Source organism: Devosia sp., from assembly GCF_965229025.1.
Classification (GTDB): Bacteria; Pseudomonadota; Alphaproteobacteria; order Rhizobiales; family Devosiaceae; genus Devosia_A.
In genome coordinates this window covers 66,892-179,031 of the sequence record NZ_OZ245853.1, presented here as the reverse complement: position 1 = coordinate 179,031, position 112,140 = coordinate 66,892, and the positions used below count along the sequence as shown (strand labels likewise).

At 63.9% G+C, this 112,140-nt stretch carries 108 protein-coding genes and 2 tRNA genes (2 of these 110 cut by a window edge); 62 read left to right on the top strand and 48 right to left on the bottom strand.

The window, feature by feature from the left end; genetic code table 11:
* A protein-coding gene (locus ACO06J_RS00875; protein WP_421758814.1) for an acyl-CoA dehydrogenase crosses the window boundary here: on the bottom strand, positions 1-2,362 show its 5' portion. 122 nt of this gene lie to the left of the window's left edge; the window shows 2,362 of its 2,484 coding nt (coding positions 1-2,362); it begins with the start codon at positions 2,360-2,362; its stop codon lies off the left edge, out of view.
* Positions 2,363-2,649: 287 nt separating this feature from the next.
* Here ACO06J_RS00875 and ACO06J_RS00870 point away from each other — a divergent pair, with 287 nt between their 5' ends.
* Entirely contained in the window at positions 2,650-4,371 is a 1,722-nt protein-coding gene (locus ACO06J_RS00870; RefSeq protein WP_421758813.1) for a long-chain-fatty-acid--CoA ligase, read from the top strand.
* Positions 4,368-4,778: a MerR family DNA-binding protein gene (locus tag ACO06J_RS00865; RefSeq protein ID WP_421758812.1), complete on the top strand. Its 411-nt coding sequence runs from the start codon at positions 4,368-4,370 to the stop codon at positions 4,776-4,778. Before ACO06J_RS00870 ends, ACO06J_RS00865 begins: the two co-directional genes overlap by 4 nt.
* Here ACO06J_RS00865 and ACO06J_RS00860 read toward each other — a convergent pair.
* From ACO06J_RS00860 to ACO06J_RS00845, 4 genes are all read right to left on the bottom strand, one after another.
* Positions 4,775-6,985 (bottom strand): sensor domain-containing protein, encoded by a 2,211-nt coding sequence (locus tag ACO06J_RS00860; RefSeq protein ID WP_421758811.1) that lies wholly within the window; start codon positions 6,983-6,985, stop codon positions 4,775-4,777. The two genes, ACO06J_RS00865 and ACO06J_RS00860, sit on opposite strands and share 4 nt — an antisense overlap.
* Before the next feature lie 151 nt (positions 6,986-7,136).
* Positions 7,137-7,415: a UvrB/UvrC motif-containing protein gene (locus ACO06J_RS00855; protein WP_421758810.1), complete on the bottom strand. Its 279-nt coding sequence runs from the start codon at positions 7,413-7,415 to the stop codon at positions 7,137-7,139.
* Positions 7,396-9,012 carry a cisplatin damage response ATP-dependent DNA ligase gene (locus tag ACO06J_RS00850; RefSeq protein WP_421758809.1) on the bottom strand — a complete coding sequence of 539 codons (1,617 nt, stop codon included), beginning with the start codon at positions 9,010-9,012 and terminating at the stop codon, positions 7,396-7,398. The genes ACO06J_RS00855 and ACO06J_RS00850 overlap by 20 nt, the downstream gene beginning before the upstream one ends.
* Positions 9,009-10,013: a ligase-associated DNA damage response exonuclease gene (locus ACO06J_RS00845; protein WP_421758808.1), complete on the bottom strand. Its 1,005-nt coding sequence runs from the start codon at positions 10,011-10,013 to the stop codon at positions 9,009-9,011. The genes ACO06J_RS00850 and ACO06J_RS00845 overlap by 4 nt, the downstream gene beginning before the upstream one ends.
* Before the next feature lie 139 nt (positions 10,014-10,152).
* Here ACO06J_RS00845 and ACO06J_RS00840 point away from each other — a divergent pair, with 139 nt between their 5' ends.
* Both ACO06J_RS00840 and ACO06J_RS00835 read left to right on the top strand, forming a co-directional pair.
* The gene (locus tag ACO06J_RS00840) at positions 10,153-10,737 is read left to right on the top strand and encodes a TMEM175 family protein (protein ID WP_421758807.1); all 585 of its coding nucleotides are present in this window, start codon (positions 10,153-10,155) and stop codon (positions 10,735-10,737) included.
* A gap of 12 nt (positions 10,738-10,749) precedes the next feature.
* The gene (locus ACO06J_RS00835) at positions 10,750-11,760 is read left to right on the top strand and encodes an alpha/beta hydrolase (protein WP_421758806.1); all 1,011 of its coding nucleotides are present in this window, start codon (positions 10,750-10,752) and stop codon (positions 11,758-11,760) included.
* Between the two features lie 111 nt (positions 11,761-11,871).
* Here the strand turns inward: ACO06J_RS00835 and trxC are convergent, their stop codons facing one another.
* Together trxC and ACO06J_RS00825 are read right to left on the bottom strand one after the other, a co-directional pair.
* Positions 11,872-12,312: a thioredoxin TrxC gene (gene trxC, locus ACO06J_RS00830; RefSeq protein WP_421758805.1), complete on the bottom strand. Its 441-nt coding sequence runs from the start codon at positions 12,310-12,312 to the stop codon at positions 11,872-11,874.
* Between the two features lie 7 nt (positions 12,313-12,319).
* Positions 12,320-15,235, bottom strand: coding sequence for an insulinase family protein (locus ACO06J_RS00825; RefSeq protein ID WP_421758804.1), 2,916 nt, complete (start codon positions 15,233-15,235; stop codon positions 12,320-12,322).
* Positions 15,236-15,459: 224 nt separating this feature from the next.
* On the opposite strand from ACO06J_RS00825, the gene ACO06J_RS00820 reads away from it, so the two are divergent.
* On the top strand, positions 15,460-15,882 hold the full coding sequence (locus ACO06J_RS00820; RefSeq protein ID WP_421758803.1) for an iron chaperone: 423 nt from the start codon (positions 15,460-15,462) through the stop codon (positions 15,880-15,882).
* Positions 15,883-15,939: 57 nt separating this feature from the next.
* Here ACO06J_RS00820 and ACO06J_RS00815 read toward each other — a convergent pair whose 3' ends face one another.
* The 4 genes from ACO06J_RS00815 to ACO06J_RS00800 form a co-directional block, all read right to left on the bottom strand.
* Positions 15,940-16,872: an IS110 family transposase gene (locus ACO06J_RS00815; protein ID WP_421758802.1), complete on the bottom strand. Its 933-nt coding sequence runs from the start codon at positions 16,870-16,872 to the stop codon at positions 15,940-15,942.
* Positions 16,873-17,210: 338 nt separating this feature from the next.
* Positions 17,211-18,191 carry an aldo/keto reductase gene (locus tag ACO06J_RS00810; protein ID WP_421758801.1) on the bottom strand — a complete coding sequence of 327 codons (981 nt, stop codon included), beginning with the start codon at positions 18,189-18,191 and terminating at the stop codon, positions 17,211-17,213.
* A 153-nt stretch (positions 18,192-18,344) separates the two neighbouring features.
* Positions 18,345-18,962 (bottom strand): outer membrane beta-barrel protein, encoded by a 618-nt coding sequence (locus tag ACO06J_RS00805; RefSeq protein WP_421758800.1) that lies wholly within the window; start codon positions 18,960-18,962, stop codon positions 18,345-18,347.
* Positions 18,963-19,107: 145 nt separating this feature from the next.
* Positions 19,108-20,703 (bottom strand): peptide chain release factor 3, encoded by a 1,596-nt coding sequence (locus ACO06J_RS00800; RefSeq protein WP_421758799.1) that lies wholly within the window; start codon positions 20,701-20,703, stop codon positions 19,108-19,110.
* A 156-nt stretch (positions 20,704-20,859) separates the two neighbouring features.
* Between ACO06J_RS00800 and ACO06J_RS00795 the strand changes: the two genes are divergently transcribed.
* Entirely contained in the window at positions 20,860-21,255 is a 396-nt protein-coding gene (locus tag ACO06J_RS00795) for a VOC family protein (protein ID WP_421758798.1), read from the top strand.
* A gap of 89 nt (positions 21,256-21,344) precedes the next feature.
* Here ACO06J_RS00795 and ACO06J_RS00790 read toward each other — a convergent pair whose 3' ends face one another.
* From ACO06J_RS00790 to cpdR, 5 genes are all read right to left on the bottom strand, one after another.
* Positions 21,345-22,235, bottom strand: a complete 891-nt coding sequence (locus ACO06J_RS00790) for a hypothetical protein (protein WP_421758797.1) — start codon at positions 22,233-22,235, stop codon at positions 21,345-21,347.
* Between the two features lie 654 nt (positions 22,236-22,889).
* Positions 22,890-23,555, bottom strand: a complete 666-nt coding sequence (locus ACO06J_RS00785) for an outer membrane protein (RefSeq protein ID WP_421758796.1) — start codon at positions 23,553-23,555, stop codon at positions 22,890-22,892.
* A 230-nt stretch (positions 23,556-23,785) separates the two neighbouring features.
* Positions 23,786-23,860: transfer RNA gene (locus ACO06J_RS00780), tRNA-Val, on the bottom strand.
* A gap of 106 nt (positions 23,861-23,966) precedes the next feature.
* A tRNA-Val gene (locus tag ACO06J_RS00775) sits at positions 23,967-24,041 on the bottom strand.
* A 117-nt stretch (positions 24,042-24,158) separates the two neighbouring features.
* Positions 24,159-24,518, bottom strand: coding sequence for a cell cycle two-component system response regulator CpdR (gene cpdR, locus ACO06J_RS00770; protein ID WP_421758795.1), 360 nt, complete (start codon positions 24,516-24,518; stop codon positions 24,159-24,161).
* Between the two features lie 175 nt (positions 24,519-24,693).
* Between cpdR and ACO06J_RS00765 the strand changes: the two genes are divergently transcribed.
* Complete coding sequence (locus ACO06J_RS00765; protein WP_421758794.1) at positions 24,694-25,590, top strand: N-formylglutamate amidohydrolase; 897 nt, start codon at positions 24,694-24,696, stop codon at positions 25,588-25,590.
* Between the two features lie 36 nt (positions 25,591-25,626).
* Here the strand turns inward: ACO06J_RS00765 and ACO06J_RS00760 are convergent, their stop codons facing one another.
* Together ACO06J_RS00760 and ACO06J_RS00755 are read right to left on the bottom strand one after the other, a co-directional pair.
* Complete coding sequence (locus tag ACO06J_RS00760; protein ID WP_421758793.1) at positions 25,627-26,022, bottom strand: helix-turn-helix domain-containing protein; 396 nt, start codon at positions 26,020-26,022, stop codon at positions 25,627-25,629.
* A 33-nt stretch (positions 26,023-26,055) separates the two neighbouring features.
* A complete protein-coding gene (locus ACO06J_RS00755; RefSeq protein ID WP_421758792.1) occupies positions 26,056-26,307 on the bottom strand; it encodes a type II toxin-antitoxin system RelE family toxin in 252 nt (83 codons plus the stop codon).
* 369 nt (positions 26,308-26,676) lie between these two features.
* Here ACO06J_RS00755 and trhA point away from each other — a divergent pair, with 369 nt between their 5' ends.
* Entirely contained in the window at positions 26,677-27,144 is a 468-nt protein-coding gene (gene trhA / locus ACO06J_RS00750; RefSeq protein ID WP_421758791.1) for a PAQR family membrane homeostasis protein TrhA, read from the top strand.
* 12 nt (positions 27,145-27,156) lie between these two features.
* Here trhA and ACO06J_RS00745 read toward each other — a convergent pair whose 3' ends face one another.
* A complete protein-coding gene (locus tag ACO06J_RS00745; RefSeq protein WP_421758790.1) occupies positions 27,157-27,687 on the bottom strand; it encodes a DapH/DapD/GlmU-related protein in 531 nt (176 codons plus the stop codon).
* A 198-nt stretch (positions 27,688-27,885) separates the two neighbouring features.
* Here ACO06J_RS00745 and ACO06J_RS00740 point away from each other — a divergent pair, with 198 nt between their 5' ends.
* Both ACO06J_RS00740 and hisN read left to right on the top strand, forming a co-directional pair.
* A complete protein-coding gene (locus ACO06J_RS00740; RefSeq protein WP_421758789.1) occupies positions 27,886-29,049 on the top strand; it encodes an MFS transporter in 1,164 nt (387 codons plus the stop codon).
* 375 nt (positions 29,050-29,424) lie between these two features.
* Positions 29,425-30,231 (top strand): histidinol-phosphatase, encoded by an 807-nt coding sequence (gene hisN / locus ACO06J_RS00735; protein WP_421758788.1) that lies wholly within the window; start codon positions 29,425-29,427, stop codon positions 30,229-30,231.
* 417 nt (positions 30,232-30,648) lie between these two features.
* Here hisN and ACO06J_RS00730 read toward each other — a convergent pair whose 3' ends face one another.
* Entirely contained in the window at positions 30,649-31,623 is a 975-nt protein-coding gene (locus ACO06J_RS00730) for an alpha/beta fold hydrolase (protein WP_421758787.1), read from the bottom strand.
* A gap of 431 nt (positions 31,624-32,054) precedes the next feature.
* On the opposite strand from ACO06J_RS00730, the gene ACO06J_RS00725 reads away from it, so the two are divergent.
* From ACO06J_RS00725 to ACO06J_RS00700, 6 genes are all read left to right on the top strand, one after another.
* Positions 32,055-32,513 carry an Hsp20 family protein gene (locus tag ACO06J_RS00725; protein WP_421758786.1) on the top strand — a complete coding sequence of 153 codons (459 nt, stop codon included), beginning with the start codon at positions 32,055-32,057 and terminating at the stop codon, positions 32,511-32,513.
* 222 nt (positions 32,514-32,735) lie between these two features.
* Positions 32,736-33,224 (top strand): DNA starvation/stationary phase protection protein Dps, encoded by a 489-nt coding sequence (gene dps / locus ACO06J_RS00720; RefSeq protein ID WP_421758785.1) that lies wholly within the window; start codon positions 32,736-32,738, stop codon positions 33,222-33,224.
* Positions 33,225-33,444: 220 nt separating this feature from the next.
* A complete protein-coding gene (locus ACO06J_RS00715) occupies positions 33,445-33,939 on the top strand; it encodes a fasciclin domain-containing protein (protein WP_421758784.1) in 495 nt (164 codons plus the stop codon).
* Between the two features lie 641 nt (positions 33,940-34,580).
* Entirely contained in the window at positions 34,581-39,317 is a 4,737-nt protein-coding gene (gene gltB, locus ACO06J_RS00710; protein ID WP_421758783.1) for a glutamate synthase large subunit, read from the top strand.
* Positions 39,318-39,322: 5 nt separating this feature from the next.
* Positions 39,323-40,741, top strand: a complete 1,419-nt coding sequence (locus ACO06J_RS00705; protein ID WP_421758782.1) for a glutamate synthase subunit beta — start codon at positions 39,323-39,325, stop codon at positions 40,739-40,741.
* Positions 40,742-41,008: 267 nt separating this feature from the next.
* The gene (locus ACO06J_RS00700) at positions 41,009-41,464 is read left to right on the top strand and encodes a DUF5680 domain-containing protein (RefSeq protein ID WP_421758781.1); all 456 of its coding nucleotides are present in this window, start codon (positions 41,009-41,011) and stop codon (positions 41,462-41,464) included.
* Positions 41,465-41,471: 7 nt separating this feature from the next.
* Here the strand turns inward: ACO06J_RS00700 and ACO06J_RS00695 are convergent, their stop codons facing one another.
* From ACO06J_RS00695 to galE, 3 genes are all read right to left on the bottom strand, one after another.
* Positions 41,472-42,725 carry a DUF459 domain-containing protein gene (locus ACO06J_RS00695; protein ID WP_421758780.1) on the bottom strand — a complete coding sequence of 418 codons (1,254 nt, stop codon included), beginning with the start codon at positions 42,723-42,725 and terminating at the stop codon, positions 41,472-41,474.
* A gap of 89 nt (positions 42,726-42,814) precedes the next feature.
* Positions 42,815-44,026: a lytic murein transglycosylase gene (locus tag ACO06J_RS00690; RefSeq protein ID WP_421758779.1), complete on the bottom strand. Its 1,212-nt coding sequence runs from the start codon at positions 44,024-44,026 to the stop codon at positions 42,815-42,817.
* 27 nt (positions 44,027-44,053) lie between these two features.
* Entirely contained in the window at positions 44,054-45,040 is a 987-nt protein-coding gene (gene galE, locus ACO06J_RS00685) for a UDP-glucose 4-epimerase GalE (RefSeq protein ID WP_421758778.1), read from the bottom strand.
* Positions 45,041-45,134: 94 nt separating this feature from the next.
* On the opposite strand from galE, the gene galU reads away from it, so the two are divergent.
* A complete protein-coding gene (galU, locus tag ACO06J_RS00680) occupies positions 45,135-46,025 on the top strand; it encodes a UTP--glucose-1-phosphate uridylyltransferase GalU (protein WP_421758777.1) in 891 nt (296 codons plus the stop codon).
* Here galU and ACO06J_RS00675 read toward each other — a convergent pair.
* The 3 genes from ACO06J_RS00675 to ACO06J_RS00665 all read right to left on the bottom strand — a co-directional run bounded on the left by ACO06J_RS00675 (position 46,009) and on the right by ACO06J_RS00665 (position 48,818).
* Positions 46,009-47,304 (bottom strand): outer membrane beta-barrel protein, encoded by a 1,296-nt coding sequence (locus ACO06J_RS00675; RefSeq protein WP_421758776.1) that lies wholly within the window; start codon positions 47,302-47,304, stop codon positions 46,009-46,011. The genes galU and ACO06J_RS00675 overlap by 17 nt on opposite strands.
* Before the next feature lie 92 nt (positions 47,305-47,396).
* Complete coding sequence (locus ACO06J_RS00670; protein WP_421758775.1) at positions 47,397-47,843, bottom strand: NfeD family protein; 447 nt, start codon at positions 47,841-47,843, stop codon at positions 47,397-47,399.
* Positions 47,844-47,855: 12 nt separating this feature from the next.
* Entirely contained in the window at positions 47,856-48,818 is a 963-nt protein-coding gene (locus ACO06J_RS00665; protein WP_421762417.1) for an SPFH domain-containing protein, read from the bottom strand.
* A 201-nt stretch (positions 48,819-49,019) separates the two neighbouring features.
* Between ACO06J_RS00665 and ligD the strand changes: the two genes are divergently transcribed.
* Positions 49,020-50,024 carry a non-homologous end-joining DNA ligase gene (ligD, locus tag ACO06J_RS00660; RefSeq protein ID WP_421758774.1) on the top strand — a complete coding sequence of 335 codons (1,005 nt, stop codon included), beginning with the start codon at positions 49,020-49,022 and terminating at the stop codon, positions 50,022-50,024.
* Here the strand turns inward: ligD and hemH are convergent.
* The 4 genes from hemH to ACO06J_RS00640 all read right to left on the bottom strand — a co-directional run bounded on the left by hemH (position 49,954) and on the right by ACO06J_RS00640 (position 55,069).
* The gene (gene hemH, locus ACO06J_RS00655) at positions 49,954-50,973 is read right to left on the bottom strand and encodes a ferrochelatase (RefSeq protein WP_421758773.1); all 1,020 of its coding nucleotides are present in this window, start codon (positions 50,971-50,973) and stop codon (positions 49,954-49,956) included. The two genes, ligD and hemH, sit on opposite strands and share 71 nt — an antisense overlap.
* 279 nt (positions 50,974-51,252) lie before the next feature.
* Positions 51,253-53,001 carry a DUF1007 family protein gene (locus ACO06J_RS00650; RefSeq protein WP_421758772.1) on the bottom strand — a complete coding sequence of 583 codons (1,749 nt, stop codon included), beginning with the start codon at positions 52,999-53,001 and terminating at the stop codon, positions 51,253-51,255.
* Positions 53,002-53,039: 38 nt separating this feature from the next.
* Positions 53,040-53,939 (bottom strand): LysR family transcriptional regulator, encoded by a 900-nt coding sequence (locus ACO06J_RS00645; protein ID WP_421758771.1) that lies wholly within the window; start codon positions 53,937-53,939, stop codon positions 53,040-53,042.
* Positions 53,940-54,037: 98 nt separating this feature from the next.
* Positions 54,038-55,069, bottom strand: coding sequence for an aldo/keto reductase (locus ACO06J_RS00640; protein ID WP_421758770.1), 1,032 nt, complete (start codon positions 55,067-55,069; stop codon positions 54,038-54,040).
* Positions 55,070-55,438: 369 nt separating this feature from the next.
* Between ACO06J_RS00640 and ACO06J_RS00635 the strand changes: the two genes are divergently transcribed.
* From ACO06J_RS00635 to ACO06J_RS00595, 9 genes are all read left to right on the top strand, one after another.
* Entirely contained in the window at positions 55,439-55,744 is a 306-nt protein-coding gene (locus ACO06J_RS00635; protein ID WP_421758769.1) for an L-rhamnose mutarotase, read from the top strand.
* Between the two features lie 109 nt (positions 55,745-55,853).
* Positions 55,854-57,038: an enolase C-terminal domain-like protein gene (locus ACO06J_RS00630; RefSeq protein WP_421758768.1), complete on the top strand. Its 1,185-nt coding sequence runs from the start codon at positions 55,854-55,856 to the stop codon at positions 57,036-57,038.
* 73 nt (positions 57,039-57,111) lie between these two features.
* Positions 57,112-58,893 carry an ABC transporter substrate-binding protein gene (locus tag ACO06J_RS00625; RefSeq protein WP_421758767.1) on the top strand — a complete coding sequence of 594 codons (1,782 nt, stop codon included), beginning with the start codon at positions 57,112-57,114 and terminating at the stop codon, positions 58,891-58,893.
* A gap of 71 nt (positions 58,894-58,964) precedes the next feature.
* Entirely contained in the window at positions 58,965-59,969 is a 1,005-nt protein-coding gene (locus ACO06J_RS00620) for an ABC transporter permease (protein WP_421758766.1), read from the top strand.
* Positions 59,966-60,832 (top strand): ABC transporter permease, encoded by an 867-nt coding sequence (locus ACO06J_RS00615; RefSeq protein ID WP_421758765.1) that lies wholly within the window; start codon positions 59,966-59,968, stop codon positions 60,830-60,832. The genes ACO06J_RS00620 and ACO06J_RS00615 overlap by 4 nt, the downstream gene beginning before the upstream one ends.
* On the top strand, positions 60,829-61,866 hold the full coding sequence (locus tag ACO06J_RS00610) for an ABC transporter ATP-binding protein (protein ID WP_421758764.1): 1,038 nt from the start codon (positions 60,829-60,831) through the stop codon (positions 61,864-61,866). The genes ACO06J_RS00615 and ACO06J_RS00610 overlap by 4 nt, the downstream gene beginning before the upstream one ends.
* Positions 61,863-62,879 (top strand): ABC transporter ATP-binding protein, encoded by a 1,017-nt coding sequence (locus tag ACO06J_RS00605; protein ID WP_421758763.1) that lies wholly within the window; start codon positions 61,863-61,865, stop codon positions 62,877-62,879. The genes ACO06J_RS00610 and ACO06J_RS00605 overlap by 4 nt, the downstream gene beginning before the upstream one ends.
* 12 nt (positions 62,880-62,891) lie before the next feature.
* Positions 62,892-63,908, top strand: a complete 1,017-nt coding sequence (locus ACO06J_RS00600) for an aldo/keto reductase (RefSeq protein WP_421758762.1) — start codon at positions 62,892-62,894, stop codon at positions 63,906-63,908.
* 198 nt (positions 63,909-64,106) lie between these two features.
* Complete coding sequence (locus tag ACO06J_RS00595; protein ID WP_421758761.1) at positions 64,107-64,532, top strand: hypothetical protein; 426 nt, start codon at positions 64,107-64,109, stop codon at positions 64,530-64,532.
* Here ACO06J_RS00595 and modB read toward each other — a convergent pair.
* The 4 genes from modB to eda form a co-directional block, all read right to left on the bottom strand.
* On the bottom strand, positions 64,529-65,212 hold the full coding sequence (gene modB, locus ACO06J_RS00590) for a molybdate ABC transporter permease subunit (protein ID WP_421758760.1): 684 nt from the start codon (positions 65,210-65,212) through the stop codon (positions 64,529-64,531). The genes ACO06J_RS00595 and modB overlap by 4 nt on opposite strands.
* Positions 65,213-65,227: 15 nt before the next feature.
* Complete coding sequence (gene modA, locus ACO06J_RS00585; protein WP_421758759.1) at positions 65,228-65,977, bottom strand: molybdate ABC transporter substrate-binding protein; 750 nt, start codon at positions 65,975-65,977, stop codon at positions 65,228-65,230.
* A gap of 78 nt (positions 65,978-66,055) precedes the next feature.
* Positions 66,056-66,424: a winged helix-turn-helix domain-containing protein gene (locus tag ACO06J_RS00580; RefSeq protein ID WP_421758758.1), complete on the bottom strand. Its 369-nt coding sequence runs from the start codon at positions 66,422-66,424 to the stop codon at positions 66,056-66,058.
* 175 nt (positions 66,425-66,599) lie between these two features.
* Complete coding sequence (gene eda, locus ACO06J_RS00575) at positions 66,600-67,235, bottom strand: bifunctional 4-hydroxy-2-oxoglutarate aldolase/2-dehydro-3-deoxy-phosphogluconate aldolase (protein WP_421758757.1); 636 nt, start codon at positions 67,233-67,235, stop codon at positions 66,600-66,602.
* Positions 67,236-67,410: 175 nt separating this feature from the next.
* On the opposite strand from eda, the gene nadA reads away from it, so the two are divergent.
* Positions 67,411-68,466 (top strand): quinolinate synthase NadA, encoded by a 1,056-nt coding sequence (gene nadA, locus ACO06J_RS00570; RefSeq protein WP_421762416.1) that lies wholly within the window; start codon positions 67,411-67,413, stop codon positions 68,464-68,466.
* 142 nt (positions 68,467-68,608) lie between these two features.
* Here the strand turns inward: nadA and ACO06J_RS00565 are convergent, their stop codons facing one another.
* Entirely contained in the window at positions 68,609-69,391 is a 783-nt protein-coding gene (locus tag ACO06J_RS00565) for a hypothetical protein (protein WP_421758756.1), read from the bottom strand.
* 214 nt (positions 69,392-69,605) lie between these two features.
* Here ACO06J_RS00565 and ACO06J_RS00560 point away from each other — a divergent pair, with 214 nt between their 5' ends.
* From ACO06J_RS00560 to ACO06J_RS00545, 4 genes are all read left to right on the top strand, one after another.
* Positions 69,606-69,974, top strand: a complete 369-nt coding sequence (locus tag ACO06J_RS00560; protein ID WP_421758755.1) for a YegP family protein — start codon at positions 69,606-69,608, stop codon at positions 69,972-69,974.
* A gap of 101 nt (positions 69,975-70,075) precedes the next feature.
* Positions 70,076-71,665, top strand: coding sequence for an L-aspartate oxidase (locus tag ACO06J_RS00555; protein ID WP_421758754.1), 1,590 nt, complete (start codon positions 70,076-70,078; stop codon positions 71,663-71,665).
* Between the two features lie 50 nt (positions 71,666-71,715).
* Positions 71,716-71,982 (top strand): type II toxin-antitoxin system ParD family antitoxin, encoded by a 267-nt coding sequence (locus tag ACO06J_RS00550; RefSeq protein ID WP_421758753.1) that lies wholly within the window; start codon positions 71,716-71,718, stop codon positions 71,980-71,982.
* Complete coding sequence (locus ACO06J_RS00545) at positions 71,972-72,271, top strand: type II toxin-antitoxin system RelE/ParE family toxin (protein WP_421758752.1); 300 nt, start codon at positions 71,972-71,974, stop codon at positions 72,269-72,271. Before ACO06J_RS00550 ends, ACO06J_RS00545 begins: the two co-directional genes overlap by 11 nt.
* A 2-nt stretch (positions 72,272-72,273) precedes the next feature.
* Here the strand turns inward: ACO06J_RS00545 and ACO06J_RS00540 are convergent, their stop codons facing one another.
* Positions 72,274-73,155, bottom strand: coding sequence for a c-type cytochrome (locus ACO06J_RS00540; RefSeq protein ID WP_421758751.1), 882 nt, complete (start codon positions 73,153-73,155; stop codon positions 72,274-72,276).
* 75 nt (positions 73,156-73,230) lie between these two features.
* The gene (locus tag ACO06J_RS00535; protein WP_421758750.1) at positions 73,231-74,226 is read right to left on the bottom strand and encodes a PfkB family carbohydrate kinase; all 996 of its coding nucleotides are present in this window, start codon (positions 74,224-74,226) and stop codon (positions 73,231-73,233) included.
* A gap of 202 nt (positions 74,227-74,428) precedes the next feature.
* Here ACO06J_RS00535 and ACO06J_RS00530 point away from each other — a divergent pair, with 202 nt between their 5' ends.
* From ACO06J_RS00530 to ACO06J_RS00500, 7 genes are all read left to right on the top strand, one after another.
* The gene (locus tag ACO06J_RS00530) at positions 74,429-76,441 is read left to right on the top strand and encodes an aldo/keto reductase (RefSeq protein WP_421758749.1); all 2,013 of its coding nucleotides are present in this window, start codon (positions 74,429-74,431) and stop codon (positions 76,439-76,441) included.
* A 680-nt stretch (positions 76,442-77,121) separates the two neighbouring features.
* Positions 77,122-77,514 (top strand): hypothetical protein, encoded by a 393-nt coding sequence (locus ACO06J_RS00525; protein WP_421758748.1) that lies wholly within the window; start codon positions 77,122-77,124, stop codon positions 77,512-77,514.
* Positions 77,515-77,526: 12 nt separating this feature from the next.
* Entirely contained in the window at positions 77,527-78,033 is a 507-nt protein-coding gene (locus ACO06J_RS00520; protein ID WP_421758747.1) for a sigma-70 family RNA polymerase sigma factor, read from the top strand.
* The gene (locus ACO06J_RS00515) at positions 78,030-78,851 is read left to right on the top strand and encodes an anti-sigma factor family protein (RefSeq protein WP_421758746.1); all 822 of its coding nucleotides are present in this window, start codon (positions 78,030-78,032) and stop codon (positions 78,849-78,851) included. The genes ACO06J_RS00520 and ACO06J_RS00515 overlap by 4 nt, the downstream gene beginning before the upstream one ends.
* Positions 78,852-78,978: 127 nt before the next feature.
* A complete protein-coding gene (locus ACO06J_RS00510; protein WP_421758745.1) occupies positions 78,979-79,995 on the top strand; it encodes a M4 family metallopeptidase in 1,017 nt (338 codons plus the stop codon).
* A gap of 24 nt (positions 79,996-80,019) precedes the next feature.
* The gene (locus tag ACO06J_RS00505) at positions 80,020-80,301 is read left to right on the top strand and encodes a protealysin inhibitor emfourin (protein WP_421758744.1); all 282 of its coding nucleotides are present in this window, start codon (positions 80,020-80,022) and stop codon (positions 80,299-80,301) included.
* 106 nt (positions 80,302-80,407) lie between these two features.
* A complete protein-coding gene (locus ACO06J_RS00500; RefSeq protein ID WP_421758743.1) occupies positions 80,408-81,580 on the top strand; it encodes an alpha-hydroxy acid oxidase in 1,173 nt (390 codons plus the stop codon).
* Between the two features lie 195 nt (positions 81,581-81,775).
* Here the strand turns inward: ACO06J_RS00500 and ACO06J_RS00495 are convergent, their stop codons facing one another.
* Entirely contained in the window at positions 81,776-84,358 is a 2,583-nt protein-coding gene (locus tag ACO06J_RS00495; RefSeq protein ID WP_421758742.1) for a heavy metal translocating P-type ATPase, read from the bottom strand.
* A 93-nt stretch (positions 84,359-84,451) separates the two neighbouring features.
* On the opposite strand from ACO06J_RS00495, the gene cueR reads away from it, so the two are divergent.
* Positions 84,452-84,859, top strand: coding sequence for a Cu(I)-responsive transcriptional regulator (cueR, locus tag ACO06J_RS00490; RefSeq protein WP_421758741.1), 408 nt, complete (start codon positions 84,452-84,454; stop codon positions 84,857-84,859).
* A gap of 49 nt (positions 84,860-84,908) precedes the next feature.
* Positions 84,909-85,247: a GNAT family N-acetyltransferase gene (locus tag ACO06J_RS00485; RefSeq protein ID WP_421758740.1), complete on the top strand. Its 339-nt coding sequence runs from the start codon at positions 84,909-84,911 to the stop codon at positions 85,245-85,247.
* On the opposite strand, the gene ACO06J_RS00480 is transcribed toward ACO06J_RS00485, so the two are convergent.
* Complete coding sequence (locus ACO06J_RS00480) at positions 85,237-86,709, bottom strand: NAD-dependent succinate-semialdehyde dehydrogenase (protein WP_421758739.1); 1,473 nt, start codon at positions 86,707-86,709, stop codon at positions 85,237-85,239. The genes ACO06J_RS00485 and ACO06J_RS00480 overlap by 11 nt on opposite strands.
* Positions 86,710-86,837: 128 nt before the next feature.
* Between ACO06J_RS00480 and ACO06J_RS00475 the strand changes: the two genes are divergently transcribed.
* The 3 genes from ACO06J_RS00475 to ACO06J_RS00465 are packed head-to-tail and all read left to right on the top strand — an operon-like array spanning position 86,838 to position 88,336.
* Entirely contained in the window at positions 86,838-87,746 is a 909-nt protein-coding gene (locus ACO06J_RS00475) for an SMP-30/gluconolactonase/LRE family protein (protein WP_421758738.1), read from the top strand.
* 51 nt (positions 87,747-87,797) lie between these two features.
* Complete coding sequence (locus tag ACO06J_RS00470; protein WP_421758737.1) at positions 87,798-88,034, top strand: type II toxin-antitoxin system ParD family antitoxin; 237 nt, start codon at positions 87,798-87,800, stop codon at positions 88,032-88,034.
* Positions 88,031-88,336, top strand: a complete 306-nt coding sequence (locus ACO06J_RS00465; RefSeq protein ID WP_421758736.1) for a type II toxin-antitoxin system RelE/ParE family toxin — start codon at positions 88,031-88,033, stop codon at positions 88,334-88,336. Before ACO06J_RS00470 ends, ACO06J_RS00465 begins: the two co-directional genes overlap by 4 nt.
* A 16-nt stretch (positions 88,337-88,352) precedes the next feature.
* Here the strand turns inward: ACO06J_RS00465 and ACO06J_RS00460 are convergent, their stop codons facing one another.
* From ACO06J_RS00460 to ACO06J_RS00450, 3 genes are all read right to left on the bottom strand, one after another.
* A complete protein-coding gene (locus ACO06J_RS00460) occupies positions 88,353-88,583 on the bottom strand; it encodes a hypothetical protein (protein WP_421758735.1) in 231 nt (76 codons plus the stop codon).
* Between the two features lie 178 nt (positions 88,584-88,761).
* Positions 88,762-89,040: an acylphosphatase gene (locus tag ACO06J_RS00455; protein ID WP_421758734.1), complete on the bottom strand. Its 279-nt coding sequence runs from the start codon at positions 89,038-89,040 to the stop codon at positions 88,762-88,764.
* Positions 89,040-90,590 carry a UxaA family hydrolase gene (locus ACO06J_RS00450; protein WP_421758733.1) on the bottom strand — a complete coding sequence of 517 codons (1,551 nt, stop codon included), beginning with the start codon at positions 90,588-90,590 and terminating at the stop codon, positions 89,040-89,042. The genes ACO06J_RS00455 and ACO06J_RS00450 overlap by 1 nt, the downstream gene beginning before the upstream one ends.
* A 143-nt stretch (positions 90,591-90,733) precedes the next feature.
* Between ACO06J_RS00450 and ACO06J_RS00445 the strand changes: the two genes are divergently transcribed.
* The 5 genes from ACO06J_RS00445 to ACO06J_RS00425 all read left to right on the top strand — a co-directional run bounded on the left by ACO06J_RS00445 (position 90,734) and on the right by ACO06J_RS00425 (position 94,180).
* Positions 90,734-91,489: a GntR family transcriptional regulator gene (locus ACO06J_RS00445; RefSeq protein WP_421758732.1), complete on the top strand. Its 756-nt coding sequence runs from the start codon at positions 90,734-90,736 to the stop codon at positions 91,487-91,489.
* 11 nt (positions 91,490-91,500) lie between these two features.
* Positions 91,501-91,803 (top strand): hypothetical protein, encoded by a 303-nt coding sequence (locus ACO06J_RS00440; protein ID WP_421758731.1) that lies wholly within the window; start codon positions 91,501-91,503, stop codon positions 91,801-91,803.
* On the top strand, positions 91,803-92,234 hold the full coding sequence (locus ACO06J_RS00435; protein WP_421758730.1) for an RbsD/FucU family protein: 432 nt from the start codon (positions 91,803-91,805) through the stop codon (positions 92,232-92,234). The genes ACO06J_RS00440 and ACO06J_RS00435 overlap by 1 nt, the downstream gene beginning before the upstream one ends.
* 2 nt (positions 92,235-92,236) lie before the next feature.
* On the top strand, positions 92,237-93,241 hold the full coding sequence (locus ACO06J_RS00430) for a DUF3616 domain-containing protein (protein WP_421758729.1): 1,005 nt from the start codon (positions 92,237-92,239) through the stop codon (positions 93,239-93,241).
* Positions 93,242-93,328: 87 nt separating this feature from the next.
* Complete coding sequence (locus tag ACO06J_RS00425; RefSeq protein WP_421758728.1) at positions 93,329-94,180, top strand: fumarylacetoacetate hydrolase family protein; 852 nt, start codon at positions 93,329-93,331, stop codon at positions 94,178-94,180.
* Between the two features lie 137 nt (positions 94,181-94,317).
* Here ACO06J_RS00425 and ACO06J_RS00420 read toward each other — a convergent pair whose 3' ends face one another.
* Positions 94,318-94,692, bottom strand: a complete 375-nt coding sequence (locus ACO06J_RS00420; protein ID WP_421762415.1) for a RidA family protein — start codon at positions 94,690-94,692, stop codon at positions 94,318-94,320.
* A gap of 234 nt (positions 94,693-94,926) precedes the next feature.
* Between ACO06J_RS00420 and ACO06J_RS00415 the strand changes: the two genes are divergently transcribed.
* The 4 genes from ACO06J_RS00415 to ACO06J_RS00400 all read left to right on the top strand — a co-directional run bounded on the left by ACO06J_RS00415 (position 94,927) and on the right by ACO06J_RS00400 (position 97,477).
* On the top strand, positions 94,927-95,628 hold the full coding sequence (locus ACO06J_RS00415) for a DedA family protein (protein ID WP_421758727.1): 702 nt from the start codon (positions 94,927-94,929) through the stop codon (positions 95,626-95,628).
* A 56-nt stretch (positions 95,629-95,684) separates the two neighbouring features.
* The gene (locus ACO06J_RS00410; protein WP_421758726.1) at positions 95,685-96,404 is read left to right on the top strand and encodes a DedA family protein; all 720 of its coding nucleotides are present in this window, start codon (positions 95,685-95,687) and stop codon (positions 96,402-96,404) included.
* A 113-nt stretch (positions 96,405-96,517) separates the two neighbouring features.
* Positions 96,518-97,108: a tetratricopeptide repeat protein gene (locus ACO06J_RS00405; RefSeq protein WP_421758725.1), complete on the top strand. Its 591-nt coding sequence runs from the start codon at positions 96,518-96,520 to the stop codon at positions 97,106-97,108.
* Between the two features lie 75 nt (positions 97,109-97,183).
* Positions 97,184-97,477: a GNAT family N-acetyltransferase gene (locus ACO06J_RS00400; protein ID WP_421758724.1), complete on the top strand. Its 294-nt coding sequence runs from the start codon at positions 97,184-97,186 to the stop codon at positions 97,475-97,477.
* Positions 97,478-97,626: 149 nt separating this feature from the next.
* Here the strand turns inward: ACO06J_RS00400 and ACO06J_RS00395 are convergent, their stop codons facing one another.
* A complete protein-coding gene (locus tag ACO06J_RS00395) occupies positions 97,627-98,652 on the bottom strand; it encodes a DUF3298 domain-containing protein (protein ID WP_421758723.1) in 1,026 nt (341 codons plus the stop codon).
* A gap of 163 nt (positions 98,653-98,815) precedes the next feature.
* Between ACO06J_RS00395 and ACO06J_RS00390 the strand changes: the two genes are divergently transcribed.
* Complete coding sequence (locus tag ACO06J_RS00390; RefSeq protein ID WP_421758722.1) at positions 98,816-99,871, top strand: L,D-transpeptidase family protein; 1,056 nt, start codon at positions 98,816-98,818, stop codon at positions 99,869-99,871.
* Positions 99,872-100,082: 211 nt separating this feature from the next.
* On the opposite strand, the gene ACO06J_RS00385 is transcribed toward ACO06J_RS00390, so the two are convergent.
* Positions 100,083-100,703, bottom strand: a complete 621-nt coding sequence (locus ACO06J_RS00385) for an alpha/beta hydrolase (RefSeq protein ID WP_421758721.1) — start codon at positions 100,701-100,703, stop codon at positions 100,083-100,085.
* Positions 100,703-101,647, bottom strand: a complete 945-nt coding sequence (locus ACO06J_RS00380; protein ID WP_421758720.1) for a VOC family protein — start codon at positions 101,645-101,647, stop codon at positions 100,703-100,705. Before ACO06J_RS00380 ends, ACO06J_RS00385 begins: the two co-directional genes overlap by 1 nt.
* A gap of 180 nt (positions 101,648-101,827) precedes the next feature.
* Between ACO06J_RS00380 and ACO06J_RS00375 the strand changes: the two genes are divergently transcribed.
* The 3 genes from ACO06J_RS00375 (at position 101,828) to ACO06J_RS00365 (ending at position 104,122) form a co-directional block, all read left to right on the top strand.
* The gene (locus ACO06J_RS00375; protein WP_421758719.1) at positions 101,828-102,622 is read left to right on the top strand and encodes a siderophore-interacting protein; all 795 of its coding nucleotides are present in this window, start codon (positions 101,828-101,830) and stop codon (positions 102,620-102,622) included.
* Positions 102,623-102,696: 74 nt separating this feature from the next.
* Positions 102,697-103,341, top strand: a complete 645-nt coding sequence (locus ACO06J_RS00370; RefSeq protein WP_421758718.1) for a hypothetical protein — start codon at positions 102,697-102,699, stop codon at positions 103,339-103,341.
* 16 nt (positions 103,342-103,357) lie between these two features.
* Positions 103,358-104,122, top strand: a complete 765-nt coding sequence (locus ACO06J_RS00365) for a hypothetical protein (RefSeq protein ID WP_421758717.1) — start codon at positions 103,358-103,360, stop codon at positions 104,120-104,122.
* 1 nt (position 104,123) lies between these two features.
* On the opposite strand, the gene ACO06J_RS00360 is transcribed toward ACO06J_RS00365, so the two are convergent.
* Positions 104,124-104,879, bottom strand: a complete 756-nt coding sequence (locus ACO06J_RS00360) for a hydroxypyruvate isomerase family protein (RefSeq protein WP_421758716.1) — start codon at positions 104,877-104,879, stop codon at positions 104,124-104,126.
* Positions 104,880-104,886: 7 nt separating this feature from the next.
* The gene (gene pncB / locus ACO06J_RS00355) at positions 104,887-106,194 is read right to left on the bottom strand and encodes a nicotinate phosphoribosyltransferase (protein WP_421758715.1); all 1,308 of its coding nucleotides are present in this window, start codon (positions 106,192-106,194) and stop codon (positions 104,887-104,889) included.
* 224 nt (positions 106,195-106,418) lie between these two features.
* Here pncB and ACO06J_RS00350 point away from each other — a divergent pair, with 224 nt between their 5' ends.
* The 5 genes from ACO06J_RS00350 to ACO06J_RS00330 form a co-directional block, all read left to right on the top strand.
* A complete protein-coding gene (locus ACO06J_RS00350) occupies positions 106,419-107,189 on the top strand; it encodes an SDR family NAD(P)-dependent oxidoreductase (protein WP_421758714.1) in 771 nt (256 codons plus the stop codon).
* Positions 107,186-108,883 (top strand): DUF6311 domain-containing protein, encoded by a 1,698-nt coding sequence (locus tag ACO06J_RS00345; RefSeq protein ID WP_421758713.1) that lies wholly within the window; start codon positions 107,186-107,188, stop codon positions 108,881-108,883. Before ACO06J_RS00350 ends, ACO06J_RS00345 begins: the two co-directional genes overlap by 4 nt.
* A 95-nt stretch (positions 108,884-108,978) precedes the next feature.
* Positions 108,979-109,938, top strand: coding sequence for a sugar-binding transcriptional regulator (locus tag ACO06J_RS00340; RefSeq protein WP_421758712.1), 960 nt, complete (start codon positions 108,979-108,981; stop codon positions 109,936-109,938).
* A gap of 156 nt (positions 109,939-110,094) precedes the next feature.
* Positions 110,095-111,390 carry an ABC transporter substrate-binding protein gene (locus ACO06J_RS00335; RefSeq protein ID WP_421758711.1) on the top strand — a complete coding sequence of 432 codons (1,296 nt, stop codon included), beginning with the start codon at positions 110,095-110,097 and terminating at the stop codon, positions 111,388-111,390.
* A gap of 133 nt (positions 111,391-111,523) precedes the next feature.
* Positions 111,524-112,140, top strand: partial view of a carbohydrate ABC transporter permease gene (locus ACO06J_RS00330; RefSeq protein WP_421758710.1) — the 5' portion only. Its footprint extends 247 nt past the window's final position; only the first 617 of its 864 coding nucleotides appear in the window; the start codon lies at positions 111,524-111,526; its stop codon lies off the right edge, out of view.

Sequence of the window (112,140 nt, the reverse complement as noted above, 5' to 3'; positions counted from 1 at the left end):
CCGCCTCGGCTTCGGTCAGCACGCCCTTTTCCATCGCATCGCTGATCGCGTCACGATCCATCCGCCGCTCCACCACGCCCTTCTTGATGGCGCGCAGGAACTTGGTCTCGATCTCCGCCGCCTTGGTCACCTTGAGCAGTGCATCCTCGAGAACGCCGGTGACGTCCTTGGGATCCATCGACACATAGGTGCCCTTGGTCAGCCGGTCGCGGAACGCACCCGGCTGCAGCACGGCGCGCGCCAGCCGGTACGTCGCCCTGTCGGATGCCGGCCGCGCATGCCGCCCCAGCGGAAACACCAGCACCCGCATCAGGTTGCGCAGCCAGAAATTGGGGAAGTTGGCGAACACCGCCGCAAGGCTCTGCTCGATCGCATAGATCCGGTCCCGCGCAATCGCATCGACCAGCGGCCGGTCCTCTTCGAGCCGCCCCTCGTCCTCATAGCGCCGCAGCACCGATGACAGCAGGTAAAGGTCCGACAGCACGTCCGCCATCCGTCCCGACAGCCGCTGCTTGCGCTTCAGGTCGCCGCCCAGGAACGCCACCGTCCAGTCACCCACCAGCGCAAAGCTCTGCGTGTAGCGCGACAGCTGCCGGTACCAGCGTTTCATCTCGTGGCTCACCGGGCTCGCCGCGAACGCCCCGAACGTCACCGCGTGGACAAAGCTCCCCACCATGTTGCGCAGCATGAAGCTCGCATGCCCGGCAAACGCCGCATCGAACGCCTTGAGCCCGGCCTTCCGGTCCGGGTTCTGCGCCGCCGCAATCTCGGAATAAAGGTACGGATGCGCCCTGAGCGCGCCCTGCGCAAAGGTGATCAGCGTCCGCGTCAGGATATTGGCGCCCTCGACAGTGATCGCCACCGGCGTCGTCGCATAGGCCGCGAACAGGTAATTGCTCGGCCCGTCCTGCACCGCCCGCCCGCCATGGATATCCATCGCGTCGTTCACCGCATCGCGCATCGCCTCAGTGGTGCGGTACTTCAGCAGCGCCGACAGCACCGAGGGCTTCTGCCCCTCATCGACCATCGAGGCCGTGAGCGCGCGCGAGGCTTCGTACATGTAAGCCGACCGCACCATGCGCGAGAGCGGCTCGGCCACCCCCTCCATCAGCCCCACCGGAATGCCGAACTGCCGCCGCACCCGCGCATAGGCCGACGTCACCCGTAGCGCGTGCTTGATCGACACCGTGCCGATCGCCGGCAGCGAAATGGCGCGGCCCGTCGCGAGGCACTCCATCAGCATCCGCCAGCCCTGCCCGGCATATTCGACGCCGCCGATCAGAAACTCGATCGGCACGAACACATTGCGGCCCTGCGTCGGCCCGTTCATGAACGCCGAGCGCGCCGGATAGTGCCGGCGGCCGATCTTGACGCCCTTGAACTTGGCCGGCACCAGCGCCAGCGTGATCCCGACATTGTCGACCTCGCCGATCAGGTGCTCGGGGTCGCGGAGGTGGAAGGCCAGCCCCAACAGCGTCGCCACCGGCGCCAGCGTGATGTAGCGCTTGTCCCAGCTGAGCTTGACCCCCAGCGTCTTCTTGCCGTGGTACATTTCGTAGCAGACGACGCCCACATCGCGCATGCCCGCCGCGTCCGACCCGGCATGCGGACCGGTCAGCGCAAAGCACGGCACTTCGAGCCCCTTGGCCAGCCGGCTGAGATACTTCTGCTTCTGCTCGGGCGTGCCGTACTTTTCCAGCAGCTCGCCCGGCCCCAGCGAGTTGGGCACCATCACGGTGATCCCCGCCGCAATCGAGCGGCTGGCAATCTTGGACACCACCTGGCTCTGCGCCTGCGCCGAAAACCCGAGCCCGCCATATTCGCGGGCGATCAGCATCCCGAGGAACCCCTGGTCCTTCAGGTACTGCCAGACTTCGGGCGACAGGTCGGCGCGGCTGTGCCGCGTGTCCCAGTCGTCGATCATCGCGCAGACCGTGTTCACCGGCCCATCGAGAAACGCCTGCTCCTCGGTCGAGAGCGTCGGCTTCCTGATCCCCAGCAGCTTTTCCCAGCGCGGCCGGCCTGAAAACAGCTCGGCGTCCCAGCCGACCGTCCCCGCATCGAGCGCTTCCTGCTCGGTGCGGCTCACCCGCGGCAGGATGGATTTCACCAGCCCATAAACCGGCTTGCTCACCGCCATCTGGCGGATCAGTGGCAGGGACAAGAGCCCCAGCACCAAAGCCGGCAACAGCGCAAACACCCAGCCGGGCACATCCACCAGCAGCCACAGCCCGCCATCGATCGAAATCCGGCTCAACAACCCCAGCACCAGCGCTGCCAGCGCCCACTGCCACAGCGGCGCGCGACGCATGGCGAGCGTTGCGAACGCCACGATGCCAGCAACAAGTACAATGAGGATCATATCAGGACCTCCTCGCCGCAGGTGACGCGCGACCCGGAGTGTGCGCCGGGCGCTGTCGGGTTAAACTCCGGCCGCACCGGAATCATCTCCCAAACCTTATGCACGCGTCATGTCAGACGCCATCACATTACGCCAGGTTGACGTATACGTCAACTTAACGACGTAACCGCCCTTGCCGTTAGCTTGCCAGCGCCCACGCCTCCCACCGGCACGTCGCCCGTTTGACGCTAACGTCACTTGGTGAAATACTGCTCGGTAACAGGACGAAAAGTCCCAAGGAGGAAGTGATGGCCAACAACACGTCGGGCGTCCGTCGCCCGTGGGAGGCAAGCTATCCGTCGGGCATCGACTGGAACGCCGCCATCGACACCACGCCCGTGCACGAACAGGTGCTCGCCACCTGCGCCCGCACCCCCAAGGCGGACGCTCTCGATTTCCTCGGTAAAAAGACCCGCTACGGCGACCTCGGCAAGCTGATCAATGCCTTCGCCGGCGCCCTCCAGACCCAGTTCGGCGTCACCAAAGGCAGCCGCGTCGCCCTGCTCCTCCCCAACACACCGTTTTACGTCATTGCCTATTACGGCGTGCTGCGCGCCGGCGGCATCGTGGTCAACTGTAACCCGCTCTACACCGTGCACGAACTCAGCCACATCGTCGCCAATTCAGGTGCCGAAATCATGGTGACGCTCGATCTGAAGCTACTGTTCGACAAGGCCGAAGCCCTCACCACCGCCGGCCACGTCAAAAAGCTCATCGTCGGCCACTTCCCTTCCGTCCTGCCCGCCCTCAAGCGGGCGCTCTACATGCTCGCCAAACGCAAGGATCTCGCGACACTGGCAAAGTCCTCCGTCGCCGACCGCATTACCCGCTTCGAAACGCTGCTGGCACGCCGCGACACCCCCACCCCAGTGACCATCGACGCCACCAAGGATGTTGCCGTCCAGCAATATACCGGCGGCACCACCGGGCTCCCCAAGGGCGCCATGCTGAGCCATGCCAACATCGCCGCCAACCTCAGCCAGATCGATGCCTGGGGCGATGGCATTTTCTATCCACCCTCCCGCGTCGTGGCGGTACTGCCCTTCTTCCATATCTTTTCGATGACCGTGTGTATGAACGTGCCGCTCTCCATCGGCGCGCAGGTCATCATGCTCCCGCGCTTCGAGCTCAAGGCCTTCCTCGATCTGATGAGCCGCACCGGCGCCAATATCCTGCCCGCCGTGCCCACCCTCGTTCAGGCCCTCGCCAAGGCTGGCGAACGCGCCAAGCCCCACCTTCAGGGGCTCGATGTCGTCATCTGCGGCGGTGCTCCCCTGACCGACGATGTGCGCACGGCCTGGTCGAAAGTGGGCACGGCTCTGCTAGCCGAAGGCTACGGCCTCACTGAATGCTCCCCCGTCGTCTGCTGCGCCGCCCTCCGCGTCGCCAGCAAGCCCCGGTCGATCGGCATGCCGCTCCCTGGCACCGATCTGCGCTTTGTCGATATCGACACCGGCGCGGTGGTGGAGCCGGGTCAGCGCGGCGAACTGCAGGTCAAGGGCCCGCAAGTCATGCTCGGCTACTACAACAATCCCGACGCCACCCGCGATGCCTTCTCCGATGGCTGGCTCCGCACCGGCGACGTCGGCATTCTCGATGAAGACGGATTCGTCTTCCTCGTCGATCGCATCAAGGACCTGATCATCTGCTCGGGCTTCAACGTCTACCCGCGCAACATCGAGGAAGCCCTGCTGCGGCACCCGGCCGTCGAGGAATCGAGCGTCATCGGCGTACCCGATGAATATCGCGGCGAGGCGCCTGTCGCCTATATCAAGCTCAAGCCCGACGCCAAGGCGACCGAGGCCGAGATCAAGACCTTCCTCGCGCAAACGCTGAACAAGATCGAGATGCCCAAGCAGGTCATCTTCAAGGATCAACTGCCCAAGACCCTCATCGGCAAGCTCTCGAAGAAAGAGTTGCGCGACGAGTTCAAGGCACAGGCAAAACCCAATGCATCGGTTGGCACATGAACAGGTCTGAACCCGAAAACCGCGATCTTTTCGCCATCGCCGATCTCGCCGACGAGTTCGGCATCTCCACCCGCGCCATCCGCTTTTACGAGTCCAAAGGCCTGATCCGCCCTGAGCGCGTCGGCAGCACCCGCGTCTTCCGTCGCCGAGATCGCGCCCGGCTGATCCTGATCCTCCGCGGCAAGCGGCTGGGTTTTTCGCTGCGCGATATCTCGGACTATCTCAGCCTTTACGATGCGCAATCCCAGACCGCCCAGGTGACGCTGCTCATCAACAAGGTCGACGAACGCCTCACCCTGCTCGAAGCCCAGCTCGACGACCTGCAGACCACCATCGGGGAGTTACGCGAAATCCGCAAACTCGCGACCGAGCGGATGCCGGCGCGATCAGAACTGGCAGAGACCTAGGCTGCGTCAACCTGCCGATGCGGCAACGTGCGAGCCCCGATCCAGGCTGCGAGTTCATCTGGCGGCAGCGCCTTCGAAAACAGGAAGCCCTGCAGCGTGTCGCAATCCAGCGCCTGCAAAAAGCGGCGCTGGGCATCGGTCTCAACGCCTTCCGCGACCACTTTGAGGCCGAGACTATGCCCAATGCGGATCACCGCGGTCGCGAGGCTGCGCGCACTGTCGCTTTCCTCGATCCCCTGCACAAAGCAGCGATCGACCTTCAACTCGTCCACCGGCAGGCGCGCCAGGTGGCTTAGCGAGGAATAGCCGGTGCCGAAATCGTCCATGGACAGCCGCACCCCGAGGCAACTCAACGCCTGCGCGTTCTGGTTCGAGGTCGAGCAATCGTCCATCACCACGCCCTCGGTGATCTCGAGCGCCAGCCTCTCGGGTGTCAGCCCATGCCGCTTCAGCGCGTCCTTGACCGTGCCGAGCAATCCCGTCGTGCGGAAGTGCAAGGGCGACACGTTCACCGAAACGCTCGGCACCTCCACCCCGGCATCGTCCCAGGCCCGCAACTGACGGCACGCCTCGTTGAGCGCCCATTCCCCAATGTCGAGGATCTGGCCGCTTTCCTCGGCAAGTGGAATGAACCGCGCCGGCGAAATGTCGCCCAACACCGGGTGTCTCCACCTTGCCAGAGCCTCAACGCCGATCAGCCGCCCGTCGAACGCCGAAACCTGCGGCTGGTAGAACAGGCGCAGGCAGTCGGCAGCAAGCGCTTCGCGCAAGGCCGCGCCGAGCATCAGCCGCTCCTGCGCCGCTGCCATCATTTCCGCAGCAAAGAACCGGTAGCGCGCCCGGCCCTCGGCCTTGGCCTGGTACATTGCCGTGTCGGCGTTCTTGAGCAGCGTCTCGGTGTCCCGCCCATCGCGTGGATAAAGGCTGATGCCGATGCTGGTGGTAATCGGTAGCGACAGTGCGGGGATCAGCGGGGGGTTCAGTAGCGCCGCCTCGATCCCTTCGGCCATTTTCGCCGCCGCTACGCCGGTACCGTTGCTGAGAACGATCACAAACTCGTCGCCGCCATGCCGGCAGACAATGTCGTCCGGTCCCACCTGCTGTTTCAGCCGCCCGGCCACCTCCACCAGCAGCGCATCGCCAAGCGAGTGCCCCATGGTGTCATTCACGTCCTTGAAGCGGTCGAGATCGAGAAAGATGAAGGCGCGCGGCTGCTCGGGCGCCTGCGAAAACGCCGAACGCATCTCGCGCTGCAGCATGGTCCGGTTGGGCAAACCCGTCAGCGTGTCGAAATAGGCGAGCCGCCTGATCCGCTCCTGTGCGTCATGCCGCTCCAGCGCCAAAACGCACAACTGCACGCAGGCCGCCACCACCCGCTCGTGCCAGATGCTGGGTCCGCGCTTTTCGTGAAAATAAAACGCGAACGTGCCCGCCACGCTGCCATCGCGGCGCATGATCGGGCTCGACCAGCAGGCGTTCAACCCAAGCGGCAATATCAGTGCCTTGTAGTCGGCCCACAGCGGATCGGTCTCGATATCGCGCACCGTCACCGCCTCACCCCGGTACGCCGCAGTTCCACAGGACCCTGCAACCGGCCCGATCTGGACCCCGTCGATGGCTTTCGAATACGAGTCCGGCAAAGACGGCGCCGCCAGCGGCCGCAACTGGCCATGCTCGTCGACCGCAAGGATCGACACCACGACTTCCGGGAAAATCAGCTCCGCCCGCGCGCAGATGAACCGCATCACCTCACGCAGCGGCATGTCCGTCGCCACGGCCTCCAGCACATCGCGCTGCATGCGCTCGATCAGCCGCAACTCCGTCGTCGCGTCCATGCTGCCGACAATGTTGGTAATCTGCCCCTTTGCGTCCACCCGCGACCGCAGGGTCATCGCCAGCCAGGTTTCCTCGCCGGTCTTGCTGAAGGTGCGGATATCTTCGCGGATCGTCTCGCCACGCTCAAGCGCGGCCCAGGTCCGGGTATAGTCCGCTTCCCCATAGTGGCTGCTGCCGAGGACATCACGGACCCTTCGTCCCAGCACATCCTCGACCGAGAACCCGAGCACTTGCGTAAAGGTCCGGTTCACATAGAGAATCCGGGCGTCCCGATCCGTGATGAAGACCGCACACGGTGCTTCTTCGGCAGCGATGGTCAGCAGCCCCGAGTGCACATCATCAGCGTCCTGCTGCCTACGAGTACTCTTCATTTATGGCTTCACCAGATGCAGACCGCGTCGTCTCCTGCGACACTAGAGCGACAACTTCTCGCCTGGCGCAGGTAAACAACCCGCCCAGTCTGCGGCAATAACTGCCAAAATACGCGTATATCTGAAGGGATAGTTGCCAAATGATTGCCAACTAGCGGCGACGAGGACTGGTATTTGTCATCAAGTCCGGCTTCTTCGGCCGACGCCAGCCTTTCGGCGGCTCGACTACCGGCACATTGGTCCCGAGCCCCATCTGCCCCGGCGGCGGCTGCCGCACCTCGGGGTTCTCCAACAGCGGCGCCTGCTGGCCGCGCAACTGCGCGATCTGGTCGCGGAGGCGCGCTGCGTGCTCGAAATCCTCGCGGGTCACCGCCGCCAGCATCTCGCCTTCCAGCGCAATGATCTTGCGCTCAATCGCCGCCATCGACATCGGCTTCTCCTTCTACGCGCGCGCCACCCAGAAACAGCTGCATCTCATCGAGCGTCGCCGCCTCGTTGGCCGGCTTGTCCCAGCGGATGCGGTTGATACGCGGAAACCGGAGCGCCACCCCGGATTTGTGCCGGCTCGAGACCTGCGCGGCATCGAACGCCACCTCGAACACCAGTTCCTTTTTCACCTCGCGCACCGGCCCGAAGCTGTTGAGAGTATTATTGCGCACCCACTTGTCCAGTTGCTTCAGCTCCTCATCGGTAAAGCCGAAATACGCCTTGCCGATAGGGACGATCTCGTTGCCCTTCCACACCCCGAACGTATAGTCCGAATAGAACGACGAGCGCTTGCCGTGCCCGCGCTGCGCATACATCAGCACCGCGTCCACAACGTTCGGGTCGCGCTTCCACTTGAACCACAGCCCCTTGGGCCGCCCCGGCACATAGGGCGAAGCGCGCAGCTTGACCATCACCCCCTCATGCCCATGCTCCGCTGCACCTTTCCGGCGCAATTCCGCCAGCTCATCCCAGCCGCCGAATTCCAGCACCGGCGACAGATCCAGCCGCGTCTGCGGGTTGGACACAAACCACGCCTCAAGCCGCGCCCGCCGCTCCGTCCACGGCAAGCTGCGGATATCCTCGCCACCATCGAACAGCATGTCATAGACCCGGATGAAGGCCGGCAGGTCCGCCAGGTGTTTCGCACTCGCTACCTTGCGATTGAGCCGCTGCTGCAGGTCGTTGAACAGTGCCGGCTCCAGCCCATGCCCCACCAGCAGTTCGCCATCCAGCACCGCGTCGCCAAATACCGCCCCCACCACATCGGGAAACGCCGCCGCGATATCGTCACCTGTGCGCGAAAACAGCGAGACCTTGCCGCGCGAGGCGATTAGCTGCACCCGGATCCCGTCCCACTTCCACTCCGCAACGAAATCCTTCGGGTCGAGCGTATCAAGGTCCTTGCCCTCATCAATCGGGTTGCTCAGCATCAGCGGATGGAACCGCGCGCTATGGTCGATATCCGGCCGCTCTGTCTTCCCATCGAGCCAGTCGAAGAGCTCAACAAAGGGCACGCTCATGCCGTTCCAGACTTCCTCGATCTCCTGCAGTCCCTTGCCGCTCATCTCCGCCAGCGCCGTCTTCGCCAGCCGCGCTGAGAGCCCGATCCTCAGTGCCCCGGTCGCGAACTTCACCAGCGCCCAGCGCTCGTTGATCGACGCCCGCGTCAGAAGCGACGCGATCAGCTTGGGTAGCTCCGCCTTGCTCGTAAGGTTGAACAGCGACACCAGTTCACTGAGCGCTGGAAGCGGTTCATCGTCGTGGCCATGGTGCGGCCAGATCAGGGCAATCGTCTCGCCGAGGTCGCCAACATAATCATAGCTCAGCGCAAACAGATGCGGGTCCACCTCCCCCAACACCACGTCCTTCAGCACCGCCGGTTTGACGTTCTTGAAGCTCAGCCCGCCGGTGAGAATAGCCAGCGCAATCCCCCGATCCGGGTCGGGCGTCTCGCGGAAATACGCCGTCAGCGCTTCGATCTTGCGGTTACGCGATGGCGTCAGGGCGAGCAATTCCAGCAGTTGCGCAAACCGCCTCATTCCCCCTCCCCCTCGCCACTGTCCTCATAGGCCACGATGTTCAGCGGCTCCGCCTCCAGCCCCTGCTGCCGGCAGTGGTAGACCAGCGCATCCTCGCGCCCATGCGTCACCCACACCTTTTCTGCCCCGGTCTCGGCAATCGTCTGGCGCAGCTCGTTCCAGTCGGCATGGTCGGAAATCACCAGCGGCAGTTCCACCCCCGCCTGCCGCGCCCGCTGCTTGACGCTCATCCAGCCCGACGCCACCGCCAGCACCGGATCGGGCAACCGCCGGCTCCACCGATCCTTGATCGCCGAAGGCGGCGCGATCACCATCTGCCCCGCCAGCTCGGCCTTGCTCGCCTCCAGCGAATGCCGCAACTCCCCCAGCGCGATGCCGCGTTCCTGGTACAATTCACACAGCCGGATCATCGCACCATGAAGATAGACCGGCGCGTCATGGCCCGCATCGCGCAGCAGCGCGATCACCCGCTGCGCCTTGCCCAGCGAATAACAACCCACCACATGCGCCCGTTCCGGATAGAGCGCCGCCGATCTGAGCAGCCGCCGGATCTCATCGAGCGGGTCCGGATGCTGGAACACCGGCAGCCCGAACGTCGCCTCCGTCACCAACAGGTCGCATTTGACCAGCTCGAACTCCTGCGCCGTCCGGTCAAACCCGCGCTTGTAGTCCCCGGTAACCACCGCCACCTGGCCCCGGTACTGAAGCCGCACCTGCGCAGAGCCAAGGATATGCCCCGCCGGATGGAGCGAGATCGTCACCTCACCCACTTGCAGCGGCACCCCATAGTCCAGCTCCTCGAACCGCTCCGCGCAGTCCTCGCCATAGCGGGTCTTCATGATGGCAATGGTGTCCGGCGTCGCCAGCACCGCCCCGTGCCCGGCCCGCGCGTGGTCTGCATGCCCATGCGTAATGATCGCCCGCGCCCGCGGTTGCGGCGGGTCGATATAGGCGTCGATCGGAATGACCCTCAGGTCGCGGTCGAGAAAGGGCGAAGCCATGTTGCGAGCCTAACGGAAATTCCGGCGCAATGGTTCAAGTCGAAAAGAAGAATGCAGCAGAAAGCAGCCACTGCCTGATGGCGTAGCTTGTCTCCCCACCACCACCCATTTAGGCTTCCGCCGAACCGGGGAAATATCGATGGGCAAGACGCGGCTTGAGGCCTTCAGCGATGGCGTGCTCGCCATCATCATCACCATCATGGTGCTGGAACTCAAGGTTCCGCACTCTCCCACCTTCGAGGCGCTCTCCGAGCTCCTGCCGGTGTTTCTGAGCTATGTGCTGAGCTTCATCTTCGTCGGTATCTATTGGGCCAACCACCACCATCTGTTCCACACCGTAGAAAAGGTGAATGGCGCCATCCTTTGGGCCAACAACCATCTGCTGTTCTGGCTGTCGCTGATCCCCTTCACCACTGGCTGGATGGGTGAAAACCACTTCGAACCCCTGCCGGTCGCCGCCTACGGCGTAGTCATGCTTTTTGCCGGCATCGCGTACAGCATCCTCACCGTCGTCATCGTCCGCTCCCAGGGTCCGAACTCCGCCCTCGCCCACGCCATCGGCCGGGACTGGAAGGGCAAGCTGGTCCTGCCACTTATCCTGTTCGGCATCATCGCGGCTTTCCTCATCCACCCCTGGGCAGCCGGCGCCTGCTACGTCGCAGTCGCAGCCATCTGGTTCCTCCCCGATCGTCGCATCGAGCGGGACCTCGCCGAAAACACCTAGCGGGGGGAGAGAATGCGCCGCACCAACCACCCGGCCGGCACGGTCCAGTCCATCACCATTGAAAGTGCGGCCATCGCCAACAACCGCCTCGGTGACCCGACCAACCGCCGCGTCGATATCTACATTCCTGCCGGCCATGACGGCAGCGGGTTGCCGCTGCTGGTCGACCTCGTCGGCTACACCTCCGGCGGGCCAGTCCACACTGCCTGGAAGAACTTCGGCGAAAACGTGCCGGAGCGGCTGGATCGGCTGATCGGCGATGGCACCATGCCACCCGTGGTGGTGGCCTTCCCCGATTGCTTCACCCGTCTCGGCGGCAACCAGTATGTCAACAGCCCGGTGATGGGGAACTGGGACGATTTCCTGATCACCGAAATGCTGCCCACCGTTGAGCACCGCTTCAATTGCGGCGGCACCGGCCGGCGCGGTGTCTTCGGCAAGAGCTCCGGCGGTTTCGGCGCGCTGGTCTACGCCTTCCGCCACCCCGATATCTGGGCCGCAGCCGCCAGCCATTCCGGCGACGCCGGGTTCCAGAACCTTTATATCGGTGAGTTCCCCAACCTCGTCCGCGTGCTCTCCAAATTCAGCTCCATCGAGGCCTGGCTGAAGGCGTTTGAGGAAAAGCCCAAGGTTGATGGCAAGGACATCATGGTGCTGCTGATGCTGGCGCAGGCCGCGAGTTTCGATCCGGACCCCGATCCGGAGACCTTCCTCGGCCTGCGCCTGCCGGTGACCGTTGATACCTGCGAGCTGATCGCGGACCGCTGGCAGAACTGGCTCGCCTTCGACCCCGCCCTGATGGCCGAAGCCGGCACCGAAGCCATCAGCCAGCTCAAGGCGTTCTACCTCGATTGTGGCACCGAGGATCAGTACAACATCCTCTACGGCACCCGCCGCATCCACAAAGCCCTGGTCAGGGACAACACCCCCCACCGCTACGAAGAGTTCGTCGACGACCACAGCAGCGTCGACTATCGCATGGACGTCAGCCTGCCATTCCTTGCAAAGGCCCTGAGTCGCTAGAGATTTGACTTACCTATAGATCGCCCAGTCATCTCCCTCCCCCTCGTGGGGAGGGATCAAGGGTGGGGGGCGGGAAGCCAGCGCACGACCAGCTTGTTCAGCGGCTTCTGTCTAGCCCGCAAACGGCGCCAACCACGCCTTCAGCGCACTCGCGTTCATCGCGCCCGCCTGCTGCGCCAGTATCTTGCCGTGCTTGAAGACGATCAGGTTCGGAATGCCCCGAATATTATAGCGCCCGGCAATCGCCGGTTCTGCCTCGGTATCGAGCTTCAGGAACCGCATCTTCGGCTCCAGGTCACGCGCCGCCGCCTCGAATGAAGGCGCCATGGCGTGGCACGGGCCGCACCAGTCGGCCCAGAAATCCACCACCACCGGGATATCGCTGCGGCCGATCTGCTTGTCGAACGCCGCCGCATCAACGGCCGCAGGCTGGCCCTCGAACAGCGGCTCGTGGCACTTGCCGCACTTGGCCGCGATCAGCGCTTTGCCGGCGCCGATCCGGTTGGTGCCCCCGCAACTGGGGCAAACGATATGCGTGTCGCCATCAGCCATCTTCGCCTCACAAAACCTTGGTCACCTTGAGGAAATTGCCGCGCTCGTCGTTTGCCGCCTTGATCGCGGTTTCGGAGCCCAGCACCACCACCTGCCCGTCGCGCGCCACAAGGTCGAGCGCATCGGCCAGCGCCGCAAAATCCTTGCTGCTGGCATTGAGAATCTCGTCGCGCCGCCGCTGCCGGTCCGCGTCGGTATCGCCGCTCAATTCCCAGAGCAGCGAGGTGAACCCCTTGGCATCGGGCAAGCGGTAGGTATCCACCGAGCCGATCACCCCGATCACCGAGCGCACCAGATCCTGCGAGCCAACGCCTTCCTTCAAATACTTCGCTGCGCCATCATAAACCGCCAGCGTGTCGATGAGGTTCGGGTCGCGGTACGAGGTGAAGGCAAAGGTGCCGGCAAACGGATCGTAACCCGAAGAGCCGCCATAGGCCCCGCCCTGCACCCGCACTTTGTCCCACATATAGGTGGTGTTGAGGTGCTTGATCGCCACCGCCGTGCCGCCCGTCCCCTCAAAGCCCAGCGCCTTGAGGTTGGCGCCCTTGGCAACATAGTTCACCTGCCCCGGGAACGTCAGCCCTTCGGATACCGGCCCCGGCGCAAAGCCCCAGCCATCGGCAACCCCGCCACCAGCCGGCAGCCCGGCGACGAATGCCGCCAGTTGCGGCCGCACAGCAGTAATCGCCGCAGCATCCGCCGTCACATTGGCAATCATCCGCTTCTGCCCAACCAGCAGCGTCCGGGTTTCCTCGAGCGCCGCCTGCACCTTGGGCCAGTTCGCATCGATCTCGGCCGCCAGTTCCTTCAAGAAGAAGTAGTGGCTCACGCCGCCGAGCTTCTCGTTCAGCCAGTCGGCCTCGCTGAACCCGGCGCGCACCCGCATCGAGACGATGCCATTGCCCATCCCGGCGAGCGAGCTCTCGAACCCAGCCTTGCTCTCCAGAACCATCTGCCGGATGCGCTCGCGGTTATCGAGCCGCGCATCGGTCAACACGTCCGTCATGATCGCCAGCATGTCATCGACATGGTCGAGCGTCGCCTTGCCGCGCACGAACAGATAGGCCGCACTGCCCTGGCCGTCGCGCCGCGTCGAGATCCAGCGGCTGGCGCCAACCCCGCCCGTCGTCCGCCCGATCCGCTGCGTCAGCGACACGAAGTCTTCTTTGCTCGTCCCAGTCTGCGTCAGCGCCCGCGTGAAGATCGGCAGATACGGCATCAGCCGCCCTGGCACGGCCTTCAGGTCAAAGCCAAGATCGAGATAAACGACCCCGCTCGTCGGCAGGTCGTGCGTATAGAGCTCGATCCCCGCCAGCGTCTCCCGCGCAATCGGGATCGGCTTGTTGACGCGCGGCAAGTCGGCCAGCGTCAGCGTCGGGATCTTCGACAGCGCCTCGGGCGTATCGCCCTCATCCTGCAACGCCTTCAGGTGCCGCGTCTGCTCGGCCACCGCCGCCAGCCCTTGCGCATCGAGCCCCTGCTGCGCCGCATCGAGCCGCGCCCGCTCCTCCGCCGCTTCAGCCGCCGCCTTGCCCGTATCAGCCTTCAGCAGCACCGTCGTGCGGTGGAGGTTTGAAGTGAGATGCGCCTCGATCAGCGTTTCGAACACCCGCACGCCATTGGCAATATCGGCCTTCAGCGCCGCCAGCGGCGCCTCGAATTCCAGCGGCGTCAGCGGATCGCCGCCATAGAGCCACGTCCCCATGGCGCGGAACATCAGCGCAATGCCGCGCGGGAAGGAGCCGGTGTTGTTTTCCCTCAGCGCAAATTCCGCGCTGTTGAGTGCCGCCTCGATGGTCTTGGGGTCGATCCCATCCTTCGCAAGCTTGCCGAGCTCCGTGAGGATCAGCGCCTCCACCTTGTCCGCGTCCGCCTCATCGATGCCCTTGAGCCCGAAGGTGAAATACGGCTGCTGGATGCCATCGGCAAAGCCCGACCCGGTGAGCCCTTCGCCCAGCCCAGAGTCGATCAACGCTTTCCTGAGCGGCGAGGCTGGCGTGCCCACCAGCACCGACTCCAGCACGTTGAGCTTCAGCGCCAGCCCTGGATCGGTGATCTCATCGAGCATCCAGTTGACCGACACCATGGCGGTCTTCTTCCCCGCCTCGGCCTCATTGGCCGCATATGTCTCGGTGAGCTTCCGCGGCACACTCCACCGCGTCTGCAGCGCGATCTCGGCATGCGGATCAATGCGCTCGAACTGGCCGAAATACTCTTCGAGGATCTCTAACCGCTGCGCCGGATCATCATCGCCATAGAACACCACCCGCGAGTTCGACGGATGGTAGTACTTGGCGTGGAAGTTCCTGAAATACTCGTAGGTCAGATCCGGGATCGCCTTCGGATCGCCGCCCGAATTCACCCCATAGGTGGTGTCGGGATAAAGCGACAGCTGGCTGACCTTGCCCAGCACCGCCGACGCCGACGAATAGGCGCCCTTCATCTCGTTGAACACCACGCCCTTGTAGACCATCGGCCCCTGGGTCGAATCGAGCTCGTAGTGCCAGCCTTCCTGCCGGAACGTGTCCTCGCTGATCAGCGGGAAATACACCGCGTCGAGATACACATCGACGAGGTTGTAAAAATCCTTGAGGTTCTGGCTCGCCACCGGATAGGCGGTCTTGTCCGAAAACGTCATGGCGTTGAGGAAGGTATGGAGCGAGCCCTTCAGCAGCTCAACGAACGGCTTTTTCACCGGATACTTGCGCGACCCGCACAGCACCGAATGCTCAAGAATATGCGCCACCCCGGTCGAGTCCTCGGGCGGCGTCTTGAACGTGACGCCGAACACCTTGTTCTCGTCGTCATTGATGAGACTCAGCACCTCGGCCCCGGTCTTTTTATGCCGATAGAGCCGCGCCAGCGAACTCACCTCCGCAATCTGCTGCTCGCGGACAAGGTCGAAGGCGGGATGCTGTGACATGGAATAACTACTCGGAGGGGAAATCACTGTTGCGCTAATCTAGGCACTGCCAGGAGCTTGTGCCAGTGGGTGCAAACAAGGGAAGTGGGATCGGGTCACGGCCATTCTTCTCCCCGTCGGGGAGAAGGTGGCTCGGCCAAAGGCCGAGTCGGATGAGGGGTCTTTGCCCCCTTCCCCTAACCCCAACCCTGCGCCACTCTGCCCCCAAACAGGAGCCCACCGCCATGGCCAAAAAACCCGCCGACAGCTTCACCGCCGAAGAACGCGAAGCCATGAAGGCCCGCGCCGCCGAGCTGAAATCCGCCCGCACCCGCGGTGAAGGCGAGGCCGATCTTCTCGCCAAGATCGCCGAAATGGGCGAGCCCGACCGCCGTCTCGCCGAACAGATCCATGCCCTCGTCACCGCAGCGGCGCCGGAACTCTTCCCCAAGACCTGGTACGGCATGCCCGCCTACGCCCGCGGCGACAAGGTCGTGTGCTTCTTCCAGTCCGCCGAAAAATTCAAAACCCGCTACGCCACCTTCGGCTTCAGCGCCGAAGCCAAACTCGACGATGGCAACCTCTGGCCCACCGCCTTCGCCGTCACCAAACTAACTGCGGCTGACGAAGCCAAGATCACCGCACTGGTCAAGAAAGCGATGGGCTGATCACAAGCTCAAGGTGAGCGCCTTCTCCCCTTGTGGGAGAAGCGACTGTCTTGTTGGTCAAGCTGGTGACCATGGTTTTTTGTCCCTGACGATGGCGTTGAGGATGGTGAGGAGCTTTCGAGCTGTGGCGACGATGGCGACAAGCTTTGGTTTGCCTGCGGCCACGAGCCTGTCCCGGAAGGCCTTGAGGGTGGGATTATGCCGTGCGGCAACGAGGGCGCCCATGAACAGGGCGGTGCGCACGGCAGTGCGGCCACCACCGATAAGGCTCTTGCCGCGCCATTTGCCGGACTGGCGGGTATAGGGGGCGAGCCCGGCGAGGGCCGCGACTTGCTTGGGATTGAGCTGTCCCAGTTCGGGCAGTTCGGCCAGCAGCGTGCGGGCGATGGTCTTGCCGATGCCAGGCACCGAGGCGAGCAGGTTCTCCTTGTCGCGCCACACAGGGGTGTCACGCACGGTGGTATCTATATGGCGGTCGAGGTCTTTGAGCTCGTCCTCCAGCGTGGTTACAATGCGGGCGAGCGATGTGCGGATCAGCCCCGGTGCTGCCTGCTGGCGCCGCATGCGCTCGGCAGCCAGCATCTGCACCAGTTGCCGGCGTCTGGCCATTAGCGCCGCCAGATCCTCGGTGTGCGCATCGGCTATCGGCCTTGGCTCAGGCTTTACTGCCGCAACGAACAGCGCGATGAGGCGGGCATCGATTGGGTCGGTCTTGGCCTTGAGCCCGATGGCCTGGGCGTAGTGCCGGACCTGAGCGGGGTTGAGCACCACCACCGGCAGACCTGCGGCAGCAAGTTCGGCCACCGCCAGCCGCTCATAGCGGCCCGACGCCTCGATGCCGACCGACACAAGCCCCTCCAGCCTGCGCAGCCGCTCGACGAGTTCACTCGCGCCAGCCTCGTCATTGCCGGACACAAGGCTCTCGCCCAGCGGATGGATATATACATCCAGCCGCGCCTTGCTCACATCGATACCTACGGTGATCTCCATCTTGTCCCCTCCTTGCCTAAGCGGGCTCGCCTTGTTGCGGCCCCGGCGACTGTTCGGGATCGATGGATCGATGCCAGGCGCCCCTCGCTTCTCCACGAGTTTTTCAACTCCTGGTGCCATCGGGCTGCCCGGCATCACCGCAGCGCTATCGATATCAGATAACTGCGGGATCAAGTTACAAGGTGCCCGAAGGGCGGATGAGGGGCTTCTATGCGGCCCATCGGGACAAATCGGTCCAGTGGACCGATTTGAGCGAAGAAGGCCTTGAGGCCTATGGCCGAAAGGCACGCGAGCCTTTGCGATGCGCGACCGGAGCGGAGCGAGGGGCGATAGCCCCCTCAAATCCGCCCGCGAATATGCGGCTTCACCCGCTCTTCATACCAGCCAGCCAACTCCTCGATCAGCTTGGGCTCGATCGGGTCGCGCTTGCTCGCATCGGCATTGTCTTTCAGTTGCAGCGGCTTGGTGACGCCGGCGATGATCGTCGACACGGCCTTGTTGTCGAGCAACCAGCGCAGCGCGAACTGGCTCAGCGGCACACCCTTGGGGATCATCTGCTTGAGCTCGTCCGCCAGCGCGATGCCCTTTTCGAACGGCAGCCCCGAGAACGTTTCGCCGACGTTGAACTTTTCGCCATTGGCGTTGAAGTTCCGGTGGTCATTGTCCGGGAACTTGGTGTCCTTGCTCCATTTGCCCGAGAGTAGCCCGGAAGCCAGCGGCAGCCGCACGATGATCCCGACATTGCGCTTCCGCGCCTCGGGAAACACCTCGGCGATATAATCCTGACGGAACAGGTTGAAGATGATCTGCAGCGTCGTGATCCCCTCCGCCTTGAGGCAGATCAGCGCTTCCTCGACGTTCTCGACGCTCGCCCCATAGTGGCGCATCAACCCCTCGTCGCGGAGGTCGTCCATGATGTTGAACACCTCGCCATCGGCGAGCACGGCGGTCGGAATGGTGTGCAACTGCGCGAGGTCCAGCGTTTCCACACCGAGCCGCTTGAGCGAGCCGGTCAGGCTCTCCTTGATGTTGCGCCGGTTGTAGCCGGTCTTGTTGGGGAAGATGTCGCCATTGCGTCCCAGCTTGGTCGCGACCAGCACGCCCTTCTTGTCGGCAAACGCCCCGATCCGGCTCTCCGACTGCCCGCCGCCATAAACGTCGGCCGTGTCCCAGAAATTGACATCGAGCGAGCGCGCCGTCTTCAAAATTTCGGCCGCCGTCTCATCGTTCAGCGCCCCAAAACTCTCCCCCAGCTGCCAGGTACCAAGCCCGATCTCCGAAACCTGATAGCCGGTCTTCCCCAAAGTGCGCGTATTCATCGATCCACTCCCATGCTTCTTATATTTGATGGCTCTACATGCGGGCGCCCAAGAGCCTCGCGGCACAGTTGGCGGCGCGGCAATTCAATAACCCGAATAGCAAATGGCGCCACCCAGAGGGCAGCGCCATTGAATTTCAGTTCAGTGCAGAAATCAGAACGAGAACTTGAGACCGGCGAGCACCGCAGTGCGGCTGAAATCAACATCCCAGCCATCGGCATCGATCGTGCTGAAGGCACCCTGGTAGCGCACTTCACCAAACAGGCTCACATTATCGGCAACTGCGAGCGACAGGCCAGCAAACACCTGACCACCGGCGCCATAGCCGAAGTCATCGCCATCAACCTGTACACCGACAACGCCAAGACCAGCGCCGAAATAGGCAGAGACGGCATCCGTAAGCGGGGCGGTGTAGACCAGGTCCGCCATCACAGTCACGCCGTTGACCTGAACACCATCCAGGAACGAACCATTGATGTCTGAACTGCTGACAGTTGCGTCGAGTTCGACTGCCAGACCCGGCGCGAACACGTCCATGCCTACCGCGCCGCCGAAGAGCCAGCCAGCGTCCAGATCATAGTCATCGCTGTAGATGCTGATGGAGTCTTCGAGCACCGCACCGCCGTAAACCTTGAAGTAAACCGAGCCATCGTCAGCCAGTGCCGGCGCCATCACGGGCTCCTGAACCATCAGGTCTGCAGCAACTGCTGCGCCGCCCGAAAAGCCTGCAGCCAGCGTCGCAACCGCGACAATCCCAACCAGTTTCTTCATCGCAAAATCTCCATACGTGTGACTGCTAGATGGCGGCATTCTGGCGCCGCGTCAAATCACAAGCGGCCAGCTTCACCGTTTTCTCATCTAACGCGACCAAAGTGCAACAGCGCAACGCGGGAGCACACGCCCCCGCAAGACAGGCCTAGTGCCGTTCCTTGGTCGTGAGGAACTCGATCTTGGGAAAGTCCCGCTGCGCCCGGCCCAGCCACCAGGTGCTCTGCGCCAGATAGACCGGGTCGCCATATTTGTCCTCGGCCATTTCCACCTTGTTGGTCGAAATGAAACGCTCGAGTTCCTTGGTGTCCTCACTGGCGATCCAGCGGGCGAGCTCGAAATTGATGCTCTCAAAGCTGATCGGCACATTGTATTCGCTCTGGATGCGCGATTGCAGCACTTCAAGCTGCAACTGCCCCACCACGCCCACAATGTAGTCCGCGCCAATCATCCGGCGGAAGATCTGCGCCACGCCCTCTTCGGCGAGGTCGCTCAGCGCCTTGGCGAGTTGCTTCGATTTCATCGGGTCGGTGAGCCGCACCCGGCGGATGATTTCGGGCGCAAAGTTCGGGATCCCCGTCACCTTGATCATCGCGCCCTCCGTGAGCGTATCGCCCACGCTCAGCGCGCCATGGTTGGGGATGCCCACAATATCGCCCGCCACCGCCTCTTCGGCCAGCTCGCGGTCATGGCCGAAAAAGAACATCGGGTTGGAAACCGCCATGTCCTTGCCAGTCCGCACATTCTTCAATCGCATGCCGCGCTTGAAGGTGCCTGAACTCAGCCTCACGAAGGCAATGCGGTCGCGGTGGTTGGCGTCCATATTCGCCTGCACCTTGAACACAAAGCCGGTCACCTTGGGCTCATTAGGGTTGATCGCCTGCGGCTCGGCCGGCTGCGGCCGCGGCTCCGGCGCCCAGGTGCCGAGCGCCGCCAGCAGTTCCGGCACGGCGACGCTTTTCAGCGCCGAGCCGAAGATCACCGGCGTCAGATGCCCTGCCCGATAGGTCTCGAGGTCGAATTCCGGATACCCCGCCCGCACCAGGTCGAGGTTTTCGAGGCTCGCCTTGATCACCGGATCGGCATTGAGCGTGGCGTCGGTGAACAGTTCTTCGATATCGTCAAACGTCCGGATCACCTCGCCGGCGGGCGTCAGCACACGCTTGGCGATGAGATCGACGATCCCCTTGAAATCGACACCCCCGCCCAGCGGCCAAACCACCGGCGTCACGTCGAGCGCCAGCGTGTCGGCGATCTCATCGAGAATGGCGATCGGGTCCTTGCCCTCGCGGTCCACCTTGTTGGCAAAGGTAATGATCGGGATATCGCGCAGCCGGCACACTTCGAACAGCTTCAGCGTCTGGCTTTCAATGCCCTTCGCCACGTCGATCACCATCACCGCCGCGTCCACCGCCGTCAGCGTGCGATAGGTATCTTCGGAAAAGTCCGAGTGGCCCGGCGTATCGAGCAGGTTGAAGGTCAGCCCCAGATGCTCGAACGTCATCACCGACGAGGTGATCGAAATGCCGCGCTGGCGCTCGATTTCCATCCAGTCCGATCGCGTGGCGCGCTGGTTGGCCCGGTGCCGCACCTGCCCCGCCTGCTGGATCGCGCCGGAACTCGCCAAGAGCTTTTCGGTCAGCGTCGTCTTGCCCGCGTCCGGGTGCGAAATAATCGCAAACGTCCGGCGTGACTGGTAGGGCAGCAATTTGGTGGCCGGCACGGCCGAAGAATGGGCGTTCATGAGCGGGCTTTCAAGATTGAGGCCGTCATAGCCCCCCGCCCCGCAAAAGTCATCCCGTGCACGCGCATTCGCACCGCACAGCGGATGTCAGCGGCCACCGCTTCCGCCGCCGCGGCTTTCCACCTAGTCTGGCGCCGCCTGAGGAGGAGCATTCGCATGCCGCATCATTTTCGGTTCGATCACGTATCGCTGCTGGTCCGCAGCCTCGAGATCACCACGAAATTCTACACCGAGGTATTGGGGCTGGAGCTGATCGAGAACGGCACACGCCTCGACCATATCCGCTGGTTCGGCCTTGGCGGCCGGGACTCGATCCACGTCACCCAAGGCGAGTTCGGCGCCACCCACCTCGAAAAACCGACGCATTTTGCGCTGCGAGTGGAAGACTTCGATGTCTTCGTCGCCGACCTGCGAGCTCGCGGCATCACCTTCTACGATTGGCCCGGCACCACCAACAACGTCACCGGACGCCCCGACGGCTTCCGGCAGGTCTACATCCAGGATCCCGACGGCTATTGGATCGAAATCAACGACCACTGGCAGACTGAGTAAGGTGCCCCCTTCGCCTGCGCCGGTGCCATAAGAAAGAAGGGCCGCCCTACGAGGACGGCCCAGCTCAAGCACGTATCAGCAGCCGGGATTTACCAGCCGTAGCCGTTGTAGTCGACCGAGGTCAGATCCATCACCTTGTGCGACGCGCCGCTCGTCGCCTGATCCTTGAGCGACAGGCCGTCGAAGCTGAACTTGGCACCGATCTTGATCGTCTGGTTGGAGCCATCAAAGTCCGCGTCTTCGCTGCCCACGGTGCCCGAATAGCTGGCGAACACGCTGAACGGGGTGTTTTCCAGCTGGTATTCGAGTGTAGCGCCGTAGGTCAGGTCGGCCATGTCATAGCCATCACCATACACGTTGCCCTTGATGGCACCGACATTGGCCGCCAGCATCAGGTTGTCCATCGGAAAGTACTTCACACCGATCTGGCCGAACGCTACCCCAAGCGGGTAGCCATCGCCATGGTAGTAGCCATCGGTGGATGACAGATAGCCGATCTGTCCATCGATCACAAAAGCATCGCCCAGCTGCATCTGGCCTTCAAGGCCAGCCAGCACGCCATATGAGTTCCCGTAGTAGTACGACGGCAGGGAGGCGACACCGACAAAGCCACCCAACGAGTAGTCGCCTGCCGACCAGTTCAGGTGGCCGACGGCACGCGAGGAGGTGAAGCCATATTCCTCGTATTCCGACTCGCGAGCGGTCGAAACGGTCGCCTCGAGTTCGACCTGCAGCGAATTGTCGAGCCAATACGACACGGCGGCATCAATACCGAAGCCAACCCACGGATTGTACGAATCGCCCCAGATGTCGGATTCCGTGCTGCTGCCGTAGACGGCAACATAGCCTGCGTAAGCGTTCGATACCGGCGCCGCCGCCGCAACGGCATCGTCAACCACCAGATCAGCCGCCTGGGCCGCAAAAGAGGAAAGTGCCAGGGCGGTGCCCAGGGCCGTTCCAAGCAAAAGAGATGTGCGCATTGATGATTCCCAAAAATCGTATCGCCCCGGTCCAACACCACGGCTCAACTGGGAATCACCTATGCCACACGATTGGCACCCTCAAAAATAGGCTAAACCCCTAAGAAACCTACGGAAACATTGGGAAACCTGAGCGGCGGCCTGCTGTTGCAGCAACGCTACAAAAGCGTCATCCGACCTGGTTCACCGTCGCAGCCCGCGGCTCGGATGCGGCAACCGAGGATTTGGTGGATCGAGGTCCAATCGTGCCGCCTCATCACCCTCCCTGGGGGAGAGGTCACCCTAGGGGCCGGTTGGGCGGGCCTTGCAAACCGATCACCCAAAACAAAAAGAAGGGTCGCCCTGTGCGGACGACCCTTCCCGATTTCGCGGCTTTCGAAGCTATCCTTGCCCACTCAAGGGCCCGGCGCCTTCGATTAGGCCAGAGGCTGCTCCAAGCTAACGGAAACTCCAGGACCCTTCGAAACCGACGACTTCTGATGAGACACTTGGATCACCTCCTTGGCTTGTTGACGATAAGATGAGCGTGCGTCCGTTCTCGCGCCTTGGCAAGAGCAAATTTGCAGCTGCCGCGCGCTCCCGCACGCCAAAGCAAAACCCCGCCCGGCGATGCCGGACGGGGCTGAAGTCGGCGTTCGGCTGAGCCGAAAGCGCTTAGAACTTGAAGTTGATGCCGGCGGTGACCGCATGCGAGGTCAGGCTGAAATCGTAGTCGCCATCGAGGCTATAGGTCTTCGAGCCGTAGTCCGAGTAGCGGTACTGCAGGTCGAGCGACACATTGTCGGCCACAGCAAACTCGACGCCAACGCCAGCGGTCCAGCCGATGTGGGTCTGGGTGTCTTCATAATTGCCGCTATCATTGAGCGTATTGTTGGCGAAGGCGAGACCGCCGGTCACGTAGGGGAGGAACGCACCGCCATCGAAGCCAAGACGAGCGCGCAGGCTGCCGGTCCAGTTGGTGTTGTAGGTAAAGTCACCACCTTCATCATCACCGCCGATATCGGCCCAGGCGATGTCAGCGGCGATGCCGGCGACAATGGCCTCGGAAACCGTGAAGTTGGCGCCAGCGGTAAGGCCAGCCTGCCAGCCATTGGCGGCATACTCCTGGCCATCGGTACCCCAGTAGCCGTCTTCGTCCGTCAGCGTGCCCCAGCCGTAGCCAGCGAACGCACCGATATAGGCGCCATCCCAATTGCCCGAGGCAGCGGCCATTGCAGGAGCCTCAGCAGGCGCATCGACGATCAGATCGGCTGCGAAGGTGGTCGACGCAAAGCCGAGAACGGCAACGCCAGCGAGAAGGGAAATTGTAAAACGAGTCATAAATGACCTCCGGTAGAATTCCATGCACTGCGGCGCATCAACGCCACACACTCGTTAAAATCCAATCACTTTGGCGGCGGTGTGGCGACAAAGCGGCAACCGTCATGATCACTCCGTATATGTGACAACGAAACCACACCGGACCACGGCAGCGCCCCTCCGGCCCAAAAGCGGCCCCAGAAAGCAAAAAGCCCCGGCAGCCAATCGGCGCCAGGGCTCTTCGAAAGGGATGGTGGGTGTGACAGGGATTGAACCTGTGACCCCCGCCGTGTGAAGGCGATGCTCTCCCGCTGAGCTACACACCCATCCGACCAGGACCACGGCCGGGACCGCAAAACACGGAACCGCAGTCGAACTCTCACCCGGCAGACTGCCGGAAAACCAAAGCCCATCAAGGCTTTGGGCGAAGGATGGTGGGTGTAACAGGGATTGAACCTGTGACCCCTACCATGTCAAGGTAGTGCTCTCCCGCTGAGCTATACACCCATCACTTCGCGTCAACACCGGGCAGCGCCCGCCGTTGCGAGCGCGATAGACCATAAACCCATTTGAGGGTCAAGGGGTCAAGCGCCGCCCGGGAAAATCAGCCCGGGCCGGTGGAAATCACGCGGCCAGCAGCCGCTCCACTTCGCTCACCAGATCCTTCAGATGGAACGGCTTGCTCAGCACCGAAGCATCCTTGGGCGCTTCGGAATCGGGGTTCAGCGCCACCGCGGCAAACCCTGTGATGAACATGACCTTGAGATCGGGGTCGAGTTCGGTGGCGCGCCGCGCCAGTTCGATCCCGTCCATTTCCGGCATCACGATGTCGCTCAGGAGCAGCGAGAACGGTTCCTCGCGCAGCCGCTCATAGGCAGAGCGGCCATTGTCGAACGAGACCACCTCATATCCGGCCCCCTTCAGGGCGCGGGTCAGAAACTGGCGCATGTCGTTATCGTCTTCGGCGAGCAGAATGCGCTTCATCGCAACCTCTTGGCGGAATTCTTCCGCGGAACTCTAGCCCATGATGCTTAATGCAAGTTTGCGTCCGCGAGAACCCCGGTCACATCATTGCGCAACCCCTTGCCGGTTCTGGACAAGTGCCCTCCGGCGCGGCAAAGTGGCTTAAACACAGTGCTTCGGCGCTGAAGGGGACCCTGTGCAGTCCGACTTTTGGGACAGACCAGCCTTTGAGACCATCCGGCCCCGCCGGCTGATGGCGCCCCTTGTGTTCAACTCCTCCCATTCCGGCCGCGATTATCCAGAGCGCTTCCTCAAGATGACGCGGCTCGATCACCTGTCGATTCGCCAGTCCGAAGATGCCTTTGTCGATGAGCTCGTGGCCCGCGCCCCGCATCTGGGCGCCCCACTGCTGCGCGCCCATTTCCCCCGCGCCTATCTCGATGTGAACCGCGAACCGTGGGAACTCGATCCCACCATGTTCGTCGAGCCGCTGTCCGAACGCTTCAACACCACCAGCCCGCGCGTCGCCGCCGGGCTCGGCACGCTCGCCCGCGTCGTCGCCGAGAACAAGCCGATCTACCGCGAGCGTCTGACGCTGGACGACGCTCGTATGCGCATCGAGGGCATCTACCAGCCCTACCACGCCACCTTGCAGCGGCTGCTCTCCGAGGCCTATGCCGCTTTCGGCGTCGCCGTGCTCGTCGATTGCCACTCCATGCCGCGCCTCGCCCGCTCCGGTGACAGGCTGAGCCCCGACATCGTCCTCGGCGATCGCTACGGCACCACCTGTGCGCCCATCCTGATGGACCTCGCCGAAATGGTCTTTGCCGGCGCCGGCCTCCGCGTCGCTCGCAACCGCCCTTATGCCGGCGGCTTTGCCACCCGCACCTACGGCCGCCCGCAGCACGGCGTCCACGCCCTCCAGATCGAAATCAGCCGCCACCTCTACATGAACGAAGTGACGCTCGAAAAAAACGATGGCTTCGCCGCCATCAAACAACTGACCGAACGCCTCATCGCTGTCCTCATCGGCCTCGACCTCAGCGTCCTCGCCCCGGCCCAGCCGATGACCGAGAAGTTTGCGGCCGAGTAAGGTCGCTTACCGTGTCAGAGGCAATCACGGCATGGCTCACGACGCGACCCACGCCTTCGGCACGTCGAACTCGGTCGCGAACTTGTCGACGAGGTCTTCGGTCATCCGCCGATCGCCACCCTCGAGCGCGGACAGATAGCTCTGCGCAATCCCCAAGGCTTCGGCCACTTCAACCTGGCTCTTACCTCGCCACTTGCGGATCGCCTTCAGACGACTGGCGCCGCGATGAATCGCGGCACTGACTTCGGCTGGCAACACGGTATCGTCGCCTCGTTCGAGCGCTGCCTTGCGCACTGCATACACTGATGCGTCGGCGGCATCTTCTTCGGCATCGGCTGCGAGGTCGCAAAGGGCGTCATATTCGGCCCTAGTGAGAATAACCATTTCCTCACCGCCGGGAGCGATGAAGGTCTGGGGGGTGATGGTCGTCATTGGTCGTTATGCTCCGTTCAAAGGCTTTTGGCGCTAGTTGCGCCGGTATGTAGTTGTCTCTCTTTTTCCGATGTAGACAGCGAGGACCGTTGTCCGATCCTCATCAAAGACCACACGGTACCGCCCGACGCGAAGGCGATAGCCACCCTGCCCCTGCAACGCTTTCACGTCGCCGCGCCCGCTTGTGGCATAAAGGTCCAGGGCGTTCTCGATACCCGACCGCACGTCGCGGGGGAGAGCGTCGAGGTCCCTAGCGGCCGCTGCGGTGTAGATGATCGTTTTCATGTGATATTCATCGCACGAATATCACATACAATCAAGAAAATATCACACATAATATCACCTGATGCCACTCATGGCCGCACGGTCTCCTTCCGGAGGCCGGCCGCATGTCGCCCAGCCTGACATATTCATCCATTTATTCGGTTTGGCAGGGATCGGCTTTCTCGCCCCCACGTTGAGTGGGTTCATGCGAGGCCTGTCATGCCATTCACTCATCAATACGCAGACCGTACCTGGTGGCATCGCGGCAAGCCCTAGAGCCGGCTCGAGCACATCGGCGGCGCCGTCGTTCACCTGATCGGGCTGCTCGTCGCGGTGTCTCTCGGCGGCACCTTGGTGGCTCTCACCGGGCTCAGAACTGCACCGGCCCGAATGGCCGATGATCTGCGTCCATGTCGCCTCGCTCGTCCTTGTCCTGAGCGTCTCCATGGCCTTCAACCTGGCCCCCGTCGCGCCGATCAAGCGCACGCTCGCGAGGTTCGATCAGGCCTCAACGACACCCCGATCGGCACCTGGATGCTGATCGCCGTCTGGAGCGCGGCGCTGATCGGCATCGCGCTCAAGCTCATCGTTCCCCAGCATTTCGGCCGCCTTGCATTGCTGCTCTATCTCGGCATCGGCTGGAGCGGCGTGCTGATCTTCCAGTCCCTCGCCAGCGTCCTCCCCGCCAACACCATGATGCTGCTCGTCGCCGGCGGCATCACATATTCGGCCGGCATCGTCTTCCACCACTGGGAGCGGCTGAACTTCCACAACGTCATCTGGCACTGCTTCGTCGTCGCCGGCGCCAGCATCCACCTATGGGCCCTGCTGGACTACATGGTGCTGCAGCGGTTGTAAGGAGGACGCCCGCTAGAGGTGCCTCAGCAACCGGGCTGGCACGCCTGCAACCAGCGTATTTGCCGCAACACTCCGGCTCACCACCGCGCCCGCCGCCACCACCGCATTGTCGCCAATCGTCACACCCGGCAGGACCGTCGCCGCCGCCCCGATCCACACATTGTTCCCGATGGTGATCGGCTTGGCGACAATGCCGGTCCGGCGCTCCGCCGCAGCAACTGGGTGCCCCGCCGAAATCAGGTTGACCTTGGGACCGATCATCACGTCGTCACCAATTGCGATGCCGCCCACGTCGGAAAAGTGACGGCCCTGGTTGATGAAGACATTGCGCCCCATCGATATGTTGAGCCCGCAATCGGTTGAAAACGGCGGGATCACCATGAACCGCTCACCCACCGGCTTGCCGATGAGTTCCGAGAACGCCGCCGCAAGGCCCTCGAGATCGTCGAACCCGATCTCGCTCAGCCGCGCCGAAAGGCGCACCGCGCGCTGCACCTTTTCAAACCGGGCACGGCCTTCGGCCGAACGGGCAGGGTTGGTCATCAGTGCGGATCCAGGCTGAGTCGCCACCATGATAGCTCCAATGCGCCGGCCTGGCAGCGCCCCGGCACAAGCCGGCCGCTGAGCTTTGCATCCCACCCGTCCGCCGATGACCGCCTCGTGCGAAAGGCTTACGCCCTGCGCGCCAAGCCACCTCCCCATCGCCCCCGCAACCCGCTAGCCTCGCCCCAGGGAGACATCATGGATAGTCGGTTGTTCTGGCTGGCGCTGGCGGCCTTCGTTGGCGCCATCGAAGGTGGGCTGATTGCCGGCATTCTGCCGCTGATCAGTGCCGATCTGGGGGTGAGCCTCGGTCAGGCCGGCCTCCTGGTGCTGTTCTATTCCCTCGCCTACGCTTTCGGCCCGCCGCTGCTGGCCCTGTTGCTCGGCGGCGTCGGCCGGCGGCGCATCCTCGCCGGCGCCGAGTTCGGGCTGGCGCTCTGCGCCCTTTTGATGGTGCTGATGCCGTTCTTTGAGGGCCTCGTCATCATCCGCACCGTGCTGGCCATCGTCGCCGGCACCTATACCGGCACCGCCATGGCCACCGCCGCCATGCTGGCCCCGCTCGGCCAGCGCGGGCGCTACATGCAGGTGATCAGCATGGGGCAGGCCATCGCCTCCCTCGCCGGTGTGCCGCTCGGCGCGCTGCTGGCGGTCAATTTCGGCTGGCGCGTCGAGTATATGGCGCTGGCCTTGATGGCTGGCCTCGCTGCGCTCGCGCTCTATCTCAAGCTGCCGCGCGGCATGCGCGGCGACCAGATGAGCATCGGCGAGCGCATCCGCGTCCTCCGCAACCCCGCCATCGGCATGGCGCTGCTCTCGACGCTCGTCTTCATGATCGGCTCATCACCGCTCATCGTCTACATCAGCGCCCTGATGACCGCCGTCGGCGTTGGCTACGATGCGCTGCCCCTCGTGCTGCTCAGCGGCGGCATCGGCGCCATCGCCTGCAGTGCCACCGCGGGCCGCATGTCCGACCGGTTCGGCAGCCGGCGCACCGCCACCATCGCTGGCTTGGCAGTCATCGCCGTCATGGCGATTTTCGTCGCGCTTCCCCACGCGCCGCCCCATCTGTCCCTGCCTGCACTGATGCTGACGGTCGGGGCACAAGGCTTCGTCGTCCGCACCTATTCGATCGCGGTCGCCAGCCACCTGGCTCACCTCGCGCCCGGCGCCGTGCCCGTCGCCATTTCGCTCAACATGTCTGCATTCATGATCGGCATGGCCGTCGCGGCTGCAGTCGGCGGGGTGGTGCTCGATGGCTATGGCGCCATCATGCTGCCCATGATCGGCGGCCCACTGGTCGCCCTGTCACTGGTGATCTGGCGCCTGGTCCCCGAAGGCGAGCCGGAGCGAACAGCCTGACCGCGAAAACCGCCTTCCCCGCGCCACCTATCCGTGTCTATCTGAACTGCACGGGGCCCCAAGCGCTGCCGGTAGCCGTACAAAAAACGGGCCGCCGAAGCGGCCCAGTCAAGGGAGGAAACGATTGGCAGCCCTCAACAATGCCCAAGTCTCGAATAGAGACGCGACCAGAGGTCTCGAACCACCCATCCATCATGCACTTACTGGCGTGAACTGATTTGCCCCCTCGAACAAGATGGCGCGAAGTCTTCAACACACAAACGGCGCCCATTGTTGCAAAAATGAATCACGATCGTCACAAAGCAGTATCACTACTTACTTGGTGATACCGGCTAGCTCTTTGAACAATCTCAGAAAAACGGATAGTATCCCGTCATGAACAGCTCAGCCCTGGGCGGCCTCAGCCCCGACCTGATCCGGCAGACCCTGCTTGATGCAGCCGAAATCGCAGCCGCCAAGTCCCTGCCGCGCTTCCGCAAGCCGATCGCCGTCGACAACAAGGAGGCGGGCGGATTCGATCCCGTCACCGAGGCCGACCGCGAGGCCGAACTCGCCATCCGTGCGCTTCTGGGCGAACGCTTCCCCGATCACGCCATCATCGGCGAAGAATGGGACGACAAGGCCGGCACCGGCCGCTTCGGCTGGATCATCGACCCCATCGATGGCACCCGCGCCTTCATCACCGGCGTCCCCGTCTGGGGCACGCTGATCGGCCTCACTGTCGATGGCCGCGCCGTCGCCGGGCTGATGGCCCAGCCCTTCACCGGCGAAATCTTCATGGCCCTCCCAGGTGAAGCGCACTACCACCGCGGCACAGACCGGGCGCCCCTCAAGACCTCGTCGGTCACCAGCCTCGCTCGCGCCAAGCTCACCGCCACCTCGCCCGAAATCTTCGAACGCGGCGGTACCGTCCTCGCCTGGGATCGCATCCGCAAAGCCTGCCTCACCACCCGCTACGGCCTCGATTGCTACGGCTACGCGCTGGTCGCCGCCGGCCACATCGACCTGGTGGTCGAATCCGTCCTCAAGAACGTCGACATCGCCCCCCTGATCCCGCTCATCGAAAACGCCGGCGGCGTCGTCACCACGTGGGACGGCGGCCCCGCCGAAGCCGGCGGCAACTGCCTCGCCGCCGCCACCCCGGAACTGCACGCCGAAGCGATGAAGGTGCTGAACGCATAAAAACCGCCCGCGCCCCTCCCTCCCCCTTGAGGGGAGGGATTGAGGGTGGGGTCGTTGAGGTAACGTACGGACAGCCCCACAGCGCGCCCTCTCCCTTGGGGAGAGGGCGGGGGTGAGGGGGCCTTTGCCGGAAGCGCTTAGCTAGGCAGAAGCCCCCCTCAACCGGCCCATCCGGCTCCCTCCCCTTGACGGGGAGGGATGGGGTGGGGTGTGCGGAGCCGGTGAACAGGCTTCACCATTCGGGCTCTCATCCCCCCACCCTTGATCCCTCCCCGCAAGGGGTAGGGAGACGACTGCGCATCCCCGCGCAATCGAAGCGTTAAGAAAGCCGAGCGCAGCGACCGACCGTCGGCCGCCCCGCCGGAGGGCCAGCCTCGCCAGCAGCGAGGCGGTACGGCCCGCGAGGCAAAGAAAACTCTACGCGGAGTGCGACGTAATGAACGCGTCAAAAGCCGCGAACGTCTGTCCGCGGATCGCGTCGTTTTCCATGAATAGTTCGTGCCGCGCGCCAGGCACCATCAGGTGCCGGCCGTTCCGCATCCTCAGCCCCAGCGTCTCGGTCGCCGCGCTCGACACCACCCGGTCCTGCCCCGCCGCCAGCATCAGCACCGGAATGCGCACATCGCCCGGAAACGCATCCGTCGCCGCCCCGGCCATGGCACGGAACGCCGAGGCCACCCAGCGGATCGTCGGCCCGCCCACTTCGAGATCCGGCCGTGCCGCCAGCACTTCGTTCGAGCGCATGAAACGCACCGCATCGGAGGTCAGCGCATTGCCGGCAAAACTCTGCTGGCTCTGCGGCTTGTCGCTCCCGCGCCCGATCGGCAACCGCCCTAACCCGAGCAACCCGAGCGTCTCGGCCGCCCGCGCCATCCCCGCCATGCTGAGCGGCTGGCCATCCAGCGCCACCATCGGTGCGCTGAGGAACATCCGCTCAAACATCATCCGGTCGCGCGTTCCCGCGTAGAGCGAAGCGAGCCCGCCCATCGAATGGCCGACGAGATAATAGGGCCCCGGACAATCGGGCAAAAGGATCGAGCCGTGGAACGCCTTCAAATCCGTCCAGTAGTCATCGAACCGCCGCACATAGCCGAGCCGCTTGTTGCCGATCAGCCGGTCCGAGCCGCCCTGCCCGCGCCAGTCGAACGTCGCCACCGCAAAGCCGCGCGACTGGAAATCGGCGATCGTCTCAAAGTACTTCTCGATGAACTCGGTCCGCCCGTGCACGAGGCAGATCGTCCCTTTGGGCGCCCCCGCCCCCTTAGGGAAGGTTGCATAGCGCAACCGGATCTTGTCGGGCGTCGAGAAATACCCCACCCGCGCGCCCTCCGGCACCGGGTTCGACGGCACCACCGCCAGCGCGGGACCATTGGGATCGACGATGGCATTCATGCTGGCCGGATGCTCCGCGAACTGATCGTCCGTCCATAACCGATTTCCCCGCATCCGGAAATCGCGGCGACGGCGTTACGCACCGCGCCCCCGGAAAAGGAAAAAGCCAGCACCCGTTTCCGGATACTGGCTTTCCTCTCATGGCCACCTTGCGGGGGGCGGGTGAAGGCGGCTCATTCGGTGTGCCCCTGCAGCAGACAGTTGGCACAGTCCCGCTTATAGAGCGCCCACTCTGAACCCCCTTTGATCGCCGCATTCATCTTCCGTTCACCTCGTGCGCGCCGGCTCTTGAACGGCGAAAATCCGCACCTAAATCATTGCTGTCCGCCGGGATTACCCTGGGGACCGGGCCACCCGGGAAGGCCACTTGCCCATTTGGGGAGTGTGCTTGGGACACCCGAATACACGTTGCTCAACAGGAGAATGTGACCATGGCAACCTATGATTTTTCGCCCTTCTACCGCTCCACCGTCGGCTTTGACCGGGTCTTCAACCGCCTCGACGCGCTTGTCGGCCAGGAGGCCAAGTCCTACCCGCCCTACAACATCGAAAAGGTCGGCGAGAACGCCTTCCGCATCTCGATCGCAGTAGCCGGCTTCGCCGAGGGCGACATCGCCATCGAGAGCAAGGAAAACAACCTCGTCATCAAAGGCGCCAAGGGTGCCGAGACTGAGGACAAGTCGCGTGAATTCCTCCATCGCGGCATCGCCGAGCGCGCTTTCGAGCTCCGCTTCCAGCTTGCCGACTATGTCGAAGTCACCGGCGCCAACCTCGAGAACGGCCTGCTCCACGTCGAACTGAAGCGCGAACTGCCCGAGTCCAAGAAGGCCCGCCAGATTCCGATCAGCGCCGCCAGCAAGACCATCGAAGACAAGTCGAGCGTCAACTAACACTCACCCGAACCGCCTGCTCTGTCAGAGCGGTCTGTGGAACAGGTGATCAGGGGCGCGATCCGGCAACGGATCGCGCCTTTTGCATATGCGCCCCTCCTTCCTACTCCCCTCCCCCTTGAGGGGAGGGGCCGGGGGGGTGGGGGTCCCACAGCAACCAACCAGCTCCAACATTCTCCGGAACCCTTTCGCACCTCTGCCGTTGATACCGTCAGAAATCACGTGAATGAGGCGCTTATGAAATCCGTCGAAACCGGTCTCAAGTCGAACACCAAGACCGCCATGATTGATCTGCTGAATGCGCGGCTTGCCGATGCGATCGACCTCGCGCTCGCCACGAAGCAAGCGCACTGGAACCTCAAGGGTCCCAATTTCATCGCCGTGCACGAACTGCTCGACCACTTGCGCGACGACGTCGACGAACACGTCGATATCATCGCCGAGCGTGTCGCCCAGCTCGACGGCATCGCCCTTGGCACCACGCAGAACGTGGCCTCGACCAGCAAGCTCGCCGCTTACCCCACCGATATCCGCAAGGTGCCCGATCACATCGGCGCGCTCGTCGAACGCTACGCCGCGCTGAGCACATCCACCCGCGAAGGCATCGACACTGCCGATGAAGGTGGCGACGCCGACACTGCCGATATCCTCACGGCGTTCTCGCGCAGCCTCGACAAGAATTTGTGGTTCCTGAAGAGCCACCTCGAATAGTCCGTGCGCCCCCACGGACTGCGCGGGATCCCCCTGGGTCCCGCGCTTCTTTTTGTGCGGTCAGAACCCAATAAGACGCAACTAACGCGCGGTCCCCGTCAGTGGATCATACACAAACTGTTCAACCGGCCTCACCAGTCCAGGCCAGTCCTCCTCCCGTAAACCTCGCAACCCGGAAGCAACGGCGCTCCGGGGAATGAAGTTTCATCGGAGGATTCACATGAAGTTCCTGAAAGCCCTTACCGTCGCCTCGATGCTCGTCTTGGCCCCCGTTGCCGCCGCGCCCGTGTTAGCCGCCAACGTCGTCGAGACCGCACAGTCCGCCGGCACCTTCAACACCCTGATCGCAGCCGCCACTGCTGCCGGCCTTGCCGAAACCCTCGCGACCACAGCCGACATCACCGTCTTCGCCCCCACCGACGCTGCCTTCGCAGCGCTCCCGGCTGGCACCGTCGATGATCTGCTGAAGCCCGAGAACAAGGACAAGCTGATCGCCATCCTCACCGCGCACGTCGTCGGTTCCAAGATCGCCGCCGCCGATATCGCCGAGGGCACCACCGAGGTGCAGACGCTGAACCCGGCCGTCAAGCTGAAGGTCACCAAGGACGCGATGGGCGTCACCGTGGCGCTCTCCAACTCCGCCAAGGTCACCGCCGCTGACGTCGCTGCCGACAATGGCGTCATCCACGTCATCGACGCCGTCCTCCTGCCGTAACGGGTACTCTCCCCCGAAACGGACGAAGGCGCGAGACCTCCCCCTGGTCTCGCGCCTTTGTTTTGACCCTGGACCGGGCAAGCCACCATGCTAACGATGCCGTCACACGCGACCCCAGCATTTCCTATTGCCTGCCCCGGCCGGCCTCTCTCATTCTCGGCCGATCACCAAGCCCCACCGCAGCGCCGCATTTCCTACAGTTTTCCTATTCACTCCTGCCTCTCCTACGCAGCCATGTCACAACACGGCAAAAAAGTGGCTAGCGCCGCTTGCTCGCAGTTTGGAATTATGCAAATGTACTCCCGATAGGACAGCACGTCTGTCCAATTTTCGTGAGCGGCCGGTCTCCCCGGATGCGTTTCACACGCCGATCCGGCTGGCCCGCTTGACGAGAGCGGAAACGGAGGGGCGGGGCCTTATCGAGCCCACATGAGCGGCCATTTGGATGCAGAGCCGCTCCCCACTAAATGATTGCGCACTCGGATTCGAGCCGTACACTGAGGGTACGACTGGGGCCTGAAGGCGCGTCGAAAGGAATAAGCAGCTCCCGGGATCATTCCCGGATCATCAGGGCACGATAAACGGACAGCCTGTCCGCTTCGCGCCTCGACCACGACGACAAAGCAACAGAGGATTTGCAAATGGCACACACACGGAACGGATCGATGTCACATCCCGTAACCGGAACCGCTGTTCGCAAAACCGACGGCATGCGCACAGATCTCCCCACTGGCGTCGTGCGCCCCGAAAGCCAGGGTCTTTATGATGCGACGCGCGAGCACGATGCCTGCGGCGTCGGCTTCATCGTCAATTTGAAGAACAAGCCGAGCCAGAAGATCGTCCAGAACGGCCTCGCCATTCTCGAAAACCTCGAGCATCGCGGCGCCGTCGGCGCTGATCCGCTGATGGGCGATGGCGCCGGCATCATGGTGCAGATCCCGCACAGGTTCTTCGTCAAGGAATCCGCCCGGCTGGGCTTCCACCTGCCGGCTGCCGGCGCCTATGCCGTCGCCTTCATCTTCATGCCGCAGGACAACGAGCTGCGCCTCAAGATGGAGCGCGTCGTCGATCGCGTCATCGAGGACGAGGGCCAGACCGTCATCGGCTGGCGCGATGTGCCGTCCGACAACTCCTCGCTGAGTAAGGCCCCCGATATCGTCGCCACCGAGCCCTGCCATCGGCAGGTGATCATCGGCCGCGGCGATGCCGTTGCCGACGAGGAAGCCTTCGAACGCAAGCTCTACATCATCCGAAAGGTGATCTCGGCCAAGATCTATTCCGCCTTCGAAGGCAAGCCGAACGACTTCTACATCGTCTCGATGAGCTGCCGCACGCTGGTCTACAAGGGCATGTTCCTTGCCGCCCAGCTCGGCGCGTATTACCAGGACCTGCACGACCCGGATTTCGAGTCCGCGCTCGCGCTCGTCCACCAGCGCTTTTCGACCAACACCTTTCCGTCCTGGCGCCTGGCCCACCCCTATCGCTTTGTCTGCCACAACGGCGAAATCAACACCGTGCGCGGCAACGTCAACTGGATGGCGGCGCGCGAAGCCTCAGTGTCCTCGCCGCTGTTTGGTGGCGATATCGGCAAGCTCTGGCCCATCTCCTACCCCGGCCAGTCCGACACCGCCTGCTTTGACAACGCGCTCGAATTCCTCATTCGCGGTGGCTACTCGCTGCCGCATGCGGCCATGATGCTGATCCCGGAAGCCTGGGCCGGCAACCCGCTGATGGATGAGGACCGCCGGGCCTTTTACGAGTATCACGCTGCGCTGATGGAGCCGTGGGACGGCCCCGCTGCCATGTGCTTCTCCGATGGCATCCACATCGGCGCGACCCTCGACCGCAACGGCCTCCGCCCCGCCCGCTACCTCGTCACCGACGAGGATGAGGTCGTCATGGCGTCCGAAGCCGGCGTCCTGCCCATTCCGGCCGAAAAGATCGTCCGCAAGTGGCGCCTCCAGCCGGGCAAGATGCTGCTAATCGACCTGAAGCAGGGCCGCATTGTCTCCGATGAGGAGATCAAGGCCGAACTCGCGCAGGCCAACCCCTACAAGACCTGGCTCGGGCGCACCCAGATCGTGCTCGAGGACCTGCCGGCTGTCGCCTTCGACCCCAAGACCTCCGATGTCCCGCTGCTTGATCGGCAGCAGGCGTTTGGCTACACCCAGGAAGACCTGAAGCTCCTCTTGACGCCCATGGCGGCGACCGGCCAGGAAGCTGTGGGCTCGATGGGCACCGACACGCCGATTTCGGCGCTCTCCAACAAGTCCAAGCTCCTCTACACCTACTTCAAGCAGAACTTCGCCCAAGTCACCAACCCGCCGATCGACTCGATCCGCGAAGAGCTGGTGATGAGCCTCGTCTCGTTCATCGGCCCCCGGCCCAACGTGCTCGACCTCTCGGGCACCGGCAGCCGCCAGCGGCTTGAAGTGCGCCAGCCCATTCTCACCAACGAGGATCTCGAAAAGATCCGCGCCATCGGTGGAATGGAAGATAACCCGTTCCGGTCAAAGACCCTCGACATCACCTATCCGGTGGCCGAAGGCGCCGACGGCATGAAGGCGGCGCTGCAGCAGCTGTTCTCAGACGCTGAAATTGCCGTCCACTCGGGCGACAACATCATCATCCTTTCCGATCGCGCCATGGGCCGCGACCGGGTGGCGATCCCGGCGCTGCTCGCGACGGCAGGCGTCCATCACCACCTGATCAGGAAGGGCCTCCGCACTTCGGTCGGTCTCGTCGTCGAAACCGGCGAAGCCCGCGAAATCCACCATTTCGCGGCGCTCGCGGGCTATGGCGCCGAAGCCATCAACCCCTACCTCGCGTTCGAGACCCTGCTCGCCATGAAGCCCGATCTGCCGGGCGATCTGGACGAGCACGAGATCATCTACCGCTACATCAAGGCCATCGGTAAGGGCATCCTCAAGGTCACCGCCAAGATGGGCATCTCGACCTATCAGTCCTATTGCGGCGCCCAGATCTTCGACGCCATCGGCCTGACCTCCGATTTCGTCCAGACCTACTTTACCGGCACCGCTACCACCATCGAAGGCGCCGGCCTTGCCGAAATCGCCGAGGAAACCGTCAAGCGTCACCAGGACGCCTTCGGCAACTCCCCGGTGCTCGAAGACACGCTCGATATCGGCGGCGATTATGCCTTCCGCCAGCGCGGCGAAGCCCACGTCTGGCGCTCGGAAACCGTGCAGACCCTGCAGCACGCCGCCCGTGGCAACTCGCGCGACCGCTACCGGGAGTTTTCGAAGCTCGTCAACGAGGTCGAGGACAAGTACACCACCATCCGCTCGCTGTTCCGTCTGAAGGATGCGAGCGAGGATGGCCGTACGCCCGTCGCCCTCGATCAGGTCGAGCCCGCCGTCGAAATCGTCAAGCGCTTCTCGACCGGTGCCATGTCTTATGGCTCGATCAGCCGCGAAGCGCACACCACGCTCGCCATCGCCATGAACCGCATTGGCGGCAAGTCCAACACCGGTGAAGGTGGTGAGGAAGTCGATCGCTTCACCCCGCTGCCGAATGGCGATTCCATGCGCTCGGCCATCAAGCAGGTGGCCTCGGGCCGGTTCGGCGTGACCACGGAATACCTGGTCAACTCCGACATGATGCAGATCAAGATGGCGCAGGGTGCCAAGCCCGGCGAAGGCGGCCAGTTGCCCGGCGACAAGGTCAACGACGTCATCGCCAAGGTGCGTCACTCGACCAAGGGCGTCGGCCTCATCTCCCCGCCCCCGCACCATGACATCTACTCGATCGAAGACTTGGCTCAGCTGATCTTCGATTTGAAGAACGTCAACCCGGAAGGCCAGGTCTCGGTCAAGCTCGTCTCCGAAGTCGGCGTCGGCACGGTTGCGGCTGGCGTTGCCAAGGCACGCGCCGATCACGTCACCATCTCCGGTTACGAAGGCGGCACCGGTGCTTCCCCGCTCACCTCGCTGAAGCACGCCGGCTCGCCGTGGGAAATCGGCCTCGCCGAAACCCACCAGACGCTGGTGCGCAACAAGCTGCGCTCCCGCATCGCGGTCCAGGTCGATGGCGGTATCCGCACCGGCCGGGACGTGGTGATCGGCGCCCTCCTCGGTGCCGATGAGTTCGGCATGGCCACCGCCCCGCTGATTGCGGCCGGTTGCGTCATGATGCGCAAGTGCCACCTCAACACCTGCCCGGTTGGCATCGCCACCCAGGACCCGGTGCTGCGCGCCCGCTTCACCGGCAAGCCAGAACACGTCATCAACTACCTGTTCTTCATCGCCGAAGAAGTCCGCGAGCTCATGGCTGAGATGGGCTACACGCGTTTTGAGGAAATGGTCGGCCAGATGCAGATGCTCGACAAGACCGAGGCGCTCTCGCACTGGAAGGCCAAGGGCCTCGATTTTTCGAAGCTCTTCCACAAGCCGTTCGCTGCCGAAGGCGTGGGCATCACCCACACCGAAACGCAGAACCACCCGATCCAGAACGTCCTCGATCGCAAGTTCATCGAACAGGCCAAGCCCGCGCTCGAACACGGCACGCCCGTCAAGATCGTCGAAACCATCGCCAGCGTCGATCGCTCGGCCGGTGCCATGCTCGGTGGCGCAGTCGCCAAGCGCTACGGCCACGCGGGCCTGCCCGATGACACCATCGCCATCAGTCTGACCGGCACTGCCGGGCAGGCCTTCGGCGCCTGGGCCACGCGCGGCATCTCGATCGATCTCGTCGGTGAAGCCAACGACTATGTCGGCAAGGGCCTGTCCGGCGCCCGCCTCGTCGTCCGCCCCCCCGAACAGCGCGGCTATGTCGCCGAGGACTCGATCATCATCGGCAACACCGCCCTCTATGGCGCCATCACCGGGGAATGCTACTTCCGCGGCGTCGCCGGCGAGCGCTTTGCCGTCCGCAACTCCGGCGCCATCGCCGTGGTTGAAGGCACGGGCGATCATGGCTGCGAATACATGACCGGCGGCGTGGTCGTCGTCCTCGGCAAGACCGGCCGCAACTTCGCCGCCGGCATGTCCGGTGGCGTCGCCTACGTGCTCGACGAAGACGACAGCTTCGAAAGCCGCGCCAACATGGCCATGATCACCCTCGAGCCCATCCCCGAGGAAGAAGGTATCAACACCCGCGAGTATCACCAGTCCGGCGATCTCGAGACCATGGGCGTCGTCGAAATCCTCCACGACCTCGGCCGCAACGACGCTGCCCGGCTCTACCAGTTGATCCAGCGGCACAAGGCCTTCACCGGCTCAAGCCGCGCCAATCATATCCTGTCGAACTGGGACGAATACCTGCCCAAGTTCAGGAAGGTGATGCCGGTCGAATACCGCAAGGCCCTCGCGGCCATGGAAAAGGAACGTGCCGCACAACAAAACGTGGCGGCGGAGTAAGAACCATGGGCAAGATCACAGGCTTTCTCGAAATCGATCGCGTTGACCGGGACTATCTGCCGGTTGCAGAGCGGGTGACGAACTACAACGAGTTCACCATTCCGCTTGGCGACAAAGGCACCCGCGACCAGGCGGCCCGCTGCATGGATTGCGGCGTGCCCTACTGTCACAACGGCTGTCCGGTGAACAACCAGATCCCGGATTTCAACGACCTCGTCTACAAGGGCGATTGGCTGAAGGCGCTCAAGAACCTTCACTCGACCAACAACTTCCCCGAGTTCACCGGCCGCATCTGCCCCGCCCCGTGTGAGGCCGCCTGCACGCTGAACATCCCGGACACTCCGGTCAACATCAAGTCGATCGAGTGCGCAATTGTCGACAAGGGCTGGGAAGAGGGCTGGATTACGCCCCAGGTCAATGCGAACAAGACCGGCAAGTCTGTCGCGGTCATCGGCTCGGGCCCGGCCGGCATGGCCTGCGCCCAGCAGCTGGCCCGCGCCGGCCACGATGTGCACCTTTATGAAAAGGCCACCCAGATCGGCGGCCTGATGCGCTACGGCATCCCGAATTTCAAGCTCGACAAGACCGTCATCGACCGCCGCGTCGCCCAGATGCAGGCCGAGGGCGTCACGCTCCACACCGGAATCCATGTCGGCAAGGACATCACCATCGAGGAACTGACGGCCAAGTACGACGCCGTCTCCCTCGCCGGCGGTGCCGAAAAGCCGCGCGACCTGCCCATTCCTGGCCGCGAGCTCGACGGCATCCATTTCGCCATGGATTTCCTGTCGCAGCAGAACAAGCGCGTCACCGGCGAGCCGCTCAACAACATCACCCCCATCCTTGCCGGCGGCAAGCATGTCGTCGTCATCGGCGGCGGCGATACGGGTTCCGATTGCATCGGCACCTCGAACCGCCAGGGCGCCCTCTCGGTCACCCAGATCGAGATCATGCCCGCCCCGCCCGAAAAGGAAAACAAGGCGCTGACCTGGCCGCTCTGGCCCATGAAGATGCGCACCTCCTCCTCGCAGGAAGAAGGCGTCACCCGTGATTTCGCCGTCGCCACCGTCAAGTTCGACGGCGAGAACGGTCAGGTCAAGGAACTCCACTGCGCCCGCGCCGACAGCAAGTTCCAGCCGATCCCGGGCACCGAGTTCGTCCTCAAGGCCGATCTCGTCCTCCTCGCCATGGGCTTTCTCGGCCCGGTGCAGGACGGCATGGTGAAGGAAGCCGGCGTCGAGCTGGACAAGCGCGGCAACGTTCTCGCCGACGTCATCCAGTACAAGACGTCCAAGGAGAAGGTCTTCTCCTGCGGCGACATGCGCCGCGGCCAGTCCCTCGTCGTCTGGGCCATCCGCGAAGGCCGCCAATGCGCCCGCTCCATCGACCAGTTCCTAATGGGCAAAACCGACCTCCCCCGCTGATTTCTCCTCTTGATCCTCCCCCGCAGAGCGGGGGAGGGGGACCACGCGCAGCGTGGTGGAGGGGGTCACCGCTCTCTCAGTCGACAACCCAAGGGGCGCTCCAGCGCCCCTTTCTTTTTCCTCACCACCCCCTCAGTCGTCTCCCTCCCCCTTGAGGGGAGGGATCAAGGGTGGGGGTCCCTCGGCGATCACCAGCCGATCACCCCCCCTTGCTCCCTCCCCCCACCCCCTCTATGTTCACGTTTCGTTCATCCATTGGGCAAACCTGTGACCGACCTCGAAACCTTCATCATCGCCGCCAAGACCGCCACTTATGTCGGTGGCGGCGCCAATTCCGCACCGAGCCGTCCGGGCGCGCATGATCTCACCTTCGCCCAAGGCGACTGGTCGTATCGCGACAGCTATTTCGGCGGCACCGATTTCATCGGCCAGGAGGTCGTCTGGCACCTCGGTAACCCATTGTGGGCCATGAACTATTACGGCTACATCCTGTTGCCCGGGCTGATCGACGGCACCCGCGCCGGCGCCACCATCAAGGCCGCACTCACCGCCATGTACGCCGAAAACCGCTTCCTCGGCGGCTTCGACTGGACCGGCCCGCACGGCCACTACACCGACCGCAGCACCGGCGACGTCGCCCACTTCAGCGGCATTGAGACCATCACCACCGCCGGCCAGATCGCCTACCGGCTCGAATATTGTGGTGGTTTGATAAAGGCTTAGAGGTAGATCACGGCACCGCCGGCTTTTCCGCTACCGGCGCCTTGCCCACCCAGAACGCGTCAACCCGGCCCACCGGCGCGTCGACCAGTTCGCTCATATTGAACCCCACCGCGTCCTCGTCAGCCGTGTCCGCCGTCACCAGTTCCGCCGCCCGCCGCGTCACGTTGGAGAGCGGCATCACCGCCCCGGCAAGCTCCAAAAGCTTCATTTGTCCAAGGCCTTGGTAGGGCGGCCTGAGCATCATCTGCGCGTCCGTCCCCGCCAGTGCATCCGCCACCTCGATGCCGACGCGCCCGCCGCCACGGTAATAGTTCTTGAGGCTCTGGCTCAAATAGAACGCCAGCTTGTCGGCGCCAGCGGTCGAAAAATGGATGCCGTCATCCTTGCGCATCCGCACCTGCGTGCCGCTCAGGTCCGGCCCGCGCGCTGTATACTTGCCGTCCTCGTTGGCGAATTTCTCATAGATATCAAGGAATTCCGCACCGCCGCCAAACGCCGCCAGCCGGTCCACTTCATTGACCTGGATCATCGTCTGCCCGAATTTGGGCGCCTCCATCGGCGGCAGCCCAACCCAGATTGTCGGCTTCTTGGCATCCCGCAACTGGCGCACGATACCGCTCACCCGCGCCGAATACTCCGCCAGCCATTCCGGCGATAGCGACGGATAGCTCTGGCCATTGATGCTCATCTTCTGCCGGTCATTGACCCCGATGACCATCACAGCGATGTCAAAACTGTTCTTGCCGATCTCGTCAGTGATCGTCTTGGGCCAGTCGAAGAAATCCGTCCGTACGATGCCCGACGAGCCAACCCCTTGCGTCAAAACAACAATATTGGGGTCCTCGGCATAGTAGCGCTCCAGCGCCTTGCCGACATCCACTGCCATCGAGTCGCCGAACACCACCAGCCGCGTCGCGCCATCCGCTTTGGGAATGGTCGGCTTCACCACCTCAGGCAGCGCCGCCTTTGGCTGCCGCACCACCTTCTTTTCGACCACCGGCGGCTCGTCCTGCTGTTCGTCCGGCTTGTCGCCAAACAAAAACTCCAGCAAGGTCTTGCGCTTCTTGGGTTTTTGCGCCGGCGCCTGGGCGTCGGTGGCCTGCGCCACCAGCACCCGGCCGTCCGCAGCCGCCACCACCACTGGCGACGCCGTCGTCATTTCCCGCGCCTCGGCAAAGATCGGCAGCAGATCGCCCAGCACCAGCGCCGCAACGATCAGCCCAACGACAAACAGCACCGGTCGATTGCTTTTCTTCCGCATGGCGCCATTTAGCTGAGGAACGTCGGCAAATTGAAGGGCAATCTCACAAGTGTGTACTAGCCGTGAGATAACCCACTGAAATTTAAAGACTAGCGTGTCGCTGCCACCAGCTCCTCATAGCTCTTGAGCGTGATGAACCCGTCCGCCACCTCACCCTGCTGCGCCTGGAATCGCGCATAGGCCGCCTGGCTCACCGGCCCGATCCGCCCATCCACCACGCCCTGATAGAGCTTGAGATCGATCAGCGCCTGCTGGATCGCCTTGCGTTGGCCGAGATTGGGGAACTTGGTGCCGCGCGGCCACTCGCTCACAAACGCCCCGCCACCCTTCAGCCGGTCCGTCATATGCGCCACCGACAGCGCATAGGAATCGGAGAAATTGTAGCCCTTCAGCACCAGATAGTTCTGCGTCATCAGGAACTTCGGTCCGCCCTGCCCCGTCGGCGCATAGAGGAACACCGGCGTCGTCACATCCCCGAAAGGTTTGCCCTTCACCCGCCTGACGCCGCGCTCCGCAAAGAACGACACCGGCCGCATCTCGTCTCGCGTCGCGAGCAGATAGTCAAAACCCGCCGGCACGTCGACCTCAAAGCCCCAGTCGAGCCCCGGCCGATAGCCGAGATCCAGCAGGAACTTGGCGCTCGTCGCCAGCGCATCGGCGAGCGAGCGGTGGAGGTCGATCTTGCCGTCACCATCCCCATCCATCCCGTGCGCCACCACGTTCGATGGATTCACCTGCAGGTGCCCGATCGCTCCAGCCCACGAACCCACGAGTTCGTCGGGCCGTAGTCCGTTCATCTGCAACAGCTTCAGAGCCGCAATGAAATCCGCCTCGTCTTCCTTCAGCCGCCCGCGCCGCTCGTAGACCAGCGTCGCCAGTGACCGGATGATCGGCCGGATCAGCTTGCCATTGCCCAGCACCGCGCCATAGTCGGTCTCCATCCCCCAGATCGCCCCGAGGATGTAGGGGTCGACCCCGGTGCGCTTCCCAACGTCTTGAAACAGCGCCGCATTCTTCTTGATCGCCGCGATACCCCGCTCGATCCGTCCCGCCGTCACCCGCTTGTCGAGATACTCCCACATCGGAGTTGTGAACTCAGGCTGCGACTCGACCAGCTTGGGCACATTGGGGTCCGGCGTCAGCCCATCTGTCGCCGCGCGCCAAGTGGCTTCGCTCACCCCCGCCGCAAGTGCCTTTGGCTCAAAGCCCTTGAGAAAGTCCGAGAACGAGCCCTGCGGGGCCCCCAGCGCGGGCGTTGTAAGCAGCAGCGCGAGACTCAACAGTCGGATCAGCCAGGCCATTGATCACTCCCAGATTCGGCCTGAGCCCTACCTGTTCCGTGTGACCAAATAGCGTTCCCAGGCCAGCGCTGCGGTCACGATCTCATCAAGGTCCGCATGCGCCGGGTCCCAGCCCAGCACCTGGCGCACCTTGTCTGCCTTGGCGACGATCGCCGCCGGGTCCCCGGCGCGGCGCGGCCCTTCGACCACGTTGAAATCAACGCCGGCGACCTGGCGCACCGTCTCGATCACCTCGCGCACCGAATAGCCACGGCCATAACCGCAGTTCATCGTCGTCGAAGCGCCGCCCGCCTTGAGATAGTCGAGCAGCAGCGCATGCGCCTCCGCGAGGTCCGTGACATGGATATAGTCGCGCACCCCAGTCCCATCCGGTGTTGGAAAATCCGTGCCGAAAATCGAGACATTCTCGCGCTGCCCCAGCGCCGCCTGCGCCGCCACCTTGATCAGGTGCGTCGCCATTGGCGATGATTGCCCAGACCGCCCCCTGGGGTCGGCACCCGCCACGTTGAAATAGCGCAGCACGCCATAAGTGATTGGGTACGCCGCCGCGACATCTGCAAGCATCATCTCCGTCATCAGCTTGCTGCGGCCATAGGGCGACACCGGGTTCAGAACATTGTCTTCCGAAACCGGCTCCAGCCCGGGCATGCCATATACTGCGGCGGTCGATGAGAAGATGAAGTGCTTGACCCCACCCTTCACCGCCGCCTCGATCAAGTTACGCGATGTCGCAGTGTTATTTGCATAATACTTCAGCGGATCGGACACCGATTCGGGCACCACGATCGAGCCCGCAAAGTGCACGATCGCCTCGATGGCGTGATCCGAAATGATCTGCCCGACCAACGACATATCGCCAGCATTGCCTTCGATCAGGGTCGCGCGAGCGTCCACCGACCAATCAAAGCCTGTCGTCAGGTTGTCGAGTACAACTACGCTCTGGCCAGCGTCGCAGAGCCGTAACACCATGTGACTACCAATGTAGCCAGCTCCGCCCGTAACCAAGACTGACATTGAGCGCCCCCAAGGGTAAAATTATACGGAAAAGCTAGGTCCTAGGTGCTAAGAAAACCATTACAGTCCTCAGGTCAACCAGGAGCCCACCACCTTGTCCACCCGTGTACGTACCGCCGTATTCCCGGTCGCAGGTCTCGGAACCCGCTTTTTGCCTGCTACCAAGGCAATGCCCAAGGAAATGCTCACGGTCGTGGACCGGCCCCTGATCCAGTATGCGGTCGATGAAGCGCGCGAGGCCGGTATCGAACACCTGGTCTTCGTCACAGGGCGCAACAAGAGCGTGATTGAGGATCACTTCGACCGCCAGTACGAGCTTGAAAGCACGCTCGAATTCCGCGGCAAGACCGATGCGCTCCGCGAGTTACGCAAGGACCTACCGTCGGCGGGCCAGACCAGCTTCACCCGCCAGCAGGAGCCCTTGGGCCTCGGCCACGCCGTCTGGTGCGCCCGCGAACTGGTCGGCAACCAGCCTTTCGCCCTGCTTCTGCCCGATATGGTGTTCAAGGCAAAGCCGGGCGTCCTCAAGCAGATGATGCAGGCCTACGAGGAAACCGGCGGCAACGTCATCGGCGTCGAAGAGGTCAACCCGGAGGATGTCTCGAGCTACGGCATCGTGGCCCGCGGCGAGGGGCCAGATAGCGGTTTCGAAATCACTGGCATGGTCGAAAAGCCCAAACCCGCCGATGCGCCATCCAACCTTTTCATTTCCGGCCGCTACATCCTCCAGCCCGAAATCTTCAACCTCCTCAGCGAGCAGACCAAGGGCGCCGGCGGCGAAATCCAGCTCACCGACGCCATGCAAATTCTCATCCGCACCCAGAAATTCACCGGTGTGAAATACGATGGGCAGGTCTTCGATTGCGGCTCCAAGATCGGCTTTCTCACCGCCAACGTGGTCTTCGCGCTCGATCGGCCTGATATTTCAAAGGATTTCCGGCGCGCGCTGGCCGGCCTCGACCTTAGTATCAGCGATGAAAGGTGACGCCCAGCGCCACCACATGCTCGTCCGTCTCGGTGCCGGTCCCGGTCAGTGACCGCGTGTAGGTATAGTCGGCCGTCAGGTCCGTCATCGCGCTGAGCAGGTAATCTGCCCCTGCCCCCGCGCTCGCGGTTTGTTCCGTGCTGTCAGCCCCAATCGTTTCCGAATAGCTCCACCCCGCCTTGGCGCGCAGCCTCAGCCATGGGTTCACCTGCACTGCCGCCGAGCCCGTCGCCGCGTATTCAACTTTGCCCGAAGCGCTGGCAGTCGTCCCCGGCGCCGAAACCGTGGTCGTCAATTCACCCGTAAGCGACACCGTCTCATCGGGCACGAACACCACCTTCGCGCCATAGATCGCCGCCGTGAAATCCTCGACGCCCGCATCCTTGAAATCGCGATACGCCAGCCCAGCCGAGCCTTCTAGTTCCAGCGTCTCGCGCAGCTTGAAGTTAAGCCCCGCGCGCGCCTCATAGGTCGTGCCGTCGAGTTTGACCCCAAGGCTGGGCGAGGCGGCGTCATATTGGTCCGCCGTGGCATCACCATCGACAAACGCCGTCAGCCCCGGCGTCACCTTCACCCCTACCCGCCCGCCGACCCCGTAGCTCGTGGTGTTCTGGAAGCTGTTATCCGTCGTCGAGGCATCGTCATAGACCGTGTTGCCATAGCCGGTGCGCGCCGCCTTGCTGCGCAGCTCGACATCGAACAACCCGAGATCACGCGTCACGCTCGCTTCGCCCGTGCCGGTCACCACGATTGGCGCCGATGCGACGTTGCTCGCGTAGTCCGTTCCGCTCCTCGGATCATCCTGCGAAATGCTGAGCGTCCCCCGCCCGGCCAGCGTCGTCACGCTGTCGAGTTCATAGGTCCCGCCCACTTCCGCATCCAGCGCATCGATGCGCGCCTCACCATCGGCGGTCTTCGACAGCTCGCCACCCACCGAGAGGTCATACCCACCCCGCACCGTCTGTTGTTTGAGCGACAGGCTGGGCAGCGCCAGCACCTCATAGCGTGTGGTGCCATCGCCTTCGGTCACCGAACCACGCAGCCCCAGGCTCCAGTCGAGATCAAACAGTGGCGTATCGTTTTCCGGCGGCGGCGCCGGCACGCAGGCGGCGCAGACCAACGTGGGATCGTTCGCGAGGTCACGGTTACTGTAGCCCGAGCCGTCGCCCGATATAGTGAACTCACCAGCCCAGGCAGGGACACACCAAAGGCATGCCAGCAGCAGAGCTGTCAGACCGTGCGCCCGCGCACGCTGCCTTGTCCCTGCTCGTACTGCCACCGTCCGGCTCCCGTCGCGAAATCGCTAAGGAACCCTTGCAGCTTATGGTTAAGCAAGCGTTGCCCGCCGCTCAAAATCCGCCCAATAGAAGGTTATGCCGCCTCGACCTTGAGAACCGCACCATTCGCTTCGACGATCCGCACCTTGGTTCCTGCCGCAAGGTCCGGGCCAGCGACACGCCACGTCGTATCGTCCAGCGCCAGCCGGCCGAACCCGCCATGGATCGGCTCGCTCAGCACCACTTCCTGGCCGACAAACCGCTCCGCGCGGTTGTTGAGAAACGGGCTGTCCGATGCCACCTCCTGCCGCCGCAGCCTGAGCCACAGCCACACCCCGACCAGCGCCAGCGCGCCATAGATCACGAACTGCAGCGGCCAGAAGATCGGCACGAACAGCGTCAGGGCCCCTGTGATCAGCGCCGAACCACCCAGCCAGATGAACACCCCACCCGGCGCCACCAGTTCCAACGCCAGCAGCACCAGTCCTGCGACAATCCACGACCAAGGCCCGTAGCTGGCAATCAGCTCAATGATCTCCATCGCCGGTTCCCGTCAGCTGTCGCGCGTCGAAGGCGGCCGGCCGGTACCGCCGCGCGGCGTCGATGGCTTGTCCCCACCGAACGTTTCACGCGCGATCTCGGCTATGCCACCCAGCGCACCGATGACACTTGCAGCCTCCACCGGCAGCATCAGTATTTTCTGGTTCGGCGACTTTGCCAGCGCCTCCAGAGCCTTGATGTAGTTGTTGGCAACGAAGTAATTGATCGCCTGCACGCTGCCCGCTGAGATGGCGTTCGACACCACCTCGGTTGCCTTGGCTTCGGCCTCTGCCGAACGCTCACGCGCCTCGGCATCGCGGAACGCCGCCTCGCGCCGGCCTTCGGCCTCCAGCACCTGCGCTTGTTTGGCGCCCTCTGCCGAAAGGATCGCCGCCTGGCGCTTCCCTTCCGCCTCAAGGATCAGCGCCCGCTTCTCGCGCTCGGCCTTCATCTGCCGGCCCATCGATTCCACCAGATCCTTGGGCGGATCGATGTCCTTGATTTCGATGCGGGTAATCTTCAGCCCCCACGGGCTCACCGCCGTGTCCACCACGCGCAGCACGCGGGTGTTGATCTCATCGCGATGGCTCAGCAGCTCGTCGAGGTCCATCGAGCCCATCACCGAGCGGATGTTGGTCATGGTCAGGTTGAGAATGCCGTTCTCGAGCTTGTCGACCTCATAGGCCGCCGCCGCCGCATCGAGGATCTGATAGAACGTCACGCCATTGGCAGTCACCGACGCGTTGTCGCGCGTGATCACCTCCTGATGCGGCACGTCGAGCACCTGCTCCATCATGTTCATCTTGCGCCCGATCGCATCCACAAACGGCACAATCAGGTTGAGCCCTGGCTTCAGCGTCCGCGTGTAGCGGCCGAAGCGCTCGACTGTGTAGTTGTAGCCCTGGGGCACAGTCTTGGCGCCCGCAAACAGCACCAGAACGGCCAGAACGCCCAGCGCAATCAGCGCAATGCTCATGCCGTCAAGATCAAGAAAGTCCACGACTGTTCCCCCAATGCTGCCGCAGCCAGATTCGGCTTCAGGACCAAGATGTAGTTGCGGGCACCCGCCCACGCAACATCAGACGCCCGAACGCGCCATTTCCTTGGGAACGATAGTCGCCCGCGCTCCGTTGCAGACGAGGAGACTTCCCCACCCCGTTGCACTAGGCTCCAGACGATGAAGCTCACCGACGAGACCGGCATTGCGACCGCAGAGCGACTGGGCGTGCGCCTGACGCATCCCGATCGCGCCGTCACGCCCGATACCACAGCCACCAAGGCGCAGCTTGTCGACTACTACGAACGCGTCGCGCCTCGCATGTTGCCGCACCTCGCCCGGCGGCCACTGAGCCTCGTGCGCTGGCCACATGGCAACGCGGCGTTCTTTCAAAAGCACGACACCGGCGGTTTCCCCGACGCCCTCAAGCGCACCCCGGTCGCCGAAAAAGACGGTTCCGACGACAGCTACTTTTACGCCGACGACCTCGCCGGCATCGTCGCTGCCGTCCAGATGAGCACCATCGAATTCCACATCTGGGGCAGCCATATCGACAAGCTGGAAGACCCGGATCGCATCATCTTCGACATCGACCCCGACGAGGGCCTCGATTTTGATCACGTGCGCTCCGCCGCGCTCGAAATCCGCGATGTGCTGGGTGGCTGGGGGCTCGAAAGCTTCCCCATGGTCACCGGCGGCAAGGGCATCCACGTCATCGCGCCGCTGCAGCCGGTCAACGAGTGGCCCTTAGTCAAGCTCTTCTGCCACACCTTCGCGCAGCGCCTCGAGGACAACGCCCCTGAGCGCTTCACAGCCAACATAAGGAAGGCGGAACGAAAGGGCCGGATCTTCGTCGATTACCTGCGCAACGAGCGCGGCTCGACCGCCGTCGCGCCCTTTTCAACCCGCGCGCGCCCCGGCACCCCGTGCGCAGTTCCCGTCGGCTGGGATGAGGTCGGCACCCTCAAGGGTGCCAACCTGTTCTCCCCCGAGGCTGCGGCAGAGCGCGCCGCATCCCCCGACCCATGGCCGAACTATTTCGAACTCAGCCAGTCGGTCACGGCCGGCATGGTCGAGGCCGTCGCCGGCCCGCTCAAAAAGACCGTGCCCGAGTTCAAATCCAGCCTTGCAGCTCTTTCCGCACCACCGTCTCCAGCATCTCCATCCCGCCGTCGGAATCGTTGAGGCACGGGATATAGGCATAGTGTTCGCCGCCCGCGTGCTCGAACTCCTCGCGACCGGTGATCGCGATCTCTTCAAGCGTCTCGATGCAGTCGGCTGAAAAAGCCGGCGCCACCACCGCCACCTTTTTCATGCCCCTGCCCGGCAGCGCCTTCAGCGTTGCGTCGGTATAGGGCTCCAGCCACTTGGTGGGTCCAAACCGGCTCTGGAACGTCACCATCAGCTTTTCCTTGGGCCAGCCCAGATACTCCCGCACCAGCCGGTTGGTCTTGAAGCAGAGGCAATGGTAGATGTCGCCGGCTTCGAGGTACTTGACCGGCATGCCATGGAACGAGGTCAGGATGATATCGGGCGTAAAATCCAGCGCCGCCACGCCATTCGCGATGCTCTCGGCCAAGGCCTTGATATAGCTCGGCTCTTCGAAATAGGCCGGCAGCGTGCGGATCGCCGGTTGCCAGCGCAACTGCTTCAGCCTGTCGAAAGCCTTGTCGTTGGCCGTCGCCGTCGTCGTCGCCGAATATTGCGGGTAGAGCGGCGCGAGGAGGATCTTCTGACACCCCGCCGCCTGCAGCCGGTCGATGCCCGATGCCGTCGATGGGCTGCCATAGCGCATCGCATAGTCGACCACCACGTCTGCCCCGAGCCGCGCCTGCAGCTTCTCGGTCTGCCGGCGGGTAATCACCCGCAGCGGGCTCTCATTGGTGTCCTTGTCCCAGATGCGGGCATAGTTCGCCCCGCTCTTTTGCGGCCGCACCGATAAAATGATGCCCTGCAGCAGCGGCTGCCAGATCCAGGGCGAGGTGTCGATCACCCGCCGGTCCGACAGAAACTCCGACAGATACCGCCGCACCGACCAATAGTCGGTCGCATCGGGCGTCCCCAGGTTCAGCAGCAACACACCGACCTTGGGTGCAAGGACCGGCGGATGACCGGCGGGAAGATGGTTCGCCATAAACGGGCCCGTAGTTTGGAGAAATTCTAGACCGGCAACATAGTCGCCGAACCCCGCAACACAAGTGCCCCGGTGTCGCGGTGACTGGAACCCTCTTGGGCACCAGCCCCTCAGTCGACTCCCTCCCCTTGCGGGGCTTCGAGGGACCAGAAATCGATCCGGTGGATCGATTTCCCCGAGAAGGCCATGAGGGCTATGCTCGAATGGCAGATCAAGGGTGGGGGTGGGAAGCCCGTGAACAGCCAATTTTAGCGGGCCCCCGGCGACACTGGCCATCGTCTAAAACGGCCAAGTCGCCAGCAGCAGCACAACCCCGAACAGGAACACCACCACCGCCCCAGCGAGCTCCGCCCACCAGACCAGCGCCGTCCCCACTCGGCTCTCGCGCCCCAGCAACCGCCGCGCCAGCCCCTTGGCCGATACCGCCAAGCTCGCCAGCGTTGCAACGGTGATCGCCGTCCCCAGTCCCATCAGGAACACCGCCGCGATCCCTGCCAGCAGCACCCCCTGGCTCAGCGCAAACACCAGCACCACGAGCGCCCCCGAGCACGGCCGGAGCCCTACCCCAATCACCACGCTCAATTGCTCGCGCCAGTCGCCCAGCGTCTCCTCGGGCGTGATCACGTGCTTGTGGTCGTGCGCATGGTCATGATCCTCATCCCCATGATCATGCCCATAGTGTGGATCACTCGGCGGCCGCCCATGCGCGTCGAGCCGCGCCACCGGCGTGCTGCTCCGGCCAAACTGGAACGACGTCCCTGGCTCCGCCCGCAAAGCATGCCGGTCCGTGCCCAGATGCGCACGCGCCACCGCATGCATGTCCTTATGCGGCGCCGACGTCTCGTGGCTGTGGCTATGCCCCCAGCCAAACACCTTGCGCGCAATCAGCCACAACCCCAGCAGCGTCACCAGCCCATATGAGGCGGTCTCCATCCAGCTGACCGCCGTACCCATCACCACGCTCGATAGCCCCAGCACCGCCGCCGCGACCCCGACGAAGACCACCGCCACCACCGATTGCATCAGCGCCGCGGCAAAGCTCAGCCCGATCCCCCGCCGCATCTGCCGCTCATTGGCCAGCATGTACGAGCCGATCACCACCTTGCCGTGGCCCGGCCCCGCCGCATGAAACACGCCATAGAGAAAGCTCAGCCCACCCAAGAGCCAGAACGCCGTGTAGTCGTCCTTGAGCTTGCCCAGTGACGCCGTCATCGCCTGGTAAAAATCCGACTGCATCTTTGCGACCCAACCGAGGAACCCGGTCTTGGGCAGGATGAACCCCGGCTCGGCCGGCGGCCCGCCAAACGGCAGCGTCACCTTGGTATCTGCCACCTGGTTCACCGCATCGAGCGCCGTCGCCGGCGGCGGATCGACAATCCCCGTCGCCGCCGAGCAATCGATGCGGATGCTGCCCTGCACGCCGCGCAGCTCCGCCTCAAGATCGGGCGGCAGCTTGGTCACATCGGCCGGGATCGCGAACAGCCGCGCCGCGAGGTCATCCGACATGTCATGGCCGGGCACGAGGCTCGCCACGCACCCCTTGGGCGCATTCTCCAGCACCACATCGGTCGGCTGGGGGAACGTGATCGCCACATAGTACTCGGGGTCGGCAATGGCGACATCGAGCTTGTTCTTGATCGCGTAGGGTTTTTCCGGCGCGATCGCAAAGCTCAGCGTCGAGCGGTTGTTCTCGAACACGAACTTGGCTCCGCCATCGACCTGGAACGGCAGCGACTCCTTGCCCTCCCCCGCCGAGGTGTAGAACCCGTATTCCGCCAGCCCCTTGAGGTTCTCGTCCGCCAGGTCCTGCATCTCCTCCGATGAGGTGATGCCGTCATTGTTGGTATCGAGCCCCTGGATCTGCCAAACCGAGAACGCCTCGTCGAACGTCCAGCTGTTCCTGATCTCAACCAGGTCACCGGCATCGTTGAAGACGATCACCGCCTTGGCATCGATGAAGATGTGGGGATGCGCCTCGGCGGGAGCGCTCAGCGCAAGAACCGCAGCCGGGGCGGCAAGGAGGCTCAATAGTCGACGCACGTCCTGCCCAGCCCCCGCAGTTCGCCTCAGCGAACCGGATTATCCGCGAACCACTCGACCAGATGGTCGATCAGCGCCCGCACCTTGCCGGCAAGGTGCCGCCGGTGCGGATAGACCGCCATCAGGCTCGGCCCCTCGGGCATCCGGTCTTCCAGCACCCGCACGAGCTTGCCATCGGCAATCATCGGGTCAGCGAGGTAGGTCGGCAATACGGCGAACCCAAGGCCGGCGAGCGCCGCCTGCATCGCCGCCACCGGAGAATTTACGCGTGCCGGCCCGGACACATGCACCGAGATGGGCTTGCCATCCTCGATGAACCGCCAATTGGCATGGCCCGGCATATTGGTATCGAGAATACACGGCAGCCCGCGCAACGCCTCGCCGGATTTCGGCATCCCGAACCGGTCGACCAGCGACGGCGCAGCGCAGATCACGTGCCGCATCTCTGAAATCTTGCGCGCAATCAGAGAGGAGTCGGCCAGCGTCGAAATCCGCAAGGCAACGTCGATGCTCTCTTCCACCAGATCGACATAACGATCCTCGAGCCTCAGATCGATCGACACCATCGGGTTGTTGGCCATGAACTGGAAGATCGCCGGCGCCAGTGTCGTCTCGCCAAGGTTGCGCGGCGCCGATACCCGCACCAGCCCGCGCGGCTCCGCTGTCTGGTCCGAGATCGTCGCATCAAGATCGTCGAGTTGCTGCAACAGCAGGCTCGCTTCGCGATAATACGCCTCGCCCGCCTCGGTGAGGCTGAGCTTCCGCGTCGTGCGATTCATCAGCCGCACCCCGAGATAGTCCTCGAGGTCCGTCACATATTTCGACAGCAGCGCCTTTGACCGCCCATGCTGCCGCGCCGCCGACGAGAACCCACCCGCGTCGAACACCTGCACGAAGGCCCGGATACGGGCGAGATCCTGACTCATTGCATCTCCGCAAAGATCGCGCGGGCATGCTACGGCAGTCCGCCTCAAACGCTTAGGTTATCCGCGACACCGCGACAATGCCCGCGCGCTCGACCGGCTTAGCGCCCACCCTCAATCTTGCGGAACCGCTGGTTGGTCCCCGCCGTGCCGTAGGGGTAGTCCGAAATCTGCGGCGCGCTGATCGCACTCAGCGACGCGATCTCGTCCGACCCCAGCGTCAGCGACCCAGCCCCGAGATTATCCTTCAGTTGCTCTGCCGTGCGTGCGCCGAGGATCACCGACGTCACCGCCGGCTGTGCCGCGACCCATGCCAGTGCCACCTGCGCCGAGGTTGCCTCGCGGTTCTTCGCGACCGCCGCCACCGCATCGATGATCTGCCAGGTCCGCTCCTGCGAGTTGCGCGGCCCGAAGGCTTCCATGCCGCGGTTCGGGTTCTCACCCAGCCGCGTTGCGCCCGTCGGCTTCACATCGCGCTGATACTTGCCCGCCAGCCACCCGCCACCCAGCGGCGACCACGGCAACAGCCCGATCCCGGCATCGAGGCAGGCCGGCACGATCTCGAGCTCGATCTCGCGCACCAGGAGGTTGTACTGCGGCTGCAGCGTCACCGGCGGCGCCCAGTGGTTGGCTTTGGCCAGATGCACCGCCTTGGTGATGTGCCAGCCGAGGAAGTTCGAAAACCCATAATACGCAATCTTCCCCGCGCTCACCGCATCATTGAGAAACCGCAGAGTCTCCTCGATGGGCGTCAGCGCGTCCCAGGCGTGCATCTGGTAGAGATCGATCTGCCCAACCCCCAGCCGCTTCAACGAAGCGTCCAGCGCCCGCACCAGGTGCCGCCGCGATATCCCGATATCGTTGGGTCCCTTGCCCATCGGAAAGCGCCCCTTGGTCGCCACCACCATCTGCCCCGCTTCAGTCGGATGCGCCTTGAGCCAGCGCCCGACGATCTCCTCGGACACCCCCGCCGAGTAGACATCCGCCGTATCGAGGAAGTTGCCACCCGCCTCCGCATAGAGGTCCATCAGCTGGAACGAGGTCGCCTCGTCCGCCTCGGCCCCAAAGGTCATGGTCCCGAGGCACAGCGAGGACACCACCGCGCCACTGTTCCCAAGCTTCCGATAATCCACGGCAATCTCCTCAAAAATGCTGTGTGCGCATCATGGCCTGAACTGAGGCCAAAGCAGGCCCAGTGGCAACCCTGCCGCGCCCAAAATGGCGGCCACCCTTCCGCGCCGCAGCCTCCCCGACGGATGGGCTACGACATATGGCCTAGTCCTGCGGCGTTGACATGTCAGCAACCCGGATGTTCACTATTCAGAACAGATGTTCCACATATGGAACACATAAGTCCTCAAGGACACAGCGGAGGTTCGGACACAATGCGCATTTCGCGGATACGTACGTCTTGATTTAGGCGCCGCCCGGTCCGGTCGCTGGATCGCTCGCGCCCACTTTTTCATCTGGTCTCACCAGCTAAAACTATAGGTATGCCTGCCATGCGTTCAGCCTGGGTGATGAAACTCAAGCCCGGCCAGGAGGCCGAGTACAAGCGCAAGCACGACGAGATCTGGCCAGAAATGGTCGAACTGCTCAGGGCGCAGGGCGTCCACAATTATACCATCTATCGCTACGGTCTGCTGCTGTTCGCCTACAACGAGAAGCCTGACGGCTCACCTGCACAGACGGCTGCGATCAACGATTTGGTCAAGCGCTGGCAGGCCTGGATGGCGCCGCACATGGAGACCCACGAGGATCTCCGCCCCGTCGCCGATCCGCTCGAAGAAGTCTTCCGGCTCGATTGATAGAGCGCGCGATGACCGACCCGCTCACCCATTTCTGCGCCACTTCACACCGTTTCTGACGCGCCCCGCCGCGCGCCCCCGACCGATCGCATTCCCGAGGAACAGCCTGATGAAGATCAAGAGTATTCGCGCCTTCGCCATCACCAACCCGATCGCGGGCGGCACCTATGAGGAGGCCAAGCAGCGTGGCACAGCGCGCCGGCCGCCATGGACCAAGGACGCCGAAGTCGCCAACCCGATGTCGCGTTACCCCCGCTACAAGGCCTTGCGCGCCAGCTGGAACGCCGCCTTTCCGGCCGTGGGCGTTCTGGTCACAGCTGACGACGACTCCTGGGGTTTTGGCACCACCGGTTACGGCCAGCCTACCATCAGCCTGATCAACGACCACATCGGCCCGCTGCTCGAAGGCGAGAGCGCCCTCGCCACCGAAAAGCTCTACGACATGATGATGCGCATCACGTCGCCCTATTCGCCGTCGGGGCTCGCTTCCTACGCCATCAGCGGCATCGATCTGGCGCTGTGGGATCTGAAGGGCAAGACGCTCAAGCTCCCCGTTTACGAGCTGGCGGGTGGCCTCGCCCGCGACAAGCAGTTCTGCTACGCGACTGGTAACGATACCGATTGGCACATGGAGCTCGGCTTCAAGGCCACCAAGCTCGCCTGTCCCTACGGCACTGCCGACGGGCTTGAGGCGCTCGACAAGAACGAGGCCTTTGTCGGCAAGGCCCGCGAACTGATCGGGCCCCATGTCGAGCTGATGCTCGATTGCTGGATGGCGTTCGATGTCGAGTTCGCGGTGCGCCTCGCCCACCGGCTGAAGCCGTTCAACCTCAAGTGGATGGAGGATTGCCTCCTCCCCGAAGACCACTCCTCGCACAAGGCGCTGCGCGAGCGCTTGCCGTGGCAGACGCTGTCGACCGGCGAGCATTGGTACACACCCTACACCTTCTTCGAAGCGGCCAAGGATCGCGTCGTCGATATCTTCCAGCCCGACATCCACTGGGTCGGCGGCTTTACCGCGGTTCAGAAGATCACCGCAATCGCCGATGCCGCCGGGCTTGAAGTGATCTGCCATGCCGGCATGAACACGCCCTATGGCCAGCATTTCAACGTCTCGGCCCCCAACAGCCGCTGGGGCGAGTTCTTCGTGGGCGGCGCGCCCGGCCAGCCGCTCAAGGAGACCAATAACTACCCAGGCATGGCCGTGCCGGTGAATGGCTATGTCGAAGTGAGCAACGAGCCCGGCTTCGGCCACGGCCTGTCGCTCGCGGCAATCGACAAGATGGCACTCTGACGGCGGAGATGCCCCGCACACGAGGGGCATCATCCAAACAGCTAAAGGTCGAACACGACCAGGAGGAGGACAAATGACCCGAATTTCTATGAAAGGCCTGCTGACGGGAGGCGCGCTGGCATTGCTGGCGCTGCCGCTCATGGCAAGCACGGCGTTCGCACAGGTGGCGGACGTCCCACGCAACGAGACGCTGGTACTCACCCCATGGGGCGACCAGCCGGCTCAGTTCGCCAACGTCGAGAACTGGAATCCCTACCTGACCTCGGTCACGCATCAGCGCGACGCGATGCAATTCACCGTCAACGAGATGCTGTTCTATACCAATCTCAACGACGGCAAGCTGATCCCGTGGCAGGCCGAGAGCTTCGAATATGCTCCGGACTTCATGAGCGCCACGATCAAGCTGCGCGATGGCGTCGAATGGTCGGACGGCCAGAAGTTCACGGCCGATGACGTGAAGTTCACGCTCGAAGCCCTGCGCGATGCCCCGCCCGAAATCAACGGCTCGGCGTCGTTCAAGGAATGGGTCAAGGACGTCGAAGTCACCGACCCGCTGAACCTCAAGATCAATTTCAACAAGGCCGCACCGCGTTTCGTGCGCGATTTCCTCGCGCTCGGCCACGAGAACCATTACCCGACCCTGCCCAAGCATATCTGGGAAGGCCAGGACATTTCGACCTTCACCAATTTCGACCTCGCCAAGGGCTGGCCGGTCGGCACTGGTGCGTACAAGCTCGTCTCGACCACCAACCAGCAGGAGATCTTTGATCGCCGCGATGACTGGTGGGGCGTCAAGACTGGCTTCCAGGACGCTCCGGCGCCCAAGCGCATCACGCTTGTCCCAGTCTCGTCCGACGACGCCATGGGTCAGCTGCAGATCGCCAACCAGATCGATGGCGGACGCCAGTTGCTGATCGGCACGTTCGAAGCCGCGCGCGCCCAGAACGCCAAGCTCAGCTCATGGAACCCCGAGGGCCCGAACTGGGGCGCTCCGGATGGCTGCGACTATTCGCTGGTCTTCAACCAGATGAAGGCGCCGTGGAACGACGTCAACCTGCGCTATGCGGTCAACTACGCGATCGATCGCGCCGGGCTCAACGAGATCGGCTACGAAGGCGGCCAGAAGCCGGTGACCTTCGCGTTCTCCAACTATATGGCCGGCACCTGGCTCACCGAGGGCAGCCCGCTCAAGGCCGTGCTCGACAAATACAATCTCGACAATCCCGACCCAGCCAAAGTCGAGGAGTACATGACCAAGGGCGGCTACGCCAAGGATGCCAACGGCGTCTGGGCCAAAGACGGCAAGCCGATCACCATCAACGTCCGCACGCCTGCTTTCATCCAGCCCACCCTTGCGCCGCTGACCCAGCAGCTCAAGAACGCCGGCTTCGATGCGATCCAGGCACCGGTCGATGATACCTGGCTGCCTGACATCACCAATGGCAATTTCGATACCATGGTGTTCGTCCATTGCGGCAGCCTCTCCGAGCCGCTCGAGACCCTGCAGCACTACCACTCCAAGTTCTCGCGTCCGCTCGGTGAAGCCGCACCGAACCTGGTTGCAGCCTCGCGTTACGTCAACCCCGAGTACGATAAGCTGATCGATGCCATGGACGCGGTTCCGGCCAGCACCGATCCAAACTCGGACTACATGAAGAACGCCGCCGCCGCCCTCGACATCGCGCTGCGCGACCTGCCGCAGATCGACCTGCTCGAGGAATACCACGTGGTGACCTTCAACAACACGTACTGGACCGGCTGGCCGTCTGCTGCCGACCCGTATGTGGCTCCGTATACCCCGTGGGAAGCGTTCAACCTCGTGATCCACAACCTCAAGTCGACCGGCGCCAACTAGGCTTCCGGACGGCACCCAAACCTTTGCGGGTGGCGGCACGTCGCCACCCGTTTTGTTCAGGAACAGGGCCCATGTCGAAAGAACTGCTGCGCTACATTGCGGCCCGCTTCGGCCAGTTGCTGCTGATCGTGTTCATCGCGGTCAGCGTCAACTTCATCATCCCGCGCCTCCTCCCCGGCGATCCGGTGCAGACCGCGCTCGCCCGGCTGCAGTCGACAGGCGGCGCACAGAACGTCGATATCCAGGCGATCTCCGCCGCCTATCGCGCCAAGTACGGGCTCGATGCACCGATCTGGGAGCAATACGTCAACTACTGGCTTGACCTGTTCCGGCTCGACCTCGGGGTATCCTTCGCCAACTTCCCCGAAAAGGTCACCACCATGATCGGCAACGCGCTGCCCTGGTCGGTCAGCCTCCTCGCCGTCGCAACACTGATCGCCTTCACCACAGGTTCGCTGCTCGGGGCACGCCTCGCCTGGCCAGGCGCCAGCCGCGGCATCCGCGCCATCGCGCCGTTCATGATGATCCTGACCGCGATCCCGTTCTACCTGCTGGCCATTATCCTCGTTTACTTCTTCGCCGTGGTCCTCAAGTGGTTCCCACCCGCCGGCGGCGTCGATACCACGCGCATCATGCGGCTCGACTGGGCCACTACGATGGACATCCTCAACCACGCGTTCCTGCCCTGCCTCGCGATCGTTTTGGGCAATGTCGGCTTCTGGGCGCTCGGCATGCGCAGCCAGATGGTCAACGTTTTGGGCGAGGACTACATCACCTTCGCCGAGGCCAAGGGGCTCCATCCGCGCCGCATCTTCGTCTGGTACGGCATGCGCAACGCGCTGCTCGCGCAGGTCACCGCGCTCGCCCTCTCGCTCGGCTCGGTCGTCTCGGGCGCCGTCCTTGTCGAAGTCATCTTCAATTATCCGGGCCTCGGCTCGCTCCTCTACAACGCCATCCGCGGACAGGACTATTTCGTCATCCAGGGGGTGGTGCTGATGCTCATCGTGTCGCTTGCCGCCCTGCTGTTCCTCGTTGATCTCATTTACCCATTGCTCGACCCCAGGATCCGCCGATGAGCGCCCTCTTTTCCGCCCTGCGCCGCAACTATGCGCAGGGCCGCATCAGCCCCGCGCTGATCGCCGGCCTGCTGATCATCTTCGCCATCGTGCTGTTCGGTATCATCGGGCCGTGGTTCGTCGATCCCACCCACGCCCAGGTCGGCTCGGTGCGCCCACGCAAGCCACCGGGCCCCGACTATTTCCTCGGCACGGATTCTCAGGGCCGCGATATGTGGACCTTGTTGATCTTCGCCACCCCCAACACGCTGAAGATGGGCCTCATCGCCGGCGTCATCGGCGTTGGCGCGGGCACGGTGCTCGGGCTGATCGCTGGCCAGTTCGGCGGCATCGTCGACGCCATCATCCGCGTCATTTCCGATTCCCTGATGACCGTCCCGGCCATCGCCATCCTCGTCATCATCGCGGGCAATATCGACCGCATGACCACCTGGATCATGGCGCTCGTCGTCGCCTCGCTGGGCTGGATGTTCACCGCCCGCACGGTTCGCGCCCAGGTGCTCACCATCCGCGAGAAGGCCTATGTCGAGGTCGCCCGCGTCAACGGCGAGAGCCGATGGGAAATCCTCTTCCGCGAAATCATGCCCAACCTCATGCCCTATATTGTCGCGAGTTTCGTCGGCACCGTGTCGGGCGCCATCCTCGCTGTCATCGGGCTTGAGGCCCTCGGCCTCGGCGCGCTGGAGGAAATGACCCTCGGCAATACCATCTACTGGAGCCAGCAGTCGGCGGCGGTGCTGCGCGGCTACTGGTGGTGGTGGGGGCCACCCATCGTCGTCATTGCGCTGATCTTCATCGGACTTTTCCTCACCTCGGTCGGCTTTGACCGCTTCGCCAATCCCAAGCTGGCGCGCCGCACATGACCGCCACCAGCAGGATCGACCCCACAGCCGCACCCATCCTCGTCGTCGAAGAACTGAACGTCCACTACGACACCTCCTCTGGCCCGGCCAAGGCGGTAAGCGACGTTTCGTTCAGCCTCAAGCCCGGCGAACGGCTCGGCCTCATCGGTGAATCCGGCTCAGGCAAAACCACCATGGCCACAGCGCTGATGCGCCTGACCCGCGCCCCCGGCCGCATCGCCGGTGGCTCCGTCCGGCTCGATGGCCGCGACATCCTCAAGATGAGCGACAAGGAGTTGCGCGAAACCCGCCTGCGCGACATCGCGCTGATCCCCCAGGGAGCGATGAGTTCACTCAATCCGGTCATGCGGCTCGAAGAGCAGATCATCGACGCCATCGCGGCCCACGTGCCGCGAATGACCCGGCAGGAACTCGAAGCCAAGGTCACACTGCAATTGACCCGTGTCGGCCTCGATCCCTCTGTCGGCCGCCGCTATCCGCACGAGCTTTCGGGCGGCATGAAGCAGCGCGCCGCCATGGCCATCGCCACCTCGCTCTCGCCCAAGGTGATCGTCGCCGATGAGCCGACCAGCGCGCTCGACGTGGTGGTGCAGCGCCAGGTGATGCAGACCCTCGGCCGTCTCCAGGACGGGCTCGGCGCCGCCGTGGTCCTTATCGGCCACGACATGGGCCTCATCGCCCAGTTCGCCGACACGGTGGGCGTCATGTACGCCGGCAAGCTGGTCGAGATCGGCCCGGTCGCACAGATGATCGAGCACCCCCGCCATCCCTACACGCGCCTCCTCGTCGACAGCCTCCCCGGCATCGACCAGAAAAAGCCGCTGGTCGGCATTCCGGGCCTGCCGCCACCGCTGGTCAATCTGCCCGCCGGGTGCAGCTTCAACCCGCGTTGCCCCTACGCCTTCGAGCGCTGCCGTACCGAAACGCCGCTGCTGCAGCAGATCACTCCGCTGGAGCGGGTCGCCTGCCATCTCTATCCTGAACACCAGTCCCTGCCCCCCAGGCCGGCCGCAAAGCTGGAGGCCCGGCCATGAGCGCACTCATCGAACTGAAGAGCATCACCAAGACCTATGGCAGCTTCGTCGCACTCGACGACGTCACGCTGACCCTCTCGGACAGCCAGCCCTCGATGACCGCCATCGCCGGCGAGAGTGGCAGCGGCAAGACCACGCTCGCGCGCATGATGCTGGGCTTCATCGATCCCTCAAAGGGCGATGTGCTCTATCGCGGCAAGTCGGTCGCCACCATGACCGACACCGAGCGCCGGCAGTTCCGCCGCGAGGTCCAGCCGGTGTTCCAGGACCCGTTCGAAGTGTTCAATCCGTTCTACCGGATCGACCACGTGCTGACGACGCCGGTCAAGCGCTACAAGCTCGCCGAAAGCGAGGCCAAGGGGCGCGCCCTGATCGAGGACGCGCTGAGCCGGGTTGGCCTCAGGCCCAAGGATACCCTCGGCCGCTTCCCGCACGAACTGTCGGGCGGCCAGCGACAGCGCATCATGGTCGCCCGCGCCGTCCTCCTCCGCCCCCGCCTCATCGTCGCCGACGAGCCGGTGTCGATGGTTGATGCCTCGCTCCGTGCCACCATTCTCGACGAGTTACGCACGCTGAACCGCGAACTCGGCATCTCCATCGTCTACATCACCCACGACCTCACCACCGCCTTCCAGATCTGCGACAACATCATGATCCTCTATCGCGGATCGGTCGCCGAAGCCGGGTCCGTCGAACGGGTCATCGGCGCGCCCAAGCACCCCTACTCACAGCTGCTGGTCAGCTCGATCCCCCTCCCTGACCTCTCCAAGACCTGGGGCGGCGAGGAAATCCGCAGTGTCGAGGCCACCGATGGCCGTGTCACCAACGGCTGCAAGTTCGCACCACGCTGCCCCCACGCCATGCCCGAATGCTGGGCCACCGTCCCGCCACGTTTCGCACCGGACTCCAACCGCCTCGCCGCGTGCTTTCTCTACAAGGACCAGCCCTTGGCCGCTGATCCCGACATCGCCTCGGTCTTCCGGCCGCCAGAACCCCTTCCGTTTGCCAGTTGAACCGAGCCCTAGATGCCTAACCGCCTCACCGATCGCAGCAAGGTCGGCAAGACCGACCTCAACATCCCGTCCTTTGGCCTCGGCACTGCGCATTTCGGCGGCATGTACCACCGGGTCTCGGGCGAAGTGGCCCACGAGACCATGCAGGCCGCCTGGGACGCTGGCGTCCGCCTCTATGATTCCGCCCCCTGGTACGGCCGCGGCCTCAGCGAACTGCGCAGCGGCGATTTCCTCCGCGACCGGCCGCGCGAGGATTTTATCCTCACCACCAAGGTCGGCCGCTACTTGAAGCGCCCTGCCGATCCGTCGACCTTCGACCGCGCGCCCTGGGGCGGCGGGCTCACCATGGAAGTCGTCTGGGACTATTCCTATGACGGCGTCATGCGCGCCTACGAGCAAAGCCTGCTCCGACTCGGCCTCGACCGCATCGACGCCCTGCTGATCCACGATCCCGAGGCCTCCACCGATCCGAACGGCCCCAGGATCGAGGATCTGCCGAAATCCGGTATCAGAGCGCTGGAAGAGCTCAAGAGTTCCGGCCAGATCAAGGCCATCGGCATGGGCCTCAACGCTGCCAGTTCTCTCGACACTTATGCCACCGTAGTCCCGCTCGATTTCTGTATCGTCGCCATGCCCTACACCCTGCTGGACCAATCGGCCCTGCAGCACGGCATGAAGCGCTGCGAGGATGAGAACATCTCTGTCGTCATCGGCGCGCCCTACGCCTCCGGCATCCTCGCCACCGGCCCCATCGAAGGCGCCCGCTACCGTTACGGCCTCGCCGACGCGGGCATCCTCGAAAAGACTTGCCGTATCCTTGAGCTCTGCAACGCGCACGGCGTCTCGCTGCAGGCCGCCGCCCTGCAGTTCCCACTAGGCCATCCCGCCGTCGTCTCGGTGATCCCTGGAGGGGTAAACCCTCAGGAGGTACGCGCCAATGTCGGGTATTTCGAGGAACTGATCCCCTCGGCCTTCTGGAGTGACCTTCATGACGCCGGACTGGTAGACGCGGATGCACCCCTGCCCTGAAGCAAACACCCGCCGATCACGCAGAGTACACCTCTAGCCAGCACCGGCGTTTGCCCGAATCCGGTCAATTGCCAAAGCCTTGTTCTTGCGTGGAGCAGACCCTGTCTCTACGGTCGTCCTGTATGGGAGGAGACCGCGATTAACGATAGGATAGCGTGCATGTCGCTCGATCCCCCGCTAAAGTCTATCTATCCCTCCATGTCAAAACGCAAAGACCGTTCAACGCTCTACCGGCTGATCGAGGCCGGCCAGCTCGCCCACCAGGCGCTGCTGGTGCCGCTCGTCGACCGCGGCCTCGAGCCCGGCGATGACGCTGTCCTGTTCGTCTTGCACACCCAGCTCGGCGCCACTGACCAGACGCTGGCTGATGAACTCGGGATGACGCCCGACGCTTTGCGGCCCCGTCTCGACCGCCTGATTGAACGCGATGTCATCGCCCGCCGCGCCGTCGGACCCGATCTGGCTCCCGGCCTCGCCCTCACCGAGCGAGGCGAACGCATCCGCGAAGTCCTCGCCGCCAACTGGCAGCAGCTCGAAGACGCGTTGCTCGGCGATCTCGAACACAAGCATGCAAAACGCGTCGGCAAAGCCCTAAAGCGCTTCGTCGAACTGCTGCGGCTCTAGTTCGACACCCGCCCCAGCCGCCGGTCGATCACCATCACCGCAGTGATCGTCACCAGCGCAAAGCCAACCATCCCGAGCGCCAAAATGTGCGCGCTGCCCCACTCGAGCCGCTCCACATAGTCGTAGATCGCAATCGACAGCACCTTGGTCTTGCCCGGGATATTTCCGCCGATCATCAGCACCACGCCAAACTCGCCCACCGTGTGCGCAAAGGTCAGCACAGCGCCGGTCAGGTACCCGGCCCGCGCCAGCGGCAGCGCCACGCGCACAAAGCTCTGCCACGCCCCGGCCCCCAGCGTCGCCGCCGCTTCCAGCGGCTCATCGCCCATCGCCTCGAACGCATTGCGCAACGGCTGCACCATGAACGGCAACGAGTAGATCACCGAGCCGATCACCAGCCCCTCAAACGAGAACGCCAGCGTCCGCGCGCCCCACAGCGACGCCAGCGCGCCGCCTGGCCCGTTCGGTCCCAGCGCCAATAGCAGGTAAAATCCGAGCACCGTCGGCGGCAGCACCAGCGGCAGCGATACCACCGCCGCCACTGCCTCTTTCCACCGCGCTTCGGATCGCACCAGCCACCAGGCGATTGGGGTCGCCACCAGCAGCAGGATCGCCGTCACGATCCCGGCCAGCGCCAGCGTCAGGCCCACTGGCTGGGCAATCTCACTGGCGCTCAGCATGTTTTCAGAACGGCGTCAGCCGTTCGCCCCCATCTCGTAACCGTACTTTTCGATGATGACCTTTGCCGCGTCACTCTTCAAGAACTCGACAAACGCCTTGGCTGCAGGATCGCCTTCCCCGGTCTTCAGCAACACCGCATCCTGGAGGATCGGCGTGTAGTCCTCGGCCGGCACGCGCCAGACTTGCGACGCCGGTTTGTCGATCACCTGGCTCAGCGCCACAAACCCCAACTCTGCGTTACCGCTATCGACGAACTGCAGCGCCTGCGAAATATTCTCGCCCGTCACCACCTTGGGCGCCAGCGCCTCGGCCAGCCCGAGCTTGCCGATCACTTCCTCCGCCGCCGCCCCATAGGGCGCGGTCTTCGGGTCGGCGATGGCAATGTGCTGGAACCCGTTGGCGGCGAGCACTGCCGCGCCATCCGTCATATCCAGCCCCGGCGCATAAAGCACAACCTTCCCCACCGCATAGGTGAACACCGTTCCCTCAACGCCAAACCCTTCAGTGACCGAGAGCTTGGGCCGCTTGTTGTCGGCAGACAGGAACACCTCGAACGGAGCCCCCTGGCTGATCTGGGTATAAAGCGCTCCCGTCGCGCCGAAGCTGAACGTCACACTATCGCCTGTCTCAGCCGTGAACGCCGCGCCGATCTCCTCGGCCGGCTTGGTGAAATTCGCCGCCACCGCCACGCTGACCTCAGCCGCGCTCGCCTGCACCACCGGCAGCACCAGCATCAGGCCAACCAGCGCGCCAACTCGGATCATTGGGTTCATCATCGTCCCTCGATATGTTCGTTTGGAAATACCGATTGTTCTGCCAAGCCAATGCACACGCAGCAAGCGTTATTTTCCTTTGGACATATCACTCTGCAGCTGGCTCAGCGCCGCCACATCCCGGGCAACCGCCGCCCGCGTCGCCGCCTGCATCCCCCGATAGCGCTCCAGCACCTCGCGCCCGGTCGCCGTCAGCGCAGCGCCCTGCTCGTTACCACCCCGCGCGGTCTCGACCAGCGGCGCCCCAAACCCCTCGTTCAGCGCCTGCACCAGCCCCCACGCCCGCTTGTAACTCATCCCCATGCGTTTGGCGGCAGCCGAAATCGACCCGGTCTCAGCGATTAACTCCAGCAGATCAGCCCGTCCGGGACCGATGTAGAAGGTCTCGGACAGCGTGATGCGGAGGTGGGAAAGGCCAACGACAGTGCTTTTTGGCACAACACTCTCCCTATTCGCCCTCTCCCCCTGTGGGAGAAGGTGGCCGAAGGCCGGATGAGTGGTCCGCAACCAGCGGTTGCGCGACCTGAGCGGAGCGAGGGGCGACCGAGTGCTCTGATACAACCCCTCACCCGCCCTTCGGTCACCCTCTCCCTCAAGGGGAGAGGGAATACCCCTACTTCCCCAACCCAGCCGCTTCCCGCGCCAGCGCCTCGATCCGCTTCCAGTCCTTGGCCGCAATCGCGTCGGCCGGCATGATCCACGAACCGCCCACGCAGATGACGTTCGGCAGCGCCAAATACTCTCGCGCCTTGGCCATATCGATCCCGCCCGTGGGGCAGAACGTGATATCCGGCAACGGCGAGGCATAGGCCTTCAGCACCTTCACCCCACCCAGCGCCTCGGCCGGAAAGAACTTGAGGAACGAATAGCCGTGCTCCGATGCCGTCATCGCCTCGGTCGGCGTGCCGATCCCCGGCAGCAGCGGGATGGCATGCGCCTCAGCGGCCTCCAGCAGGCGCGGCGAAGCGCCCGGCGACACCATGAACTGGCACCCGGCATCCACCGAATGGCCCATCTGCAGCGCGCTTCGCACGGTGCCTGAACCCACCACCGCGCCCGGCACCTTGGCCATCTCTTCAATAATCTTCAGCGCATTGGCGGTGCGCAGCGTGATTTCCAGCACCGGCAGCCCACCCGCCACCAGCGCCTCGGCCAAGGGCCGTGCGGCAGAAATATCGTCGAGCACGATAACCGGGATCACCGGCGCGAGCGACAGGGTCTGGCGAAGGGCGGCGACGTCTTGCGGCATGGGAAAACCTCGGTCTCGATTGCTGGCATTGACCGTTATGCACTCAGGTTGTGACGATCAAGCCAAATCGCCCGCTGCCCCCGCAACGGTCCTTTCAGCGCGCCACCGCATTGAAATTGCCACCATCGCGCCTTAAGTCTGCGGTCGGCTGTGGAGGGACGACGCGGTGCAGACAATCAATGCGCTCACGCCGCTTGAGGAGGCTCGCGCCATCCTCGCGGATAATTTTGACCTCAAGTACACCAAGGCGGTCGAAAAGGTCACTGCGCGCATCCACGCCAAGGTCAAGGACAAGATTCCCGACGTCGAATGGCCCTTCTATGCGCCGCTGATCCTGCAGATCAACCGGCTGAAAAAGGAGAAGGACGCGGTCATCCTCGCCCACAATTACCAGACCCCGCAGATCTATCACGGCGTCGCCGATATCGTTGGCGACAGCCTGCAACTCGCCATCGAAGCTACCAAGGTCAAGCAGTCGGTCATCGTCCAGTGCGGTGTGCACTTCATGGCCGAGACCAGCAAGATCCTGAATCCCAAAAAAACCGTGCTGATCCCCGATAGCCGCGCCGGGTGCTCGCTGGCCGCTTCGATCACGCCCGAAGACGTCATCGCCATGCGCGCCCAGTATCCGGGCGTACCGATTGTCACTTACGTCAACACCTCGGCCGCCGTGAAGGCCGTTTCCGACGTGTGCTGCACCTCGTCCAACGCCCTCGATATCGTCGAAGCGCTGCCCGGCAATACCGTCATCATGATCCCCGACCAGTTCCTCGCGCGCAACACGGCGAAAAAGACCAAGAAGAAAGTCATTACCTGGGCCGGCTCCTGTGAAGTCCACGAAACCTTCACCGCCGCCGATATCGCCGAACTGCGCAACGCCTACCCGACAGCCAAGATCATCGCCCACCCCGAGTGCCCGCCCGAAGTCATCGACGCCGTGGATTTCGCCGGCTCCACCGCGGCCATGATCGACTACGTCAAGACCAACAAGCCGCCCCGCGTCGTCATGGTCACCGAGTGCTCCATGTCCGACAACGTCGCGTCCGAAACCACCGGCGTCGATTTCCTGCGCGGCTGCAACATCTGCCCGCACATGAAGCGCATCAACCTCGAAAACATCCTCTGGTCGCTCCACACCATGACCGAGGAAGTCACCGTCGCCCCCGAACTCATCGCCCCCGCCCGCGCCGCCGTCCAGCGCATGATCGACTTCTCCAAAAAGCGCGATTAGCCCTCCTTGCTCGCCGAAGCCGCGGATGTTGCACACTTCCTTCCCCCCTTGAGGGGGAAGGTGGCGCGCAGCGCCGGATGAGGGGCCGCATCGCCTTCGCGATGCGCGATCCGAGCGAAGCGAGGAGCGGCGCCAAGGTCCCCTACCCCCCAAACACCCGCGTCCGATGATACGCCAGATAATCCTCATCGGGCCCCTGCCCCGGATCCACCGGCGGCAACAATCCCCCGATCGGCAGCAACTGCTCGTCAAACTCCGGATCAATCCGCCGCTTGTTGACCACAAACGACAGATCCGGCGCCAAAGTCAGGTGCCCAGATGTCCAGGCGGTCTTTGCCGCGGCTGTCATCGGCAGGTAGTTCCGCACATGCACCGGTCCCCCTGCTTCACGTGGCCGGATTGCGACAACGTACAAATGCGGGTGCGGTCGCCCTTGCCGCTCGAACTGTTCGCCCGTGAACGCACAGCGATAGTCCCAGTTCTGCAGCACCGTGTCATAGACCGCCTGATAGGCCGCCAGTACCGATCGCGCGTCATGCTGAAACGCCGCCGCCGCTTCCTCTGCAGCCGCCGACACCACCGGCTTGGCTTCTGCCTCCGCAATCACCCCGGCAAAACGCTCAGGCTCGAGCTGCAGCATCCATCGCACCCCCGGCACCCGCGCCTCTTCCTCACGCATCGGTTCGGCGTCAAACCGAGCGAACTGCTCGATCCGGCAGGCGCGATTATCCCGGTCAACCGCCTCGATCGACATCAGCCGCGCCTGCCCGATGAACATCACCATCGTCTCCGGCACCAGGCGGTAGAGCAGGACCGGCTGTCCAAGATTGCGAAACGCCGCATGGCTCGCGCGGGGCGAGATGGGCAGCAGCACCCCCTCCCCCAGCCGGGACTCGTCGTCCACCAAAAGCGCAAGTTTAGCCAAACCTGTCCCCAGCCAGCAGCTAGGGTGAGCCTAATATTCCGTACGTAATCCTGTCTACGGAGTTTACCGGACCGTCGCCCCGGCGGGCAGTCCCACCGCGCCAACGCAAACCCGCAAACATGCCAACAAAGTAAGTTGCGCAACCCGCAAGACGGAATAGTCTCAAGGTCTCGGGCATCACCGATCGCTGCCCGGACACCAGGGGAGAAGCAGCGTGCCGCACAAGTTCAAGATCACCGCCGCCAAGGGCGGCCAGTTCATGGCCAAGTTCGTCTATAACGCCGAGACCATGCTTTGGTCAGAGAACTATGCCAGCAAGGCGAGCGCCAAGAACTGCATCGAGTCACTGAAAAAGAACGCGCCCGCTGCCCCCGTGTTTGACGAAACCAAGGGCGAATCCGGCAAAGGCTACCGCTTCGAAGTTGCCGCCTCCAAGGACGGCCAGACCTTCGTGCGCTTTGTCGCCGCCAATGGCGAGCCCATGGTCCGCTCGGAAACCTACAAGTCCAAGACCAGCGCCATGAACTGCATCGCCTCGCTCAAGAAGCGCGCCGCCGAGGCCGCAGTCGAAGACGAAGCCTGAGTTCTCCACGGAACGTTCTCTCCCCAAAAGGGGTTTGGGAAGCGTGCGTTGGTTGGTACTGATCCCGGTGCGTCGGGAGCGCGACGCATCGAGGAGAAAACATGCCGGCCTTTGACAACGTCCTGAACGCAGACGGCGCCCTGATCGTGGGCGCCGGCCTTGCCGGCCTGTTCTGCGCCCTCAAACTTGCGCCCCGCCCCGTCACCGTAATCTCTCCCAAGCCATTGGGCTTTGGTGCGTCCTCCGCCTGGGCCCAGGGCGGCGTCGCCGCTGCAGTGGGCGAAGGCGACTCCTCGCACGCCCACGCCGTCGACACCGAAATCGCCGGCGCCGGCATCGTCGATGAAGAGGTCGCAGAATCGGTCACCGCCGAAGCCGCAGCCCGCATCGAAGATCTCGCCCGCTGGGGCACCCCGTTCGACCGCGACACGCTCGGCCACTACGTCCTCAGCAAAGAAGCCGCGCACTCAAAGAACCGCGTCGTCCGCGTCGAAGGCGACCGCGCCGGCTACGCCATCATGCAGGCGATGATCGCCGAAGTGCGCAAAACCCCCTCGATCCGCGTCGTCGAAGGCCTCACCGTCATCGATCTCGCCCGTGCCGATGGCCGCATCATCGGCGTCTATGCGAGGAAGCTCGGCGACCGCTATGGCGAACCGATCCTCATCCGCGCTCGCGCCACCGTCCTCGCCGCCGGCGGCCTCGGCGGGCTCTATGCCGTCACCACCAATCCGCCCGGCGTCCGTGGTCACGCCATGGGCATGGCTGCCCGGGCCGGCGCCGTCATTGCCGATCCCGAATTCGTGCAGTTCCACCCCACCGCCATCGCCACCGGCGCCGACCCCGCCCCGCTCGCCACCGAGGCGCTGCGCGGCGAAGGCGCCATCCTCGTCAACGATCTCGGCGAGCGCTTCATGCTGGCCGTCCACAAGGACGCCGAACTCGCCCCCCGCGACATCGTCGCCCGTGCCAACTACCGCCAGATCAAGGCCGGCCGCAAAGTCTTCCTCGATACCCGCGCTGCCATCGGCGACCGCATCATGACCGCCTTCCCCACCGTCGCAAAATACTGCACCGATTTCGGCATCGACCCGACCAAAGAGCTGATCCCCGTCACCCCCGCCGCGCATTACCACATGGGCGGCGTCAAGGTGGACGACACTGGCCGCTCCTCGCTCCCCGGCCTCTGGGTCTGCGGCGAGGCCTCGTCCACGGGCCTCCACGGCGCGAACCGACTCGCCTCCAACTCGCTGCTCGAAGCGGTAGTCTATGGCGCCCGCATCGCCGCCGACATCTCCGGCCTCGAGCCCCCCCGCGGGCCCCTCGCGCCCTTCCCCGGCATCGGCTGGGACGAGGCCGCGGGCGAAGCCGTCGAGGAGAACCTCCGCAACCTCGAACCCGTCCAATCCCTGCGCCACATCATGACCGACCTCGTCGGCGTCGAACGCAATGCCGACGACCTGAAGCTCGCGCTCCGCCGCATCGCCGAACTCGAACAGAGCGCCCAGGGCGTCACCCGCTCGTTCCTCAACATGACCAGTTCCGCCACCCTCGTCACCGCCGGCGCTCTCCAGCGCACCGAAAGCCGCGGTGGCCACTTCCGCACCGATTACCCTGAGCCCAGCCCCACCTGGGCCCACCACACCCTGATGACGCTGGAACAGGCCCTCACCATCCGCGCCGAGGCCTGACTGGCAAAACTATCATAAAGTGATACATTCTCCTCAAAAGGAGAACCGCCATGCCCTCAAGCTACACCATCGGCGAGCACTACGAGAAATTCGTCCGCGACCTCGTCGCAACCGGCCGCTACGCCAGCGCCAGCGAAGTCATGCGGGATGCACTACGTCTTCTGGAAGATGCAGAAATCCTGCGGGACACACGGACGGAAGAACTGAAAAAGCTGATCCAAGAGGGTCTGGATAGCGGCGAGTCCGAGCCATGGGACGTCGAGGAAATCAAGGCAGAGGGGCGTCGTCGTCTAGCCGCGAAGAAGAATGCGGCTTGAGATCCGGCGCAAGCCGCGAGCGTCCGAAGATATTCTCGAAATCTGGAGTTACATCGCCATCGAGAGCCTTCGCTCTGCCGACCGCGTGGCTGATCGCTTTGAGGACGTGTTCAATATCTTGGCGGGCTACCCCGAAATGGGCCTCGCTCGTCCAGAACTCGGCGAGGGACTGAAGTCATTCCCTGATGGCCGATACATCATCTTCTATCGGCACAGCTCACACATCCTCGACATTGTGAGGGTCGTCGCCGCCGCGCGGAAACTCAGCCCTGATTTCTTCGAAACCTGACCCTACTCCACCCCCATCAGATACGACGCCACCGCCACCCGGTCCGCGTCAGTCCATTGCGACGAGCCGTCGGCGATCACCTCGCCCATCGCGCCACCCAGCACGTCTGAATCCGGCGTGAAGCCGTCCGACAGCACGCTGGCAACGCTCTCGACGGCGTAGCCCCCCTTGGTCAGCGCTTCGGTAGTGATCGGCGGCGCCTTGCCGCCCACCCCGCCTGCCGGATTGCCGGTGAGTTCCTTGCCACCCTCGATCGCCCCCAGCATGTTGCGTGGCGAGTGGCAGGCAACGCAGTGCCCCGGCCCCTCGACGATATATCGCCCGCGATTCCACTGCTCGGAGTGCGATGCATCGGCCGCAAAGCGCTTAGGCGCAAAGAACAGGTTCTTCCACCCCGCCAGCGCCAGCCGGACATTGAACGGGAACCCCACATCATGCGCTTTCGATAGCTTCGAATCCGGCGTCGTCGCCATCAGCGCCGCATAAATGTCGGCGACTTCCTGGTCGCTCATCAGCGTGTAATTCTCATACGGAAACACCGGATAAAGGTGCCCCTGCGGCCCCTCGCCATTACTGATCGCGTTGGAGAACTGCGCCAGCGTCCAGCTGCCAATTCCGGCAGTCTTGTCCGAAGTGATATTGGGCGCGTAAAACGTGCCGAACAGGGTCTTCAGCGCTTCGCCGCCCGCCAGTTCGGCCCCACCGCCGCGGCCATCGGTATGGCAGGAAACGCAATCGCCCAGCCGGATCAGATAGGCCCCGCGCGTCGCGTCACCGACGAGCGTCAGGTCACGCGCTGGTCCTGTCACCGGTTTCAGCATGTAGACGCCGACGCCGATTCCACCCACCACAACCAGCCCAAGCAGCCAAAGCCAGACCCGCATACCGCACTCCCCTGATGTTGCCGCCAGCATCTAGAGTGCGAAGCTGACTGGCAACTGACGAGCCTGTGAGGTCGATCAGGCCCGCGCGAGCACCGCATCCACCTCGGCACGCACCGGCGGATGGCAACCGACAAAGCCGCAATTGAGCCCCGCCGCCACCGCGCCAAAGCGCAGCATCTCTGCCAGTGCCTTGTCGCCCAGCGCCGCCAGCTTGCCGGGCTTCAGGTTGCCCTGCTCGGCGAGCAGCGTCAGCACCGCCGCCATCAGCGTATCGCCCGCCCCCACCGTGTCCCCGAATACTGGCGGCGCAAAAATTGCGGCCGACGCCGAGCCCGCCCGCGTAAACGCCCGGCTGCCCTCATCGCCAAAGGTAATGATCACCAGCTCGCAGGCCGGCCGGCCGAGAAAGTCGGCGACGTACTTTTCGACCAGCCTCTCCACCTCGCCCGGGGCCAGCTCAGTGGCGCGCACAGCGCGGCTCTGCTCCAGCGTGGCGATATCCTCGATCGACATCTTGACCACATGGGAGATGTCGATGCAGCGATCCAGCCGCTGCTTGTAGCCGGCAAAATCCGACACCAGCGATGGCCGCACATTCAGATCCATCGTCACCGTCGCGCCGCGCGTCACAGCCTCGCCGGCGACCGCAAGCCAGGCCTCCGCATCCACCGGTTCGATGGGGCAGAACGCGCCGAACTGGAAGACCTCGAGCTTTGCCGGCAACGCGGCGATCAGCCCCTCGCGGCTGAATGCCCGGTCGGCGTCGCGGTAGAACCCATATTGCGCGCTCTTTTTCGCATCGAACGTCACCACCGCCAGCGTCGTATAGGCCGCAACCCGCTCTTTCAGCAGCGGCTTGACCCCCGCCTCTGCCAGCGGCCCAAGCAGATACGTCCCCATCCCGTCCGCACTGATCGGACAGAGAAACCCCGTATCGTTCCCGAGCTTGGCCAAGGCAATCGCGCAATTGTAGGGCGAGCCCCCCTGATGCGCCACCAGCCGGATCACGCCATCGGCCCCGACCGGCTCGGAAATCAGATCGATCAGGCTCTCGCCGCCAACTACAAACATCTCTCGGGTCCCCACTCCAGAGCGGCAGTTGCGCCCTCCGGATCGTTGGCAATCGTTACAACGCCGCCGCCGCTCCTATCAAGCGCGCCGCACCTTCAACGCCCGAAACAAATTAGTCCAAAGCGGCAGTTGCGCCATCGCCAATAGCTGACATATTGCGCGCCAAATCGGCGGGGAGCCGCACTGTTTTGAGGAGACTGACATGACTGCAACCACATCGCCGTTGCGCTGGGGCATTATCGGGCCGGGCGCCATCGCGCGGGATTTCCGCCGCGGCGTTTTGGACTCTGAATTGTGCACGCTCGAAGCCATTGCCACCCGCAATGTCGACAAGCCCGGCCTTGCCGAACAGTTCCCCGAAGCGCGGATCCTCTCGGGCTATGACGCGATCCTCGCCGACCCCAATGTCGATGCGGTCTACATTGCCACCCCGCACACCGGCCACGCCGAATGGGCCATCAAGGCGGCCGAAGCCGGCAAGCATGCGCTGGTCGAAAAGCCCTTCGCGCTGAGCGCCTTCGAGGCCGACGCCGTCATCTACGCCCACAAGAAGGCCGGCACCTTTGTCGGCGAGGCCTTCATGTATCGCCTCCACCCCCAGACCCAGAAGCTCTGGGACCTGGTCAATTCCGGCGCCATCGGCGAAGTACGCGCCATCAAGTCAAGTTTTGGCTTTCAGATGCCGGGCTTCATGCCCGAGCATCGGCTGTTCGCCTCGTCCATGGCCGGCGGCGGCATCCTCGATGTCGGCGGCTACCCCGTCTCGATGTCCCGCTTCATCGCCGGCGCCGCATCCGGCAAGCCCTTCCTTGATCCCGTCAAGGTCTCGGGTCAGGCCACCCTCAACGCCGAAGGCACCGACAACTGGGCGGCCGCCCTCCTCCAGTTCGACAACGGCATCATTGCCGAAGTCAGCTGCTCGGTGATGATCAACCAGGAAAACGTCCTCCGCATCCTCGGCACCACCGGCCGCATCGAAGTGCCGAACTTCTGGTTCGCCGATGGCGACCGCACCGGCGGCCCCGGCAAGATCGATATCATCCGCAACGATGGCACGCGCGAAACCATCTCGGTCGGGCAGCAGCGCCACCTCTACTCGTTCGAGGCCGATGCCGTGGCCGTCGCCGTTGCCGCCGGCCGCCAGGAATTCGCCGCCCCCGGCATGACCTGGGCCGATAGCCTCGGCAACGCCCGCACCCTCGACAAGTGGCGCGCCGACGCCGGCATCGAATACAGCGCCGAAAAGCCCGCCGGCCGTCCGGCAACGCTTTCCGGCCGCCCGCTCGCCCCGCGCGGCAACGTCATCGCGCAGCGCAGCATTCCCGGCATCACCAAGAAGGCCTCGGCGGTGGCGCTCGGCTTTGAGGATTTCAAGAATTTCGCCTCGGGCTCGATCCTCCTCGATGCCTTCTGGGAGCGTGGTGGCAACGTCTTCGACACCGCCTTCATCTATGGCGGCGGCCTCACCGAAAAGGTCTTCGGAGAGTGGCACACCAGCCGCGGCACCCGTTCCGAAGCGGTGCTTATCGGCAAGGGCGCCCACTCCCCGCTCTGCTACCCCGATGTCATCTCCCGCCAGCTCGACGTCTCGCTTGACCGGTTGAAGACCGACTATGTCGATATCTACTTCATGCACCGCGACAATGTGGACGTACCGGTCGGTGAATTCGTCGATGCCATGGATGCCGAGGTCAAGAAGGGCCGCATCCGCGGCATCTTCGGCGGCTCCAACTGGTCGCGCGAGCGGATGCAGCAGGCGATCGACTACGCCAAGCGCACCGGCAAGCAGGCGCCCGGCGCGCTCAGCAACAACTTCGCGCTGGCTGAAATGATCAACGCCATCTGGGCCGGCTGCATCGCCGCCTCGGACGATCCCTACAAGGCCTGGCTCACCGAGCACCAGATCCCCAACTTCTCCTGGTCCAGCCAGGCCCGTGGCTTCTTCACCGACCGCGCCGGCCGCGACAAGCTCGACAATCAGGAACTGGTCCACACCTGGTACTCGGAAAAGAACTTCGGCCGCCGCGACCGCGCCATCGAACTGGCGAACAAGCTGGGCAAGAACCCCATCCACATCGCCCTCGCCTACGTCCTCGCCCAGCCCTTCCCGTCAGTCCCGCTGATCGGCCCCCGCACGCTGCACGAACTCGACGACAGCCTCAACGCCTTCTCGTTCAAGCTGACCCCAGAGCAAGTCGCCTGGCTCGAAGGCTGAGAATAGCACCGCTCTGACTCCCTCCCCCTTCTGAGGGGGAGGGCCGGGGTGTGGGTCGGCTCGCGCAGTTCTAGCCTTGCTCAGCACCGCCCCCTCAGTCCCCTCGCCCCAACACACCGCACGTCATCCCAGCGCAAGCTGGGACCCAAGCATCAGCCTGCGCAGGTGGTGGGTTGGGTCCCTGCCTGCGCAGGGATGACATCGAGTTTGTGTTTTAGGTCAGTGACTTGGCACCACTTATCCCCACACCTTCCAGCAGTGCTACATTCCTCCCCGTCCCCCACACGGACGCGGTCGCGACGAACGAACGGTGGGGGATATCGGGAGCCAGGGAAGTCGTTCCCTGGCGGGCCGATGGCATTGGCAACCGACCGACAAGTCAGGATCCGTCTTGGTAACAAGTCGCGATGAGTGCTTGCCAGTACGCTCCCCGATGTCAGACGCTTAACTCAGACCCCGATGATCCGGCGTGGCGACGGTCACTACAAAATTGCGGTCTACCCGCGTCGGCCAACGCCACGCCGGATCCGTCTCCGCCCGAACCTGATGGCGCAAGCCAGTCGGGCGCACGCACTCGAATATTTTCCACACTCCACGGATTAATCCGCAGTCCCCGGTGTTGACCTTCACATGGCCAGCCCGTTCGGCCGTGCCGCACAAGACCCATTGGAGGGATCATCATGAAACTCGCACTGCTCGTGGGCGCCGCTGCGCTCAGCCTGTTTGCCACCGCCGCCTTCGCCGAGGACTATGCTGGCGGCGCCGTCAAGACCATGGAGATCGGCGGCAAGGAAGTGCTCACCGACGCCAAGGGCATGACGCTCTATACCTTCGACAAGGACGCGGTCGGCGTCTCCAACTGCTACGACAAGTGCGCCGTTGCCTGGCCGCCGGCGCTGGCCGCTGCCGATGCCAAGCCGGAAGGCGATTTCACTCTCGTCGATCGCACCGATGGCACCAAGGTCTGGGCCTACAAGGGCTGGCCGCTTTACCTCTGGATCAAGGACACCAAGCCCGGTGACACGACCGGCGACATGGTCGGCGAGGTCTGGCACACTGCCATCGTGAAGTAAGGCAGCCGCCGCATGGACTTCCTGGACGAGATCGAGAAAAGCGTACCCGCCCTTAGGCGCTACGCCCGTGCGCTGACCCGCAATGCGGATCGCGCCGACGATCTCGTTCAGGATTGTCTTGAGCGCGCCATCAACAAGCGCGGCCTCTGGACACCCACCGGCACTCTGCAAGGCTGGCTCTTCCGCATCCTGTTGAACCTCTGGCGCAACGAGGCGCGCACCCAGCGCCGCCGCGGCGAACACGTGCCGATCGATGGCCTCCTGGTCGAGCCCTCCGTCGCTGCGCCACAACCGGGCCGCATCGCCCTCGCCGAGATGTCGCGCTCCATCGACAAACTGCCAGATGAACAGCGCGAGGCCCTGCTGCTCGTCGTACTCGAAGGCATGAGCTACGAGGAAGCGTCGCGCGTCCTTCAAATTCCCCTCGGCACCCTGATGTCGCGGCTCGGCCGCGCCCGTGCCGCGCTCCGCGTCTTGACCGGGGCAAATGACGAGCCGAGACTGAGGTCGGTCAAATGAACAGCAAATTGTCCCCGATCCTCGAAGCCGACCTTCACGCCTTCGCCGATGGCCAGCTCGATGCTGCCCGCCAGGCGGAAGTCGAAGCCTGGCTGCTCAATCATCCGGAAAAGGCCGCTGAAGTCGCTAACTGGCAACGCCAGAACGAAGCGCTTTCCGCCCTGTTCGTCACCACCGGCAACGAGCCCATCCCCGATCGCCTGCGTCCCCGCCAGGTCGCACGCCGTAGCTCGAGCCGCAACTGGGGCCTGTCGCAACTCGCCGCCGCTGCCATTGTATTGATCGCCGTGGGCGGCGCCCTCGGCTGGGCGGGCCGCGACATCATCAGCCCTCCAGAAACGCCCAAGGACGTGCTGATCGGCAGCGCCGTCGTTGCGCACGCCCTTTACGTCAAGGAAAACCGTCACGCCGTTGAGGTCGCCGGCAGCGACCGCGACCATTTGGTCACGTGGCTCTCCAACCGCATCGATCGTCCCTTCACGCCGCCAGACCTTGCTGCTGATGGCTTCACCCTCGTCGGCGGGCGCCTGCTGCCGGGCGACTACGACGAGGAAAACCCAAGCCCCGCGGCCCAGCTGATGTACGAAAACGCCGCCGCCGAGCGCGTCACGGTCTACATCACCGCCTCGCTCCCCGACGAAAAGCCCGCCTACGAGTTCGCCACCCGCGACGCCCTCGATGCCTTCTACTGGGCCAACGACAAGATCACCTGCACCGTCGTCGGCGATCTCCCCATGGACCAGATGAAAGCCGTCGCCAAAAAGGTCTACCAACAGCTCACCTGGCGGCCAGATGCCGATCCCACCCGCGGTACGTAAGACAAACTACGGATCGATAGTTCTGCGATCCGGTACCGTACGAACTGCAACCAGCATCCGCCATCTCTAGACTAATCCCTTGCCATGCCGAGCAAGGGGATGAGACATGACGTGCAGCTGCTTTATAGTGCCACGCGAAGCGTTGGAGCGCCTGCGCGACTCCGGCGAAGTCGATGCCGAAACCCGCGCCGCCATCGACCACACCATCGAGATCGACGCCCTGCAGCGCAAGATCCGTGGCTTGCAGGCGAGCGTCATGCGCAAGTCCACCTTGCTGGCGACGAGCGCCCCGCTCACCATGCTGGCGGCGGCCCCGGCCGTGCGGGTTTACGATTGCAAGCAGACCACCGTGCTTCCCGGCAACCCGGTCGCCAACCCCGGCTCATCGGCCGACGCGACCGCCAAGCGGGCGCACGACATCACCGACGACGTCGCGAAGTTCTACGCGACCTGCTTTGGCCGCAACTCGGTCGATGGCGGTGGCGGCGCGCTCAACTCGTCGATCCACTATGATGTCAAATACAACAACGCCTTCTGGAACGGCGTCCAGATGGTCTATGGCGACGGCGACGGCCAGGTGTTCATCGATTTCACCGGCTCTGACGATGTCATCGGCCACGAGTTGACACACGGCGTCACGCAATACACCGCCGCCCTCGCCTATACCAACGAGGCCGGTGGCCTGAACGAAAGCATGTCGGACGTATTCGGCACGATGTTCCGTCAATGGCGGAAAACCCAGGATGTCAAATCTGCCGATTGGCTGATCGGGGCCGGCATCATGGGCCCCAAAGCCAAGGCCGCCGGGTATACCTGCCTGCGCGACCTCTCCAACCCAGGCGCAAAGCACGTCCTCTCCAAGCAACCCAAGCACTACTCGCAATACGTGCCCAACGGCGATCCGCACCTCAACAGTGGCATCCCCAACCACGCCTTCTACCAGGCTGCCATGAAGCTTGGCGGGCGCAGTTGGGAAAAACTCGGCAAGGTCTGGTACAATGCGCTCACCGGCGGCAAGACCAGCAAGACCATGGGTTTCGCCAAGTTCGCGTCGCTCACCCGCGCCGCGGCCAAGGCGCTGTTCGCCAGCGACCCCAAGGTCTATGCTGCCGTCGATGGAGGCTGGAAGGCAGTCGGCCTCTAGCACTCCCAGCCACGCGGAGCGTCGATGGCCGCCACCCCAAAGATCATACACATTGTGCGACAGGGCGGGCTCGCCGGCCTGCCCGCCAGCGCCACCGTCAGCTTTTCAAGCCTCACCGAAACCCAGCAGGCCGAGATCGCCGGCCTCCTCCGCAACCGCAGCAAGCCGCCATCGCCCGGCGCCGACCGCTATTCCTTCAACCTCACCACCGACCTCAAGGGGACTCCGGTAGTGCTTGGTGAGGACACCGTCCCGAAGTGGCTGACCCAGCTCTTGCGCAGCGACATTCCCGGCATTGACGACTGACCGGCATCAAGGCTCCGCAGGCTCCCTCGCAGCCAAGCCTTTTGGGTCATTGACCGCTGACATATCAGGTGACTAGAAAGCGCCTAGTTCTTCCGCTGAGGCGACGATGTCCAATCTTGAAAAGTGCCTGACTGTCGAAGACCTGATGAAGCTGGCCAAGCGCCGCGTCCCCAAGATGTTCTTCGATTACGCCGATTCCGGCGCCTATACCGAAGGCACCTATCGCGACAACAGTTCCGATTTTACCAAGATCAAGCTGCGCCAGCGCGTCGCGGTGAATCTTGAGAACCGCAACCTTGCCACCACCATGCTCGGCCAGCCGGTCTCGATGCCCGTCGCCATCGCCCCTGTCGGCTCCACCGGCATGCAGTCGGCCGACGGCGAGATCAAGGCCGCCCGCGCCGCTGAAAAGTTCGGCATCCCGTTTACGCTTTCCACCATGTCGATCTGCTCGATCGAGGACGTCGCCGAAAACACCACCAAGCCCTTCTGGTTCCAGCTCTACGTCATGCGCGACCGGCCCTTCATCGAGCGGCTGATCGATCGCGCCAAGGCCGCCAAGTGCCCGGTGCTGGTCCTCACCATGGATCTCCAGATCCTCGGTCAGCGCCACAAGGATATCCGCAACGGGCTCAAGGCGCCGCCGCCGATCACCCCGCAATTCCTGTTCGAGATCGCCACCAAGCCCGCCTGGGCCTTCGGCATGCTCGGCACCAACCGCCGCACCTTCCGCAACATCTCCGGCCACGTCACCGAGGCGGTCGATCTCGCCTCGCTCGGCAAGTGGACCGCCACCCAGTTCGACCTGACGCTGAACTGGAAGGATATCGGCTGGATCAAGGACCGCTTTGGCGGCCCGGTCGTGGTCAAGGGCATCCTCGATCCTGAAGACGCCCGCCTCGCCATCGCCCACGGCGCCGACGCCATCATCGTCTCCAACCACGGCGGCCGCCAGCTTGACGGCGCTCCCTCCTCGATCCGGGTGCTCCCCGAAATCGTCGATGCGGTCGGCGACAAGACCGAAGTGCTGATGGATTCCGGCATCCGCTCCGGCCAGGACGTGCTGAAAGCCCTCGCGCTTGGCGCCAAGGGCACCTTCGTCGGCCGCGCCATGGCCTTTGGCCTCGGCGCCGGTGGCGAAGCCGGCGTCACCCGTGCGCTCTCGATCATCCAGAAAGAGGCCGACACCACCATGGCCCTGATGGGCGAACGCGACATCCGCAACATCGGCCCGCACAACGTCTACTCAAACGAGTTGCTCCGCCGCCAAGGCTACTGACGCGCTGCCACTGCTTACCTCTCCCTTGGGGGGACTTCGAGGCGGCCCGCAGGGACAAATCGCTCCTGTGGAGCGATTTGAGCGGAGAAGGCCACGAGACCTGTGGTCGAGTGGCAGGGTCGGCCCGTAGGGCCGGGTGAGGGGGCCTTTCCCCCTGGAGGTGAGATTAAGGGTGGGGGTCGGAAGCCCCCAACCTCACAGCTTCACCCCATTCAACCGCAGCGCATTGGCAATCACGCTCACCGAGCTCAGCGCCATCGCCGCCGCCGCGATCATCGGCGACAGCAGCCACCCGGTGATCGGATAGAGCACCCCTGCCGCCACCGGGATGCCCAGCGCGTTATAGCCGAACGCGAACAGCAGGTTCTGCGCGATATTGCCCATCGCCGCCTTCGAGAGGTTCCGCGCCTTGAGGATGCCGGAGAGCTCCCCGGTGAGGAGCGTGATCCCCGCGGATTCGATCGCCACGTCAGCGCCCGTCCCCATCGCAATGCCGACATCGGCCGCCGCCAGTGCCGGCGCATCGTTCACCCCGTCCCCGGCAAACGCCACCACCTTGCCGTCACGGCGAAGACCCGCGATCAACTCGTGCTTGTCCTCCGGCGATAGCCCCGCCCGCACACCCGACAGCCCGACCTCGCGGCCAACGGCTTCGGCCGTACCCATGGCATCGCCCGTCGCCATGATCACATCGAGCCCCGCCTGCCGCAGTGCCGCAACCGCGTCCCGCGCCCCGGCCTTGATCGGGTCCGACACCGTCACCACCCCGATCGCCCGCCCCTCATGGGACACCAGCACCGCCGTCCGCCCAGCCGCCGCCTGCTGCTCCACCAGTTGTGCCAGCTTAGGCTCGACCTCGATGCCCTCGTCCGCGAACAGCTTCGCATTGCCCAGCACAGCCGGCTTGCCGCCCACGTCGCCGCGAATGCCGCGCCCGGTGACCGAGGCAAAACCCGTCGCCTCCAGCCGCCTGGCGTTCCGCGCCTCGGCGCCCTTCACGATCGCAGCCCCGATCGGATGCTCGGAACTGCGCTCCAGCGCCGCCGCCACGGCCAGCACCCAGCCCTCGTCCACACCCTTGACCGGGATCACCTGATCGAGCGTCGGCCGTCCTTCGGTCAGGGTCCCCGTCTTGTCGACCACCAGCGTAGTCACCCGTGACAGCGCCTCAAGCGCCTGCGCATCCTTGACCAGCACCCCATCCCGCGCCCCGCGCCCCACCGACACCATCACCGACATCGGTGTTGCGAGGCCCAACGCACACGGGCAGGCAATGATCAGCACCGACATCGCCGCGATCAGCGCATAGGAGAGCTTCGGGTCCGGGCCGAACACATACCAGGCGACGAACGCCAGGATCGCAATCACCACCACCAGCGGCACAAACCAGTTCGCCACCCGGTCGGCCAGCCCCTGGATCGGCGCGCGGCTCCGCTGCGCCTTGCCCACCAGCGCCACGATCTGGTTGAGCCGCGTCGCCGCCCCCACCCGTGTCGCCCGCATCACGAAGCTGCCCTGCCCGTTGATCGTCCCACCGGTCACCGCGTCACCGCCGTGCTTGTTCACCGGCATCGGCTCACCCGTCAGCATCGATTCATCGACACTGCTCTGGCCTTCGACCACCTCGCCATCCACCGGCACCGCATCACCCGGCTTGACCCGTAACCAGTCGCCCACCTGCACCTCAGCGAGCGGCACCACATAGTCAGCCCCCTGCCAAACCCGCGTCGCCGTCTTCGGCGTCAAGTCAAGCAGCGCCCGGATCGCCTTGCCTGTGGCTTCTCGAGCCCGTAGCTCCAGCACCTGGCCCACAAACACCAGCGTCACCACCACCGCCGCCGCCTCGAAATAGAGCGGTGGCAACGCCATCATCCCCATCGAGTCCATCCCCATCGGGAACAGCCCGGGCACCAGCACCGCCACAATCGAGAACAGGTAGGCAGAGCCCACCCCGAGCCCGATCAGCGTCCACATATTCGGCGAGCGGTTCCTGATCGACGCCCCAAAGCGCCGGAAAAACGGCCACGCCGCCCACAGCACCACCGGCGACGCCAGTACCAGTTGCAACCAGCGCGACGCCTCCTCGCCAACCCGCGCCGTGATCCCCAGCCCGAGCATATCGCCCATCGCCAGCACCAGCAGCGGCACGCTGAACAGCGCGCTCACCCACAGCCGCCGCGTGAAATCGACGAGCTCCGGATTCGGCCCGTCATCCAGCGACGCCACCATCGGCTCCAGCGCCATCCCACAAATCGGACAATCCCCCGGCCCATCCTTGACGATTTCCGGATGCATCGGACAGGTCCACTGCGCCCCCGCCGGCACCGCCGTCCCATTGGAATGGTCATGATGGGCATGGTGGCGCCGCTGGTCCTCCCCTGTCGAAGACGGGGGAGGGGGACCGCCGAAGGCGGTGGAGGGGGCAGCTCCAGCCGCAGAGCCCTTCATCGGCAACACAAAAGGCGTCGCATTCAGATACTTCGCCGGCTCCGCCTCAAACTTCTTCAAACACCCCTCGCAGCAGAAATAATACCGCGTCCCCTCATGCTTCAGCATGTGCTGCGCCGTCGCCCGGTCAACGCTCATGCCGCACACCGGGTCAACCGCCGTCAGGAACTTCGTCGGCTCCGCCTCGAACTTCGCCTTGCACCCGGCGCTGCAGAACCCGATCTCGCGGCCCTCATGAGCCGTCTTGTGCGCGGTCGTTGCCATGTTGACGCTCATCCCGCACACCGGGTCGCGGGTCGCAGCGTCGTGCTGGTGTTCAGAGTGCTGCATGGGGTCTGGTCCTCGTCTCGGCTTCATGTCGGCACTGTCCTGCACCTTGACATCATGGTAAGGTCAAGGCGCAAAGATAGATAGGGTAGTCCCATGCAGATCGGCGATGCATCCCGTGCCACTGGCGTCTCCGCCAAGATGATCCGTCACTACGAGTCGATCGGGCTGATCCCCGCTGCCGACCGGCGTGACAGCAATTATCGCGACTATGGCCATCACGATATCCACCGGCTCGGCTTCATCCGCCGCGCCCGCGACCTCGGCTTTTCGATCGACGAGATCCGCGACCTGCTGCGCCTCTGGGGTGACAGCCACCGTGAGAGCGCCGAGGTCAAGGCTTTGGCCAACCGGCACATCAGCGACCTCGACCGCAAGATCGCGCTCCTCGGCGAAATGCGCTCGACCCTCGCCACCCTCGCCGACGCCTGCGACGGCGACCACCGCCCCGATTGCCCGATCATCGAAGGGCTGGCAGGAGAGCACGCCCATCACGCCCACTGAGCTCATCTACCGTCTTGATCCCTGCCCCACGCCTGAGCAGTTCGCGCCCATGTGGCGCGCCGCCTGGGGCGCTGACTGGCAGGGCGACCTCGGCGCTATCCTCGCCCGCAGTCTCGTCCACGCTGGCGCCTTCGACGAAGACCGCCTGGTCGGCTACGTCAACGTCGCCTGGGACGGCGGCCAGCACGCCTTCCTTCTGGACACCAGCGTCCACCCCGACTTCCAGCGCAAGGGCGTCGCCACAGCGCTCGTACGGTTGGTCACCGATGCCGCCCGTACCCGCGGCGCCACCTGGCTCCACGTCGACTACGAGCGGCATCTCGATGGCTTCTACAAATCCTGCGGCTTCCGCCCCACCGCCGCCGGCCTGATCAACCTCACACGCTGAGGCACAAATACTTGATATCGAGATAGTCCTCGATCCCGTATTTCGATCCCTCGCGGCCATGCCCCGACTGCTTTACGCCACCAAACGGCGCCACTTCGGTCGAGATCAGCCCGGTATTGATCCCCACCATCCCGTAATCCAGCGCCTCGGCAACCTTGAACACCCGGCTCAAATCCTTGGCATAGAAATACGACGCGAGCCCGAACTCCGTGGCATTGGCGAGCGCAATCACCTCATCCACCGTCTCGAACTTGAACAGTGGTGCCACCGGCCCGAACGTCTCCTCCCGTGCCAGCACCATGTCCGCCGTCGCATCAGCGATCACCGTCGGCTCAAAGAACAGCCCCTCCTGCGCGTGCCCCCCCGTCAGCACCCGCCCGCCCTTGCCGAGCGCATCGGCTAGGTGCCGCTCCACCTTCGCCACCGCCTTGGTGTCGATCAGTGGCCCCGTCGTCACCCCCGCCGCGAACCCGTCGCCGACCTTCAGCTTTTTCACCGCCGCCACCAGCTTTTCGGCGAACGCCTCATACACCCCGGCCTGCACATAGAGCCGGTTGGCGCAGACGCAGGTCTGCCCATTATTGCGGTACTTCGAGATCATCGCGCCCTCGACCGCGACATCGAGGTCTGCGTCGTCAAAGACGATGAACGGCGCATTTCCGCCCAGCTCGAGGCTCAGCCGCTTGATCTGGTCAGCACCCTGCCGCATCAAAATCCGGCCGACCTCGGTGGAGCCGGTAAAGCTCAGCTTTTTCACCACCGGATTGCCGGTGAACTCCTTGCCGAGGTCTGCCGCCTGCGTCGATGGCAAGAGGTTGAAGAGCCCCGCCGGCAACCCTGCCCGCTCCGCCAGCACCGCAATCGCAATCGCCGAAAGCGGCGTCTCGGCCGCCGGCTTGCTCACCACCGCACAACCCGCTGCCAGCGCCGGCGCCAACTTCCGCGCCAGCATGGCGTTGGGGAAATTCCACGGCGTGATCGTCGCCACTACGCCCACCGGCTGCTTGATCACGATGATCCGCTTGTCCTGCTGGTGGCCGGGGATCGTGTCGCCATAGACGCGCTTGGCTTCCTCGCCGAACCACTCGACATAAGACGCGCCATAGAGCACCTCGCCCTTCGCCTCTCCCACCGGCTTGCCCTGCTCTGCCGTCATGATGATCGCGAGGTCATCGGCATTGGCAATCATCAGGTCCGCAAACTTGCGCAGCACCGCTGCGCGCGCCTTGCCCGTCTGCTTCTCCCAGTCGCCCTGCGCAATATCCGCCGCCGCAATCGCCGCCTTGGCTTCCACCACGCCGCAATCGGGCAGCACCGCCAGCACGGCGCCCGTCGAGGGGTTGGTCACCTCAAAGCTCTTGCCGTCCGAAGCCGCTTCCAGCCACCTCCCACCCACAAATGCCGCCGCCTTCAGCAGTAACTTGTCCTTGAGGCGCGCAATCAGTGTGTCGGAAATCGGCATGGCAAAGCTCCTTGGCTGGTGCCTTCCTGCTCCGACCAAATGCGGAAGGCAAGTGCCTTGCCCTGCAGCAGAACTTGCGATTGGATAATCACCAACATTGGCGCGCAAAGTCGCCGCGGGGGGAGCACATGGCTGGTATCTACGAGCATCACGAAAAGGAATTTGGCCACCTCATCCAGGGGAGTGCCAAGCTCGAGACCCTCTATTCCGATTGCCGCTGGGCCGAAGGCCCGGTCTGGTTCGGCGATGCCAACCATCTGGTCTGGTCCGATATCCCCAACAACCGCCTCCTGCGCTGGACCCCCGACGGCGGCGCCTCGGTCTTCCGCCACAACTCGAACTACATCAACGGCAACACCCGCGACCGCGAAGGCCGCCTCGTCTCCTGCTCGCATGGCGGCCGCAACGTCGTGCGCACCGAACTCGACGGCACCATCACCGTCCTCGCCGACAGCTACCGCGGCAAGAAACTCAACGCCCCCAACGATCTCGTCGTCAAATCCGACGGCACCATCTGGTTCACCGACCCCGGCTACGGCATCCTCTCCGACTATGAAGGCTACAAGGGCGAATTCGAGCAGGACGGCTGCTACGTCTTCTGCATCGATCCCAAGACCGGCGAACTCAAAGTCGTCGTCGACGACTTCATCCGCCCCAACGGCATCGCCTTTTCACCCGACGAAAAGCTGCTCTATGTCGCCGATAGCGCCTATAGCCACGGCGCCGACCTGCCCCGACACATCCGCGTCTTCGACGTGAATGCCGACAACACCGTCAGCAACGGAAGGGTGTTCTGCACCACCGATGTCGGCCTGCCCGACGGCTTCCGCCTCGACGACCGCGGCAACCTCTGGACCTCCGCCGGTGACGGCGTCCATTGCTTCAACCCGGCCGGCGTCCTCCTCGGCAAACTCCTCACCCCCGACGGCGTCGCCAATGTCGAATTCGGCGGCCCCCGCCGCAACCGCCTCTTCATCTGCTCAACCCAGAGTCTGCACAGCATTTACCTGGCGGTGAACGGCGCCCGGCGGCCCTAGCGGAAGGGTCCGATACTATTATATAGTATCTATCGATATCGCGAGGTCCGCATGGCCAAGGCAACTTCAATCATCCTGGGCGACGAGTTGTCCCAATTCGTCGACCATCAGGTCAGCAAGGGGCGCTACGGCTCGAGCAGTGAGGTCGTCCGCGCCGGACTGCGGATGCTCGAGGAGCACGAGGCGAGGCTCGAGGCCCTCCGGCAGGCTCTCATTGCCGGCGAGCAGAGCGGCACGCCGAAAACTTTCGACTTCGACGCCTTCATCGCCCGCAAGAAAGCCTCATGAGTGGCTACCGGCTCAGCCCAGCGGCCGAGTCGGACCTCTCCGGCATCTGGGACTACACGGCGCAGCAGTGGGATGTGGCGCAGGCCGAGCGCTATATTCTAGCTATCCGGGATCGCCTCGACGGCCTCGCTTCCGGCCGCATCCCCGCGAGAGACGCAGGTGAAATACGGAGGGGCTACCTCAAATGCGCTGCGGGCTCCCACATGCTCTACTTCACGCGCGAACCCGACGGGACGCTGCACGTGATCCGCATTCTTCACCAAGCCATGGACGTCCAAGGCCCGTTCGAAGACCACCCGTGATGACTGTAAGTGGCCCCTAGGCCCGACGCCTCGGCCTCAACCTGACGACGCTGGCCCCCAGTCGCTGGCGCACTTCGCTCCGCTCCGGCACACCGCTGGAGCGGAAGCCATCGGCGAACCAGTCGTCTTCCGCAAAGATGATGGTGTTCGACCGCGCGTCATAGCGGATCGCCAGCCCCTGCCCGGTGGTGGAACGCGCCGCAACGATTGCGGACGCCTCAAGGCTGTAGTCGCGCATCTGGGCCATGTCGGCCTCCCGGTTGCGGCCGCGCCATTCCTGCAGCCGTAACCAAGCGTTAACCAAAACCATCGCGCTGGCATGACACTTGGCCCCCACAATTGTGACAGGCCAAGCCGCTGAAAATGAAACAGTTCTTATCGCCAACCGATTTCCCAGCCAGCCGGCTGCTGCGAATCGGTCCCGCTCACACCGTCGGCAACGAACTGAACCCTTCGGGCATCGGCCCCTCATAGGGCTCCGCCCGGACCTCGGAGACCGCCGCTGCCGGCGGTCCCGCGTTCAGTTCCATCAGCATATGCTGAACGTCATTCTCCGCCCCGGCGAACACCGCTTCCACGGTGCCGTCACGCCGGTTGCGCACCCAGCCATCGAGCTTCAGCACCCGCGCCGCGCTGGCAACGAAGGCGCGGAACCCCACGCCTTGCACCCGTCCCGTGACAACCACATGGACGGACCGTCGCATCAGAAGGTTGCGCCGATCTGCCAAGGTACAAACTCGTTGTCACCATAGCCGAGCAGTTCGGACTTGCTCTTTTCGCCCGACGCCACCGCAAGGATCTTGTCGAAAATCTCCTGCCCCTTGGCCTCGAGCGAGCCGCCCTCCACCACTTCGCCGCCGTTGATGTCCATGTCGTCGAGCATCTTGTGATAGATGTCCGAATTGGTCGCGATCTTGATCGACGGCGTCGGCTTGCAGCCATAGGCCGAGCCGCGTCCGGTGGTGAAACACAGGATATTGGCACCGCCCGCCACCTGCCCCGTCGCCGATACCGGATCGTAGCCGGGCGTGTCCATGAACACGAACCCCTTCTCGGTCACCGGATCGGCATAATGGTACACCGCGTTGAGCGGCGTCGTGCCGCCCTTCGCCGCCGCACCGAGCGACTTTTCGAGAATCGTCGTCAGCCCGCCCAGCTTGTTGCCCGGCGACGGATTGTTGTTCATTTCCATGTTGTTGCGCGCCGCATAGTCTTCCCACCAGTGGATGATATCCACCAGCTTCTGGCCGACTTCCGGGTTCTTGGCGCGGCGGGTCAGCAAGTGCTCCGCCCCGTAGATTTCCGGCGTTTCCGAAAGGATCGCTGTGCCACCATGGCGCACGAGGATATCCGCCGCAACGCCCAGCGCCGGGTTGGCCGTAATGCCCGAATAGCCATCCGACCCGCCACACTGCAGCGCCAGCATCAGTTCCGACGCCGGCACCGTCTCGCGCTTGGCGCGGTTGACGATCGGCAGCATCGCCTTCACCGCCTCGACGCCCGCCGCCACGGTCTTTTTAGTCCCGCCCACTTCCTGGATCGTCATGGTGCGGAAGGTCTCGTTCTCGGTCACCCCATAGGCTTCCTTGAGCCGCGGGATCTGGAACCCCTCGCAGCCGAGCCCCACCATGATCACTCCACCCATGTTCGGGTTGGTCGCATAGCCCCAGGTGGTCTTCTTCAGCGTGTCGAAGATCACGCCACGATAGTCGATGACGCAACCGTTCGCCTGCTTCAGCGCCACGATACCATCGATGTTGGGATAGTCGGCGAGAATGCCCGACCGCTCGATTTCGGTGGCGATGAACCCCGCCACCGTCGTCGAACAGTTCACCGAGGTCAGAATGCCGATATAATTGCGCGTCCCCACCGTGCCATTGGCGCGGCGGAACCCCTGGAACGTCGCGCGCTGTGCCTCGGCCACGAACTCCACCGGCACCACGCCCTCGCTGAACGCGTAGTCACGCTCGAAAGCGCCATGCTGCTCGCCGATCGAACAATTGTGCTCATGCACCCAGTCGCCGGGCGCAATGCCTTCCTTGGCAAACCCGATGATCTGGCCAAACTTGATGATCGCTTCCCCGGCCGTCACCGCCCGCACCGTGAACTTGTGCCCCTTGGGCACCCGGCGGATGGTGGTCACACCCTGTGGCGTTTGTGTCCCCACATCGAGATTGCTGAGTGCTACGGCGACATTATCGGCGGCATTCAGCAACAGGGTACGGGCGGCGGGGCGGGACATCACGTCGGACATTTGAGCTCTTGATCCTTTGCAAGCGAGGCAGGCGAGGGTTGAAAAACCTGAGCGTTCACGGCGGTTCCGCTTGCAGACCGCTCCCCTCGCGGCCACAACCGGGTGAGGTTGAAAAGCTCAGGCACTCCAACTAACATGTTAGCATGACAATAGAAGCTAGTCCCTACCATTTTCTGGCGGCCCCGGCCACCCCGACGCGCGGCAATGTGACGGTTTTTGTCACCGATGCCCTGCGTCAGGCCATCGTCACGCTGGATCTGAAGCCCGGCGAAGTCATCGACAAGGGCGCCATCTGCGACCGACTCGGCGTCTCCCGCTTCCCGGTCTCAGAAGCCTTGGCGCGCCTCCAGGCCGAGGGACTGGTCGATATCCTGCCCCAGCGCGGCTCCACCGTCTCGCTGGTCCGCATTGCCGACGTGCTCGAATATATGCTGATCCGCAAGGCGCTGGAAGCCGAGGCTGTGCGCGTCGTGACCGGCAACCACAGTCCCGATCTGATCGAAACGCTGGAGCGCAACATGAGCTACCAGCGCGCCGCCGTAGAGATCGACGACCGGTCCGGCTTTCACGAGCGCGATCTCGAATTCCACGACATCATCTTCGGCGACATGCGCTTTACCAAGGTCAAAGGCGTCATCGAAAACACCCGTGCCAATCTCGATCGCGCCCGGCGGCTGATCCTCACGCCCCGCCGGCTAGAAGTCACCAGCGCCGAACACCGTGCCATCCTCGATGGCATCACCACCGGCGATGCCTCACGCGCCGCCGCCGCCATGCGCGCTCACATCGACTCGGTGATGACCGAACTCATCGCCTTCGCATCCGAACACGCCGAGCTGTTTGCCGATGGCGAACTGCTGCGCAACGATCCCGACTACACCAGCTTTCCCTTCGGGTGAGCCGAGTGGTCATGACATCCCTCGCACGGCTGCTCCTCGCGTCGATGCTGTTTGGCGCGACATTTAGCGCGGTACCGGTCGCCATCGCCCAGTGTCCCGAGCGGCCCGCCTGCCAGGGCTGCGGCTGCAAGGGCGGCCCCGGCTACCGGGCCCCCGATGGCAAGTGTGTCGGCTTCAAGACCCTCACCCGCACCTGCGGTGATCCGCCGACCACCCACTGCACCTTCGAAAATGCGCCGGGCAGCGGCCTCAACCACGATTGTGCCCTCGGCCTCGATAACAACACCAACACCACACTCAAGGGAGAACACTGATGCTCAAGGGAATTCCGCCAATCCTCGGCCCCGACCTGCTGCATATCCTGCGCGCCATGGGCCATGGCGACGAGATCGTCATCGTCGATGCCAACTACCCGGCCGATAGCGCTGGCCCCGAGCTGGTGCGCCTCGACGGGCTCACCGCCACCGATGTCCTCGATGCCATCCTCACCCTTATGCCCCTCGATACCTATGTCGACGAACAGGCGATCGGCATGGAAGTCGTCGGCGATCCCAAAAAGCGCGAGGCGACGCACAAGGATTTCGACAAGATCATCAAGAAGCACGAGCCTGGTATGAAGCTCACCCTGCTTGAGCGTCACGCCTTCTACGACCGCGTCCACGGCGCCTACGCAATCGTCCAGACTGGCGAACGCCGGCTTTATGGCAACGTATTGCTCAAGAAAGGCATCATCCGTCCGGAATAATCATGGAAAAACGCGCCGAACCCGCCTTCCTGCCGTTCCGCGAGGTCGCCGTCATCGGCAGCTTCCGGAGCGGCGAAGGCCCTGTCGCGACCGACATCAGCGGCATTGCCAGCGCGGCTGTGCTCAGCCGTCGGCGCCGCAAATGCCTCATCATCGATAACGAAGGCCTGTTTGCCCAGTTCGCCCAGTTCGATCTCGACGCCTTGACGCTCAAGGCGGGCGAGGCGGTTCCGCTGCTTCCCGAAAACCGGCAGTCCATCAAGGCCGTCGGCCAGGCGCCAGACCACGGCGATCCCGGCCCTGACCGCTACATTCTCGACGGCGAGGGCGCCGCCTGGCTTGCCCCGCACTATTATGTCACCGGGTCGCACAGCATCCACGACTGGGAACCACCGGAGGGCGGCAAGCGCGCCGACTATCGCCGCTCGGCCTTCCTCGTCGCGCGCGTCGGCCGCAACGGCCAGCGTCCGCAACTGAGCTATCGGCTCAGCGAGGTCTTGCGGTCGCGAAAGGCCTTAGCGCCCTACTTCCTGAAGTCGCCCGATAAACAGCAAGGCATCAATATCGAGGCCATCGCCGCCGGCCGCCGGCGCCTGTTCTTCGGCTTCCGCTCGCCGGTCAAGGACGGCAAGGCGCTGATCCTCAGCGTCCGGGCCGCCGCCTTGTTCACCTCCGGCGCCGATCTCGCCGCCAAAATCATCCGCGTCCCGCTCGGCAACAATGTCGGCATCCGCGATCTGACCATCCTGCCCGATGGGCGCTTCTTGATCCTTGCCGGTCCTAGGCCCGATGGCGGCGAGGGCTTCACCCTGCAACTGTTCGACCGCCGCCTCGACAAGGTGCATCGCCTTGGGCCGCTTGCCCCAAACGGCGCCAGCAAGCCCGAGGCCATGTTGCTGGCCTCACACCGGCCCGGCCCCGAAGGCACCGTCGCCGAAGTGCTGGTGCTGAGCGATGGTCCGGCCAACGGCAGCCCGCGGCTCTACACGGTGACGCTCCCCGACTGACCGCTCCGAACGGATTCGACCATTGTTGGCCTCGACTTTGCCCGCGTTGAGCGGCTATGCCTGCCCGCAACGATTGAGGAGACCCCCATGAAGCTTCTGCGTGTCGGCGCCAAGGGCGCTGAAAAGCCCGCCATCCTGCATACCGATGGCACCTATCGCGACCTCTCGTCGGTCGTTCCCGATATCGCGGGCGCTGCCATTACGCCCGAGGGGATCGCCAAGATCCGCGCCGCCGATCCGGCAAAGCTCCCCGTGCTCGACAAGTCGCAGCGCATCGGCCCCTGCGTCGGCAGTGTCGGCAAGTTCATCTGCGTCGGCCTCAACTATGCCGATCACGCCGCCGAAACCAATTCGCCCATCCCGGCCGAGCCGATCCTGTTCATGAAGGCCACCAGCGCCATCATCGGGCCGTTCGATGACGTCATCCTGCCCAAGAATACGCTGAAGCCCGACTGGGAAGTCGAACTCGGCATCATCATCGGCAAGGAAGCCCGCTACGTTGACGAGGCCAATGCCCTCGACCACGTCGCCGGCTATTGCGTCGTCAACGACCTCTCCGAGCGCCATTTCCAGACCGAGCGCGGCGGCCAGTGGACCAAGGGCAAGTCGGCCGACACCTTCGGCCCCATCGGCCCTTGGCTCGTCACCGCCGACGAAGTTGCGGACCCGCAGAACCTCGGCATGTGGCTCGACGTCGATGGCCACCGCTACCAGAACGGCTCGACCAAGACGATGATCTTCGGCGTGCGCCATCTCGTGCACTACATTTCCCAGTTCATGAGTCTCCAGCCCGGCGACGTCATCTCCACCGGCACCCCGCCCGGCGTCGGCATGGGCCAGAAGCCCAACCCGATCTGGCTCAAGCCCAACCAGGTCATGAAACTCGGCATCGACGGCCTCGGCGAACAGCAGCAGCGCACCAAGGCTTACTCGGCCTGATCACGGGCCGAAGAGCACAAACGCCCTCTTCCTTCCCCCCTTGAGGGGGAAGGTGGCGCGAAGCGCCGGATGAGGGGTCCCGCATCGCGTTTGCGATGCGCGATCCGAGCCCCGCGAGGATCGGCTCCACCGCGCCCTTACGGCCGCCGCGCCACGAGGTCGATCTCGACCAGCGCCCCCACGGCCAGCGCCGTCACCCCCACCGTCGTCCGCGCCGGCAGCTTCCCCGCCTCGAAAAAGCTCGGCCACAACGCATTAAGCGCCGCATAGTCGCGCTCGAACCGCGTCAGGTAGATACGCGCCATGGTGACGTGCTCAAGCCCCAGCCCAACCCCCGCCAGCACCACCTTGAGGTTCTCCACCACCCGCTTTGTCTGCGCCACCACGCCCTCGGGCAATGGCGCATCCGGCGCATCCGGGTCAGTCGGCATCTGCCCGGTGATGAACACCCAACCATCGGCCTCCACCGCGTGACTGAACGGCGCTACTGGACGCGGGCCCGAGGCGATCATGTGGTGGATGGGCAGGCTCATCGGCGGTACTCCTTGGTGACAAGCGAATTGCGCGATGCCGCCCGCCAATGTCAACGCCGCTCCCCCTGTGCATTCACGCAGAGTTCATCTGTCGGCGGCGAAATTGGCTGTCATGATCTTGACCTGTCGCCACTGGCGGCAAGCCAACGAACATGACACCTTGGCACCGCGAAGCTGCGGCTTCGTCCAGACACCAGAGGATGCCTGACCGAAATGCTGCAGTTTCTCCACGATATATCGGCCTGGCTGGAAATGATCCTCCAGGGCATTTCGAGCAATTTCTGGCTCTCGATGCTGTTCATCTTCCTCGTCTGCGTGGGTGAAGCCGTTTTTATCGTCGGCTTGCTGGTGCCCTCGCTGCCGATTCTGCTGCTGACCGGTGGCCTCATCGCCCAGGGCAGCCTGCCGTTCTGGCCGATCTATTTCGCCGCCGTCGTCGGCGCCATCGTTGGCGACGCCATTTCCTACACCGTCGGCTTCGCTTTGAAGGACCGCATCCGCACCGTCTGGCCCTTCCGCGACCACCTTCCGCTCATCACCAAGGGCGAAGAATTCTTCGCCCGCCACGGTGGCAAAGCCATCTTCATCGGCCGCTTCATCACCGGCGTAAAAGCCGTTATCCCCGGCATCGCCGGCATGATGGGCATGTCCTACCGGCACTTTTCGGTGATCAATGTCATCTCCGCCTTCGTCTGGGCCGCCGTGCACATCCTCCCCGGCATGCTGCTCACCGGTTGGCTCAAGTCGATCGGGCTCAGCCTCGAACTGGTCATCATCTTCGGCGCCATCATCCTCACGGTGCTCTTCCTCATCGTCCACTTCTGGAAGCGTATCCTCTTGGCCCTCGCGCCTTTCCTCGGCAGCTTTGGTCGCTCCATCCAAGCTCGCTGGCAGAAGCCTGAAGCAGGGCACTAGGAGTAGGCCTCTTCCGGCGTCATATGAGTCTCACCGTCGCCTGCTAGCCTCAGGCGATGCTCGATCTCTTCCAATCGCTCAGCCACGCGCTCGAACAGTTCCTCTCCGCCATCTCGGCCAATTTCTGGCTGAGCTTCTGGTTCATCTTCGCCATCGCAGCGGGCGAAGCGGTGTTCATCCTCGGCCTCTTCGTCCCATCTACCCCAGTTCTGCTGCTCGCCGGCGGCCTGATCGCGGCGGGCAAGCTGCCGTTCTGGAGCATCTACCTTGCCGCTGTGCTCGGCGCCGTCGTCGGCGATGCCATCTCCTACAGCGTCGGCTACGCCCTCAAGGACCGGATCAAGGCCATCTGGCCCTTCCGCAACTACCGCGATGAGATCGCGCGCGGCGAGGCCTTCTTTGCCCGCCATGGCGGCAAGTCCGTCTTCATCGGCCGCTTCATCCCCGCCGTTAAAGCCGTGGTCCCCGGCATTGCCGGCATGTTCGGCATGGACTACCGCAAGTTTTCGCTGATCAACATCACCTCCGCCTTCGCCTGGGCCGCCGCCCACATCCTCCCCGGCATGCTGCTCTCAGCCTGGCTCGAATCCGTCGGCCTCGACTTCGAAGCCGTGATCCTCGTCGCCATGCTCGTCGTGATCGCCCTGTTCCTCCTCATCCACTTCCACCGCCCCATCCTCCTCTTTGTCGCCCCCGCCCTCGGCCCCTTCGGCCGCACCCTCCAGACCCGCTGGCGCGGCGACCAAACACCAGCCTCGAGGCCTCCCTCCCCTTGACGGGAGGGCCGGGGTGGGGTGCGCGAAGCTAGAGGCCCTTCCGGGGACGACGACTGCGTCCCTCACGAAAAGCTCACTTGCGCCCAACCCGCCGGCGCGTGACACTTCCCTCCATGCGTATCTCCGGCCGATCGCTGCTCCTCGCTGCGCGCCTCCTTCTGGCGCCACTTGTCCTGACGCTTGCGTCCGCCCCTGTGATCGCCGCCGACGCGCTCAAGGCCACGACACCCGACCAGACCGCCCTCGACCAGCTCTTCGCTCAATTGCGCACCGCCCAGAACGAAGAGACCGCCCGCCGTATCGACCAGCAGATCTGGACGCTCTGGACCACCCCCTCCGACCCGGTGCTCGCCGCCCGCATGCGCGACGTCATGAGCGCCCGCAGCATGGGTGACCCGGTCGGTGCCATCCACCTGCTCGACCAGTTGATCGCCGATTACCCCACCTATGCCGAGGCCTGGAACCAGCGCGCCACGCTCTACTACGCGATCGGCGATTTCTTCCACTCCATCGCCGATTGCGGCGTGGTGCTGAAGCTCGAGCCCCGCCATTTCGGCGCCCTGTCCGGCCGCTCCCTGATGTACCTCGCGCAAGGCAAGCGCGCCCTCGCCCTCAAGGACATGGCCGCCGCTCTCGCCATCCACCCGTTCCTTCAAGAGCGGCGCCTCTTCCCCGAGCTCGAGCGCAACATCACGCGCATCTGACGCCGCGACGCTCTTCCGCTTCTGCCCGAAATCACCATATTGGGCTGACCGCAGCGCCCACCGGAAAGGCCCCGCATGACCGACGAGTTTCCCATCGAGCGCGAAACAGCCAATGGCCGCGGCCGCTATGTCATCCACCTGCCCGATGGTTCAGAAGCCGAGCTCACCTATGGCTGGCAGGATGCCAGGACCCTGATCGCCGATCACACCGGCGTACCGCCCGCCTATCGCAGCGCCGGCCTCGCCCTCAAGCTGGTCGAATCCCTCATCGCCGATGCCCGGCGCGAAAACCACAAGATCGTCCCCGCCTGCTCCTACGTCGCCGCCCAATTCCGCCGCCACCCCGACTGGCAAGACCTCCTCGCCTAAGCCCGTCCTTCTTCCACCCTCCCCCTTGTGGGGAGGGTAGCGCAGCTAGGGCCCTCGGGCCCTTAGCGAAGCTGGGGAGGGGGTGGGGAAGCCCCAACTAAGGCGAAGAGGCCCCTGATAAGCGGCCCTGTTTCACGAGAATCGTCCCCTCACCACAACACCCGCGCCTCATAATCGGGCGCCAGATACTCCGTCAGCTTATCCCAGCCAATCGTGACCGTCGGCGCCCCATACGCATAGGCGGTCACTTCGTACGGCTCAAACTGCACGATCAGCCCGTTATCACCAAAATCCCACCGGCTCGGGTCAATCGCCGTCGCTGGCACCGTCGCCCGCGATTCCTCCCAGATCCCGCCATCGATCGTGCGATCAAGCTCCCCCAGCACCAGCTCGCCCAGCGCCGCCTGCCACGCGTCACCCGTAAACAGGTCCGACGCCTCGAGCTTCCGGCCTTCCTTGATCAGGTAATGGAGGTGCGTGATCGCGTAATTGCCATGCGCCGCCCCGTGCCCCATCCAGTAGCTGTCGACCTTGAGCCCGATCCGGTTGCTGGTCACACTGTCCACCGTCACCGCTACGTCAGCGTCAGAGGTCACCTCGGTATCGGTCAGCGTCCCCTGCGCATCGAACATCCTGCCGAGCGTGCCGTCCTCGTTGTCCATCATCGCATTGAACGCCACCGCCTCAGGCACCGTGTCGTCGATCCGCGGCGAGGCAAAATGCTTGGTCGCCACCCCGCCCCAGGTCTCTGAGTCCGGATCATCGAGCACGGCAAAATTCTCCTTCACGAAGAACCGCCACCCGCCCATCATCCGGCTGTTCTCGAGGTCGCGAACGCGCGTGGTGAAGGCGCTGTTGACGCACGCCGTCTGGTCCGCATCAAAGCTCTCAAGCGGCTTGGCATCCGGCGAGCAACTCAGCGGCGCGTAGGCCAGCCAGTCGCGCTGCGTCCCCTGCACCGTCCTTTTCGCCTCGTCCGACAGCCCACCGAGCGCCGTGGCATAGGCCTTGGTCAGCACCTCGTCGCTGCGCGACAGCTCCGGGGTCGAACAGATCAGCTTTTCGAGCGGCGTTCCTGCCTTGGCACAATCAAAGCTCGCCGCCTGCGCGACTGGTGCACTCATCGGCGCCCCCAGCATCAACACCAGCCCAACCATTCCCACGCGCAACCGCATCATCGTCTCCTCGTTTCCGCCAGAGCTAACATGCCGGGCGCCCGCGACGCATCAATGGCATTTTCATAAAATACTAACCAAACCCAACGTTTGGCCGCTTCCAATGCAACGAAAGCATGCCGGGGCGACTTCTAGTGGCAACCTAACGGGAATCCTTTCGCCCATGCGTCTCGCCACATGCCTCATCGCCGCCCTCCTCTCAATCACTCCAGCCTTCGCCCAGGAGGCAACTCCCGGCGCATCCGCGGTGGCAACCGAAACGGCTGTCGTGGCTGTCCCGCTGACCGCGGAGGCCATCAATGCCGCGAGCCTCACCGAGGTCCCGCCGAGCTACACCCCAACTGTCCCCTCCACCGATCCCGCCAATCCGACACCCGCCCCCGTCCCCAGCGCTGCCATCGTGCGCCTGCAGGTCCTGCTCGATCGCGCCGGCGCCTCCCCCGGCGTCATCGATGGCTATGACGGCGACAATGTCAGGAAGGCCCTCTACGCCTTCGAACTGATGCACGGCCTCCCCGCCGATGGCGCCATCGACGCCGATGTCATCGCGGCCCTCGATACCGGCAGCCCGGTCATCGGCGAATACAGCGTGACCGCCGAGGATGTGTCAGCCATCGTCCCCGAGATCCCCACCGATTATGCCGAAATGGCCAAGCTGAAATTCCTTGGCTACACCAGCGTCGCCGAAGAACTCGGCGAACGCTTCCATATGGATGTTGATCTCCTGAGGGCACTCAGCCCCTCAGTCGAGCTGGTCGCGGGCCAATCGATCTTCGTCGCCGCCTACGGCCCCGACGTCACCGGCGAAGTCGCCCGCATCGAGGCAGACAAGACCCTCCGCCAGGTCCGCGCCTATGACATCGAAGGCCGCCTGATCGCCGCCTATCCGGCGACCATCGGCTCGGAAGACAACCCCTCGCCCACCGGCACCCACCTCGTCGAAGGCGTCGCCAAGATGCCGACCTACACCTACAATCCCAAGGTCAATTTCCAGCAGGGCGACAACACCTCTGTCCTCACCATCCCGCCCGGTCCCAACGGCCCCGTCGGCTCGATGTGGATCGACCTGAGCGAGCCCACCTTCGGCATCCACGGCACGCCCTCGCCGTCCAAGATCGACAAAACCGGCTCCCACGGCTGCGTCCGCCTCACCAACTGGGACGCCAACGAACTCGCCCTCATGGTCAAACCCGGCGTCCCAGTCGAGTTCATCGGTTAGCTGACCTGAATCACACCGAGCCCGCAACTGGTCGCCTTCTCCCCTTGTGGGAGAAGGTGCCCGAAGGGCGGATGAGGGGTTCTCTCCGCACACTCAATCGCTCGTCGCTTCGCTCCGATCTCGCTACACTTCGTTTCGCGGACCCCTCATCCGGCGCTGCGCGCCACCTTCTCCCACAAGGGGAGAAGGCAAGAAGCAGTTGGTTACCTAGTCAGGATAGCCCACCCAAAAACTGCTGCACCGCCAGCAGTTCCTCCCGCCGGATCTCATGTCCGCCATCGTGCCACACAAGGCTCACCTCTGCCCCCTGCGCATCGAAATACGCCCGCAATGCCTCCGTCGCCGCCACCGACGCCATCGGGTCGCGCCGCCCAGCGGTGATCAGCACGCGCTTCCCCTTGAGCCCCGGCTGCGGCTTCGGCGCAAACGGGATCAGCGGATGCATCAGCACCGCGACATCGAACCGCTCGGGCGCCTCGAACAGCACGGACGCAAGAATGTTCGCCCCGTTCGAGTACCCCAGCCCAACCGTCGGTGACGCCGGCTCAGCCGCCGTCACGCCACCGACAAACCCGGCGAGCTTCTTGGTCGCCCGGCCCAAGTCCGCCATGTCATAGCGCCCTTCGGCAAGACGTTTGAAATAGCGCAGCGCCCCGCCTTCCGACACATCACCCCTGACCCCGATCCGCCGGGCGCCGGGCATCAGCTCGGCGCCAAGATCGAGGAACTGGTGTTCGTCGCCGCCGGTCCCATGGAACAGGAACAGTGCAGGCCCACCCTTTTCCGTCCCCGGCCGATCGGCAAACACATAGCTTTCAGTGCTGGCGTCCATCATGCACTCTCCTTTTCCTCGAGCGGCTGCAGCCAGGTGGCAAGCTGCGACCGCAGGTGCTCATGCTGCTGCGGCAGCTTCAACGATTCACCGAGGTGCGCCGTGTCTTCATCGCGGTTGAACCCCGGCTCATTGGTCGCAATCTCGAACAGCACGCCACCGGGCGTCCGGAAATAGATCGCCCAGAAATAGTCACGGTCGATCACCGGCGTCACCTGGTACCCCGTATCGAGCAGCGCCTTCCGGACCGCCAGTTGCGCCGCGCGGTTTTCGACCGCAAAGGCGATATGGTGCACCGAGCCCGCGCCGAGATCGGCCCGGTCAACGCCCGGCAACACCTCGATATCGATCAGATCCGCACCATTGCCGCCCGGCCGCACCAGCCGCTGCACGCCATTGGCGCTCTCGGCTTTCTCATAGCCCATGAACTTCAGCAGTTCCTCGGTGGCGCCACCATCGCGCACTCGGAGAGATGCGGAGTGGAACCCACGGATCGCCTCACTGGCGCCAACGCCATTGCCGGTCCACGGCACGCGGCTATCTGCCTTGTCTTCAACCAGCGCCAGCGCATCGCCTTCCGGTGCCCGGAGGCTCAGCCGCTGCTGGCCAAAACTTTCCGAGCGTTCAAGGTCACCGAGCCGCTCGGCAGCCAGCCGGTCTTCCCAATACTTCAGCGAACCTTCCGGCACCGAGAACACCGTGGTTCCGACTTCGCCCGTGCCCTGCTTGCCGCGTGCAATGTGGGGGAACGGAAAGTGCGTCATCACCGTGCCGGCCGAACCCGTCTCATCGCCATAGTAGAGATGATAAACGCTCGGCTCGTCGAAATTGACCGTCTGCTTCACCCGGCGCAGGCCGAGCGTCTTCGAAAAGAAGCGGTTGTTCTCGGCCGCATCGCGCGCCATCGAGGTGACGTGGTGCAGGCCCTTGATCTCGGTAATCATCATTTGCCTCCTGGGGCTCGGCGGGAATGTCCGCGCCGTTTCTTCGCCACAAGAGATAAGGCCATTCGATTGGCTCATCTAGCGCCCCGATCGATGATCGGATTGTTCGTCAATCGCGCAACAATAACATCCTCGCGCGTCCCTCTTGCGGCGAGGCTTCGCTCGCGCTAAATCCTGAACATGGAAGTCAAGAATAAAGCCCCCGAGCGCATCCGCCTCGAAACCCGTATCCGCACCCTCGATGTCATCGCGGTTACCGATATCACCCCCAAGATGCGCCGCATTCGCCTCGCCGGATCCGAGCTCGCCGGGTTCCAGTCGCCGGGACATGCCGACCACATCAAGGTCTTCATCTCATCCGACGGCCGCCCGCTTGGCCGTCCCGAGCTGCGCCCCGAAGGCATCGCCTTCGACGATGGCGTCGCCAAGCCCTTCATGCGCGACTACACCCCGCGCAATTTCGATCCGGTCGCGCTGATCCTCGATCTCGATTTCGTTCTCCACGGCGATGGCCCTGCCTCCACCTGGGCCGCACAGGCGGCCCCCGGCCAGACCCTCGTCATCGGCGGTCCGCGCGGCTCGCTGATTATCCCCGACGCCTACGACTGGTACTTCCTCGCCGGCGACGAAACCGCCCTCCCCGCCATCGGCCGCCGCCTCGAGGAACTCCCCGCCGGCACGCCTGTGATCGCGGTGATCGAAGTGGCGGACGCCGCCGAACAGCAGCACCTCCCCACCCGCGCCAACGCCCAGATCCATTGGGTGCACCGCAACGGCGCCGAGCCCGGCACCATCAACCCGCTGCTCGATGCAACCGCCAGCCTCACCTTCCCACCCGGCGACGGCTACGCCTTCGTCGCCTGCGAGGCGCTGAACGCCAAAGCCCTCCGCGCCCACCTCACCGACCAGCGCGGCTTCGACCCCGAAAGCATCCGCGCCGCCGGCTACTGGGCTCGCGGCGAGGCCGGACACTAGCCACACCGTCAGCCGCCTTCAGCTTGCTGTCAGCCAGACCCGCTAGATGCCCTCCACTTGCGGAGGAAATCAGCGTGAAGCAGCTCTTTCTGGCGGTGATCCTGATCATCGTGCCGGTTGCTATCTTTGCCGCCGGCTATATCTATCTGGAACCGCCCGCAGGAGCCGCTGGCGCTGCCGCAAACAGCGCGCCGCTCGGCGATCTCTCCGCCCTCAAGGCCATCGTAACCGACGTGACAGCGATCGCCGCGGCTGGCGATTTGGCCGGCGCTGCAACGCGCGTCACCGATTTCGAAACCGCCTGGGACGATGCCGAAGCTACCATGCGCCCCATGGACCCAGCTGCCTGGGGCACAGTCGATGACGCCGCAGATGCGGCTTTGCATGCCCTCCGTGCTGCAAGCCCCGAGCCAGCCAAAGTCACGGCAACCCTCGCTGGTCTGGCGGCAGCTCTCGATCATCCTGCTCCGGCCGGCGCCTCACCGACCGGCGTTGCCAAGGTGGCGGGCATCGCGGTCACGGACGATACAGGTCACGCTCTCCCCTGTGAGACCATGCTCGGCGCCGTCCGCGATGCCCTGAGCTCAGGCAAGATCGCTGCGAGCAATCAGGCCAAGGCGACCGATTTCCAATCCAAGGCCACCGAGCGCTGCAACGCTGACGACGACGCCCATGCGGATGCCTTTTCCGCCCAGGCCCTCGCCCTCGTAACCAACTGACGCGAACGGAACCACCATGACCACCATGAGCGCCACCCAGTTCAACCGCGTCCCCAAGGTCACCATCGATTTCTGGCTGATCAAGCTGATGGCGGTCACCATGGGCGAAACCGCCGCCGACTATCTCGCCGTCAATCTCGGGCTCGGCCTCACCCTCACCTCGGTGCTGATGGCGGTTGTTCTCGTCGTCGCGCTGGTCCTGCAGTTCCGTCAGAAGCGCTATGTGCCCTGGTCCTACTGGCTCGCCGTCGTGCTCATCAGCATCGTCGGCACGCTGGTCACCGACAATCTCGTCGACAATTTTCACGTGCCGCTGCTCGTCACCACGATCGTCTTCACCATCGCACTGGCCGTCACTTTCGCGCTCTGGTTCCGCTCGGAGGGCACGCTGTCGATCCACTCGATCTTCACCAACCGGCGCGAGGCCTACTACTGGCTGGCGATCCTGTTCACCTTTGCGCTTGGCACCGCCGCCGGCGATCTCGTCGCCGAGCAGTTCGGGCTGGGCTATCTCAGCACCGGGATCCTCTTCGGCATGATCATCGCCTCACTGGCGATCGGCTACTTCTTCCTCGGGCTCGATGCGATCCTCGGCTTCTGGCTCGCCTATATCTTCACCCGCCCGCTCGGCGCCTCCTTCGGCGACCTGTTGAGCCAGCCGCTCGAATATGGCGGCCTAGGCCTCGGCACCATCATCACCAGCGCGATCTTCCTCGCCGTCATCGCGGCCATCGTCGCCTACATGACGATCACCCATCGCGGCGAAGAACGGGTCGCCTGAGCTAGACCCGCTCGCGGAACCTCAGGCTCTCAACCGTCGCAACGCTCGGCTTGTACTCAAGCCCAACCAGCCCGTCATAGCCATTGGCCGCCAGCCACCCGAGCCGCTCGGCATAGTCCATCCGCCCCGTCCCCGGCTCGCCACGCCCGGGCGTGTCGGCGAGATGCACATGCACCACCCGGTCGAGCCGACCGGCGAGCAGGTCGATTTCCTCGCCCATCACCGCGGCGTGGTAGATATCATAGAGCAGCCGGATATCGCCCCGGCCCACCTCATCGATAATATCGAGCCCCTCGGTCGTCGAGGTCAGGTAATAGCCCGGATGATCGACCCGGTCGTTCAGCGGCTCCAGCGCCAGCGTCACGCCCGAGCCCTCGATGATCTTTGCCGCCTCGCCCAGCACCTTGACGATCTCGGCATGCTGGCGCGCCCGCGCCACGCCGTGCTGGTCGTCCCCCGCCTGCGCAATCATCACCTTGGCGCCGAGCTTCAGCGCCGCCGCCAGTGACGTGCGCACCCCTTCGAGAAACCAGCCATGTGCCTCGGGGTTCGCGAGCGGCGCAATCGGCTCGCACAGAATCCCCGCCAGCGGCAGCCCCGTCTCGTCGAGCGCCGCGCGCACCGCATCGACATCCTTGTTCGAAAACTTCCAGAACTCCACCGCGTCGAGCCCCGCCGCCTTGGCGGCCCGGATCCGATCGGGGAACGATGGCGCCTCGGCCGCGAAGAGCCATTCAATGCAAGCCGAGTACCGCATGTTCACCTCAGACCGTTACTTTGTGGGACACGCGATCCTTATCGCCGAAAATTTGAATATAACGTGCTATCTCGTCCGCAGACCCTGTCGCCTTCTCAGGGTTGTCCGAAAGCTTCACCGCCGGGTGCCCATCCGCTTCGCTGACCTTGCACACCAGCGAAATCGGGTCGAGCTGCGGGTTCGGGAACGGCGAGCAGCCGGCAAAGTCATTGGTGAGGTTCGTCCCCCAACCAAACGCCATCCGGACACGTCCGCGGAAATGGTGGTAGGCCTCCTCGATCATGTCGACGTCGAGCCCATCGGAGAAAATCAGCAGCTTTTCGCGCGGGTCGCGCCCGCGCTCCTTCCACCACTGGATGATCTTTTCACCACCCTCCACTGCCGGCGCGCTGTCAGGCCGGAACCCGGTCCAGTCCGCCACCCAGTCCGGCGCATCGCGCAGAAACGCCGCCGTCCCGAACGCATCAGGCAACACGATCAGCAGGTTCCCGCCGTAATACGTCTCCCAGTCCTCAAGCACCTGATACGGCGCCCAGCGCACTGCCGCCTCGTTCGGCGCAATCGCCGCCAGCACCATCGGCAATTCATGCGCATTGGTGCCAAGCGCCTCGAGGTCATTGTCCATCGCCAGCAGCACGTTCGATGTGCCGGTGAAATTGGCCGCCCCCAGCCCTTCCTTCAGCGCCTCAACGCACCAGCGCTGCCACAGGAACGAATGCCGCCGCCGCGTGCCGAAATCTGAAATCCTGAGGTCCGGCAACTGCTTCAGCCGCTCGACCTTTTCCCACATCTTCGCCTTGGCCCGCGCATAAACCACGTCCAGCGCAAACGGCCCATAAGGCTTCAGCGCCGCCCGCGAGCGCAGCTCGTTAATGATCGCCAGCGCCGGGATCTCCCACATCGTGGTCTCGATCCAGCGGCCATGGAACGTCAGCTCATACTGCCCATCGCGCTTTTCGAGGTGATAGTCCGGCAGCCGGAACCCCTCCAGCCAGCGCAGGAACTCCGGCGCAAAGATCTGCTTGGAGCCATAAAAGCTGTTACCCGCCAGCCAGATCATTTCCTTTTTCGAAAACCGCAGCGAGCGCGCATGGTCGAGTTGCGCCCGCAACTCTTCCTCGTCGATCTCCTCGGCCAGCCTGACGCTGGTCTTGCGGTTGATCAGCGAAAACGTCGCCTCGACCTGCGGGTATAGCCCCCAGATCATCTGCAACATCAATAGCTTGTAGAAATCGGTATCGAGCAGGCTGCGAACGATCGGGTCGAGTTTCCAGGCGTGGTTATACACCCGCCTCGCAATATCGGTCTTCGCCATCCTGTCGTCCCTTCGCACTCGCCCTTTGTGTCTAGGCGGTAGCGTCACAAAAGAAAAGGGCACTTCATCGGCATTTACCGATGAAAGCGCCCACCCCATTCGCTTACCCGTCGAGGGCCGGATTGTCAGCCTCAACTTTCTGCGGGTATGCCATCAGAGCGTTTCCAGCTTCCGCCTCGTCCCAGCCAATGCTGATATGCGCCCGAGAAAAACGGGAGGGAAAAATGCAACGCGTACTCGTCACCGGCGCCGCCAAGGGCATTGGCCAAGCCGTCGCCGAGGCCTTCGCCGCCAATGGCGCGAGCCTCGTACTGCTCGATGTCGATGGCCCCGGCCTTGAGACCACCGCCGCCGTGCTCAGGGCCAAGGGCAACAAGGTCGAAATCGTCGTCGGTTCCGTCGCCAGCGCGGAGGATTGCGCCGCCGCCGCACAGCGCGCCGAAACCGCCTTCGGCGGCCTCGATGTGCTCTCCCACAATGCCGGCATCCAGACTTACGGCACTGTCGAAACCACCGACGAAGCCCTCTGGGACAAGACCCTCAACGTCAACCTCAAGGGCGCCTACCTTATTTCCCGCGCCGTCATGCCCATGCTGCGCCTAAGCCGTGGCAGCGTCGTCCACATGGCCTCGGTGCAAGGTGTCGCCTCGCAAACCGGGGTCACCGCCTACTCCGTCTCAAAGCACGGCATCGTCGGCCTCGTTCGCTCCATGGCCGTCGATTACGCCCCCTATGGCGTCCGCGTGAACGGCGTCGCCCCGGGCTCCATCGATACCCCGCTCCTCCGCAACGCCGTCGCCATCGCCGACGACCCGGAAGCCGTGATGGCCGAGATCCGCGCCATGCACCCGCTCGGCCGGCCGGGCTTGCCGTCCGAGGTCGCCAACGCCGTGGTCTTCCTCGCCTCGGCAAACGCTTCTTTCATCACCGGCGAGGTATTACGCGTCGATGGCGGCATGCGTGCCGCGCTCGGAGGCTCACCGAAAAAACAATGACCGTGATTGGGCCGGAGACGGCAACGCCCGCGCGGGGCGAAACCCCCACCGAAACCCCGGCAATCGTTCCTGCCCTGATCATCGGCCTCATCGCCTTCTTCATCATCCGTGGCCCCGCCACGCTTGATCCCACAAACATCCTCTGGCTCGGCCAATACGATCAGGCCATGCACACCCTGGGCTGGTGGTATTTCCGCGATGCCCCCTGGGGCTGGCCACCCGGCGCCAGCCCGCTCTATGGCCTCGAGATTGCGAGCGGTGTCGGCCTCTCGGATTCGCTGCCGCTCTTTGCCTTCCCCTTCAAGCTGCTTGGCTCGTGGCTGCCGAAAACCTTCCAGTATTGGGGCTACTGGCACCTTTTGAGCTTCATGCTGCAGGCCATGTTCGCCGCCCTGATCGCGCACGAACTCCGCCTGTCGCGCCCCATGGCACTGATCGCCGCGCTGTTCTGCGTGTTCCAGCCCGCCTTTCTCGCCCGGCTCGATGTCCACATGGCGCTCTCGGGCCACTGGACCATCCTTGCGGCGATCTGGCTCTATCTGCGCCGCGAAACGCTCCCCGCCTGGGCCTGGCCGCTGCTCCTCGCCACCGTTTCGGCCATCCACGGTTACCTGATGGCCATGGTCTTCGCCATCTGGGCCGCCTCGCTCCTCCAGCGCTTCTGGCAACGCCGCCTGCGACCCGCCGCAACGCTCTTCGAAATCGCGTTCACCGCCGTCTCCATGGCCATCGTGCTCTGGGCCGTCGGCATCTTCATGGTCGGCTCGGTCGGCAGCTGGGGGTTCGGGCAGTTCCGCATGAACCTCCTCGGGCCTTTCAATCCCGACAAGTTCTTCTCGCTGGTGCTGCCCGGCGTCACCACCAATGTCTATGAGTGGGAGGGCATCAACTATATCGGGCTCGGTCTCTTCATCGGCATCGCCATCGCGCTGATCGGGCTGAAGCGCCATAGCCTCCGCCCTCTCATCTCCAGCACCTACCTGCCGCTCATCCTTGCCGCGCTCGCTATGGCCATCTTCGCCCTCAGCCACCGCGTCGCCTTCGGCTCGATCGAACTCTTCCGCCTGCCCCTGCCCGATTGGCTCGAAAAGTTCTTCAACATCTTCCGCAGCTCGGCCCGCATGTTCTGGCCATTGGGCTACCTGATCATCTTCGGCACCCTCACCCTGATCTCCCGCGAGACCAAAGCCAGCCGCGCCCTCGCCATCGCCGGGGCCTGCGTGCTGATCCAGCTCGTCGATACCCAGCGCGCCTGGCGTTCACTTTATGTCGGCGAAAGCAAGATCGGGGCGTCATGGCACACCACGCTCGTCTCGCCAGCCTGGGAGGCCCTCGCCCCCCACTACCAGCGGGTGCGCACCATCCCGGTCGAGAACGAACCAAAGTTCTGGCGTGAATTGAGCTGGTATGCCGAAACCCACGGCATGGGCACCGACGCCGCCTATCTCGGCCGCGTCGATCCCACCGCGCTGGCCAACGCTGTCGCCACGTCACAACAGGCGCTAGCCGATGGCAGTTTCGACACCGGCGCCATCTATTCTCTCGATGACGCGGGCGCCGCCGCCGCTGAAAAACACTTGCAACCCGGCGATCTTTTGGCCCGTATCGATGGGGTCATCGTCTTTGCCCGCGGCGGCAGAACGGTGCTCGATGCAGCAGGCATCCCGGTGCCCGATTTCACCCCTGCGCCATGACCCGGCCGCCGACCCCACAACCCCCTTGCGGGCAAAAGCTCATTGCGTGAGTATATGCCCAATGCGGCACCGATCGTGCCAAGGATAACTGCCTGATGGCGACCAAACTCGATAGCGCCGGCACCCGCCTCGATGATGCCGCCCGTGCCGGCTGGCTCTACTATGTCGCCGGCAACAACCAGGAGCAGATCGCCAAGAAACTCGGCATCTCCCGCCAGACCGCCCAGCGCCTCGTCTCGCTCTCGGTTAGCGAAGGCCTGATCAAGGTTCGGCTCGATCACCCCATCGCGCGCTGCATGGAACTCGCCGAGAAACTGCGCGACCGCTACGCCCTCGATTTTTCCGAAATCGTCCCCTCCGATCCTGGCTCCTCCTCCACCGTGCTCGGGCTCGCCCAGGCCGCTGCCGTCGAGATCGAGCGGCGCCTCAAGGGTGAAGCTCCCATCGTCATGGCGCTCGGCACTGGCCGTACTCTCAAGGCCGCCATCGAGCAGTTGACCCCCATGGAGTGCCCACAACACCGCATCGTCTCGCTCACCGGTAACATCGCGCCGGACGGTTCGGCCTCGTTCTACAACGTCATCTTTTCCATGGCCGATGCGGTCAAGGCCCGCAGTTTCCCGATGCCGCTCCCTGTCATCGCCTCCTCGGCCGGAGAACGCGACATGCTCCTGAGCCAGCCCATGGTGAAAGAAAACCTCGCGCTCGCCGCCAAGGCCAATGTCACCTTCATCGGCATCGGCGATCTCGGCGACAACGCCCCGCTGTTCCTCGATGGCTTCATCACCGAGCCCGAACTGAAGGCGCTGCAGAAGGCCGGCGCTGTCGGCGAGATCGTCGGCTGGGCGTTCGATGCCCAGGGCCGCATGATCGACGGCCTCACCAACGACCGTGTCGCCAGCGCCCCCATGCCATCGCGCGAATCCTCCACGGTCATAGCAATCGCCATGGGGCAGAAAAAATTGCTCGGCATTCGGGCGGCGCTCAATCGTCGCCTGATCAACGGTTTGCTCACCGATGAGAACACCGCCGAAGCGCTTCTCGCCTCTTCGTAACTATCTGATCCTTCATAACATTTTTGTCAAAATTGGCAATTTCTGAGGCACGTGCCTCAGAAATTGTCGCTTCCCATCGCTTGACTCTGTCTCTAATTTTGTGGGTAATTGCCCACAGCCGAAGCAAATGCTCGCTTTGGACAAGGGAGGAATTCGATGAAACTGCTACCGCTTTTCGCGGGTGCAATGCTTGTTGCGCTCGCCTCTACGGCCTCGGCCGAGACGCTGACCATCGCCACCGTCAACAATGGCGACATGATCCGCATGCAGAAGCTGACGGACGATTTCACGGCGGCAAATCCTGATATCCAGCTCAACTGGGTGACGCTGGAAGAGAACGATCTCCGCCAGAAGGTGACCAAGGACATTTCTACCAAGGGCGGCCAGTTCGACGTCCTGACCATCGGCATGTACGAAACCCCGATCTGGGGCGCCAAGGGTTGGCTGGTCGAACTGAACGGCCTCGACGATCCGGCAGATATCCTCCCCGCCGTCTCGGGTGGCCTCTCGGCCAATGGCAAACTCTACGCTGCCCCCTTCTACGGCGAGAGCTCGTTCGTCATGTACCGCAAGGACCTGATGGCGAAGGCCGGGCTCACCATGCCCGACGCACCGACCTGGGATTTCATCCTCGACGCCGCCCACAAGATGACCGACCGCGCCAATGGCGTGAACGGCATCTGCCTCCGCGGCAAGGCCGGCTGGGGCGAGAACATGGCCTTCATCGGCTCGATGGCCAACTCCTTCGGCGCCCGCTGGTTCGACGAAAACTGGAAGCCCCAGTTCGACACCCAGGAGTGGAAGGACACGCTGAACACCTACCTGTCCATCATGAAGGACGCAGGTCCTGAGGGTGCTTCGGGCAACGGTTTCTCGGAAAACCTCGCCCTGTTCCAGTCGGGCAAGTGCGGCATGTGGGCTGATGCCACTGCGGCCGGTTCGTTCGTGATCGATCCCAAGGCCAGCTCGGTTGCCGCCGATGTCGGCTTCACCCTCGCGCCCGACAAGGGCCTCGGCAAGCGTGCCAACTGGCTCTGGGCCTGGGCCCTCGCCATCCCGGCCGGCAGCCAGAAGGTCGATGCCGCGCAGAAGTTCATCGGCTGGGCCACGTCCAAGCACTACGCTGAACTCGTCGCCTCCAAGGAAGGCTGGGCCAACGTTCCTCCGGGCACCCGTGCGTCACTCTACGCCAATCCGGAATACCTGAAGGTGCCGTTCGCCAAGATGACCCTCGACTCGATGAATGCCGCCGATCCGACCCACCCCACGGTGAAGCCGGTCCCCTATACGGGCGTGCAGTTCGTCGCCATTCCTGAGTTCCAGGGCATCGGCACCAAGGTCGGTGAACTGTTCTCGGCCGCCCTCGCCGGTCAGATGACCTCCGATGACGCGCTGGCTCAGGCTCAGCAGTACACCACCGACGTCATGACCAAGGCCGGCTACATCAAGTAAGCCGACCCCTCCCTCCCCCCGGGTCCGCCCGGGGGGAACCCCTCTCGCGGCGCGCAGCGTTTGGCTGCCCCGCTCGGTCGGGTGCGCCCGTCATCCAATTGCTGCTGATCTTTTTATGGGAAGGTGCTGAGCCGTGGCGACCAAGCAAGCACAGACTCTGGCCAAATGGGCCCTCATCCCCTCCGTTGCCACCCTGGCTGCCTGGGCCTTCATCCCGCTGGCGCTGACGTTCTACTTCGCGTTCCTGCGCTACAACCTGCAGGATCCCGATAACACCGGCTGGGCCGGGTTCTCCAATTTCTACTATTTCTTCAAGGATCCGTTCTTTTTGAAGGATCTGATCAACACCCTGCTGCTCGTGGTCGGCGTCATCGTCACCACCGTCGTCGGCGGCACCTTCCTCGCGCTGCTGCTCGATCAGCCCTTCTGGGGCCGCGGCATCGTCCGGCTCATGGTGATCTCGCCCTTCTTCATCATGCCAACCGTGTCCTCGCTGGTCTGGAAGAACCTGATCATGCATCCGGTCTTCGGCCTGTTTGCCGAGATCCAGCGGTTCTTCGGCTTTGCGCCGCTCGATTGGTTCGGCCGGCTGCCGCTGTTTTCCGTCGGCATGATCGTCGCCTGGCAATGGCTGCCCTATGCAGCGCTGATCCTGCTCACGGCGCTGCAATCACTCGATGAAGAGCAAAAGGATGCCTCCGCCATGGATGGCGCCAACCCGCTCAACTACTTCCGCTTCATCGTCCTGCC

Bases quoted from the DNA above. Each gene is read 5' to 3' on its own strand.
- ACO06J_RS00870 (WP_421758813.1), top strand. From the start codon at position 2,650: ATGGCCAACAACACGTCGGGCGTCCGTCGCCCGTGGGAGGCAAGCTAT.
- ACO06J_RS00865 (WP_421758812.1), top strand. From the start codon at position 4,368: ATGAACAGGTCTGAACCCGAAAACCGCGATCTTTTCGCCATCGCCGAT.
- ACO06J_RS00860 (WP_421758811.1), bottom strand. From the start codon at position 6,985: ATGAAGAGTACTCGTAGGCAGCAGGACGCTGATGATGTGCACTCGGGG.
- ACO06J_RS00855 (WP_421758810.1), bottom strand. From the start codon at position 7,415: ATGTCGATGGCGGCGATTGAGCGCAAGATCATTGCGCTGGAAGGCGAG.
- ACO06J_RS00850 (WP_421758809.1), bottom strand. From the start codon at position 9,012: ATGAGGCGGTTTGCGCAACTGCTGGAATTGCTCGCCCTGACGCCATCG.
- ACO06J_RS00845 (WP_421758808.1), bottom strand. From the start codon at position 10,013: ATGGCTTCGCCCTTTCTCGACCGCGACCTGAGGGTCATTCCGATCGAC.
- ACO06J_RS00840 (WP_421758807.1), top strand. From the start codon at position 10,153: ATGGGCAAGACGCGGCTTGAGGCCTTCAGCGATGGCGTGCTCGCCATC.
- ACO06J_RS00835 (WP_421758806.1), top strand. From the start codon at position 10,750: ATGCGCCGCACCAACCACCCGGCCGGCACGGTCCAGTCCATCACCATT.
- trxC (WP_421758805.1), bottom strand. From the start codon at position 12,312: ATGGCTGATGGCGACACGCATATCGTTTGCCCCAGTTGCGGGGGCACC.
- ACO06J_RS00825 (WP_421758804.1), bottom strand. From the start codon at position 15,235: ATGTCACAGCATCCCGCCTTCGACCTTGTCCGCGAGCAGCAGATTGCG.
- ACO06J_RS00820 (WP_421758803.1), top strand. From the start codon at position 15,460: ATGGCCAAAAAACCCGCCGACAGCTTCACCGCCGAAGAACGCGAAGCC.
- ACO06J_RS00815 (WP_421758802.1), bottom strand. From the start codon at position 16,872: ATGGAGATCACCGTAGGTATCGATGTGAGCAAGGCGCGGCTGGATGTA.
- ACO06J_RS00810 (WP_421758801.1), bottom strand. From the start codon at position 18,191: ATGAATACGCGCACTTTGGGGAAGACCGGCTATCAGGTTTCGGAGATC.
- ACO06J_RS00805 (WP_421758800.1), bottom strand. From the start codon at position 18,962: ATGAAGAAACTGGTTGGGATTGTCGCGGTTGCGACGCTGGCTGCAGGC.
- ACO06J_RS00800 (WP_421758799.1), bottom strand. From the start codon at position 20,703: ATGAACGCCCATTCTTCGGCCGTGCCGGCCACCAAATTGCTGCCCTAC.
- ACO06J_RS00795 (WP_421758798.1), top strand. From the start codon at position 20,860: ATGCCGCATCATTTTCGGTTCGATCACGTATCGCTGCTGGTCCGCAGC.
- ACO06J_RS00790 (WP_421758797.1), bottom strand. From the start codon at position 22,235: ATGCGCACATCTCTTTTGCTTGGAACGGCCCTGGGCACCGCCCTGGCA.
- ACO06J_RS00785 (WP_421758796.1), bottom strand. From the start codon at position 23,555: ATGACTCGTTTTACAATTTCCCTTCTCGCTGGCGTTGCCGTTCTCGGC.
- cpdR (WP_421758795.1), bottom strand. From the start codon at position 24,518: ATGAAGCGCATTCTGCTCGCCGAAGACGATAACGACATGCGCCAGTTT.
- ACO06J_RS00760 (WP_421758793.1), bottom strand. From the start codon at position 26,022: ATGACGACCATCACCCCCCAGACCTTCATCGCTCCCGGCGGTGAGGAA.
- ACO06J_RS00755 (WP_421758792.1), bottom strand. From the start codon at position 26,307: ATGAAAACGATCATCTACACCGCAGCGGCCGCTAGGGACCTCGACGCT.
- trhA (WP_421758791.1), top strand. From the start codon at position 26,677: ATGGCCGATGATCTGCGTCCATGTCGCCTCGCTCGTCCTTGTCCTGAG.
- ACO06J_RS00745 (WP_421758790.1), bottom strand. From the start codon at position 27,687: ATGACCAACCCTGCCCGTTCGGCCGAAGGCCGTGCCCGGTTTGAAAAG.
- ACO06J_RS00740 (WP_421758789.1), top strand. From the start codon at position 27,886: ATGGATAGTCGGTTGTTCTGGCTGGCGCTGGCGGCCTTCGTTGGCGCC.
- hisN (WP_421758788.1), top strand. From the start codon at position 29,425: ATGAACAGCTCAGCCCTGGGCGGCCTCAGCCCCGACCTGATCCGGCAG.
- ACO06J_RS00730 (WP_421758787.1), bottom strand. From the start codon at position 31,623: ATGAATGCCATCGTCGATCCCAATGGTCCCGCGCTGGCGGTGGTGCCG.
- ACO06J_RS00725 (WP_421758786.1), top strand. From the start codon at position 32,055: ATGGCAACCTATGATTTTTCGCCCTTCTACCGCTCCACCGTCGGCTTT.
- ACO06J_RS00715 (WP_421758784.1), top strand. From the start codon at position 33,445: ATGAAGTTCCTGAAAGCCCTTACCGTCGCCTCGATGCTCGTCTTGGCC.
- gltB (WP_421758783.1), top strand. From the start codon at position 34,581: ATGGCACACACACGGAACGGATCGATGTCACATCCCGTAACCGGAACC.
- ACO06J_RS00705 (WP_421758782.1), top strand. From the start codon at position 39,323: ATGGGCAAGATCACAGGCTTTCTCGAAATCGATCGCGTTGACCGGGAC.
- ACO06J_RS00695 (WP_421758780.1), bottom strand. From the start codon at position 42,725: ATGCGGAAGAAAAGCAATCGACCGGTGCTGTTTGTCGTTGGGCTGATC.
- ACO06J_RS00690 (WP_421758779.1), bottom strand. From the start codon at position 44,026: ATGGCCTGGCTGATCCGACTGTTGAGTCTCGCGCTGCTGCTTACAACG.
- galE (WP_421758778.1), bottom strand. From the start codon at position 45,040: ATGTCAGTCTTGGTTACGGGCGGAGCTGGCTACATTGGTAGTCACATG.
- ACO06J_RS00670 (WP_421758775.1), bottom strand. From the start codon at position 47,843: ATGGAGATCATTGAGCTGATTGCCAGCTACGGGCCTTGGTCGTGGATT.
- ACO06J_RS00665 (WP_421762417.1), bottom strand. From the start codon at position 48,818: ATGAGCATTGCGCTGATTGCGCTGGGCGTTCTGGCCGTTCTGGTGCTG.
- ligD (WP_421758774.1), top strand. From the start codon at position 49,020: ATGAAGCTCACCGACGAGACCGGCATTGCGACCGCAGAGCGACTGGGC.
- hemH (WP_421758773.1), bottom strand. From the start codon at position 50,973: ATGGCGAACCATCTTCCCGCCGGTCATCCGCCGGTCCTTGCACCCAAG.
- ACO06J_RS00645 (WP_421758771.1), bottom strand. From the start codon at position 53,939: ATGAGTCAGGATCTCGCCCGTATCCGGGCCTTCGTGCAGGTGTTCGAC.
- ACO06J_RS00635 (WP_421758769.1), top strand. From the start codon at position 55,439: ATGCGTTCAGCCTGGGTGATGAAACTCAAGCCCGGCCAGGAGGCCGAG.
- ACO06J_RS00630 (WP_421758768.1), top strand. From the start codon at position 55,854: ATGAAGATCAAGAGTATTCGCGCCTTCGCCATCACCAACCCGATCGCG.
- ACO06J_RS00625 (WP_421758767.1), top strand. From the start codon at position 57,112: ATGACCCGAATTTCTATGAAAGGCCTGCTGACGGGAGGCGCGCTGGCA.
- ACO06J_RS00620 (WP_421758766.1), top strand. From the start codon at position 58,965: ATGTCGAAAGAACTGCTGCGCTACATTGCGGCCCGCTTCGGCCAGTTG.
- ACO06J_RS00615 (WP_421758765.1), top strand. From the start codon at position 59,966: ATGAGCGCCCTCTTTTCCGCCCTGCGCCGCAACTATGCGCAGGGCCGC.
- ACO06J_RS00610 (WP_421758764.1), top strand. From the start codon at position 60,829: ATGACCGCCACCAGCAGGATCGACCCCACAGCCGCACCCATCCTCGTC.
- ACO06J_RS00605 (WP_421758763.1), top strand. From the start codon at position 61,863: ATGAGCGCACTCATCGAACTGAAGAGCATCACCAAGACCTATGGCAGC.
- ACO06J_RS00600 (WP_421758762.1), top strand. From the start codon at position 62,892: ATGCCTAACCGCCTCACCGATCGCAGCAAGGTCGGCAAGACCGACCTC.
- ACO06J_RS00595 (WP_421758761.1), top strand. From the start codon at position 64,107: ATGTCAAAACGCAAAGACCGTTCAACGCTCTACCGGCTGATCGAGGCC.
- modB (WP_421758760.1), bottom strand. From the start codon at position 65,212: ATGCTGAGCGCCAGTGAGATTGCCCAGCCAGTGGGCCTGACGCTGGCG.
- modA (WP_421758759.1), bottom strand. From the start codon at position 65,977: ATGATCCGAGTTGGCGCGCTGGTTGGCCTGATGCTGGTGCTGCCGGTG.
- eda (WP_421758757.1), bottom strand. From the start codon at position 67,235: ATGCCGCAAGACGTCGCCGCCCTTCGCCAGACCCTGTCGCTCGCGCCG.
- ACO06J_RS00555 (WP_421758754.1), top strand. From the start codon at position 70,076: ATGCCGGCCTTTGACAACGTCCTGAACGCAGACGGCGCCCTGATCGTG.
- ACO06J_RS00550 (WP_421758753.1), top strand. From the start codon at position 71,716: ATGCCCTCAAGCTACACCATCGGCGAGCACTACGAGAAATTCGTCCGC.
- ACO06J_RS00545 (WP_421758752.1), top strand. From the start codon at position 71,972: ATGCGGCTTGAGATCCGGCGCAAGCCGCGAGCGTCCGAAGATATTCTC.
- ACO06J_RS00540 (WP_421758751.1), bottom strand. From the start codon at position 73,155: ATGCGGGTCTGGCTTTGGCTGCTTGGGCTGGTTGTGGTGGGTGGAATC.
- ACO06J_RS00535 (WP_421758750.1), bottom strand. From the start codon at position 74,226: ATGTTTGTAGTTGGCGGCGAGAGCCTGATCGATCTGATTTCCGAGCCG.
- ACO06J_RS00530 (WP_421758749.1), top strand. From the start codon at position 74,429: ATGACTGCAACCACATCGCCGTTGCGCTGGGGCATTATCGGGCCGGGC.
- ACO06J_RS00525 (WP_421758748.1), top strand. From the start codon at position 77,122: ATGAAACTCGCACTGCTCGTGGGCGCCGCTGCGCTCAGCCTGTTTGCC.
- ACO06J_RS00520 (WP_421758747.1), top strand. From the start codon at position 77,527: ATGGACTTCCTGGACGAGATCGAGAAAAGCGTACCCGCCCTTAGGCGC.
- ACO06J_RS00515 (WP_421758746.1), top strand. From the start codon at position 78,030: ATGAACAGCAAATTGTCCCCGATCCTCGAAGCCGACCTTCACGCCTTC.
- ACO06J_RS00505 (WP_421758744.1), top strand. From the start codon at position 80,020: ATGGCCGCCACCCCAAAGATCATACACATTGTGCGACAGGGCGGGCTC.
- ACO06J_RS00500 (WP_421758743.1), top strand. From the start codon at position 80,408: ATGTCCAATCTTGAAAAGTGCCTGACTGTCGAAGACCTGATGAAGCTG.
- ACO06J_RS00495 (WP_421758742.1), bottom strand. From the start codon at position 84,358: ATGCAGCACTCTGAACACCAGCACGACGCTGCGACCCGCGACCCGGTG.
- cueR (WP_421758741.1), top strand. From the start codon at position 84,452: ATGCAGATCGGCGATGCATCCCGTGCCACTGGCGTCTCCGCCAAGATG.
- ACO06J_RS00485 (WP_421758740.1), top strand. From the start codon at position 84,909: ATGTGGCGCGCCGCCTGGGGCGCTGACTGGCAGGGCGACCTCGGCGCT.
- ACO06J_RS00480 (WP_421758739.1), bottom strand. From the start codon at position 86,709: ATGCCGATTTCCGACACACTGATTGCGCGCCTCAAGGACAAGTTACTG.
- ACO06J_RS00475 (WP_421758738.1), top strand. From the start codon at position 86,838: ATGGCTGGTATCTACGAGCATCACGAAAAGGAATTTGGCCACCTCATC.
- ACO06J_RS00470 (WP_421758737.1), top strand. From the start codon at position 87,798: ATGGCCAAGGCAACTTCAATCATCCTGGGCGACGAGTTGTCCCAATTC.
- ACO06J_RS00465 (WP_421758736.1), top strand. From the start codon at position 88,031: ATGAGTGGCTACCGGCTCAGCCCAGCGGCCGAGTCGGACCTCTCCGGC.
- ACO06J_RS00460 (WP_421758735.1), bottom strand. From the start codon at position 88,583: ATGGCCCAGATGCGCGACTACAGCCTTGAGGCGTCCGCAATCGTTGCG.
- ACO06J_RS00455 (WP_421758734.1), bottom strand. From the start codon at position 89,040: ATGCGACGGTCCGTCCATGTGGTTGTCACGGGACGGGTGCAAGGCGTG.
- ACO06J_RS00450 (WP_421758733.1), bottom strand. From the start codon at position 90,590: ATGTCCGACGTGATGTCCCGCCCCGCCGCCCGTACCCTGTTGCTGAAT.
- ACO06J_RS00445 (WP_421758732.1), top strand. From the start codon at position 90,734: ATGACAATAGAAGCTAGTCCCTACCATTTTCTGGCGGCCCCGGCCACC.
- ACO06J_RS00440 (WP_421758731.1), top strand. From the start codon at position 91,501: ATGACATCCCTCGCACGGCTGCTCCTCGCGTCGATGCTGTTTGGCGCG.
- ACO06J_RS00435 (WP_421758730.1), top strand. From the start codon at position 91,803: ATGCTCAAGGGAATTCCGCCAATCCTCGGCCCCGACCTGCTGCATATC.
- ACO06J_RS00430 (WP_421758729.1), top strand. From the start codon at position 92,237: ATGGAAAAACGCGCCGAACCCGCCTTCCTGCCGTTCCGCGAGGTCGCC.
- ACO06J_RS00425 (WP_421758728.1), top strand. From the start codon at position 93,329: ATGAAGCTTCTGCGTGTCGGCGCCAAGGGCGCTGAAAAGCCCGCCATC.
- ACO06J_RS00420 (WP_421762415.1), bottom strand. From the start codon at position 94,692: ATGATCGCCTCGGGCCCGCGTCCAGTAGCGCCGTTCAGTCACGCGGTG.
- ACO06J_RS00415 (WP_421758727.1), top strand. From the start codon at position 94,927: ATGCTGCAGTTTCTCCACGATATATCGGCCTGGCTGGAAATGATCCTC.
- ACO06J_RS00410 (WP_421758726.1), top strand. From the start codon at position 95,685: ATGCTCGATCTCTTCCAATCGCTCAGCCACGCGCTCGAACAGTTCCTC.
- ACO06J_RS00405 (WP_421758725.1), top strand. From the start codon at position 96,518: ATGCGTATCTCCGGCCGATCGCTGCTCCTCGCTGCGCGCCTCCTTCTG.
- ACO06J_RS00400 (WP_421758724.1), top strand. From the start codon at position 97,184: ATGACCGACGAGTTTCCCATCGAGCGCGAAACAGCCAATGGCCGCGGC.
- ACO06J_RS00395 (WP_421758723.1), bottom strand. From the start codon at position 98,652: ATGCGGTTGCGCGTGGGAATGGTTGGGCTGGTGTTGATGCTGGGGGCG.
- ACO06J_RS00390 (WP_421758722.1), top strand. From the start codon at position 98,816: ATGCGTCTCGCCACATGCCTCATCGCCGCCCTCCTCTCAATCACTCCA.
- ACO06J_RS00385 (WP_421758721.1), bottom strand. From the start codon at position 100,703: ATGGACGCCAGCACTGAAAGCTATGTGTTTGCCGATCGGCCGGGGACG.
- ACO06J_RS00380 (WP_421758720.1), bottom strand. From the start codon at position 101,647: ATGATTACCGAGATCAAGGGCCTGCACCACGTCACCTCGATGGCGCGC.
- ACO06J_RS00375 (WP_421758719.1), top strand. From the start codon at position 101,828: ATGGAAGTCAAGAATAAAGCCCCCGAGCGCATCCGCCTCGAAACCCGT.
- ACO06J_RS00365 (WP_421758717.1), top strand. From the start codon at position 103,358: ATGACCACCATGAGCGCCACCCAGTTCAACCGCGTCCCCAAGGTCACC.
- ACO06J_RS00360 (WP_421758716.1), bottom strand. From the start codon at position 104,879: ATGCGGTACTCGGCTTGCATTGAATGGCTCTTCGCGGCCGAGGCGCCA.
- pncB (WP_421758715.1), bottom strand. From the start codon at position 106,194: ATGGCGAAGACCGATATTGCGAGGCGGGTGTATAACCACGCCTGGAAA.
- ACO06J_RS00350 (WP_421758714.1), top strand. From the start codon at position 106,419: ATGCAACGCGTACTCGTCACCGGCGCCGCCAAGGGCATTGGCCAAGCC.
- ACO06J_RS00345 (WP_421758713.1), top strand. From the start codon at position 107,186: ATGACCGTGATTGGGCCGGAGACGGCAACGCCCGCGCGGGGCGAAACC.
- ACO06J_RS00340 (WP_421758712.1), top strand. From the start codon at position 108,979: ATGGCGACCAAACTCGATAGCGCCGGCACCCGCCTCGATGATGCCGCC.
- ACO06J_RS00335 (WP_421758711.1), top strand. From the start codon at position 110,095: ATGAAACTGCTACCGCTTTTCGCGGGTGCAATGCTTGTTGCGCTCGCC.